The sequence below is a fragment of the Acuticoccus sediminis genome (assembly GCF_003258595.1).
In the GTDB taxonomy this organism is placed as follows: Bacteria; Pseudomonadota; Alphaproteobacteria; order Rhizobiales; family Amorphaceae; genus Acuticoccus; species Acuticoccus sediminis.
Map to the genome: position 1 here is coordinate 1483416 of NZ_QHHQ01000001.1, position 113801 is coordinate 1597216.

Annotated in this window: 97 protein-coding genes and 2 pseudogenes (2 of these 99 cut by a window edge); 39 read left to right on the forward strand and 60 right to left on the reverse strand. The window is 69.7% G+C overall.

Features of this window, described 5'->3' with window-relative positions:
• On the reverse strand, positions 1-535 hold the 5' portion of the coding sequence (hemF, locus tag DLJ53_RS06445) for an oxygen-dependent coproporphyrinogen oxidase (protein WP_111343267.1). It extends 368 nt beyond the left edge of the window; 535 of the gene's 903 nt are visible here — the first part of the coding sequence; it begins with the start codon at positions 533-535; its stop codon lies off the left edge, out of view.
• Complete coding sequence (locus tag DLJ53_RS06450) at positions 532-993, reverse strand: tRNA (cytidine(34)-2'-O)-methyltransferase (protein WP_111343269.1); 462 nt, start codon at positions 991-993, stop codon at positions 532-534. Before DLJ53_RS06450 ends, hemF begins: the two co-directional genes overlap by 4 nt.
• Positions 994-1178: 185 nt before the next feature.
• On the opposite strand from DLJ53_RS06450, the gene petA reads away from it, so the two are divergent.
• From petA to phnN, 4 genes are all read left to right on the forward strand, one after another.
• Positions 1179-1757 carry a ubiquinol-cytochrome c reductase iron-sulfur subunit gene (gene petA, locus DLJ53_RS06455; RefSeq protein ID WP_226574853.1) on the forward strand — a complete coding sequence of 193 codons (579 nt, stop codon included), beginning with the start codon at positions 1179-1181 and terminating at the stop codon, positions 1755-1757.
• Between the two features lie 16 nt (positions 1758-1773).
• Complete coding sequence (locus tag DLJ53_RS06460) at positions 1774-3099, forward strand: cytochrome b (protein ID WP_111343272.1); 1326 nt, start codon at positions 1774-1776, stop codon at positions 3097-3099.
• A 3-nt stretch (positions 3100-3102) separates the two neighbouring features.
• Positions 3103-3996, forward strand: a complete 894-nt coding sequence (locus DLJ53_RS06465) for a cytochrome c1 (RefSeq protein WP_111343274.1) — start codon at positions 3103-3105, stop codon at positions 3994-3996.
• Between the two features lie 258 nt (positions 3997-4254).
• Positions 4255-6342, forward strand: a complete 2088-nt coding sequence (gene phnN / locus DLJ53_RS06470; RefSeq protein ID WP_162408948.1) for a phosphonate metabolism protein/1,5-bisphosphokinase (PRPP-forming) PhnN — start codon at positions 4255-4257, stop codon at positions 6340-6342.
• A gap of 26 nt (positions 6343-6368) precedes the next feature.
• On the opposite strand, the gene DLJ53_RS06475 is transcribed toward phnN, so the two are convergent.
• The 4 genes from DLJ53_RS06475 to dapD form a co-directional block, all read right to left on the reverse strand.
• Complete coding sequence (locus tag DLJ53_RS06475) at positions 6369-6923, reverse strand: hypothetical protein (protein WP_146619907.1); 555 nt, start codon at positions 6921-6923, stop codon at positions 6369-6371.
• A gap of 67 nt (positions 6924-6990) precedes the next feature.
• Positions 6991-8160 (reverse strand): succinyl-diaminopimelate desuccinylase, encoded by a 1170-nt coding sequence (gene dapE / locus DLJ53_RS06480; RefSeq protein ID WP_111343280.1) that lies wholly within the window; start codon positions 8158-8160, stop codon positions 6991-6993.
• A complete protein-coding gene (locus tag DLJ53_RS06485) occupies positions 8161-8559 on the reverse strand; it encodes a DUF805 domain-containing protein (protein ID WP_111343281.1) in 399 nt (132 codons plus the stop codon).
• Positions 8560-8562: 3 nt separating this feature from the next.
• Complete coding sequence (dapD, locus tag DLJ53_RS06490; RefSeq protein ID WP_111343283.1) at positions 8563-9414, reverse strand: 2,3,4,5-tetrahydropyridine-2,6-dicarboxylate N-succinyltransferase; 852 nt, start codon at positions 9412-9414, stop codon at positions 8563-8565.
• Positions 9415-9675: 261 nt separating this feature from the next.
• Here dapD and DLJ53_RS06495 point away from each other — a divergent pair, with 261 nt between their 5' ends.
• The gene (locus tag DLJ53_RS06495; RefSeq protein WP_111343284.1) at positions 9676-10242 is read left to right on the forward strand and encodes a carboxymuconolactone decarboxylase family protein; all 567 of its coding nucleotides are present in this window, start codon (positions 9676-9678) and stop codon (positions 10240-10242) included.
• 18 nt (positions 10243-10260) lie between these two features.
• On the opposite strand, the gene DLJ53_RS06500 is transcribed toward DLJ53_RS06495, so the two are convergent.
• The 6 genes from DLJ53_RS06500 to DLJ53_RS06525 form a co-directional block, all read right to left on the reverse strand.
• Positions 10261-11019, reverse strand: coding sequence for a pyrimidine 5'-nucleotidase (locus DLJ53_RS06500; RefSeq protein ID WP_111344165.1), 759 nt, complete (start codon positions 11017-11019; stop codon positions 10261-10263).
• 149 nt (positions 11020-11168) lie between these two features.
• Positions 11169-12794, reverse strand: a complete 1626-nt coding sequence (locus tag DLJ53_RS06505) for an adenylate/guanylate cyclase domain-containing protein (RefSeq protein ID WP_111343286.1) — start codon at positions 12792-12794, stop codon at positions 11169-11171.
• A 218-nt stretch (positions 12795-13012) separates the two neighbouring features.
• Positions 13013-13933 (reverse strand): acetylglutamate kinase, encoded by a 921-nt coding sequence (gene argB, locus DLJ53_RS06510; protein ID WP_111343287.1) that lies wholly within the window; start codon positions 13931-13933, stop codon positions 13013-13015.
• Positions 13934-14141: 208 nt separating this feature from the next.
• On the reverse strand, positions 14142-14528 hold the full coding sequence (locus DLJ53_RS35130) for a hypothetical protein (RefSeq protein WP_162408950.1): 387 nt from the start codon (positions 14526-14528) through the stop codon (positions 14142-14144).
• A gap of 218 nt (positions 14529-14746) precedes the next feature.
• A complete protein-coding gene (locus DLJ53_RS06520; protein WP_111343289.1) occupies positions 14747-17086 on the reverse strand; it encodes a hypothetical protein in 2340 nt (779 codons plus the stop codon).
• 124 nt (positions 17087-17210) lie between these two features.
• Entirely contained in the window at positions 17211-18542 is a 1332-nt protein-coding gene (locus tag DLJ53_RS06525; RefSeq protein WP_111343290.1) for a class I adenylate-forming enzyme family protein, read from the reverse strand.
• Between the two features lie 151 nt (positions 18543-18693).
• On the opposite strand from DLJ53_RS06525, the gene DLJ53_RS06530 reads away from it, so the two are divergent.
• On the forward strand, positions 18694-19458 hold the full coding sequence (locus tag DLJ53_RS06530) for a hypothetical protein (protein WP_111343292.1): 765 nt from the start codon (positions 18694-18696) through the stop codon (positions 19456-19458).
• Positions 19459-19594: 136 nt separating this feature from the next.
• Here DLJ53_RS06530 and DLJ53_RS06535 read toward each other — a convergent pair whose 3' ends face one another.
• The 4 genes from DLJ53_RS06535 to DLJ53_RS35135 all read right to left on the reverse strand — a co-directional run bounded on the left by DLJ53_RS06535 (position 19595) and on the right by DLJ53_RS35135 (position 23418).
• The gene (locus tag DLJ53_RS06535; RefSeq protein WP_111343294.1) at positions 19595-21148 is read right to left on the reverse strand and encodes a UxaA family hydrolase; all 1554 of its coding nucleotides are present in this window, start codon (positions 21146-21148) and stop codon (positions 19595-19597) included.
• Between the two features lie 95 nt (positions 21149-21243).
• Positions 21244-21645, reverse strand: a complete 402-nt coding sequence (locus tag DLJ53_RS06540; protein ID WP_111343296.1) for an ester cyclase — start codon at positions 21643-21645, stop codon at positions 21244-21246.
• Positions 21646-21649: 4 nt separating this feature from the next.
• Positions 21650-22360: a ribonuclease activity regulator RraA gene (locus DLJ53_RS06545; RefSeq protein ID WP_111344167.1), complete on the reverse strand. Its 711-nt coding sequence runs from the start codon at positions 22358-22360 to the stop codon at positions 21650-21652.
• Between the two features lie 176 nt (positions 22361-22536).
• Complete coding sequence (locus DLJ53_RS35135; RefSeq protein ID WP_162408952.1) at positions 22537-23418, reverse strand: LysR substrate-binding domain-containing protein; 882 nt, start codon at positions 23416-23418, stop codon at positions 22537-22539.
• Positions 23419-23540: 122 nt separating this feature from the next.
• Between DLJ53_RS35135 and DLJ53_RS35140 the strand changes: the two genes are divergently transcribed.
• Positions 23541-23996, forward strand: a complete 456-nt coding sequence (locus tag DLJ53_RS35140) for a hypothetical protein (protein ID WP_162408954.1) — start codon at positions 23541-23543, stop codon at positions 23994-23996.
• Here the strand turns inward: DLJ53_RS35140 and araD are convergent.
• Entirely contained in the window at positions 23993-25732 is a 1740-nt protein-coding gene (gene araD, locus DLJ53_RS06555; protein ID WP_111343300.1) for an L-arabinonate dehydratase, read from the reverse strand. The two genes, DLJ53_RS35140 and araD, sit on opposite strands and share 4 nt — an antisense overlap.
• Before the next feature lie 451 nt (positions 25733-26183).
• Here araD and DLJ53_RS06560 point away from each other — a divergent pair, with 451 nt between their 5' ends.
• The 3 genes from DLJ53_RS06560 to DLJ53_RS06570 all read left to right on the forward strand — a co-directional run bounded on the left by DLJ53_RS06560 (position 26184) and on the right by DLJ53_RS06570 (position 28576).
• Complete coding sequence (locus DLJ53_RS06560) at positions 26184-26876, forward strand: GntR family transcriptional regulator (protein ID WP_280525500.1); 693 nt, start codon at positions 26184-26186, stop codon at positions 26874-26876.
• Between the two features lie 152 nt (positions 26877-27028).
• Positions 27029-28120 carry an alkene reductase gene (locus DLJ53_RS06565; protein ID WP_111343304.1) on the forward strand — a complete coding sequence of 364 codons (1092 nt, stop codon included), beginning with the start codon at positions 27029-27031 and terminating at the stop codon, positions 28118-28120.
• A gap of 27 nt (positions 28121-28147) precedes the next feature.
• Positions 28148-28576 carry an OsmC family protein gene (locus DLJ53_RS06570; RefSeq protein WP_111343306.1) on the forward strand — a complete coding sequence of 143 codons (429 nt, stop codon included), beginning with the start codon at positions 28148-28150 and terminating at the stop codon, positions 28574-28576.
• Positions 28577-28698: 122 nt separating this feature from the next.
• On the opposite strand, the gene DLJ53_RS06575 is transcribed toward DLJ53_RS06570, so the two are convergent.
• From DLJ53_RS06575 to DLJ53_RS06595, 5 genes are all read right to left on the reverse strand, one after another.
• The gene (locus DLJ53_RS06575; protein WP_111343308.1) at positions 28699-29259 is read right to left on the reverse strand and encodes a type 1 glutamine amidotransferase domain-containing protein; all 561 of its coding nucleotides are present in this window, start codon (positions 29257-29259) and stop codon (positions 28699-28701) included.
• Positions 29260-29459: 200 nt separating this feature from the next.
• The gene (locus DLJ53_RS06580; RefSeq protein ID WP_111343310.1) at positions 29460-30341 is read right to left on the reverse strand and encodes a transglutaminase family protein; all 882 of its coding nucleotides are present in this window, start codon (positions 30339-30341) and stop codon (positions 29460-29462) included.
• Positions 30342-30343: 2 nt separating this feature from the next.
• On the reverse strand, positions 30344-32749 hold the full coding sequence (locus DLJ53_RS06585) for a circularly permuted type 2 ATP-grasp protein (RefSeq protein ID WP_111343311.1): 2406 nt from the start codon (positions 32747-32749) through the stop codon (positions 30344-30346).
• A gap of 3 nt (positions 32750-32752) precedes the next feature.
• On the reverse strand, positions 32753-36091 hold the full coding sequence (locus DLJ53_RS06590) for a transglutaminase family protein (protein ID WP_111343313.1): 3339 nt from the start codon (positions 36089-36091) through the stop codon (positions 32753-32755).
• 139 nt (positions 36092-36230) lie between these two features.
• Positions 36231-36797, reverse strand: a complete 567-nt coding sequence (locus DLJ53_RS06595) for an NADPH-dependent FMN reductase (protein WP_111343314.1) — start codon at positions 36795-36797, stop codon at positions 36231-36233.
• A gap of 82 nt (positions 36798-36879) precedes the next feature.
• On the opposite strand from DLJ53_RS06595, the gene DLJ53_RS06600 reads away from it, so the two are divergent.
• On the forward strand, positions 36880-37302 hold the full coding sequence (locus tag DLJ53_RS06600) for a winged helix-turn-helix transcriptional regulator (protein ID WP_111343316.1): 423 nt from the start codon (positions 36880-36882) through the stop codon (positions 37300-37302).
• A gap of 148 nt (positions 37303-37450) precedes the next feature.
• On the opposite strand, the gene mdoH is transcribed toward DLJ53_RS06600, so the two are convergent.
• From mdoH to DLJ53_RS06625, 5 genes are all read right to left on the reverse strand, one after another.
• The gene (mdoH, locus tag DLJ53_RS06605; RefSeq protein WP_111343318.1) at positions 37451-39583 is read right to left on the reverse strand and encodes a glucans biosynthesis glucosyltransferase MdoH; all 2133 of its coding nucleotides are present in this window, start codon (positions 39581-39583) and stop codon (positions 37451-37453) included.
• Complete coding sequence (locus DLJ53_RS06610) at positions 39559-41127, reverse strand: OpgD/OpgG family glucan biosynthesis protein (protein ID WP_111343319.1); 1569 nt, start codon at positions 41125-41127, stop codon at positions 39559-39561. Before DLJ53_RS06610 ends, mdoH begins: the two co-directional genes overlap by 25 nt.
• 103 nt (positions 41128-41230) lie before the next feature.
• The gene (locus tag DLJ53_RS06615; RefSeq protein ID WP_111343321.1) at positions 41231-41647 is read right to left on the reverse strand and encodes a (deoxy)nucleoside triphosphate pyrophosphohydrolase; all 417 of its coding nucleotides are present in this window, start codon (positions 41645-41647) and stop codon (positions 41231-41233) included.
• Positions 41647-42867, reverse strand: coding sequence for a bifunctional glutamate N-acetyltransferase/amino-acid acetyltransferase ArgJ (gene argJ / locus DLJ53_RS06620; RefSeq protein WP_111343323.1), 1221 nt, complete (start codon positions 42865-42867; stop codon positions 41647-41649). Before argJ ends, DLJ53_RS06615 begins: the two co-directional genes overlap by 1 nt.
• Positions 42868-43078: 211 nt before the next feature.
• Positions 43079-43957 carry a peptidylprolyl isomerase gene (locus DLJ53_RS06625; RefSeq protein ID WP_162408958.1) on the reverse strand — a complete coding sequence of 293 codons (879 nt, stop codon included), beginning with the start codon at positions 43955-43957 and terminating at the stop codon, positions 43079-43081.
• Between the two features lie 154 nt (positions 43958-44111).
• Between DLJ53_RS06625 and secA the strand changes: the two genes are divergently transcribed.
• Genes secA through DLJ53_RS06640 form a run of 3 tightly spaced genes read left to right on the forward strand, consistent with a single transcriptional unit; the run spans position 44112 to position 49432 of the window.
• Positions 44112-46952: a preprotein translocase subunit SecA gene (gene secA, locus DLJ53_RS06630; RefSeq protein ID WP_111343326.1), complete on the forward strand. Its 2841-nt coding sequence runs from the start codon at positions 44112-44114 to the stop codon at positions 46950-46952.
• Positions 46953-46997: 45 nt separating this feature from the next.
• Entirely contained in the window at positions 46998-48227 is a 1230-nt protein-coding gene (locus tag DLJ53_RS06635; RefSeq protein WP_111343328.1) for an adenylate/guanylate cyclase domain-containing protein, read from the forward strand.
• Positions 48218-49432, forward strand: coding sequence for an adenylate/guanylate cyclase domain-containing protein (locus DLJ53_RS06640; protein WP_146619908.1), 1215 nt, complete (start codon positions 48218-48220; stop codon positions 49430-49432). The genes DLJ53_RS06635 and DLJ53_RS06640 overlap by 10 nt, the downstream gene beginning before the upstream one ends.
• Positions 49433-49512: 80 nt before the next feature.
• Here DLJ53_RS06640 and DLJ53_RS06645 read toward each other — a convergent pair whose 3' ends face one another.
• Complete coding sequence (locus DLJ53_RS06645) at positions 49513-50187, reverse strand: nitroreductase (protein ID WP_111343331.1); 675 nt, start codon at positions 50185-50187, stop codon at positions 49513-49515.
• A 212-nt stretch (positions 50188-50399) separates the two neighbouring features.
• Between DLJ53_RS06645 and DLJ53_RS06650 the strand changes: the two genes are divergently transcribed.
• Genes DLJ53_RS06650 through DLJ53_RS06665 form a run of 4 tightly spaced genes read left to right on the forward strand, consistent with a single transcriptional unit; the run spans position 50400 to position 53709 of the window.
• Positions 50400-51320 (forward strand): SDR family NAD(P)-dependent oxidoreductase, encoded by a 921-nt coding sequence (locus DLJ53_RS06650; RefSeq protein WP_111343333.1) that lies wholly within the window; start codon positions 50400-50402, stop codon positions 51318-51320.
• Positions 51321-51331: 11 nt separating this feature from the next.
• On the forward strand, positions 51332-51745 hold the full coding sequence (locus DLJ53_RS06655; protein WP_111343334.1) for a Zn-ribbon domain-containing OB-fold protein: 414 nt from the start codon (positions 51332-51334) through the stop codon (positions 51743-51745).
• The gene (locus DLJ53_RS06660; RefSeq protein ID WP_111344169.1) at positions 51742-52887 is read left to right on the forward strand and encodes a thiolase C-terminal domain-containing protein; all 1146 of its coding nucleotides are present in this window, start codon (positions 51742-51744) and stop codon (positions 52885-52887) included. The genes DLJ53_RS06655 and DLJ53_RS06660 overlap by 4 nt, the downstream gene beginning before the upstream one ends.
• A gap of 39 nt (positions 52888-52926) precedes the next feature.
• Positions 52927-53709, forward strand: coding sequence for an oxepin-CoA hydrolase, alternative type (locus tag DLJ53_RS06665; RefSeq protein WP_111343336.1), 783 nt, complete (start codon positions 52927-52929; stop codon positions 53707-53709).
• Here the strand turns inward: DLJ53_RS06665 and DLJ53_RS06670 are convergent.
• Both DLJ53_RS06670 and DLJ53_RS06675 read right to left on the reverse strand, forming a co-directional pair.
• The gene (locus tag DLJ53_RS06670; protein WP_111343337.1) at positions 53696-55162 is read right to left on the reverse strand and encodes a hypothetical protein; all 1467 of its coding nucleotides are present in this window, start codon (positions 55160-55162) and stop codon (positions 53696-53698) included. The two genes, DLJ53_RS06665 and DLJ53_RS06670, sit on opposite strands and share 14 nt — an antisense overlap.
• Before the next feature lie 16 nt (positions 55163-55178).
• Entirely contained in the window at positions 55179-55673 is a 495-nt protein-coding gene (locus tag DLJ53_RS06675; RefSeq protein WP_162408960.1) for a MarR family winged helix-turn-helix transcriptional regulator, read from the reverse strand.
• A 187-nt stretch (positions 55674-55860) separates the two neighbouring features.
• Between DLJ53_RS06675 and DLJ53_RS06680 the strand changes: the two genes are divergently transcribed.
• Positions 55861-56904, forward strand: a complete 1044-nt coding sequence (locus DLJ53_RS06680) for an acyl-CoA dehydrogenase family protein (protein WP_162408962.1) — start codon at positions 55861-55863, stop codon at positions 56902-56904.
• 4 nt (positions 56905-56908) lie between these two features.
• The gene (locus tag DLJ53_RS06685; protein ID WP_111343342.1) at positions 56909-58054 is read left to right on the forward strand and encodes an acyl-CoA dehydrogenase family protein; all 1146 of its coding nucleotides are present in this window, start codon (positions 56909-56911) and stop codon (positions 58052-58054) included.
• 15 nt (positions 58055-58069) lie between these two features.
• Here the strand turns inward: DLJ53_RS06685 and DLJ53_RS06690 are convergent, their stop codons facing one another.
• The 4 genes from DLJ53_RS06690 to DLJ53_RS06705 form a co-directional block, all read right to left on the reverse strand.
• Positions 58070-58510 carry an acyl-CoA thioesterase gene (locus tag DLJ53_RS06690; RefSeq protein WP_111343344.1) on the reverse strand — a complete coding sequence of 147 codons (441 nt, stop codon included), beginning with the start codon at positions 58508-58510 and terminating at the stop codon, positions 58070-58072.
• A gap of 112 nt (positions 58511-58622) precedes the next feature.
• On the reverse strand, positions 58623-59561 hold the full coding sequence (locus tag DLJ53_RS06695; protein ID WP_162408964.1) for a dienelactone hydrolase family protein: 939 nt from the start codon (positions 59559-59561) through the stop codon (positions 58623-58625).
• Positions 59562-59599: 38 nt separating this feature from the next.
• Positions 59600-61117, reverse strand: coding sequence for a GH3 family acyl-acid amido synthetase (locus DLJ53_RS06700; protein WP_111343347.1), 1518 nt, complete (start codon positions 61115-61117; stop codon positions 59600-59602).
• On the reverse strand, positions 61110-63353 hold the full coding sequence (locus tag DLJ53_RS06705; RefSeq protein ID WP_111343349.1) for a penicillin acylase family protein: 2244 nt from the start codon (positions 63351-63353) through the stop codon (positions 61110-61112). The genes DLJ53_RS06700 and DLJ53_RS06705 overlap by 8 nt, the downstream gene beginning before the upstream one ends.
• 221 nt (positions 63354-63574) lie before the next feature.
• On the opposite strand from DLJ53_RS06705, the gene DLJ53_RS06710 reads away from it, so the two are divergent.
• Positions 63575-64675, forward strand: coding sequence for a DUF6473 family protein (locus DLJ53_RS06710; RefSeq protein WP_111343351.1), 1101 nt, complete (start codon positions 63575-63577; stop codon positions 64673-64675).
• A gap of 194 nt (positions 64676-64869) precedes the next feature.
• Here the strand turns inward: DLJ53_RS06710 and DLJ53_RS06715 are convergent, their stop codons facing one another.
• From DLJ53_RS06715 to DLJ53_RS06750, 8 genes are all read right to left on the reverse strand, one after another.
• Positions 64870-65739 (reverse strand): class I SAM-dependent methyltransferase, encoded by an 870-nt coding sequence (locus DLJ53_RS06715; protein WP_111343352.1) that lies wholly within the window; start codon positions 65737-65739, stop codon positions 64870-64872.
• 181 nt (positions 65740-65920) lie between these two features.
• The gene (locus DLJ53_RS06720) at positions 65921-66571 is read right to left on the reverse strand and encodes a DUF5872 domain-containing protein (protein ID WP_111343354.1); all 651 of its coding nucleotides are present in this window, start codon (positions 66569-66571) and stop codon (positions 65921-65923) included.
• Between the two features lie 63 nt (positions 66572-66634).
• A complete protein-coding gene (locus DLJ53_RS06725; protein WP_111343356.1) occupies positions 66635-68983 on the reverse strand; it encodes a transketolase in 2349 nt (782 codons plus the stop codon).
• A gap of 79 nt (positions 68984-69062) precedes the next feature.
• The gene (locus tag DLJ53_RS06730) at positions 69063-70055 is read right to left on the reverse strand and encodes a nickel/cobalt transporter (protein WP_111343358.1); all 993 of its coding nucleotides are present in this window, start codon (positions 70053-70055) and stop codon (positions 69063-69065) included.
• A 113-nt stretch (positions 70056-70168) separates the two neighbouring features.
• Complete coding sequence (locus DLJ53_RS06735) at positions 70169-71095, reverse strand: metal ABC transporter substrate-binding protein (RefSeq protein WP_111343360.1); 927 nt, start codon at positions 71093-71095, stop codon at positions 70169-70171.
• A gap of 2 nt (positions 71096-71097) precedes the next feature.
• On the reverse strand, positions 71098-71961 hold the full coding sequence (locus DLJ53_RS06740) for a metal ABC transporter permease (RefSeq protein WP_111343361.1): 864 nt from the start codon (positions 71959-71961) through the stop codon (positions 71098-71100).
• Positions 71961-72692, reverse strand: a complete 732-nt coding sequence (gene aztA, locus DLJ53_RS06745; protein WP_202913015.1) for a zinc ABC transporter ATP-binding protein AztA — start codon at positions 72690-72692, stop codon at positions 71961-71963. The genes DLJ53_RS06740 and aztA overlap by 1 nt, the downstream gene beginning before the upstream one ends.
• A gap of 94 nt (positions 72693-72786) precedes the next feature.
• Positions 72787-73176 carry a Fur family transcriptional regulator gene (locus tag DLJ53_RS06750; RefSeq protein ID WP_111343364.1) on the reverse strand — a complete coding sequence of 130 codons (390 nt, stop codon included), beginning with the start codon at positions 73174-73176 and terminating at the stop codon, positions 72787-72789.
• Positions 73177-73568: 392 nt separating this feature from the next.
• On the opposite strand from DLJ53_RS06750, the gene DLJ53_RS06755 reads away from it, so the two are divergent.
• From DLJ53_RS06755 to cysG, 10 genes are all read left to right on the forward strand, one after another.
• Positions 73569-74165: an ANTAR domain-containing response regulator gene (locus DLJ53_RS06755; protein WP_111343366.1), complete on the forward strand. Its 597-nt coding sequence runs from the start codon at positions 73569-73571 to the stop codon at positions 74163-74165.
• On the forward strand, positions 74162-75421 hold the full coding sequence (locus DLJ53_RS06760) for a CmpA/NrtA family ABC transporter substrate-binding protein (RefSeq protein WP_111343368.1): 1260 nt from the start codon (positions 74162-74164) through the stop codon (positions 75419-75421). The genes DLJ53_RS06755 and DLJ53_RS06760 overlap by 4 nt, the downstream gene beginning before the upstream one ends.
• 253 nt (positions 75422-75674) lie before the next feature.
• Positions 75675-77072 carry a CmpA/NrtA family ABC transporter substrate-binding protein gene (locus DLJ53_RS06765; protein ID WP_111343369.1) on the forward strand — a complete coding sequence of 466 codons (1398 nt, stop codon included), beginning with the start codon at positions 75675-75677 and terminating at the stop codon, positions 77070-77072.
• Positions 77073-77176: 104 nt separating this feature from the next.
• Positions 77177-78265 carry an ABC transporter permease gene (locus DLJ53_RS06770; RefSeq protein ID WP_111343371.1) on the forward strand — a complete coding sequence of 363 codons (1089 nt, stop codon included), beginning with the start codon at positions 77177-77179 and terminating at the stop codon, positions 78263-78265.
• Positions 78266-78275: 10 nt separating this feature from the next.
• Positions 78276-80045 carry an ABC transporter ATP-binding protein gene (locus tag DLJ53_RS06775; RefSeq protein ID WP_111343373.1) on the forward strand — a complete coding sequence of 590 codons (1770 nt, stop codon included), beginning with the start codon at positions 78276-78278 and terminating at the stop codon, positions 80043-80045.
• 23 nt (positions 80046-80068) lie between these two features.
• A complete protein-coding gene (locus DLJ53_RS06780) occupies positions 80069-81040 on the forward strand; it encodes a GAF domain-containing protein (RefSeq protein WP_111343374.1) in 972 nt (323 codons plus the stop codon).
• 62 nt (positions 81041-81102) lie between these two features.
• Entirely contained in the window at positions 81103-83577 is a 2475-nt protein-coding gene (nirB, locus tag DLJ53_RS06785; RefSeq protein ID WP_111343376.1) for a nitrite reductase large subunit NirB, read from the forward strand.
• Positions 83574-83900 (forward strand): nitrite reductase small subunit NirD, encoded by a 327-nt coding sequence (nirD, locus tag DLJ53_RS06790; protein WP_111343378.1) that lies wholly within the window; start codon positions 83574-83576, stop codon positions 83898-83900. Before nirB ends, nirD begins: the two co-directional genes overlap by 4 nt.
• Positions 83900-86578 carry a nitrate reductase gene (locus DLJ53_RS06795; RefSeq protein WP_111343380.1) on the forward strand — a complete coding sequence of 893 codons (2679 nt, stop codon included), beginning with the start codon at positions 83900-83902 and terminating at the stop codon, positions 86576-86578. Before nirD ends, DLJ53_RS06795 begins: the two co-directional genes overlap by 1 nt.
• Positions 86544-88010 carry a siroheme synthase CysG gene (gene cysG / locus DLJ53_RS06800; protein ID WP_111343382.1) on the forward strand — a complete coding sequence of 489 codons (1467 nt, stop codon included), beginning with the start codon at positions 86544-86546 and terminating at the stop codon, positions 88008-88010. Before DLJ53_RS06795 ends, cysG begins: the two co-directional genes overlap by 35 nt.
• Before the next feature lie 418 nt (positions 88011-88428).
• Here the strand turns inward: cysG and DLJ53_RS06805 are convergent, their stop codons facing one another.
• The 6 genes from DLJ53_RS06805 to rhmD form a co-directional block, all read right to left on the reverse strand.
• Positions 88429-89268: a fumarylacetoacetate hydrolase family protein gene (locus DLJ53_RS06805; protein ID WP_111343384.1), complete on the reverse strand. Its 840-nt coding sequence runs from the start codon at positions 89266-89268 to the stop codon at positions 88429-88431.
• Between the two features lie 13 nt (positions 89269-89281).
• Positions 89282-90022: an SDR family oxidoreductase gene (locus DLJ53_RS06810; protein WP_111343386.1), complete on the reverse strand. Its 741-nt coding sequence runs from the start codon at positions 90020-90022 to the stop codon at positions 89282-89284.
• A 17-nt stretch (positions 90023-90039) separates the two neighbouring features.
• Positions 90040-91326 (reverse strand): TRAP transporter large permease, encoded by a 1287-nt coding sequence (locus tag DLJ53_RS06815; protein WP_111343388.1) that lies wholly within the window; start codon positions 91324-91326, stop codon positions 90040-90042.
• A complete protein-coding gene (locus tag DLJ53_RS06820; RefSeq protein WP_162408966.1) occupies positions 91323-91787 on the reverse strand; it encodes a TRAP transporter small permease in 465 nt (154 codons plus the stop codon). The genes DLJ53_RS06815 and DLJ53_RS06820 overlap by 4 nt, the downstream gene beginning before the upstream one ends.
• A gap of 68 nt (positions 91788-91855) precedes the next feature.
• Positions 91856-92848 (reverse strand): TRAP transporter substrate-binding protein, encoded by a 993-nt coding sequence (locus tag DLJ53_RS06825; RefSeq protein WP_111343392.1) that lies wholly within the window; start codon positions 92846-92848, stop codon positions 91856-91858.
• 95 nt (positions 92849-92943) lie between these two features.
• Positions 92944-94128: an L-rhamnonate dehydratase gene (rhmD, locus tag DLJ53_RS06830; protein ID WP_111343394.1), complete on the reverse strand. Its 1185-nt coding sequence runs from the start codon at positions 94126-94128 to the stop codon at positions 92944-92946.
• Positions 94129-94217: 89 nt separating this feature from the next.
• Here rhmD and DLJ53_RS06835 point away from each other — a divergent pair, with 89 nt between their 5' ends.
• The gene (locus DLJ53_RS06835; RefSeq protein WP_211100544.1) at positions 94218-95198 is read left to right on the forward strand and encodes a LysR family transcriptional regulator; all 981 of its coding nucleotides are present in this window, start codon (positions 94218-94220) and stop codon (positions 95196-95198) included.
• A 15-nt stretch (positions 95199-95213) separates the two neighbouring features.
• Here DLJ53_RS06835 and DLJ53_RS06840 read toward each other — a convergent pair whose 3' ends face one another.
• On the reverse strand, positions 95214-95987 hold the full coding sequence (locus DLJ53_RS06840; RefSeq protein ID WP_425320955.1) for an NAD kinase: 774 nt from the start codon (positions 95985-95987) through the stop codon (positions 95214-95216).
• A gap of 212 nt (positions 95988-96199) precedes the next feature.
• On the opposite strand from DLJ53_RS06840, the pseudogene DLJ53_RS36625 reads away from it, so the two are divergent.
• Together DLJ53_RS36625 and DLJ53_RS36630 are read left to right on the forward strand one after the other, a co-directional pair.
• A pseudogene (locus tag DLJ53_RS36625) lies at positions 96200-96397 on the forward strand (iron-sulfur cluster assembly protein); the annotation flags it as partial.
• A 279-nt stretch (positions 96398-96676) separates the two neighbouring features.
• Positions 96677-97441: pseudogene (locus tag DLJ53_RS36630) on the forward strand (Mrp/NBP35 family ATP-binding protein); the annotation flags it as partial.
• A gap of 49 nt (positions 97442-97490) precedes the next feature.
• On the opposite strand, the gene DLJ53_RS06850 reads toward DLJ53_RS36630, so the two are convergent.
• Complete coding sequence (locus tag DLJ53_RS06850) at positions 97491-98855, reverse strand: multidrug effflux MFS transporter (protein ID WP_111343400.1); 1365 nt, start codon at positions 98853-98855, stop codon at positions 97491-97493.
• 56 nt (positions 98856-98911) lie between these two features.
• Positions 98912-99913 (reverse strand): GTP 3',8-cyclase MoaA, encoded by a 1002-nt coding sequence (gene moaA / locus DLJ53_RS06855; RefSeq protein ID WP_162408968.1) that lies wholly within the window; start codon positions 99911-99913, stop codon positions 98912-98914.
• Positions 99914-99992: 79 nt separating this feature from the next.
• Here moaA and DLJ53_RS06860 point away from each other — a divergent pair, with 79 nt between their 5' ends.
• From DLJ53_RS06860 to DLJ53_RS06875, 4 genes are all read left to right on the forward strand, one after another.
• Positions 99993-100373, forward strand: coding sequence for a gamma-butyrobetaine hydroxylase family protein (locus tag DLJ53_RS06860; RefSeq protein WP_111343404.1), 381 nt, complete (start codon positions 99993-99995; stop codon positions 100371-100373).
• Positions 100374-100713: 340 nt separating this feature from the next.
• Positions 100714-101646 carry an alpha/beta fold hydrolase gene (locus tag DLJ53_RS06865; protein WP_162408970.1) on the forward strand — a complete coding sequence of 311 codons (933 nt, stop codon included), beginning with the start codon at positions 100714-100716 and terminating at the stop codon, positions 101644-101646.
• A gap of 93 nt (positions 101647-101739) precedes the next feature.
• Positions 101740-102159: a PaaI family thioesterase gene (locus tag DLJ53_RS06870; RefSeq protein ID WP_111343408.1), complete on the forward strand. Its 420-nt coding sequence runs from the start codon at positions 101740-101742 to the stop codon at positions 102157-102159.
• Positions 102160-102534: 375 nt separating this feature from the next.
• Positions 102535-103296, forward strand: coding sequence for a glucose 1-dehydrogenase (locus tag DLJ53_RS06875; protein WP_111343410.1), 762 nt, complete (start codon positions 102535-102537; stop codon positions 103294-103296).
• Between the two features lie 639 nt (positions 103297-103935).
• On the opposite strand, the gene lexA is transcribed toward DLJ53_RS06875, so the two are convergent.
• From lexA to DLJ53_RS06900, 5 genes are all read right to left on the reverse strand, one after another.
• On the reverse strand, positions 103936-104667 hold the full coding sequence (gene lexA, locus DLJ53_RS06880) for a transcriptional repressor LexA (protein ID WP_111343412.1): 732 nt from the start codon (positions 104665-104667) through the stop codon (positions 103936-103938).
• 122 nt (positions 104668-104789) lie between these two features.
• Entirely contained in the window at positions 104790-105956 is a 1167-nt protein-coding gene (locus DLJ53_RS06885; protein ID WP_111344173.1) for a molybdopterin molybdotransferase MoeA, read from the reverse strand.
• Entirely contained in the window at positions 105953-107221 is a 1269-nt protein-coding gene (trpC, locus tag DLJ53_RS36635) for an indole-3-glycerol phosphate synthase TrpC (protein WP_111343414.1), read from the reverse strand. The genes DLJ53_RS06885 and trpC overlap by 4 nt, the downstream gene beginning before the upstream one ends.
• A 16-nt stretch (positions 107222-107237) precedes the next feature.
• Entirely contained in the window at positions 107238-108266 is a 1029-nt protein-coding gene (gene trpD / locus DLJ53_RS06895) for an anthranilate phosphoribosyltransferase (protein ID WP_111343416.1), read from the reverse strand.
• 36 nt (positions 108267-108302) lie between these two features.
• Positions 108303-110174 (reverse strand): peptidylprolyl isomerase, encoded by a 1872-nt coding sequence (locus DLJ53_RS06900; RefSeq protein ID WP_162408972.1) that lies wholly within the window; start codon positions 110172-110174, stop codon positions 108303-108305.
• Between the two features lie 138 nt (positions 110175-110312).
• Here DLJ53_RS06900 and tpiA point away from each other — a divergent pair, with 138 nt between their 5' ends.
• Positions 110313-111053 carry a triose-phosphate isomerase gene (tpiA, locus tag DLJ53_RS06905; RefSeq protein WP_111343420.1) on the forward strand — a complete coding sequence of 247 codons (741 nt, stop codon included), beginning with the start codon at positions 110313-110315 and terminating at the stop codon, positions 111051-111053.
• Positions 111054-111072: 19 nt separating this feature from the next.
• Here the strand turns inward: tpiA and DLJ53_RS06910 are convergent, their stop codons facing one another.
• The 4 genes from DLJ53_RS06910 to DLJ53_RS06925 all read right to left on the reverse strand — a co-directional run.
• Positions 111073-111753, reverse strand: a complete 681-nt coding sequence (locus DLJ53_RS06910; protein ID WP_111343422.1) for a ceramidase domain-containing protein — start codon at positions 111751-111753, stop codon at positions 111073-111075.
• Positions 111754-111910: 157 nt separating this feature from the next.
• Positions 111911-112510: a GNAT family N-acetyltransferase gene (locus tag DLJ53_RS06915; RefSeq protein ID WP_111343424.1), complete on the reverse strand. Its 600-nt coding sequence runs from the start codon at positions 112508-112510 to the stop codon at positions 111911-111913.
• Positions 112507-113133 carry a glutathione S-transferase family protein gene (locus DLJ53_RS06920; protein ID WP_111343426.1) on the reverse strand — a complete coding sequence of 209 codons (627 nt, stop codon included), beginning with the start codon at positions 113131-113133 and terminating at the stop codon, positions 112507-112509. The genes DLJ53_RS06915 and DLJ53_RS06920 overlap by 4 nt, the downstream gene beginning before the upstream one ends.
• Before the next feature lie 461 nt (positions 113134-113594).
• A protein-coding gene (locus tag DLJ53_RS06925) for a MaoC family dehydratase (protein WP_111343428.1) crosses the window boundary here: on the reverse strand, positions 113595-113801 show its 3' portion. It continues 285 nt past the right edge of the window; the window shows 207 of its 492 coding nt (coding positions 286-492); its start codon lies beyond the right edge, outside the window — the gene reads right to left on this strand; the stop codon is at positions 113595-113597.

Below are 113801 nucleotides of genomic sequence, written 5' to 3' on the forward strand. Positions count from 1 at the left end.
GCGCGTAGCAGGCGCGGAACGCCTCGTGGAAGGCGAGCGAATCGGGGTGGTCCTGGCCGCGCCGGCGCTCCAGCATCGGCGTCAGGTCCGCGCCGCCGCCGAACCACTGCCGCGTGGTGACGACGTAGCGCGTGTTGATGTGGACCGTCGGCACGTGCGGGTTCTTCGGATGGGCGATGAGGGAGATGCCGCTCGCCCAGAAGGTCGGATCCTCGGCCGCGCCGGGGATCTGGGCGCCGAAGTCGCCGGAGAAGCGGCCGTAGACCGTGGACGTGTGGACGCCGGCCTTCTCGAACAGGCGGCCGTAGAGCATCCCCATGACGCCGCCGCCGCCCTCCGTGCCGTCCGCGTCGGTGCGCCGCCAGGGCTCGCGCGTGAAGCGGCCCGCGGGCTCGTCGCCGCCGACCTCGTCCTCCAGCGTCTCGAACAGGGTGTGAATGTCGTCCCGGAGCGTTTCGAACCAGGTGCGGGCGGTGGACTGCCAGCGCGAGAGCGTCGCGCTGTCGGGCTTGGGTCCGCCCTTCGTTTCCGTCATCGTAGGCCTTTCGTGGTGATGGCGCCGGAGGAGAGATAGGCGGCCATGAGCGCGATGCCGACGGCGACCGCGAGGTTCAGGGACCGCGCCTGCGGCATCAGCGGGATCCGCACGCGGGCGCTGGCCGCGGCGTGCACCGTCTCCGGGACGCCAGCGCTCTCCCGACCGAAGAGAAGCGTATCGCTTTGATCGAACGCAAAGTCATGCAGCAAAGTTTCGGCGCCTGTCGTCAGCAGGACGATGCGGCCGGGCATTGCCGATTGGAATGCCTCGAAGGTCGTATGGTGCGTGAGGGGGACGGTTTGCGCATAATCGAGCCCGGCGCGACGCTGCGCGCGCTCGGACAGGTTGAACGCCGCGGGGCCCACGATATGGGCTTCGGCACCGAAGCAGGCGAGCGTCCGAAGGATGGCCGCAGTGTTCTGTGGGATCTCCGGCTGAAAAAGTGCGACATTCATGTCCCGAATCCGGTTTGGTTGAAGGATCGCACCATCGCGTTCTAATTTCAGGTGTTTCTGGAAAGACGAACCGTTTAGAACGGTTTGCGACGCCGTGTTGAAGTTGGACGGATCTAGACAGCGCTCGCGCAGGCATGCATGGCATTGCCCAATATGCGCGATCAAGAAGATGGGGGAAGAGGGTCGTGGCGACCACGGAAACGAATGACGGGCACGGAGAGGCGCACGGTGAAACGCGGCGCGATTTCCTCTACATCGCGACGGGTGCCGTGGCCGCGGTCGGCGTCGGCGCGGTTGCATGGCCATTTATCGATCAGATGAATCCTGATGCGGCGTCCCTGGCGCTGGCTTCGGTCGAAGTGGATATCGGTGGCCTCGGCGAAGGCGAATCCATGACCGTCATGTGGCGCGGCAAGCCGGTGTTCATCCGCCGCCGCACCCCGGTCGAGGTCGAGGAGGCCAAGGAGGTCCCGGTCTCCGATCTGCGCGACCAGGATGCGCGCAATCCCAACATCTCCGCCACCGAGGCGACGGACGCCAACCGTGCCGTGCAGGGCCGCGAGGACCTTCTCGTCATGATCGGCGTGTGCACCCACCTCGGCTGCATTCCGCTCGGCCAGTCGGGCGACTACGGCGGCTGGTTCTGCCCGTGCCACGGGTCGCACTACGACACGGCCGGCCGGATCCGTCAGGGCCCGGCGCCGGAGAACCTGGCCATTCCGCCGTATAATTTCCCGGACGAAGCGACGCTCGTCGTCGGCTAAGAAGAAGAGGACCGACATGGCCGGACACGGACACGGGGATACGCCCGCCTTCGAACCAAAGAACAAAGTTGTGAAGTGGTTCGATTCCCGCCTGCCCATCTTCTCGCTGATGAATGAGCAGGCGATCGTCTTTCCGACGCCGAAGAACCTCAACTACATGTGGACCTTCGGCGCCATCCTGACCTTCATGCTCGTGACGATGATCGTCTCGGGCATCACGCTGGCGATGCACTACGCGGCGAACACCGAGCTGGCGTTCGACCGCGTCGAAGACATCATGCGCAACGTGAACTTCGGCTGGCTGCTGCGGTATATTCACGCGGTCGGCGCGTCGATGTTCTTCTTCGCCGTCTACATGCACATCGCCCGCGGTCTCTACTACGGCTCCTACAAGGCCCCGCGCGAGGTCCTGTGGATGCTCGGCGTCATCATCCTCATCCTGATGATGGCCACCGCCTTCATGGGCTACGTCCTCCCCTGGGGGCAGATGTCCGGCTGGGGCGCCACCGTGATCACCAACCTGTTCTCGGCGATCCCGCTGGTCGGTCCGTCGATCACACAGTGGCTCTGGGGCGGGTTCGCGGTCGACAACGCGACGCTCAACCGCTTCTTCGCGCTGCACTACCTGCTGCCGTTCGTGATCGCCGGCGTGGTGGTCCTGCACATCTGGGCGCTGCACGTCACGGGCAACAACAACCCGACCGGCGTTTCGGTGAAGTCCTCGAAGGACACGGTGCCGTTCAGCCCGTACCTCACCATCAAGGACGGCTTCGCCATCGTCGTCTTCATGCTGCTGTACGCCTGGTTCGTGTTCTACGTGCCGAACTACCTCGGCCACCCGGACAACTACATCCAGTTCAACCCGCTGGTGACGCCGGCGCACATCGTGCCCGAATGGTACCTGCTGCCGTTCTACGCCATGCTCCGCGCCATTCCGGACAAGCTCGGCGGCGTGATGGTGATGTTCGGCTCGCTGCTCATCCTGCTGGTGATCCCCTGGCTGGACACCTCGCGGGTGCGCTCGGCGCGCTACCGGCCGATGTTCAAGATCGCCTTCTGGCTCTTCGTCGTCACCTGCATCGCGCTGGGCTGGCTCGGCTCGCAGCCGGCCGAGGGGATCTACGTCATCCTCGCCCGGTTCTTCACGTTCTACTACTTCGCCTTCTTCCTCATCCTGATGCCGGTCCTCGGCATCATCGAGACGCCGAAGCCGTTGCCGACCTCCATCGCCGACGACGTCCTGGCCAAGTCCAAGAAGAAGGGCCACACGCAGCCCGAACCTACCGCGGGGTCTGGGGGCGTGAGCCCCGAGGGTGCCACCGCTGCGCCGAAGAAGGATTGACCGATGCTTGAGACGAGACCCACGCCGCTTGCCACGCTCGGCAAGCTCGTCGGCACCGCCGGGTTTTCGGTTGCCCTCCTGTGCGGGGCCGGCGCCCTGACGGCGAGCCTCACCACCTCCGCGACCGCCGCGGAGGAGGGGGGCCACCACGTCGAGAAGCAGGACTGGTCCTTCGCCGGCGTGTTCGGCCAGTTCGACCAGGCCCAGCTCCAGCGCGGCCTCAAGGTCTACCGCGAGGCCTGCGCCGGCTGCCACTCGATGCACCTCGTCCCGTTCCGGACCCTCGCCGACCCGCACGGGCCGAACCTCTCCGAGGGGGCCGCCGAGCAGATCGCGTCGGAGTACACGGTCGAGGACATCTCCAACGAGGACGGCCAGCCGTTCGAGCGTCCCGCGACGCTGACGGACCACTTCCCGTCGCCGTTCCCGAACGCGGCCGCCGCCGCGGCCGCCAACGGTGGCGCCGCCCCGCCGGACTTCTCGCTCATCGCGAAGGCCCGCGCCGTTCACCGCGGCTTCCCCGGCTTCATCACGGACGCCTTCGCCGGCTACTCCGAGAGCGGGCCGGACTATATCTTCGCGCTGCTGCAGGGGTACACGGACCCGCCGGAGGGCGTGGAAGAGGTGCCGGGCAAGTACTACAACCCGATCTTCGTCAACGGCCAGTGGATCGCCATGCCGCCGCCGCTGGAGGATGGCCGGGTCGAGTACACCGACGGTTCGCCCGAGACCGTCGAGCAGTACTCCGCCGACATCGCCGCGTTCCTGATGTGGGCCGCCGAGCCGCACCTCGAGGAGCGCAAGCAGATCGGCTTCCGCGTGATGGTCTTCCTGCTGGTCTTCGCCGTGCTTCTCTACGCGACGAAGAAGAAGCTCTGGCGCAACGTCGAGCACTGATCCCGAGGGCCGGGCGGCGACGCCCGGCCCTTTTCATGTCGGCCGACCTTCGAGGCGGCGCGCGACCCGGGTCGCTGCGCCGCCTTTCTCATTCGTGACGCCGATGTCATCTTGGCGTCCGACCAATGGACTATGATCGCGGAGCGATTCGCCTCTCGTCGCGCCGGGACCGCGCGGGATCGCGGATCGGCCGCGCCGCCGCGGCCCACCCGTGACGCACCGGTCCGGGTCGTGACACGCCCCATCCACGGAGCGCCCATGCAGACCACCCCCGGCCCCGAGACGGCCGCGCCCACTGCCGCAGAGGAAGCCCGCGCCGCGACCCGGCACGGCGTGCTCTTCCTGGTGGTCGGGCCGAGCGGGGTGGGCAAGGATTCGCTGATCGACGGCGCCCGCGCGCGCCTCCCGGGACGTCACTTCACATTCGCCAGACGCGTCGTGACGCGTCCCCGCGAGGCGGGCGGGGAGGACCACGAGCCGATGGCGTCCGCCGACTTCGAGGCCGCCGAGGCCGCGGGAGCGTTCGCCGTCACCTGGGGCGCCCACGGCCTGCGGTACGGGATCCGGCGGGAGGCGCTCGCCCCGCTCGCCGCCGGCCACAACGTCATCGTCAACGCGTCGCGCAAGGCGATCGCCGAGTTCGCGGCCCACGCCGCCCGCGTCGTCGTGGTCTCGATCACCGCCCCGCCGGAGGTGGTTCGCGCGCGCCTCGAGGCGCGCGGGCGTGAGGACGCTGCGGACGTCGCCGCCCGCCTCGGGCGCCGCGTGCCGATCGTCGGGGCGCCCAACATCGCCGTCATCGACAACGGCGGCGATCTGGAGGCCGGGGTCGCCCAGTTCGTTGCCGCCCTCATGGGCGCCGCCCGCCTGCCGCTCGTGCTGCGCCGCGCGGCGGTCACGCTGCCCGGCGGCCCGGCGGCCTTCGTGCACCGCGCCGCGCTGCCGCTCGCCTCGGCGCAGCTCATCGCGGGAGGCGCGGCCGAGATCATCGCGGACCGGCCGTTGCGCGTGCGCCTCGCCGTCGCCGACGACGCAGGGCTCGTCGCACCGGACAGCATCGCGCTGCCGGCGGTGCTGTTCGACCGGCTCGGCCTTGCCGAGGGGAGCGAGGTGGTGCTGCGCCGCGCGGTGCCACCCGCCAGCCGCGACGCCCTGCGCCGCAAGGTCGCCGGCGAGATCCTCGGCGTCGCCGATATCGGCGACGTCGTGCGCGACATCGTCGGCGGCCGCTACAGCGACGCGGAGATCGCGGGCTTTCTGGTCGCGGCCGCGCGCCAGCTCACGGTGGACGAGATCGCGGCGCTGACCGTCGCCCGGGCGGAACTGGTCGAGCGCATCGCCTGGGACCGCGAGCTGATCGTCGACAAGCACTCGATGGGCGGCGTGCCCGGCAATCCCATCTCGCTGATCGTGGTGCCGATCGTCGCGGCGCACGGGCTCCCCATCCCGAAGACGTCGTCGCGGGCGATCACGTCGGCGGCCGGGACGGCGGACATCATGGAATGCGCCGCGCGGGTGGACCTGACGGCGGCGGACCTCCACCGCGTCGTCACCACGACGGGCGGCGCCATCGCCTGGGCCGGCCGGATCTGCCACAGCCCGCTCGACGATGTGATGAACGCGATCAACCGCCCGCTCGGCATCGCGTCCGCGGGCCTCGATGTCTCGTCGATCCTCTCCAAGAAGCTCGCCGTCGGCGCCACCCACGTCGCGATCGACATCCCCGTCGGCCCCGCCGCCAAGGTGAAGACGGAGGCGAGCGGCCGGATGCTGGCCAACCTCTTCGAGGAGGTCGGGCGCGCGGTCGGACTGACGGTGCGGGCGGCGGTGAGTGACGGTCTCAGCCCCGTCGGCCGAGGCGTCGGTCCGGCGCTGGAGCACGAGGATGCGCTGGCGGTCCTTACCGGCCGGCCGGACGCGCCGGAGGCGCTGCGCGACAAGGCGCTGTCGGTCGCGGCGATGATCCTCGCCTGGGATCCGGCCGTCGGGCCCGGACAGGCGGCGGCGACGGCCGAGCAGCTCCTCCGCTCCGGTGCCGCGCTGGAGGCGTTCCAGGCGATCGCCGCCGCGCAGGGCCGCTTCGGCCCCTGCCGGCCGGGTCCTTTCACGCGCCCGCTCCTCGCGGTGCGCTCCGGCCGCGTCGCGGGGATCGACGTCTTCGCCGTCGCGGGGCTGGCGCGGGCCGTCGGCGCGCCGTCCGACAAGGGGGCGGGCGTACGGCTCCACGTCGCGCCGGGAGACGACGTGAGCGAGGGGGACGTCCTCGCGGACGTCGTCGCATCGAGCCAGAACGGCATCGACGTCATCCGCCCCACCGCCAGCACCGAGGTCTTCTCGCTCGCCTGAGGCGGGGCGCGGCCGCGCGTGCGGCGTCAGCCGCCCGTCATCGCCACGATCATGAACGAGACGACGAGGTCGACCACGACCAGCGCCACAGCGACCTCCACCGTCACGCCGAGCGCGATGCGCAGGATCAGGTAGTGGTAGCGCACCGCCACCATCAGCGAGACGATCGTCGCGATGATCGCGAGCTGGCCGCCGAGGAACCCGGCGCCCTGCAGCAGGATCGGGATCGTCACGATGATCCAGGAGAGCGGGGCCGCCCAGTTCCGCGCGACGACATAGGAGACGTAGGTCTTCGTCACACCCAGCGGCTTGGCCATGAGGGCGAGGATGATGGGGAAGGCGATCCAGTCGATCGCGAGCGTCGGCAGCCGCTCCAGGATGGCCTGTCCGAACGGCGGCTGCACCGCGATCCGCGACAGCGCCAGCAGCGAGATCGCGTCGATGGGGATCACGAAGAGAAGGGCCGTGAACGAGCGCCAGAAGCCGTCGACGCTGCGGTCCAGGAGTGTCAGCCCGTCCGGCCGGTTGCGGAAGAGGCGCCAGGCCCCTTCCAGCGACCGCGCCACTTCGGCGCCAGTCACCGACCTCGCTCCCCATGGGGGAGACGGCACGGGCCGGCATCGGCCCCGGGCGACGGGCGGCGGAGGGTCATGCGGTCAGAACGGCGTCGATAATCGCGCGGTAGGCCTTGGTGAGTGTCGCGAGCTCGCTGACGGAGGTGCGCTCGTCGACCTGGTGCATCGTATCGCCGATGGCGCCGAACTCCACCACCGGGCAGTAGTCCTTGATGAATCGCGCGTCGGAGGTGCCGCCGCCCGTCGTCGCCTCGGGGGTGACGCCGGTCGTGGCCTCGATGGCGCCGGTCACGGCGGCGATCAGCGCGTCGTCCTTGGTGCGGAAGGCGCCGCCGTGGCTCGGCTGCCAGGCGACGTCGACCGCGAGGCCCTCACCGCCGCCGCCGATCCGCTTCAGCAGCTCCGCGCGCAGCGTCTCTGGCGGCCACAGGTCGTTGAAGCGCACGTTGAAGCGCAGCGTCCCCGCTTCCGGGATGACGTTCCACGCCGGGTTGGCGATGTCGATGGAGACGATCTCGAGGTTCGACGGGGCGAACTGCGCGGTGCCCTCGTCGAGCGGCTCCAGCAGGCGCTGGGCGATGGCGACGAGCTCGGGCACCGGGCTCGTCGCGAGGTGCTGGTAGGCGACGTGGCCCTGCCGGCCGGTGACCGTGACGGCGGCCGACATCGACCCGCGCCGGCCGATCTTGATGGTGTCGCCGAGCCGCACGCGCGAGGTCGGCTCGCCGACGATGCAGGCGTCGATCCTGCCGCGCTCGGCGGCCCAGGCGATCAGCGGCGCCGTGCCGTCGACGGCCGCGCCCTCCTCGTCGCCGGTGATCACGAACGAGACCTGCCCCGGCGCGCCGGAGGCGGACCAGTCGGTCGCGGCGACGATCATCGCCGCGACGGCGCCCTTCATGTCCTGCGAGCCGCGGCCGTAGAGCGTGTCGCCCTCGATCGCAGCGGAGAATGGCGCATGCGTCCACGCCTCGGCCGATCCCGGGGGGACCACGTCGACGTGGCCGGCGAAGGCGAGGTGCTTGCCGCTGCCCCTGGTGGCGAAGAGGTTCTCCACCGGCGTTCCGGCGCTGTCGAACGTCATGCGCGTGACGGCGAAGCCGGCCGCCTGCAGCGCCTCCTCGACGATGTCGAAGACGGCGGGGCCGGCGGGGGTCACGCTTTCCGTGCGGATCAGGCGCTGGGCGAGATCCAGCGGGTCGAGCCCGTGCGCGTTGGACGGGAATTCGGGACGGTCAGCCACCTAGCGGCCTCGTTCGTTGGCTCCGGGGCCGTACATGTTCGGCCCCCTGTCGCCGGGGATGATGCCGATGACGAAGAACGCCAGGATGCTGACGACCGGCACCGCCAGCAGGATCGAGGCCCATCCGGTGACGCCCCGGTCATGCAGCCGCTTTACCGCCAGCGCGATCTGCACCCACATCAGCGCCCCGAACTCCAGGATCATCACCAGGAGCCCGAACGTGCCGTAGCGCACGTGGATCGTCTCGCCGTCGAACTCGAAGATAGGCAGCGCCAGCGCGAGCGGCACGGTCAGCGCCAGGCAGAACAGGTTGCTCAGCCAGAAGACCTCGCGGTCGATGCGCCCATCGAACCCGAAGAGCGCCCAAGCGACGGTCGGCGGTCGGGTTGCGGTCGGCAAGTGTCAGTCCCTGAGGAGTTCGTTGATCGAGGTCTTGGAGCGGGTGCGCTCGTCGACGCGCTTCACGATGATGGCGGCGGCCAGGGACATTTTCATGTTGCTCGGGCTCGTCGTCTCGACCGAGCCGGGCACGACGACCGAGTAGGGCGGCACCTCGCCCATGAACGTCTGCCCGGTCGCGCGGTCGATGATCCGCGTCGAGGCGCCGAGGAAGACGCCCATTGACAGTACCGAGCCCTTGCCGACGCGCACGCCCTCGGCGACCTCCGAGCGGGCGCCGATGAAGCAGTCGTCCTCGATGACGACCGGAGCGGCCTGCAGCGGCTCCAGCACGCCGCCGATGCCTGCGCCGCCGGAGATGTGGCAGTTCTTGCCGATCTGCGCGCAGGAGCCGATGGTCGCCCAGGTGTCGACCATGGTGCCCTCGTCGACGTAGGCGCCGAGGTTCACGAAGGACGGCATCAGGACGACGCCCGGCGCGATGAAGGCCGACCGGCGCACGATGGAGCCGGGGACGGCGCGGAAGCCCGCCGCCTCGAACTCGGCGTCGCGCCAGCCGTCGAACTTGGACGGGACCTTGTCCCACCAGCGGGCGTTGCCCGGGCCGCCTTCGATGGCTTCCATCGGGTAGAGGCGGAAGGAGAGGAGCACCGCCTTCTTCAGCCACTCGTTGACCTGCCAGCCCGTGGCGGTCGGCTCGGCGACGCGCACGACGCCGCGGTCCAGCAGACCGAGCGCCTTGTCGACGGCGTCGCGGACCATGCCGGTGGTGCGCACGGTGATGGTGGCGCGCTCCTCGAACGCGGCGTCGATGGTGGCGGCGAGGCGATCGCGCTCAGACTGGGAGAGGTGCATCGAAAAACTGATCCGGCTTTCGTCAAGTCAGACTGACATAGGCGATCGTCGCGCCGAAGGATACCCGCTGTTCGTGGCGCATTTGGGCGCGTGCCAGCGGGCCGCGGCGGCGATCGGGTGACACCCGTCATACCAATATATGGGCTTATCGGGCAGGGGGAATGTCCCACCTTCGCGAGCGTGCCGGGCGTGAGCGGCGGCCGGGCCGGGCGGGTCCGGGGATCGCGACCGCCGGCGGTCCCGGAACCGGAGGGTCATCCCATGCGCCTGCCACTCATCCCCGTCGAGAAGCTCAGCCCCGAGCAGCACGCCATCTACCAGGACATGCGAGCCGGAATCGGACAGAAATTCAACGCGTTCGTCGCGATCCGCGACGACGGCGCGCTGATGGGGCCATGGAACCCCTGGCTGCACGAGCCGGCCATCGGCAAGGCGATCTGGGACCTCACCAAGGCGATGTCGATGGAGGCGAGCCTCCCGGACAACGCCCGGCAGATCGCGATCCTCGTGACCGGCGCGCATTTCCGCGCGGCCTACGAGATCTACGCGCACGTCGCGGTGGCCGAGCGTGACGGCATGAGCGAGGAGCGGCTTGCGACACTGTGCGCGGGCGAAAAGCCGGTCGACCTCTCGCGGGAGGAGAGCGCCGCCTACGACGTGGCCGCGGCGCTGGTCTCCGGCGGCGTGCTGCCGAGGCCGACCTACGACGTCGCCGTCGCCGCCTTCGGCCAGCACGGGGCGAACGAGCTGGTCTACCTCGTCGGCCTCTACTGCCTCGTGTCGATGACGCTGAACGGCTTCAACGTGCCGGTGCCCGAGCGGGAATAGGAAACGCCCGTCCCGGCGTCAGTTGGAGACCTTCTGCGCCACGGGGGAGACGCGCTCGAGGAAGCCGGTGAGGTCGTCGGTCACGTACTCGACGTGGGGGGCGTTCTGGCCCTCCATCTCCCACGACTCGCGGAACACCTCGCGCGTGCCCTCCGGGACGACGAGCACGGTGCGCATGCCCCGCGCGTGCGGCACCGCGAGGTTGCGCGACAGGTCCTCGAACATCGCCGCGCGCGTCGGATCGATGCCGTGCTTGTCCCAGAACCGGTTGTAGGTGTCGGCGTGGGGCTTGGGGATGAGGTCGGCGGCGACGATGTCGAAGATGTCCTCGAAATGGCCGTGCACGCCGAGCCGCTGGGCGATCGCCAGGGCATGCGCGGTCGTGCCGTTGGTCATGATGAAGCGGCGGCCCGGCAGCGCCTCGATGGCGGCCGACAGGCGCGGGTTCGCCTCGATCTTCGAGTGGTCGATGTCGTGCACGAACTCCAGGAAGCCGTCGGGGTTGATGCCGTGCTCGACCATCAGCCCGCGCAAGGTGGTGCCGTAGCGCTTGTAGTAGTCCTTCTGCAGCGCCCTCGCGGCCTCCCGCTCCATGTCGAGGAGCTGGGCGACGAACTCGCTCATCTTCTGGTCGACCTGCGCGAAGAGGTCGGTGTGCGGCGGATAGAGCGTGTTGTCGAGGTCGAAGATCCACGTGTCGACCGACGCGAACGGCGCGAGGTCGCGCGGATTGGCGAGCGGGCTCTCCGACGGAAGGGGCGCTGCATCTTGGGGCATGGGGTGGGTCATGGCGTCTCGCTACTCACCCGGCGCGACAACGGCCGCCCGGACAAAGAGCCTACACATTTGGTGGCAGGACGCAAAAGTTCGAGGGGCGGGGGACCCCGTGAAGCTGGTGCCGGGCTGTCGGGGGGCTGGTTCCGGGGTCAGATCGCGTGCGGGGCGACGGGCGCCGGCTTCGGGTCGCCGCGCACCCAGTCGTGGCCGGTCGGCTTCTTCGCCTCGCCGCGCAGGGCCGCCATCGCCTCGGCGAGCACACCCTCGAGGCGGCGGCGCTCCTCGTCGGTGAGGCGCTCGAGGTCGAGGAAGATGCGCGCGGCGGGACCGTGCGCGTCGATGATCGGCGAGGGTCCGTCGACCACGTCGAGGATCGCGTAGGGGACGACCTCGCGGCTGATGCCCTTCAGCGTGATCGGCGGCAGCGGCACGGCGCGCACCATGTCCTCCACGAGGGCGTAGGTCTCGGTCGAGAGGACGATGCCGCCGGGCTCGGCGATCTGCTCCAGGCGCGCGGCGAGGTTCGCCTCGGCGCCGATGATCGTATAGTCCATCCGGTCGACGCTGCCGAAGTTGCCGACGTTGCAGTACCCGGTGTTGATGCCGATGCGGGCCTGGAACGGCTGCACGATCCCGCGCCGGCGCCACTCGATGTTGAGCTCGCGCAGGCGGCGCTGCATCGCCATCGCCATCTCGACGCACGCCCGCGCATCCTCCGCCGCGCCCTGGGACTCGGGGTCGCCGAAGAAGGCGAGGATGGCGTCGCCGATGAACTTGTCGAGGGTCGCGCCGTGGTCCATCGCGATCTTCGACATCTCGGTGAAGTACTCGTTGAGGAGCTCGGTCAGCTCCTCCGGCTGCAGCCGCTCGCTGGCGGTGGTGAAGTCCTTGATGTCCGAGAAGAAGATCGTCAGCTTCTTGCGTTCGGTGGAGATCGTCGTGTCCCGCTCGCCGGAGAAGATGCTCCGGTAGACCTGCGGCGACAGGTACTTGGAGATCTTCATCGAGACGGAGGCGAGGAAGGCGTTGGTCTCCTCCAGCTCGCCGTTGATCTGCCCGAGCTTGCGGGCCTGCCGCCACTGGACCCCGGCGAACCCGACTCCGAAGACGCCCGCGCCGACGAAGTAGGCGAGGAGGTACTTGAACGAGAGGATGTTGTTCGCGATCGGCTGCTCGACCTCGATGGACTGGATGCCGCGCACGTCGCCGACCTTCCAGTCCCGCTTGGGGCTCTCGGGGTGCGTGTTGTGGCAGGCGACGCACCCTTCGCCCATGATCACCGGCGCGGCGAGGCGGATGTGGCGCTCCAGGAGCGAGCCGCGCATCTCGGTGATGGGCTGCAGGTCGGCGCCGGGCTCGCGGAACGTCTTCAGCGCGTCGGCCTCGAACGTGTCCAGCACGTGGGGCTGGCGGCTGGCGAAGGCGTAGTCGGAGATGAAGCGGTAGCTCATCTCGCTCCCGTGCGCGCCGATCACCTTGCCGAGCTCGATGGAGAGCGTCGCCGGGATCGGGATCGCACCGTTGATCTCGGCATAATTGTGGCTCGGGACGACCTTGCCGTCGGCCGCGAGCACACGGCTGACGACGTTCCTGGAGTAGTAGGAGCGGATGTCCGTCAGCATGGTGTCCAGGGTCGTCGCCTGGGCCTTGAGGGCGGTGTCGGAGATGTGCCGGAGGTCGAGCCAGACGGCGATCGGCAGCAGGGCCAGCGCGAGCAGCACGGCACAGACCACGACAAGCGGCCGGTCGCCGACATATCGCAATAGCCGATCCATGACGCGGTCGCCCCTCTTCAATCGGCCCGCGCGGCGGAAAAATATTATGTGGCCGCGGGGATCGGTCGGTGCAGCCGTGCTGGCATGCCACGCCATCCTGTTGCCGCTAACAAGCGGCAATTTTACGGCAGGTCAACGCAATGATTGCGAACACACGCCAACGTGACGGTCGCAACCGGAGGGCGCCGGCGGTCGGGAATGAACCGCCGGCCAGTCCGTTAGCGGGTGATGAGGGTGCCCGCGCCGCCGTCGGTGAAGAGCTCCAGCAGGACCGCGTGCGGGGTCTTGCCGTTGAGGATGACGACCCCGTCGACGCCGCGCTCCAGCGCCGCGATGCAGGTCTCCACCTTCGGCACCATCCCGCCGGAGATCACGCCGGAGGCCATCAGGCGGCGCGCCTCCGCCACCGTCAGCTCGCGGATGAGCTCGCGGTTGGAATCGAGCACACCGTCCACGTCCGTCAGGAAGAGGAGGCGCGTCGCCCCGAGGGCGCCGGCGATGGCACCGGCGAAAGTGTCGGCGTTGATGTTGTAGGTCTCGCCGTCGGCACCCTGCGCCACCGGGGCGATGACGGGGATGATCTCCTGCTTGGCGAGGACGTCGAGGACGTCGCGCCGGACTTCGACGGGCTCGCCGACGAAGCCGAGATCGAGGACACGCTCTATATTGGAATCGGGGTCTCGCACGGTGCGCTTCAGCGGCTCGGCGAGGACCATGCGGCCGTCCTTGCCGCACAGGCCCACGGCCCGGCCGCCGGCGGCGTTGATGGTCGAGACGATGTCTTTGTTGATGGCGCCGGCGAGCACCATCTCGACGATCTCGACCGTCTCGCGCGTGGTGACGCGCAGGCCGTCCTGGAACTCGGACTTGATGTTCAGCCGCTCGAGCATCTGGCCGATCTGGGGACCGCCGCCGTGGACGACCACGGCGTTGATGCCGGCCAGCGTGAGGAGGGTGATGTCCTCGGCGAAGTCGGCGGCGAGCTCCCGATCGCCCATCGCATGGCCACCGTACTTCACGACGATGGTGCGCGCGTCGTAGCGCAGCATGTACGGCAGCGCCGTGGCGATGATTTCGGCGCGGAGGGGAGCGTCGGCGGCGAGGGCGTCGGCGGGCGGGGTGTCGGCGGGCGTCGACATGGGCAATCACATCTTCCGGTTACGCGAGCGTGCCTAGCTTGACCTCCCCGCCCTTGCAAGGCCGTGGCGCGTCCGAGAGAGGGCGCGGGGACGGCGAGGCGGCCGTGCGATGCGGGAATGCCGCCGGCTCGCGGCGGACGGGCGGTGGACGGCTGGCGATGCGATGCCGGATCGGCGGGGTTGCGGCTCCTCTTCGGGGGCCGCGCCCTCAGTTGGTGGTCTGTTCGGAGCAGACCAGGCCGTACTTGAAGAACCAGCGCTGACGGGACTGGCTCCATTCGCGCCACTTCTTGCGCACGCACACGCGGTCGTCGTCGAGGTTGACGACGTCGTCCTCACCGGCGTCTCCGGCGCCGGACGTGCCGTCCCGGTCGCCATAGGCCGCGTCGTCGCCGTCCTTCACGTCGTCCGCCTGGGTGACGGGGTAGCCTGCGTCGGCGCGGCCGGTGCCGGTCTCCGCCGCGACGGCCGTCACGCCGAGCGGCAGCGCGTCGGCCTCGGCCATCGTCAGCGTGACGAGCACGACGATGGCTGCGAGGAGGAGTGCAGTCGCGTGGCCGATCATGGCCGCGAGCAACACGGACTTGTAACTCATGATACTCTCCGGTGCCTTCTGCCGCCGGATCATCCCGGCGCGAGCACGGAGATGGTCAGGGGTTGGGCACCGCTATGTGTCGGCGGGCACAGTTTTTTGCGACCGGTCCGACTTCGGTGGCCCCGTCACATCACCGTGATCCGAAGCCCGTGACGGACCTCGTTTTCGGCGTTGCCGGGGAAGCGTCCCGGCGCGACGGATCGCGCCGGGCGGCTGCTTTACTGCGCCTCGCGACCGGTTTGCAAGGCGGACATTTCCTCCAGCCGCTGATTACGCAGCTCGCTGACGGTTTGCTGCCATGCGTTCATCTCATTGGTCCGCTCGATGATGCGCGCGCGCACCTGCGCACCCTCCGGAGTCGAGGCGTTGATGGCCTCCAGGTTGTCGCGGTCGAACTCCACCGCGCGGCGGGTGCTCTCGATGTCGGCCTCGAGCGTCGCGATGCGCCGGTCGATGGTGGCGATGCGTTCGGTGACCGCGCGGACCTCCTCGAGGCGCTTGCGCGTCGCGTCGTCGATCTCGCCGCCGAGCGAAAGGACCTCCTCGAGGATCTGGTCCGGCAGGTTGGCGAGGATGTAGCGCTCCTGCTGCGGGTTGCGCGTCACGATCTCGATCGTGTGGCGCCCCTCGGGCAGAGCGGCGCGCACGCGGGCGCGGTCCTCGTCGATGTTGGCGACGTCGGGCTCCAGCCCTTCGGCCGATGCCGTCACCCGGCCGCTGCCGAAGCGGGAGACGTCGGTGACGAGGGTGACGTCCTTGCTGGCGGCGACGCTGAGGATGGTCTCGGTGACCTGCTCGCGGCGCAGGATGAGGCTCCCGCCGGAGAGGCTCGCCGAGGACAGGTGGCGCACGGTGCGGCTCTGGGTCGAAGCCTTCACGTCGGCCGACACGGCGAAGGGCAGGATGCTGACCTCGCCCCCGTCGGCCCCGGCAAAGCGGGCGTCGCCGACGAAGCCGTCCCTGTCGTAGACGGCGATGAGGCCGCCCGGCACGGTCGCGTCCGCGTCGAACTCCATCTCCAGCGCGTCGAAGGGCTGCGTGCCGGCGAGGAGGTCGTAGTATGTGATGCTGTCGACGTCCTGCGAGGCGTCGAGGAACGGAACGGAGAGGGTGCGACCGGCCGCGAGGTCGATCGACCCGGCGACGGGGAAGACCGTCGAGGCGCTGCCCGCGACGGCCGGCCCGCCGGTGACGAGACCGGAGATCTGGCCGAACCCCTTGGCGTCGCGGGCCGCGGCCTCCGGCGCGGGCGAGGCCATCGCGGCGAGGCCGCGCGAGCGCCAGCTCGGCTCCGCGTCGGCCACCTCGGCGGCTTCGGCGGAGGGGACGAGGTCGGTCTGCGCGGTGCGGCCGACCTCGAACGGCGCGGTCGGGCGCGTCGTGCGCAGCGGGGCGTAGACGTCCTGGCTGTACGCGACCGGGGTGCCGACGGCGAGGCGGAGCTCGATGCCGTTCCAGTCGAGCCCGGTGGTGTTCTCCAGCGTGGCCCAGCCCTGCAGGGTCACGTCGCCGGCGTCGCCGATGATGGCCCGGTAGGACGGGCGCCACACGGTGGTCGGAACCACGAAGGAGAACCCGGCCTCGACCGGCTCGGCGAGGCGCACCGAAAGGTCGCGCCGGCCGTCGTCGACGCTCTCCGACAGCGCCGGGACGAGACCCGCCATCCGCTGCGCGACGGCATCGCCCGTGATGGCGATCTGCTCGAGCGAGGGGAAGACGGCGAAGTCGATCTGACCGGCGGGGGTCGCGACGGCGATGCGCAGGCCCGGCCGCTCCGGCTCGGTGTCGCTGCCGGGGACCGTCACCGGCGTGAAGGCGAGGAGGCGGCCCTTCAGCTGGCGCGGCCCGCCGGAGACGGTGACCTCCTCGCCGATGACCGATTCCAGGATGGTCATCGGGTCGGAGAGGTCGCCCGCGAGCAGCCGGCCGGTCGCCGAGCGCTCGCCGACCGGCTCGGCCGCCTCGAGGTCGATGGAGACCACGGGGGCGGCGCCGGTGACCACCAGGGTGCGCAGCACGTCCGCCACCTGCGGGCGCTCGATGGCGAGGCGCATCGTCGTGGACGCGCGGTCCATCCGCCCTTCCACCTGGGCAAGGCCGCCGGTGGCGAGCGTCACGCGCGTCACCGCGACGTCGGCGACCGCCGCGACTTCGGCGGCGTCGGCCTCCGGCTCGTCCGAGACGACGCCTTCGACCTCGGCCGGGCGCCCGTCGCTCGCTTGGCTCATCAGGATCTCGCTCCCTGCGGCGGCACGGCCGAGGCGGCGGGCGGCGTCCTCGACCCGGGTGAGGATCGGTGCGGGCGCGGCCTCGCCATCGGCCGAGGAGGGGTCGAAGCCCGGCTCACCGAACCCGCGGTGCACCGGGTCGTCGGCGGTGTCATGGCCGTCTGCGGGCCGGGCCGGCGCATCGCTGATCGACGCGGGCTCGGGGGCGCACTGGGCGCCTCCGGCCTCGCAGGTGACCGAAGTGGTGCTCGTCGCCGCCGTCTGGGCCAGAACACTCGTCGAGGCGAGCAGGACCGCAGCCAGCGCTCCGCCGAAACTCGAAACTCTCATCGGCGCGCAACTCCCTATTCGTCGCATGTTGGGCGCGGGGCGTAGCACGCGGCTACTGGTGAGCCTAGGCGTTCAGGCGCCGCTGCCTGACAATGTGATCGCCCGTCGCTGAACGCACCGTGACTCAGGCCGGCGCCTTCGCGAACCGCTCCCGCAGCGCGGTCTTGAGCACCTTGCCGTAGTTGTTCTTCGGCAGGGCCTCGACGACGATGTACTCCTTCGGCCGCTTGAACCGGGCGATCTCGCTCTGGCAGAGCGCGTCGAGCGCCGCCGGGTCGACGGGGCCGGCGCGGCCGACCACGAAGGCGACCACCTCCTCGCCCCAGTCCTCGTGCGGCCGTCCGACCACAGCAACCTCCGCGACATCCGGATGGCGCAGCAGCACCTCCTCGACCTCGCGCGGGTAGATGTTGGTGCCGCCGGAGACGATCATGTCCTTCGACCGGTCCTTCAGCGTGAGGAAGCCCTCGGCGTCGAGCGCGCCCATGTCGCCGGTCCAGAGCCAGCCGTCCCGCAGCGTGGAGGCGGTGGCGTCCGGATTCTGCCAGTAGGCCGACATCACCGACGGCCCGCGACAGATCACCTCGCCGACCTCGTCCTCGGGGACGTCGCGTCCCGCCTCGTCGACCGTGCGCACCTCCATGGAGGACATCGCGATGCCGACCGAGCCGAGCCGCTCGCGCCAGCGCGGGTGGGTGCGGTCGGCGACGAGGTGGCGGGGGAGGCCGGTGATCGTCATCGGTGTCTCGCCCTGGCCGTAGATCTGCACGAAGCGCGGCCCGAACTGGTCCACCGCCTTCTCGATGTCCGCGACGTACATCGGCCCGCCGCCATAGACGATGGTGCGGATCCCCTCGCCGCGATGGCCGACGGCCTCGGCGTGCGTGATCAGCCGGCGGACCATCGTCGGCGCCGCGAACATGTGGATGCTGCCGACCGACCCGGCGAGCTCCAGGATCTCCGCCGGCTCGAAGCCGCCGGACCTCGGCACCACGTGCCGCGCTCCCTTCATGACGTGCATGAGGTTGTAGCACCCGGCGCCGTGGGACATTGGCGCGGCGTAGAGGGCGGCGTCGGTCGGGTACACCTCGTCGACGTCCGCGAGGTAGGTGAGGCTCATCGCGACGAGGTTCGCGACGGAGACGGCGGCGAAGCGGGCGCCCGAGTGCTGGGCGATATAGGCCGCTTCCTTCTCGTGGAGCTTGGAGTTGATCGGCACCACGGCGAGGCCCGCCCACCACGCGCCCCACCAGATGGCGAGGTAGTCGGGCGTGTTGGACATGAAGAGGGCGAGACGGTCGCCGGCGACGGCACCCCTGCCATGCAGACCGGTCGCGATCCGCGCCGCCCGGTCCGCGAACCCGGCGTAGGTCGCGACGACCTCCGCGCCGTGGAGGAGGGCGGGGGCGTCCGGTGTCAGTGTCGCACTGCGGGCGAGCCAATTGGCAAGGTTCATCGTGCCTCCCGAACACGCTTCGTTTTTCATCATCATAGAAGCTTTTTCAGGGTCTGGCCGGCTACCGGGAGTGGTGAGAGAATGAAATTATAGGTTGCAATTCGGGCCGGCCTGCGGTTGGGTTCCCTCCGGAGCGGAATGGGAGGCGGGGATGGACAGGGTCAGAGTCGTCTCGGGCGATTTCGCACCGGGTTCGCCGCACCGGATGGCGCTGGGCAGCGCGTCGGTCGAACTGCGGCTGGCCCTGTCGGGCGGCCGGCGGCGCGGCAGACCCCGCATCGTCTACGGCCCGTCCGACATCGAGACGATCAGGCGCGGCGGGGTGATGCTTCAGCGCCGCGTCGGCTGGGCGCTGGCGGTGACGCTCTGCCTCCTGCCGCTCGGCCCGTTGGCGCTCGTCGGCCTGCTCGCCCTCATGTCGAAGCAGGAGTGGACGATCTTCCGCTGCACCTTCAAGGACGGCCGCAGCTTCATCGGCGAGGTGCCGACCGCGGACTACCAGTGCCTGATCGGCGCCCTCAACGCCTGGCACATGACGCAGGACGTCGGCGCGGACTGGCTCCCGGACGCGCGCCGCGGCAGCGCCGTCCGGCCAGTCCACTATCTCGGCCCGCCGGAGCGCATCGCCGTTCCCCCCGGAGTCCCGATGGTCGGTGCCCTGCCGATGGCGCTTCCCCGCGCCGGCGGAATGGCGACGCCGCCCTGGGTCGCCGCGAACGACACGTCGTCCGCCGCCGCCGGGGTCGACGGCGAGGCCCTGGAGTACGGCGCCGAGAAGCCGGCGCCAACGCCCGGCGATGCTCCGGGCCAGCCGTCCCGGCCCGCCTCCGCCGAACTCCCCCCGGCGTACGAGCTTTCGCCGGCGCATCCGGCGTCCGCCGAGGATCCCGCCCGCTCCTCGCCGCACCACGGCTAGCGCGCCACGCGGCGATCGAGCGCGGGGGGCTTCGGGTGCCGAAACGTTCGGCCTGCTCAGCTGATCCCGGCCGAGCAGGCGGTGCTGGAGCGCGGCCGGACGCGAGGTCCGGCCGCGGGTGCGGGGCGCCGCGCCGTCAGCCGGTGACGCCGATCGGCCAGGGGGCGAACTCCTCCTCGCCGACGCCCAGCGCCTCGCTCTTGGACTTCTCGCCCGAGGCGATGCGCAGGATGGTCTGGAAAATCTCCTCGCCCATGTCGTCCAGCGACTTCTGCCCGTCGATCACCGTGCCGCAGTTGATGTCCATGTCGCCGACCATGCGGGTGAACATCGGCGTGTTGGTGGCGAGCTTGATCGTCGGTGCCGGGAAGGAGCCGAAGCACGAACCCCGCCCCGTCGTGAAGCAGATGAGGTTGGCGCCGCCCGCGATCTGCCCCGTGGCCGACACCGGGTCGAAGCCGGGCGTGTCCATGATGACGAGACCCTTCGTCTTCACCGGCTCGGCGTAGCGGTAGACGTCCTCGATACCGGCCGAGCCGCCCTTCTTCGAACCGCCCAGCGCCTTCTCGATGATGTTGGCGAGGCCGCCGTCCTGGTTGCCGGGCGAGACGACGCCGTTCATCTGCGTGTCGCGCCCCTTGGTGTAGTCGAGCCACCAGTTGATGCGGTCGATGAACTTCTCGCCCACCTCGCGCGAGCGCATCCGCGCCGTCAGCGTGTGCTCGACACCGTAGAGCTCCGGCGTCTCCGACAGCATGGCCGTGCCGCCGTGGCGCACCAGGAGGTCCACCGCCTTGCCGAGCGCCGGATTGGCCGAGAGGCCCGAGAAGCCGTCCGAACCGCCGCACTGCAGACCGATCGAGATGTGCTCCGCCGAGCACGGCTCGCGCTTCACCTCGTTGGCGAGCGGCAGCATGTCGCGCACGGCCTTCTTGCCGGCCTCGATCGCCGCCGCGGTGCCGCCGACCTTCTGCATCGTCACCGCATGCAGCATCTTGCCGGACTCGAGGCTCTGTTCCTCGAAGAACTTCGGCAGGTTGTTGCGCTCGCAGCCGAGCGAGAACACCACGGCGCCCGCGATGTTGGGATGCCTGATGTAGCCGGCGAGGGTGCGACGCAGCAGGTCCATCGGCTCGCCGGTGAGCTCCATGCCGCAGCCCTGCTCGTGGACGAACGCCACGACGCCGTCGACGTTCGGGTAGTCCGCGAGCCGCTCCTCGTCGAAGTAGGCGGCGACCTTGCGCGCGACGGTGGCCGAGCAGTTCACCGTGATGAAGAGGCCGATGTAGTTGCGTGTCCCGACCGAGCCGTCGGCCCGCCTGATCCCCATGAAGGTGGCGCGCCTGTCCTCCGGCAGGAGGTCCGCCGGGTGGTAGTCCTCGGCGAAGCGGTAGTCCTTCGCGACGTCCCCGTTCAGTACGTTGTGGACGTGGAGGTAGGATCCCGGCTCCAGGTCGTCGCCGGCGAAACCGATCGTCGTGTTGTACTTCAGGATCGCCTCGCCCTTGCGGATAGGGCGGGTCGCGATCTTGTGGCCGAGGGGGATGTCGGCGAGCGTCACCACCCCTTCCGAGCCGATCTCGGTGCCGGCCGGGATGTCCTGGCGTGCCACGACCACGTTGTCGGCCGGATCGAGGCGGATCACCGGGTCGTTCGGGCGGACAGGGGTGTCAACGAGCGTCTCGGACATGGGGGATCCTCCCGGTTGTTACGGCCGCGACCGGGGTCCCACCGGCGGCCGGGCGTGCGTGCGTTTTCGACATCTGGTTGAGCATGATTCGTATTCTATTCCGGCGGGAGCGTCGATGCGCCCAGCTGCTCGGCGTAGCCGGCGCGGTCGATCAGCGAGCTCACGGCGACGATCCGCCCCGCCTGGAAGCGGTAGAAGACGTGTTCGGCGAAGACCGCCCGCCGCCCGGTCGGCGCGACGCCGAAGAACGGGGCGACGGGAACGACGTCGAACACGAGGCGCGCGGCGACGTCGTCGCCCGACGTGACCACCTGGTCGATGACATAGGCGAGACCCTCGAGCGCCGCGTAGGAGCGGCGGATCTGGTCCGTGTACTGCTCGCGGGTCAGCGTCTCGCCGTTGTAGACGACGTGCTCGGCCACATACCGGTCGAGCGCGCCGTAGTCCTGCGCGTTGAGGGCCGCGATGTAGGCGCGGTAGGTCGCTTCGAGGGGCACCGGCCTAGCGTCCGGCCTTCGCCCGCCATTCCTTGAACGCCTCGAGGTTCTCCTCCTTCGTGGCCGGGTAGAGGCCGACGATGGTGGCCCCGCCCCGGACGCGCTCGATGGCGAAGTCCTCGTAGGCGGTCATCTCGGTCGCTTCCGCGGCGATCTCGTTGGCGAGGTGCGCCGGCAGCACGATCACCGAGTCGTCGTCGCCCACGAGGATGTCGCCCGGGAACACCGGCGCGTCGCCGCAGCCGATCGGCACGTTGATCTCGATCGCCTCGTTGAGCGTCAGGTTCGTCGGCGAGGACGGGCGGTGGTGGTAGGAGTGGATGTCGAGCTCGCCGATGTTCATCGCGTCGCGGAAGCCGCCGTCGGTCACGACGCCCTCGACGCCGCGCATCATCAGCCGCGTCACCAGGATGTCGCCCGCCGAGGCCGCCCGGGCGTCCTTGCGCGAGTCCATCACCATCACGCAGCCCGGCGGGCACGTCTCGATCGCCTTGCGCTGCGGGTGCTCGGGATTGCGGAACTCGACGAGCTGGTTACGGTCCTCGCGCGCCGGCATGTAGCGCAGAGTGAAGGCGGGACCGACCATGTTGCGCCCCTTGGGCTTCAGCGGCCTCACGTCCTGGATCACCTGCGAGCGCAGGCCGCGCTTGTAGAGGGCCGTCGCGAGCGTCGCGACGGAGACGTGGCGCAGCGCCTCGATGGTCTCGGGGCTCACGGTCGGTGTGTCGGTCATGTCAGCCTCTGTGCTGGCGGCGCGGCGGCCGGTGGTGCGTCCTGGGGTGTGGAGCGCGATGGGCGGGACGAAGCGGTTCACGAGCGTCGAGGAGGTCATCGACGCCGGCGCGCAGCGCGTCCTCGACCGGATGGCCGCGAGGCGGATACCGGCGGCGCTCATCGCGAGGGGACCTCGTGGTTGGCGAAGGTCTCGCGGGCGATGTCGGCGAACGCGCGGGCGGTGTCGTTGGCGGTCGGGTGCACACAGATGTGCGTCGCGACGAGGCCGATCTCCGGCAGTCCCGCCTCCTCGCCGATCCGCTCCAGCTCCGCCGTGCGGTAGCTGGCGGGGAGGGGGGAGATCGCGAGGTCGGCCATCAGCGCGGCGAGCTGGCCGTGCGAGTGCTCACTGGTGAAGGCCGTCCGGTAGGCGACGTCCGCCCGCTCCAGCGCCTGCAGGCCCATGTGCCGCCAGGCGCAGTGGTGGCCCGGTACGGCCACCGGCAGCGGGCGCTTCAGCTTCGCCGTTCCGCCGACGCGGCCGAGCCAGACCATCGGCTCGGCATGCAGGAGCTCGCCCGGCACCTCCGCGGTCGACATCGCCTCCGACGTGCCGATCGCGACGTCGAGCTCGTCCTTTGCGACTCGCTCGACAAGCTCCGGGCTGGTGGCGAGGACGAGCTCGATCTGCGCGTCAGGGCAGACCTTGGCGAAGCGGGCGAAGACGCTGGGCAGGAGCCGCGTCTCGTAGTCGTCAGGCACGCCGAGGCGGACGAGACCCGAGAGGTTGGGCTTGCGGAAGCGCGACACCGCCTCCTCGTTGAGGGAGAGGATGCGCTTGGCGTAGGCGAACAGCTCCTCGCCCTTCATGCTGACCGCGATGGACCGCCCCTCGCGCTGGAAGAGGGGCGCGCCGAGATGCTCCTCGAGCTTGGCCATCTGCATCGAGACGGCCGACGGCGTGCGGTTGATGCGCTCGGCGGCGCGCCGAAAGCTCCCGGTCTCGCACACGGAGACGAACGTGCGGATGAGATCCGTGTCCAACAGCTGCAGGCCCATCGATCGAACTCCCTTCGACGTACACTGGTCAAAATAGCTGACCGATCTCGTCAAAACAATTCGTTCGACTGATGAGTGGGGCGAACTCACATTGAGGTCAACGGAACCTGGAGGGTGCGAACATGGCCTCGATGACGGGTGAGACGGATCGCGGGCGGAGCCTGTGGGCGGACGTCCTGGCACGGCTGCAGGCGCGGCGGGCCGAACGGCGGCGCCGGCGTGCGTTCGAAGCGCTGCGGAACGCGCCGGGTTGGCAGCTAGACGACCTCGGCGTGACGCTGGCGGACATCGAGCTGAGCGCGGCGTGGCCGCTGTCGGAAGACGGGCTGGCGGCGACGGCAGAGCGGATCCGGCGTCGGCGGCAGGCCGACCGGACGCTGGCGCTCCGGTCCTGGACGTCGCCCCGGCGGGAGCCGGCGGCGGCGAAGCGGAGCGAGCCGGGGACGGTTTCGGAGAGTGCCGCGCCGGCCGGGCCCGACCGCGTGGCGGCGCCATCCCGCCCGACGGCCCGGGACGCCCTTGCGGGCGCGGGTCCGGACGACCGGGATGAGCTCCGCACGGCACTGCGGGCGGCCTAGTTGATCGCCGGCTCGGGCACTTTCGGCCCGGCCTCGGTGAGGAGGAAGTCGAAGTCGCAGCCCTCGTTGGCCTGCATGATGTGCTTGGAGAACATCACCCCGTAGCCCCGGCCGTAGCGCGGCTCGGGCGGCTGCCAGGCAGCGCGGCGGGCGGCGATCTCCTGGTCGGAGACGCGCATGTTGAGCGTCCGGTTCGGCACGTCCAGCTCGACGATGTCGCCGTTTCTCAGGAGCGCCAGCGGCCCGCCGACGTAGGCCTCCGGCGCGACGTGCAGGATGCACGCGCCGTAGGACGTGCCGGACATCCTGGCGTCCGACATGCGGACCATGTCGCGGTAGCCCTTCTTCAGGAGGGCCTTGGGCATCGGGATCATTCCCCATTCGGGCATGCCCGGGCCGCCCTGCGGGCCGGCGTTGCGCAGGACGAGGACAGTGTCCGGCGTCATCGGATGGTCCTCGTCGTTGATGATCGCCTTCAGCTCGTCGTAGCTGTCGGCGACCAGCGCGGGACCCGCGTGGACGCGGTACTCCGGCGCGCAGGCGGCCGGCTTGATGACCGCGCCGTCCGGCGCGAGGTTTCCGCGCAGCACCGCCAGCGACCCCTCGTGGTAGACGGGGTTGTCGAGCGGGCGGATCACGTCGTCGTTGAAGACCTTCGCGGTCTCGATGCCCTCGCCGAGCGTCCGGCCGGAGACGGTGAGCGCCGAGGTGTCGAGCTTTTCGGCGAGGTTCTTCATCAGCGCGCGCAGGCCGCCGGCGTAGAAGAAGTCCTCCATCAGGTAGCCCTTGCCGGTCGGGCGCACGTTGGCGATCACCGGCGTGGCGCGGCCGATCCGGTCGAGATCGTCCAGTTCCAGCGGGATCCCGGCGCGCCGGGCCATCGCGATGAGGTGGATGATCGCGTTGGTGGAGCAGCCCGTCGCCATCGCGACGGTGACGGCGTTGGTCACGGCTGCCTCGGTGAGGATCCTGTCCGGCGTCAGGTCCTCCCACACCATCTCCACCGCGCGCCGTCCGCAGGCCGCGGCCATGCGCTGATGGTTGGAATCGGCCGCCGGGATCGACGACGCACCGGGCAGGGTCAGCCCCAGCGCCTCGGCGATCGCGGTCATGGTGGAGGCGGTCCCCATCGTCATGCAGTGGCCGTATGAGCGCGCGATGCCGCCCTCGACGCCCTGCCACTCTTCCTTGGTGATGGTGCCGGCGCGCCGCTCGTCCCAGTACTTGAAGGAGTCCGTCCCCGAGCCCAGCACCTGGCCGGCGTAGTTGCCGCGCAGCATGGGGCCGGCGGGAAGGAAGATGAAGGGCAGCCCCATCGACACCGCGCCCATGACGAGGCCGGGAGTGGTCTTGTCGCACCCGCCCATCAGCACCGCGCCGTCGACCGGGTGGGAGCGCAGCAGCTCCTCGGTCTCCATCGCCAGCATGTTGCGGTAGAGCATGGTCGTCGGCTTGACGAAATTCTCCGACAGGGAGAGCGTCGGCAGCTCGATCGGCAGGCCGCCCTCCTGCAGGATGCCGCGCTTCACCCACTCGACACGATCCTTGAAGTGGGCGTGGCAGGGCTGGATGTCCGACCAGGTATTGAGGATCGCGATGACCGGGCGCCCCTCCCAGTCCTCCGGCGCGTAGCCCATCTGCATGATGCGCGAGCGGTGGCCGAACGACCGGAAATCGTCCGGCGCCATCCATCGGGCGGAGCGCAGCTCCTCGTATGTCTTCTTGCGGTCGGTCATAGGCTTTGGGAATGGCCCCTGGGCTGGCGCAACCACTGCCGCCCCGGCAGGGTACCGAGGTCGGCGGCGGCCCGGTCGGCTGCCATGTCGGTGTCGTGGTGAGGTCCGTCACAGATCCGTCTGCCGCCAAATGGCGAACAGTCGACGTCAGCCCGAGAAACGGGCGGCGAATTCAGCGGCCTGAACCGATGGTATCCGCCGGGACGATAGATGTGCGCGGGTGTTCGCTCGCGATCGAAGCGACGTGATCCCCTCCCGGTTGTTTTCTTTGTTGGATCGGGAGAGTCCCCACGATCTGTGGGAGTTGATATATTAATCTGTTGCGATGTGCAAGGTTCTGAGTTGGAATGTCTTCTGAGCCGCGCCGGCACCGCGGTCGCGCGAAGGGCTGCCGGTGGCGCCTGAAGAAGGGTGGTCGAAAGTGACGGTACTCGAGCAACGTTTCGGCGCTGTGCGCGCGATCGCGGCCGGCCCTCACGGCACCGCCGCGGGCCGCATTTACGAGAATTTGAGACTGAGGATCATCACGGTCGAGATCGCGCCCGACACCGTGCTCTCCCGGGCGACGCTCGCCAAGGAATACGGCGTCAGCCAGACCCCGGTGCGCGAGGCGCTGCAGCGGCTGGAGCAGGACGGCCTCGTCGAGACCTTCCCGCAGTCGCGCACCGTCGTCACCCGCATCGACCCCGACGCGCTCACCGAGTCGCACTTCCTGCGCCGCGCGGTGGAGACCGAGGTGGTCCGCCACCTCGCCCAGTCCCACACGCCCGAGACGCTGAGCGAGCTCGACGCCCTCATCGCCATGCAGGAGACCCTGATTGAGAACACCGAGCAGGTTGCGATGTTCTATGACCTCGACGAGAGCTTCCACCGCGCGCTGTTCGGCGGCATCGGCTACATCGGCCTCCACAACATGATCCGCTCGCGCTCCGGCCACCTCGACCGCGCCCGCCGGCTGGACATGCCGCGCAAGGAGAAGATGCGAGAGATCGTCGACGGCCACATCGCCATCGCCGAGGCCGTGCGCGCCAGCGATCCGGAGGCGGCGGCCGTCGCCATGCGCGAGCACCTCAGCGGCACGCTGAAGCGGATCGAGATGCTGCGGCAGGCCAACCCGGACGCGTTCGACACCAGCTCCCGCTGACGGTCCGCCCTGACCCGGACAGCCTCACCGTGCGATCGCGAAATCCGCACGTTGCCTGAGGCAGGCGGCGGGGCCATAACGAAACGGGCCTCTCGTCAATTCCGTGCTGTAGCATATATTGCACGCAGTCCGGAACTTGAAAGCTACGATCAATGACCGAGAAGCTCTTCACACCCGTCAAGCTCGGGGCGCTGTCGCTGCCGAACCGTGTGCTCATGGCTCCGCTCACGCGCAACAGGGCCAAGCGGCCGGGCGACGTGCCGACGCAGATGAACGCCCGCTACTATGCCCAGCGCGCGTCAGCCGGCCTCATCATCTCGGAAGGGACGCAGATCTCGCCGGAGGGCAAGGGCTACATCGACACGCCCGGCATCTACTCCGACGAGCAGGTCGCCGGCTGGCGCCTCGTGACGGACGCCGTCCACGAGGCCGGCGGGCGCATCGTCGCCCAGCTCTGGCACGTCGGCCGCGTGAGCCACATCTCGCTGCAGCCGGACAGCCAGGCGCCGGTCGCCCCTTCCGCCATCCGCGCCGAAGCGAAGACCTACATCGAGGGTGGCTTCTCCGACGTCTCCGATCCGCGTGAGCTGAAGACCGACGAGATCGGCCACGTCGTCGAGGACTATGGCCGCGCCGCGAAGAACGCGCTGGCCGCAGGGTTCGACGGCGTCGAGCTGCATGCCGCCAACGGCTACCTCGTCGACCAGTTCATCCGCGACGGTTCCAACACCCGCGAGGACGCCTACGGCGGCCCGCTCCAGAACCGCCTGCGCTTCCTGCGGGAGGTGCTGGAGTCGATCGTCGCCAACATCGATGCCGACCGCGTCGGCGTGCGGTTCGCCCCGTTCTCGAACGGCAACGGCATCTCCGATTCCGACCCGATGACGACCTTCTCCGGCGCGATCGAGGCGCTCAACCCGTTCGGACTCGCCTACCTCCACATGGTGGAGGGCCAGATCCGCACCACGGAGGCCGCCGGGCGCGCCGAAGTCGCCGAATTGCGTAAGCTTTTCAAGGGCTCGTACGTCGCAAACAACGGTTACGACCGCGACATGGCCATCAAGGCCGTCGCCTCCGGGGCGGTCGACGCCGTCGCATTCGGTCGTGATTTTATTGCAAATCCGGACCTTCCGAAGCGTCTTGAAATAAACGCCCCCTTGAACGAGCAGGACAGAGATACGTTCTACGGGGGACAGGAGCACGGTTACACGGATTATCCGTTCCTCGATGCCGTGTCGGCCTGACCGACGAACACGAAGGAAGACCATATCATGCTACGCAAGGCATCCGCCGTTTGGCAGGGCACGCTGACCGAGGGCGCAGGCACGGTTACGACCGAGTCCAAGGCCCTCTCCGAGGTGCCCTATTCCTACAAGACGCGGTTCGAGGGCGACCAGACCGGCACTAACCCCGAGGAGCTCCTCGGCGCCGCGCACGCCGGCTGCTTCACGATGGCGGTCAGCTACGCGCTCCAGGAAGCGGGCTTCCCCGTGACGAAGGCCGAGACGAGCGCCGTCGTCGAGCTCGTCCATGTGCCCGAGGGCTTCGAGATCCCGTCGGTCAAGCTGACCCTCGTTGCCGAAGTGCCGGGGATCACCGAGGAGCGCTTCCTCGAGGTGGCGAACGTCGCCAAGGAAGTCTGCCCGCTCAGCAAGGTGCTGAAGGCCGACATCACCCTCGACGCCAAGCTGGTGAGCTGAGCCTCTCGCTCGTGTCCCGCCGCCCGCCCCGCGGGTGGCGCAGCGAATACAAGAACGCCCGCCGGATCCCCGGCGGGCGTTTTCGTTTCACGTCGGGCGGGGAGGGCCCGCCGTCCGTTGCGTCAGGCGGCGACGCGCTCGTGGCGGCCCTCCTGCACCTCCTCGACGATCTTGGCGCAGAACGCGTCGAGGTCGCCCGGATTGCGCGAGGTGATCAGCGCCTCGTCGCACACCACGGGCTTGTCGTGCCAGTTGCCGCCGGCGTTGATCACGTCGGTCCGGATCGAGTGGTAGGACGTCACGTCCCGCCCCTTGATGACACCCGCCTCGATCAGCATCCACGGGCCGTGGCAGATCGCGGCCAGCGTCTTGCCGGTGTTGTAGAAGGCGCGGACGAAGTCGACCGCGTTGGCGTCGGTGCGCAGGACGTCCGGGTTGATCTGCCCGCCGGGCAGCACCAGCGCGTCGAAGTCGGACGGGTTCACCTGGTCGATCCTGGCGTCGACCTTGACGCTCTCGCCCCAGTCCTTCTCGTCCCAGCTCCTGATCTCGCCGTCCTTGATCGAGACGACCGTGACCCTGGCGCCGGCCTCGCTGAGCTGACGGCGGGGCTCGAAGAGCTCGGACTTCTCGAACCCGTCGGTGGCGAGGATCGCGATGCGCGCGTTCTGAATGCTCGGCATTGGAATGCTCCTTTCACTGACGCCGGCCGAAGCCGGCCTCTGCGCGATCGCCCGTCACGGGCCGTGCCCGCCCACATGCCGGGGGCCGCATCGTGCGGGCAGGTGCGCCTCGCCGGTGCGGGTCTCGGGTCGCGATCGCGTTCGGGGAGTCAATTCAATCACCCCCCGGTTAAGTTCCACGGGGGGCAAGTGGTCGCGCGTCAGCCGGCGACCGGGACCACGTCGACCGAGTGGCGGCTCCAGTGGTGGCCGGACGTGCGCATCACGCCGCGGACGGGGGCGACGTCGGAATAGTCCCGCCCGCGGCCGACGACGATGTGGTCGGTGCCGGCGAGCACCGCGTTGGTCGGGTCGTAGTCGACCCAGCCGAGCTCCGGGCCGCACCAGGCGCTGACCCAGGCGTGCATCGCGTCGGCGCCGGCAAGGCGCGGCTGGCCCGGCGGCGGATCGGTCCTGAGGCAGCCCGACACGTAGCCTGCGGGGATGCCGAGCCCGCGCAGGGCGGCGATCATGATGTGCGAGAAGTCCTGGCAGACGCCGCGGCGGGCGGCGAACGCCTCGAGGGTCGGCGTCTCGACGGTCGTCGCTCCCGGCTTGTACTGCCAGTCGCGGTGGATCGCCTGGCCGATCGCCTCGACCGCCTCGAGGACGCTTCCCGCGTCGCCGGCGATGTCCTGGCCGTATTCCGTCGTCTCGGCGGCGATCGGCACCCGGCGCGACGGGCCCACGAAGTGGTGCGGCGACGCCGCGTCCAGGCGGCGATAGGCGTTGATGTCGTGCACGAGCTTGCCGACGGGCGGGGACATGTCGAGCCGGCGGCTGCGTTCGTAGCGGTTGACGCGCGAGGTGACGGAGAAGGTGATGTCCCGGTGTGCCTCGTGGAAGGCGACCTCCACCGTGGAGTTGCGGAAGTAGTCGGTGCGGTTCACCCACTCGGTCGGCGTCGGCGTGACGCTCAGCGTGCCGGCGACGAGACGCTGCTCGCCGACGAGGTCGGCCGGCATGAGGCGCACGATGTTGCGGCTCGCGCTGGCGGCGTTGTCGAAGCGGTAGGCCACGCTGAGGGAGACGTCGTACTGCATCGCTACCTGAAGTAGGTCTCCCCGACGAGATCGGACATCGTGGCAATGTCCCCCTCCAGCTCGCTGAGGGCCGTCTGGTCGAGGCCTTCGGGAGTCTGGACCGCCACGTTGGTGCGTGTTTGTAGCGCGGCGCGCTGCAGCGGGGAAAGCTGCCGCGTCGTCTCGCCGCCGGGCAGATAGCCGAGGTGCGACCAGATCTCGTTCAGCTGGTAGATGATCGACCGGGGGTTGAGAGGGTCGAGCGCGAGGAGGTCGACCACCGTCGCGCGGTTGGTGGAGACGGCGTAGCGGCGGCGGTGGCTCATCTCGCTGTCCGCCACCTCGACCGCGAGGTCCAGCGCCCCGTCCGGCGCGTCCTCGTCGGCAAATTGCGACAGGAGGCCGGTGAGCGACAGCGCGCGCTCCAGCGAGCGCCCGATCGACATGAAGCGCCAGCCGCTGAACCGGTACATGTTGTCGTAGACGAGGCCGGTGAAGCCGGAGAGGTTGCGCAGTATGAGGCTGAGCGCCCGCGCGGTGTCGTCGCCGAAGCCGGGCCGGTCGGCGAGCTTCTGAACCGTCTTCGACAGCTCGTCGAGCGCGGTCCAGCCGTCGACCGAGAAGCGGTCCCGCACGTTGGACGCCGCGCGTGCGGCCGACTCCAGCGTCGAGCGGACCCCGTCGGGGATCGGCTGGCTCGGGTCGCTGCCGAGCCAGGTGAGGTACTCGGCCGACCGGCGAAGCAGCGGCATGTCCTCCGAGATCGACTCTGATACGCGCACATGGTGCGCGCGCAGGAGCCGCACCCGGTACTCCGCCCGCTCGACGTAGCGGCCGAGCCAGTAGAGGCTGTCCGCCGCGCGGCTCGGCAGCATCGACTGCTGTTGGCGCAGGTAGGGACCCGTCGGTGACGCCAGCATCGATTCCGTGGCGACGTCGCTCTTGCTGACGACCCACACGTCCGCCGCCGAGCCGCCGTTCTGCATCGTCAGCGTGACCGCGTCGGATGCCGGGCCGATCCGGGCGAAACCGCCGGGCATGATCGACCACCCGTCGCGGGTGCGCGCCAGGAATACGCGCAGGCTCATCGGCCGGGGCACGAGGCGGCCGTCGTCGAGGGCCGGCGTGGTGGAGAGCGTCACGGTCTCCTGCGCCACGAGCTGCTCGGCGTGGCGCTCGATCCACTGGCCGAGAGCGAGACGCGCCGCCGGGTCCGTCGCCGGCGGGACCGAGACGTCGTCGAGGTCGAAGAGGAGCCGCGTCGCGAAGGCGTTGCCGATGGTCATCCGGTGGGCGTTCGCCTTGACGTAGTCCCGCTCCTCGTCCTGCCCGCACCACCAGGTGGCGATGTTGGGAAGGCGCAGCGGCTCCCCCAGCAGCGTCTCGGCGAGGCGCGGCATGAAGGCGAGCAGAGCGCGCGTCTCCAGGACGCCGGAGCCGAGCGCGTTGACGAGCGTCACGCCGCCGGTGCGCACCGCGCCCAGCATGCCGGGCGTGCCGATGGCCGACGTCTCCTCCAGTTCCAGCGGATCGGCCCAGACCGAATCGAGCCGCCGCCACAGCACGCTCACCGGCTGAAGCCCGGCGACGGTGCGCACCATCAGGCGCCCGTGCACCACGGTCAGGTCGTCGCCCTCCAGCAGCATGAAGCCGAGGTAGCGGGCGATATAGGCGTGCTCGAAATAGGTGTCGTTGAGCGGGCCCGGCGTCAGGATGCCGACGCGCGACAGCTCCGAGTCGCGCAGGTTGATCAGCGCGTCGCGGAAGGCGCGGAAGAATCCGGCGAGGCGGTGCACGTTCGCCCGCGCGAAGTGGTCGGCGTAGATCCGCGTCGTCGCGATGCGGTTCTCCAGCGCGAAGCCCGCGCCGGATGGGGCCTGCGCGCGGTCGCCCAGCACCCACCACTGGCCCTGCGGCCCGCGCCCGATGTCGAACGCGAGGAAGTGCAGGAAGTGCCCGCCGCGCGGGGTGACACCGACCAGCGGGCGGAGCCACTCCGGGTTCTGGGCGAGCAGCGCCGGCGGAAGCTGGCCGCGCTCCACGAGCCGGTTCGGACCGTAGACGTCGGCTATGATCCGCTCCAGCAGCTCGGCGCGCTGGACGAGGCCCTCGCCGATCTCGGCCCACTCGTCCTCGTCGATCAGGACCGGGACGTGGGAGAGCGGCCAGTCCCGCTCGGCCGCCTCCGTGGCACCGTACTGGCGGTAGTAGACGCCGGCGTCGCGCAGGTACTGGTCGCCGCGCGCCTGCCGGGCGCGCAGCTCGTCCGCGTCCATCCGCGCGACGGCCTCGATGAAGCTCTTCCACACCGGACGGATCGACCCGTCGGCCTCCAGCAGCTCGTCCGGCACGTCCTTGTGCGTCCGGTAACCGGACAGGAGGCGTCCGACGGCGTCGTCATCATCCGGTGCGTCGTCGGGCACAGCCATCGGCTAGTAGCCGTATGTGCGTCGCAGATCGAGCGTCAGGGGAAACTCCGGATGCGGGACCTCGGGGGGCGGTGCGTAGATGCCGGGAGTATGTCCGCGCGCCTCGAACCGTGCAAGGCGACGCGATTCCGCCTCGTAGCCGTTGACGGGGAACGTCTCGTGCGCGCGCCCGCCCGGATGCGCCACGTGGTAGACGCAGCCGCCGACGGCCCGGCCGGTCCAGTTGTCGAAGATGTCGAACGTCAGCGGCGCGTTGACCGGGAGCACCGGGTGCAGCGCCATCGGCGGCTGCCATGCCTTGTAGCGCACGCCGGCGACCGAGACGCCGTTGCTGCCGGTCGGCGTCATCGGCACCCGCCGCTGGTTGCAGGCGACGGTGTAGCGGTCCGGATCGGTGGTGGAGAGCTTCACCTGCACGCGCTCGGACGAGGAGTCGGTGTAGCGCACCGTCCCGCCGATCGCGCCGACCTCGCCGAGGACATGCCAGGGCTCCAGCGCCTGACGCACCTCGAGGTGGGCGTTGTCGATCTCGACCTCGCCGCAGAAGGGGAAGCGGAACTCGGCCTGCGCCTCGTACCACTCCGGACGTAGCTCGAAACCATGCTCGCGCAGGTCCGCGAGGACCTCGAGGAAGTCCTCCCAGATATAGTGGGGCAGCATGAAGCGGTCGTGCAGCGTCGTGCCCCAGCGGGTGAGGCGGCCGGAGACCGGGTTCTGCCACATCCGCGCGATCAGGGCGCGCAGCAGCACCTGCTGGGCGAGGCTCATGCGCGCGTCGGGCGGCATCTCGAAGCCGCGGAACTCGATGAGGCCGAGGCGCCCGGTGGGGCCGTCCGGCGAGTAGAGCTTGTCGATGCAGATCTCGGAGCGGTGGGTGTTGCCGGTGACGTCCACCAGGATGTTGCGCAGCAGCCGGTCCGTCAGCCAGGGCAGCGGCGGGGGGTTGCCTTCGTGCGGGGACGGCATCTGCGCCAGCGCGATCTCCAGCTCGTAGAGATGGTCGGCGCGGTTTTCGTCGACGCGCGGCGCCTGGCTCGTCGGGCCGATGAAGAGGCCCGAGAACAGGTAGCTGAGCGACGGATGGCGCTGCCAGTGCAGGACGAGGCTGCGGATGAGGTCCGGCCGGCGCAGGAACGGCGAGTCCATCGTCGTCGACCCGCCGACGACGACGTGGTTGCCGCCCCCGGTGCCGGTGTGGCGCCCGTCGACCATGAACTTGTCGGCGCCGAGGCGCGCGTGGCGGGCCGCGTCGTAGACGCCCTCGGTGATCGCAACGCAGTCGTCCCAGGAGTGGGCAGGCTGGATGTTGACCTCGATGACGCCGGGGTCCGGTGCGACGCGGATCACGTTGAGGCGCGAGTCGGTCGGCGGCGCGTATCCCTCGATGTGCACCGGGGTGCCGAGGCGCTTCGCGGCGGCCTCGACCGCGGCGAGGAGCTCGAGGTAGTCCTCCACGCGCTCCGTCGGCGGGATGAAGACGCAAAGTCGCCCGTCGCGCGGCTCGACCGCCAGCGCGGTGCGGACGTAGCCGTCGATCTCCGGGCCGAGGTGCTGGCCGATGAGGGTCTGCGCCGGGGAGGCCGCGGTGAAGCGGGCTACCTGCTGGCCCTCCGCGCCGGCGGCGACGGCGTCGGGGTCGCGGTAGTCCGGCAGCGTGTCCAGCGGGATCGTCGGGTCGGCGACGTTGATATAGGGGTACTGCGCCGGCGTCAGGTGGGGCAGGGCGTTCAGCGGCAGGCGGTAGCCGATCGAGGAATCGCCCGGCACGAGGAAGAGGCGCCCGCGCCGAGTGCGCCAGCGCTCCGACATCCACCGCCCCGCCAGGGATCGGCTCTGCCAGCGCTGCACCGGAAGGATGTAGCCGGCCGGCGACGTGAGGCCGCGGTCGAACACCTTGGCGATGCGGGCCCGCGCCTCGGCGTCCTCCAGTTCGGAGTTCTCCGGGGTGACGTTGTCGGGAAGGTTCGCCTCCCGCAGGATCCACTCGGCCGGGTCCTCGAAGGCGGGGACGACGAAGTCCCCGTCGATGCCGAGAGTGTCGGCGATGTTGCCCAGCAGTGCCTCGGCGTCCTTCGACTGGACACCGGTCTGGGCGCCCTCGCGGGCGATGAGGTTCGGGTCATCCCACAGCGGCACGCCGTCACGGCGCCAGTAGAGCGAGAAGGTCCAGCGCGGCAGCGTCTCGCCGGGGTACCACTTGCCCTGGCCGTAGTGGAGGAATCCGTTCGGCGCGAACTTTTCGCGCAGGCGGCGGATGAGGTCGTCCGCCCGTTCGCGCTTCTGCGGCCCGACGGCGGCGGAGTTCCACTCGTCCGACTCGTAGTCGTCGATGGACACGAACGTCGGCTCTCCGCCCATCGTGAGGCGGACGTCGCCGGCGTTCAGCGCCTCGTCGACCTTCTTGCCGAGGGTGTTGAGGGCGGCCCACGACTCGTCGTTGAACGGCTTGGTGATCCGCGGGTGCTCGGCGACGCGGTAGACCTTCATGTCGAACGAGAATTCGACCTCGGCGAAGGTCGCCATGCCGGTGATCGGCGCGGCGTTCTTGTAGTGCGGCGTCGCTGCCAGCGGGATGTGGCTCTCGCCCGTCAGCAGCCCGGACGTCGGATCGAGGCCGACCCAGCCCGCGCCGGGGATATAGGCCTCGCACCAGGCGTGGAGGTCGGTGAAGTCGACGTCCGTGCCGGCCGGCCCGTCGAGAGCCTTGATGTCGGGCTTGAGCTGGATGAGGTAGCCGGAGCAGAAGCGCGCGGCGATGCCGAGGTGCCGCAGTGCCTGGACCAGCAGCCACGAGGAGTCGCGGCAGGAGCCCTTGCCGGTGGTGAACGTCTCCTCCGGCGTCTGCACGCCGGGCTCCATCCGGATGATGTAGCCGACGGCGTTCGCGACCTTCTGGTTCATCTCCACCAGGAAGTCGACAATGCGGCGGGGCCGCCGGTCGACGCTGTCGAGGAATGCCCTGAGCCTCGGCCCGGCCGGATCGGTCTGCAGGTAGATGGACAGGTCGTCCGCGATGTCCGGACTGTAGGCGAAGGGATAGTTCTCCGCGCTCTCTTCGACGAAGAAGTCGAACGGGTTGTAGACCGACATGTCGGCGACGACGTCGACCTCGATCTTGAATTCGCGCACCGGCTCCGGGAAGACGAGCCGGGCCATCCAGTTCCCGTACGGGTCCTGCTGGTGATTGATGAAGTGGTTCGCCGGCGAGATCTTCAAGGAATGCGAGATCACGCGCGTGCGCGAATGCGGTGCCGGACGCAGACGCACGATCTGGGGCCCAAGCGTCACCGGGCGATCGTACTTGTAGTGCGTCAGGTGGTAAATTGCGGCCTTGATCGACATGGGTCTCTTCGGTCGTGAACGCAGTCTGTGTCTTTCACACTTCACTGCAACGCACAAACCATGCCTTATCGAGGCTGGTCTCGGCGACGGGTTTCGTCACGAATTTCGTGCGCCGCCGCCGGACCGGTTTCGCAGGGTGTCAGGCGGTCTCGGCGACCGGGAGGGCGACGCGGTCGAGGAACGCGTCGAACTTGTCGACGAACGCCTGCAGGAAAGCCTTGGTCGTCTCGTCGGTGACGTCGGCGTTCTCGTCGATAAGGCCAGGCTTCATCTGGAAGTAGACCTCGGGCTGGCCGAGGACGATCATGTCGAGCACCGTGGCGACGTAGCGGAGGTGCGACTGCGCGACGGCTGTGCCGAGTGCGCCCGGGGTGGTACCGGTGATCGCGACGGGCTTACCGACCCAGACATTCTTGCCGTACGGCTTGGACGCCCACGAGATGGCGTTGGCCAGCAGCGGCGGAATGGTGCGGTTGTACTCCGGCGTGACGAAGAGGATCGCTTCGGACTGGGCGATCACTTCCTTGAAGGCGACGACCGAGGCGGGCGGGGTGGCCCACAGGTCGTCGTTGTACATCGGCAGGTCGCCGAGGGGGATGAACTTGAATTTCATCCGGCCGGCGGCCAGCTTCTCGATCGCGCGGGCGAGTGCGAGGTTGATCGACCCCTTGCGCTCGCTGCCTACGAGGACGGTAACGGTTTTCATCGGTAACCCCGGTATCGTAAAGTGACCGCCTCACGACTTATATGTTAGGACGATCCCGACAAGACGGCACTTTGAGGTAACCATGGGCGCACCGAAGGAACCGGAGTTCGAGTTCAGAGGCACCTGCTGCCGGCCAGTGAAGGAGCTGCTGTCCAGAATCGGCGGGAAATGGACGGTCCTGATCGTCACCCGCCTTGCCGACGGGCCACGCCGCTTCTCCGACCTGAAGCGGGAGATCGAGGATATCAGCCAGAAGATGCTGACCTCGACGCTGCGTGACCTCGAGCGGGACGGGTTCGTGCAGCGCACGGTCACGCCGTCGATTCCGCCGCGCGTCGACTACGAGCTCACCGATCTCGGCATGGACCTGCTGTCGCCGCTGGAGGCGCTGGGCGCGTGGGCGGTGCGCAACCAGCACCGGGTCGACGCGGCGCGGGCGCGCTTCTCCGGCTACCGCCCTGCGGCCCCCCATCCCAACGACAACGAGACGCACGCCTCGATCTGACCCGGCCGGTCCGGCACGGGGGAAGGCATCGGTGCCCAATCATCGGGCACCGGGCAGACGAACAGTGCAGCAGGCAAATGAAAAGGGCGGCACCCCGGGGTGCCGCCCTTTTGTCTTGGACCGATGGACCGTCGCGACTGCGCTGCCGTCAGGCGGCCTTGGCGTTGATGGCCCGGGCCTTGGCAAGCTGAAGCGCGCGGTCGAGGAGGTTCGTGTCAGAGAGCACCAGCATGCGCTCCGACGGGGCGAGCCAGCTCGCCAGCTCCTCGAGGCTCTGCGCTTCGCCGAGCTTCGCGGCGGCGAGGGCGCGCGTGGGGTCGAAGCTGCCGCGGCCGCGCAGTTCCGGCTCCAGCGAACCGAGGTGGGCGTCGCACAGCATCGGATCCTCGGCGAGCGTGATGAGCGCGTCGCGCGGCAGGCTCGCCGGGAAGGCGTGGGCCTCGCGGCGGGCCATGCGCAGCACCTCGGGCGGACGGCTCTCCTGCGGCGTCAGCATCATGTGCGCCCGCCGCAGCTTGCGGCCGAGCCAGAACGAGCCGCAGCCCTTCGAGATCGGCACCGCGAGGATCAGCGCGAACAGCGTCGGCGACATCCACGCCGCGAGGGTGGGGGAGTGGATCAGCGCGATCGCACCCAGCACCAGCCCGCACGCCATGTGGACGAGGTGGAAGTGGGTGGCCGCGAGCCAGCTCACGCTTGCTCCCTTGCGCGCCTGCGGCAGCCAGCCGACGGCGCGGCCCAGCAGGATCGACATGACGATGCCGGTCTGCGCGATCATCATGATCGGCGCGATCAGCGTCGAGATCAGCAGCTCCAGGAAGGTGGAGCCGACGACGCCGACGGGCCCGCCGCAGCCGCGGCGAAGGTCACGGTCGAACAGCGCGTTCACCATCGCGATCATCTTCGGCAGCAGCAGCACCACCAGCGAGATGATGAAGAGGGTGACCATCCGGTCGGCGTCGAACGCCGGCCAGGTGGGGAACAGCGCGAAGTTCGACGGGAAGTACTCCGGCCTGATCAGCGTGGCCTGGACCGAGAGGGCCACACCGGTCAGCAGCAGGAAGAGCCACACCGGGCTCATCACGTAGGCGAGGATGCCGATCGCGAAGTGCAGGCGCGAGCAGAAGGCGAGACCGGCGGCGCCGATCAGCCGGGCGTGCTGCAGGTTGCCCTGCGCCCAGCGGCGGTCGCGCTTGATGACGCCGAAGAGGTCGGTCGGCGCGCCCTCGTAGGAGCCGGTGATGTCGGCCCGCATGGTGACGGTCCAGCCGGCGCGGCGGATCAACGCGGCCTCGACGAAGTCGTGGCTGAGGATCGAGCCGCCGAACGGCGGCTTGCCGGGGAGGCTCGGCAGACCGGCCGCGCTCGCGAAGGCGGTCATGCGGATGATCGCGTTGTGGCCCCAGTAGTTGCCGTCCTCGCCCTGCCATGCGGCGATGCCGTGCGAGACGACCGGGCCGGTGACGGTGTTGGCGAACTGCTGGGCGCGTGCGAACGGCGTCGCGCCGCCGATCAGCGACGGGCAGGTCTGGATGATGCCGGCCCTGGGATCGGCGATCATCGCCGCGCGCAGCTTGGCGAGGCACATGCCGGTCATGAGGCTGTCCGCGTCGAGCATGACCATGTGCTCGTAGCGGCCGCCCCAGCGGCGCACGAAGTCGGCCACGTTGCCGGCCTTGCGGTGCGCGTTGTCGCGACGGCGACGGTACCAGACGCGCGTGGGACCGCACTTGGCGCGCAGGATGGCGAGTGCGCGCTCCTCGGCGATCCACGTCTCCGGGTTCGTCGTGTCGGAAATGACGAAGACCTCGAACGAGGTGCGCAGCTGCTTGGGCAGGTCGTTCACCATCGCGGCGATGGCCGAGAAGGTGTCGCGCGGGTCCTCGTTGTAGACGGGCATGACGATGGCTGTCAGGCCGCCGGGAGCGTCGATGTCCTCATTCCGGCCGCGCGGCGAGAAGACGCCGGCGAGCGCGTTGGCGGCACTGAAGGCGATCCAGCCGAAGGCGGCCGTGAAGGCGATGAGGAGCACCCACTCGAGGGCGGCCATGCCGCCGACCTTGGCGACGGCGTACATCTCGCTGACACCGAAGACGGCGAGCGACAGGGTCACGATCACCAGCGTCGCGCGGGCTGCGATGGTGCGCAGACTGGGACGCGTGGCGTGATGCGCGGGGAAGCCGCGCCTCTGGAAGGATTGTTCCGGCATCGCCAGCGGAGCTTCCGCCGGCGTCGAGTTCAGTCGCTGTATCGGTCCTAGCGTGTCCATCGGTAAAGCCATCGCTCGCCTGGAGGTCCATCTTCCGGTTCGAGTGCTAGCCGGATCTCGACGAGATCGGCGTCCTTGGGATCCAACTCGAAAGTGATTCTAAGGACGTCCCTCACAGGCACTGGATACTTCACGAGATTGGATACAGTTCCGATCGAGGCACTCGTTCGGATCTCGAGGTTCTGCATCGACGTCCCGCGCATGAGGTAGTCCACGACAAAAAGGTATCGATCGTCCGAAAGGTTCCGCCCTATCCTTGTGTTTATGACCTGCGGGCCGGGAGATGCGACCTGGGGGACGTCCTCCCAATGAATTCTGTACGCAATTTCAAAGGGTTGCCCGGCTTCCAGCGGATTGGCCGGCTGCCAGTAGGCAACGATGTTGTCGTTCCACTCTTTGGTTGTGGGGATCTCGAACAGCACAACCGATCCCTTGCCCCAATCACCTCGGGGCTCGACCCACGCGGACGTCCGGAGCTCGTACCGAGCTTCCGCGTCCTCGTAGTCTGCAAACTCACGTTTACGTTGTACAAGGCCGAACCCGCGAGGATTTTCATCCACGAAAGCGGAGATTTGGAGGCGACCCGGATTATTGATGGGTCGCCACAGCCACTCTCCGCCGCCGGTGAAGATCGACAGGCCGTCCGAATCATGCACTGCGTCGCGGTAGTCGTTGAATTCCGAGCGATTCACTCCCGAAAACAGGAACATCGAGGAGAACGGCGCGAAGCCGATCGTCTTGATGGTCCTGCGCGGGAAGAGCGTCAGCTCTACGTCCACGAAGGTGGCGTTACCGGGCGACAGTATGAACCGATATATGCCTGTGGTTGATGGAGAATCCAAGAGGGCATGTACGACGACTCCGCTATCGCCGTCTTTTGTTTTTTCGATCCAGAACGTGCGGAAGACCGGGAACTCCTCGCCGGTCGGCACGCCGGTGTCGATGGCGAGGCCGCGGGCCGAGAGCCCGTACGTTTCGCCGCGCCCCACCGCGCGGTAATAGCTCGCACCCTGGAAGACGGCGAACTCGGAGATGGAGTCGTTGCCGGACAGGTCGGTGTGGAGGCGGAAGCCCGAGAAGGGGACATTTTCCTTCGGCAGCTTCCCCTCGGCGAGCTCTCCGACCCAGAAGCTGTCGAAGTCGTAGACCACCTTCTGCGCGGTGTCGCCGTCGACGATCCAGATGTCGACCGGCTGGTTGAAGACCGAGCCGGTGATCAGCGCGTCGAACGAGAAGAGCTTGTCCGGCCCGAGCGGCTGCGGCCACTTCTGCCAGGGGCGGATCTGCTGGAAGGTCGGATAGTCCATGTCGCGCAGGGACGCGGGGACCTCGCTGCTGCGGTCCTTGTAGTCCTGCTTGGACAGTGCCTGCGCGAGCTCACGGAGCCGATCCGCGGAGAACGGGACCGTTTCGCCGTATAGCTCGGGATTAATGGTGATGTGCTCGCGGCCTTTGGCGAAGGCCTGGGTGACAAGTCGCGGCCATCCCGCAGCGGTGCCAGCCAAGGCCCAAGCCGCCGCAGCGCCGGTGACGAGGTGCCGCCGGGCAATCTTCATCCACGCTCTCCTTACCCGGCCCGTCGTGGACAGGGAATACGTCGCCAGTGTGGCGCGTTGAATTGTTATTCACGCAACGTTTCAACGCGACAAGGCGTTCGCCTTAAGTAGCGGATATCTCGGTGAATATGCTCTGAACTGCCGAAACGAGGGGGCCGTCGGCCTCCGGCATCGCGAGTTCGCCGAGCCTTTCAGGCATGACGAACTGAAGATCCGCGACCTCCAGGGCGGCCGGCGTTCCGACCCAGCGCCGCACCACGTAGAGCGGCATCATCAGATGAAAATCAGCGTAGGTGTGGCTCGCGAAGGTCAGCGGCTCGAGCGCGGACGGCTCCACCGTGACGCCGATCTCCTCGGCGAGCTCGCGGCAGAGCGCCGCCTCGGGCGTCTCGCCCGCCTCGATCTTGCCGCCGGGGAACTCCCAGAGGCCCGCCATGGACTTGCCCTCGGGGCGCTGCGTCACGAGGATGCGGCCGGACCCGTCCACCAGCGCGGCCGCGACCACGAGAACGAGGCGCATCAGCTCCGGTAGTCCCCGTTGATCGCCACGTATTCCTTGGTGAGGTCGCAGGTCCAGACCGTGTCCCGGCCGGAGCCGAGGCCGAGGTCGACCCGGATCGCGATCTCGGGCTTCTTCATCACCTCGGAGGCGGCGGCCTCGGAATAGTCCGGGTCGCGTTCGCCCTCGACGGCGACGCGGACATGGTCGAACCAGATGGCGAGGCGGTCGCGGTCGGCCGGCTCGCCGGCCTTGCCGACAGCCATGACGATGCGGCCCCAGTTGGCGTCCTCGCCGGCGATGGCGGTCTTGACCAGCGGCGAGTCGGCGATCGACTTGGCGATCTTGCCCGCCGAGGCGTCGCTCTCTGCGCCCTCCACGGTGATCGCGACGAACTTTGTGCAGCCCTCGCCGTCCTTGGTCACCCAGTGGGCGAGCGACAGGAGCAGGCTGTCCAGCGCCTCGGCGAAGAGGGCGGCGTCGGCCGAGCCGGCCGCGACGGCGGCGCCCGAGGCCCCGGTCGCGAAGGCGAGCACGGTGTCGGAGGTCGACGTGTCGCTGTCGATGGTGATCTTGTTGAAGCTCTTCGACACGCCCGCCGACAGCATCGCCTGAAGCGTCGGCGCGTCGACGGCGGCGTCCGTCGCGATGAACGACAGCATGGTCGCCATGTCCGGCGCGATCATCCCGGCGCCCTTGGCGATGCCGGTGATCGTCACGCTCCCGCCGGACAGCGTGACGGTGCGGCTTTCGGCCTTGGGGAAGGTGTCGGTGGTCATGATGGCGCGGGCCGCGGCGGCCCAGCCGGACGGGGCGAGCCTGGCGGCGGCGGCGTCCATCACGGTGCCGAAGCGCTCTGCCGGCAGCGGCTCGCCGATGACGCCGGTGGAGGCGAGGAAGACGTCCTCCGGGGCGATGCCGAGCGCCTTGGCGGCGAGCTCGGCCGAGAGCTGCGTCGCCGCGCGGCCCTTCTTGCCGGTGAAGGCGTTGGCGTTGCCGGAGTTGACGAGGAGGGCGCGCGCCGTACCGCGCGGAAGCTGCATGCGGCACCACTCGACCGGCGCCGACGGGCAGCGCGACGTGGTGAACGTCCCGGCGACGGTGGTGCCTTCGTCGAAGGCCATCAGGAGGACGTCGGTGCGTCCGCGGTACTTGATCCCCGCCTCGGCCGTAGCGAGGCGGACGCCCGCCACCATGGGCGGCTCGGGCAGTTCGGCAGGCGCGAAAGGCGATGGGGTCATGGCTCTCGTCTCGGGCAGCAACGGTGTCGCGAATACGCCATTCACGCCCCGGCGAAAAGCGAGAAAGGTATACGATTTCGCAATGCCGTCGGTACTCTCGTACCGGTCTGCGGCGCTCGGGCGGCCATGTGCGGGCCCGCCGCGGCGCGCGCCCGCGTGCGAGCGGCGGAGGCGTGTCGCGCCCCGCCGCCCGCCGGCTTGGAGGGGGGCCTTACTGCGTCGAACCCGGGACCGGCACGGCGCTTTCGTCGCCCGGCAGGGGCTTGCCGTCCGGCGTCTCGATGGTCGCGTTCTCCTTCAGCTTGGCGACGGCGTCGATGTAGGCATCACGCACCAGAAGCTGCTGGATCTGGCCGGCGACCTGGGTCAGCGGCGGGGGAGTGACCTCGCTGCGGTCCTCCAGCTTGATGATGTGCCAGCCGAATTGCGACTGCACCGGCTCCTCGGTGATCTGGCCGGGCTCGAGCGCGAAGGCCGCGTCCTCGAACGGCTTCACCATCTGCCCGCGGGTGAATTTGCCGAGCGAGCCGCCCTTCTGGGCCGAGCCGGGGTCCTTGGAGTTCTCCTCGGCCAGTTCGGCGAAGTCGGCGCCGTCGTCGAGCTGCTTGATGATGTCCTTCGCCTCGTCCTCGGTCTCGACGAGGATGTGGCTCGCCGTCACCTGCTCCTTCGGCAGCTTGGCGACCTCTTCGTCGTAGCGCTGCTGGAGGGCGTCCTGGGTGACGACACCCTGGACCATCTTCGTCATGTAGGCCTCCTGGAGGGCCTGCATGCGCTGGAACTCGAGGCGACGCTGGAAGTCGTCGGTCTGGTCCATGCCCTCGGCCTTCGCGGCGTCGGACATCAGGGCCATGTCCACCAGGAGCGAGAGGACCATCTCGTCGCGCTGCGCCTCAGGCACCTGCTGGACGGCATCGCCCAGCGCCTCGCGGGCATAGGCGACGTCACCGACGGTGATGTCGTCGCCGTTCACGGTGGCGAGCACCTGGTCCGGCGACGGGGCCGGAGTGTCGCTCGTGGTGTCCTGCGCAAAGGCGGATGAAGCGATGAGGGCCGACACGGCCATCGCACTCAGCGTGCGCTTGATCATTATGGGTGTCCTTCGGGTGCGGGGCGGGGCCTTGTTTGACATGGCTCGGCCCCAAACATATGTCGATCGCGCGTGGCAGACGTTCAATTGCCGCCCACAGCGCCGGTTCGTATCATGGCCGTGCGCCGCTCCGCATAAGGTAAGGACAACACGGATGCTCGGCACCCTGACCAAACGCATCTTCGGCTCGGCGAACGACCGCCGCGTCAAGGGCTACCGCAGCCGGGTGGATGCGATCAATGCTGCTGAGCCCGAGTTCGAGCGGCTCTCCGACGCAGAACTCAAAGCGAAGACGGATGAGCTGAAGGCCGCTCTCGCCGGCGGCAAATCCCTGGACGACATTCTCGTCCCGGCCTTTGCTACGGTCCGCGAGGCCGCCAAACGCGTCCTCGGGCAGCGTCACTATGACGTACAGCTTATCGGCGGCATGGTCCTCCACGAACGCTCGATCGCCGAAATGAAGACCGGTGAAGGCAAGACCCTGGTCGCCACACTCGCCGTCTACCTCAACGCGCTCGCCGGCAAGGGCGTCCACGTCGTCACCGTCAACGACTACCTCGCCGAACGCGACGCCGAGTGGATGGGCCGGGTCTACCGCTTCCTGGGCATGAGCACCGGCATCATCGTGCACGGAAAGTCGGACCGTGAGCGCAAGGCCGCCTACGACGCCGACATCACCTACGGCACGAACAACGAGTTCGGCTTCGACTATCTGCGCGACAATCTGAAATACGATATCCGCCAGATGGTGCAGCGTCCGCACTTCTACGCCATCGTCGACGAGGTGGACTCGATCCTGATCGACGAGGCCCGCACGCCGCTCATCATCTCCGGCCCGCTCGAGGACCGGTCCGAGTTCTACAACACTATCGACACCTTCATCCCCCGCCTCACGCCGGAGGACTACGAGGTCGACGAGAAGCAGCGCACCGCGCACTTCACCGAAGCCGGCAACGAGAAGCTCGAGAGCATCCTCGGCGAGGCAGGCCTCCTCAAGGGCGACTCGCTCTACGACGCGCTGAACGTCTCGGTGGTGCACCACCTCCAGCAGGCCCTGCGCGCCCACCGCCTCTTCCAGCGCGACCGCGACTACATCGTGAAGAACGGCGAAGTGATCATCATCGACGAGTTCACTGGCCGCATGATGCCGGGCCGCCGCTACGGCGAGGGCCTGCACCAGGCGCTGGAGGCGAAGGAAAAGCAGCCGATCCAGCCGGAGAACCAGACGGTCGCGTCGATCACGTTCCAGAACTATTTCCGCATGTACGAGAAGCTCGCCGGCATGACGGGCACCGCCGACACCGAGGCGGAAGAGTTCATGGACATCTACAAGCTGGACGTGGTCTCGATCCCGACCAACCTGCCGATCCAGCGCGTCGACGAAGACGATCAGGTCTACCGGACCCAGGAAGAGAAATATAAGGCCGTCGTCGACGAGATCCGCACCGCGCACGCCAAGGGTCAGCCGATCCTCGTCGGCACGACGTCGATCGAAAAGTCCGAATATCTCGCCGACCGCCTCCGCAAGGAGGGCTTCCGCCAGCGCGACCTCAGCGACCCGCAGGCGGCCATCAAGATCGGCGAGACCGAGAAGGGCGGCAAGCCCGCCTTCCAGGTGCTGAACGCCCGCTTCCACGAGCAGGAAGCGAAGATCATCTCCCAGGCCGGTGTGCCGGGCGCGATCACCATCGCCACCAACATGGCCGGCCGCGGTACCGACATTCAGCTCGGCGGCAACGCCGACATGCTGATCACTGAGGAACTCGGCGTGCTGGCCGAAGGCGAGGAGATGGACGCGGAGCGCAAGGCGAAGGAAGCCGCCATCCGCGAACGCGTCGCCGAGGCCAAGAAGAAGGCGCTCGACGCTGGCGGCCTCTTCGTGCTCGCCACCGAGCGGCACGAGTCGCGGCGCATCGACAACCAGCTCCGCGGCCGTTCCGGCCGTCAGGGCGACCCCGGCCGCTCGCGCTTCTACCTGTCCCTGCAGGACGACCTGATGCGCATCTTCGGCTCCGAGCGCATGGACGGCATGCTGAAGCGCCTCGGGCTGGAAGAGGGTGAGGCCATCGTTCACCCCTGGATCAACCGCGCGCTCGAGAAGGCGCAGCAGAAGGTCGAGGCGCGAAACTTCGACGCGCGCAAGAACGTCCTCAAGTACGACGACGTGATGAATGACCAGCGCAAGGTCATCTTCGAGCAGCGCCGCGAGCTGATGCAGGACGAGGAAGTCCGCGAAACCATCAACGGGATGCGCCACGAGGTGGTGGACGCCATCGTCGCCAAGCACATCCCCGAGAAGGCCTATCCCGAGCAGTGGGACACCAAGGGCCTCCACGACGAGGTGCAGGGTGTCTTCGGGATCGACGCCCCGGTCATCGACTGGGCGAACGAGGAAGGCATCGCCGACGAGGAGATCCGCGAGCGCCTGAAGAACGCCGCGGACGAAGGCGCCGCCAAGAAGGTCGCCAAGTACGGCACCGACATGTGGCGCCAGGTCGAGAAGTCCGTGCTGCTGCAGACGCTGGACCACCTCTGGCGCGAGCACATCGCCCAGCTCGACCACCTGCGCTCGGTGATCGGCTTCCGCGGCTACGCCCAGCGCGACCCGCTGAACGAGTACAAGACCGAGGCCTTCGCCCTCTTCGAGGCGATGCTCGTCGAACTGCGCACCGCCGTCACCGGCCAGCTCATGCACATCGAGATCCAGATGCGCGAGGGCCCGCCGCCGATGCCCTCCGAGGAGGAGATCGACAGGCTCGAGACGCACCACATCGACCCACTCACGGGCGACGACGACGGGGAAGGGGAGCTCGAATTGGCCGGCGCCCCGGACACCGGCGACGCCGCGGAGGCCCGCGAGGCGCGTGCGGCCAAGCGCGCCGGTGCCGAGCGGTCGGCGACCGACCCCGCCACGTGGGGCAAGGTCAGCCGCAACGAGCCGTGCCCCTGCGGTTCGGGCAAGAAGTACAAGCATTGCCACGGCCGCGTGGCCTGACAGCCGCGGGCGTCTGCCGCCCCGCGCTTCCGGTCCGCTCCGGCGATGAACGCGCCTGAGCGGGGCCGCGACGCGGCGGCCTACACCTACGCCGCGGCGATCGAGGAACTGGAGAAGTTCCTCGCCTTCGCCGCGATCGAGGACATCCCCGCCAGGGACCTCCTGGCCGGGTTTGCCGTTCGGGCCCGCGCCGCCGGCCTTTCGGTCGCACGGGTCCAGATCGCGTGGCGCCGGCTCGATCCGGTCTTCAACAGCCGCACGCTCCTGTGGACGCTGAGTTCCGGCGTCACGGAGGAGAACCGGACCCATGCCGACGGGCCGAACTCCGAGGAGTTCCGCACCTCGCCGATCGCCTACCTCCTCGGCGTGCCGGACGACACCTACCGGTGCCGCCTCGTCGGCGCCAACGCGCCGTTCCGCTTCCCCATCCTGGACCGCCTCGCGGCGGAGGGGCTGACGGACTATTTCCTCGCCCGGATCGGCTTCGGCCCGCAGGTCCATGTCATGCGGCCGGGCGGCGGGGTGATGATCTCCTTCGCGTCCGACGCTCCGGACGGCTTCAGCGATGCCGAAATGGCGGCGCTCGGGCGGATCCGGTACATGCTCGCCCTTTCCGTCCGCTCCACCATGCAGAAGGAGATCGGCAGCAGCCTGGCGCGGACCTACCTCCCGCGCACCGCCGGCGACCGCGTCCTCGACGGCGAGATCCTGCTCGGCCATGGCGACACGATCGACGCGGTGGTGTGGTACTGCGACCTGCGCGGCTCGACGGCGCTCTGCGAGCGCCTCGGCACCGACCGCTACCTGCCGTTCCTCAACGACTTCTTCGCCGTCACCGCGCGGCCCGTCGTCGAAAATGGCGGCGACGTGCTCGACTATATCGGCGACGCGGTGCTGGCGATCTTTCCACAGGGCGATGGCGTCACCCGCGCCCTCGCCGCGACGTCCGAGATCCGCACCCGCCTCGACGATTTCCGCATGCGCCACGCCGACGTCATCGGCGACCGGAAAGACCTTGCCGAATTGATCGGCGTTGCCATGGACATCGGCAGTGTCGTCTATGGCAATATCGGAATTACCGAACGCATGGCATTCTCCGCGATCGGCACGACGGTGAACCGCGTGTCCCGGATCGAGCGGCTGACGAAGACGTTCGGCGTGCCGATTCTGGTGACCGACGCGGTGGCGCGTCTGGCTGGCAAGGGGTGGATGAGCGTGGGACGGCCTGAGATCGACGGCATTTCCGACCCGCCGGAGCTCTTCTCGTGTCTCTAGTCGACTGCGAGCTGGAGGTCCGCGACCTGCAGCACTGGTTGACCGACAAGGCGCTGGAGGCTCGCGACGGCGGGGAACTCCTCACCGCGCTCGGCGACAAGCTGGGCGAGGCGGGCCTCGACGTCTCGCGCCTGTCCGTCGCCTGGCGCGCGCTCGATCCTCTCACCTACGCGCAGTACATCACCTGGACGAAGGGGGAGCCGCTCGACAGCGGCGCCATGTCCCATGCCGACAACGAGCGGCGCGACGGCACCAACAGCGTCCTGCGCTACATCGTCGAGAACGAGATCGAGTTCTACCGCGCGGACCTGACGCAGCCGGAGCAGCCCTACGCCCACCTCGCCAGCCTGCGCGACGAGGGCTTCACCGACTATGTCGGCACGATCACGAAGTTCGGCCGCGGCCACATCGACCACGGCGTGATGCGGGGCGTCTTCTTCAGCTTCTGCACCCGCGCGCCCGGCGGGTTCGACAAGGCGACGCTCGACGCGGTGATGGACCTTCGCCCGACCCTCGCGCTCGCCTTCCGCGCCCTCAACGAGACGTCGTCGGCGGAGGCGCTGGCGCGGACCTACCTCGGCCCGCTCGCGGCCGGGCGGGTGCTCGACGGCGCGATCCGCCGCGGCGACGCGGAGGTCATCCCGGCGGCGATCTGGTACAGCGACATGCGCGCCTTCACCCCGCTGGCCGAGGAGCTGACCCTCGACGAGACGATCGCCTTCCTCAACGAGGTGTTCGAGGCGACGGCGGGCGCCGTCGGCGACGCGGGCGGCCAGGTGCTGGACTTCATCGGCGACGCGGTGCTGGCGATCTTCCCGATCGAGGACGACGGCATCCGCCGCGCGCTGCGGGCGCTCGACGAGAGCCTGGAGCGTCTCGCCAAGATCCGCCGGCGCATCCTCACCAGCGACTCGCCGCCCGTCATGGTGGCGTCGGCGCGGGAGGGGCTGGTCGGGATCGCCCTCGCCGTCGGCGACGTGCGCTTCGGCAACATCGGGACGCCCCGCCGCCTGTCGTTCTCGGTGATCGGCCCGACGGTCAACATGGTCGCCCGGATCGAGGCGCTCACCAAGATGCTGCGGGAGCCCGTTCTGGTCTCCGCGCCGGTCGCCGACCTCGCGCCGGACCGTTTCGTCCTGCGCGGCGCCTTCAACCTGGAAGGCGTCCGGGACCGCCGCGCGCTCTACGGCCTCGCGAGGCGCTGACGGCGGCACGACCGCTGCGGGGTGCACCGGCGAACACCAACGCTACGGCAGACATCTCGGGGTGCCGTGCCGCCGGCGGCCTACACGCCGTGGAAGGTGGCGAAGTCGGCGAGCGCGGCGCGGTGGGCGCGGTGGGTGTTGGCCGGGTGGTCGGGGTCGGCGTAGCCGATCGCGATGCCGGTGAAGAGCATCCGCTCCGGCGGCGTCCCGAGGAACTTGCCGACCGCCCTCGGATAGGCCGACCAGTATTCCTGCGCGCAGGTGGAGACGCCCTCGGCCTGAAGCAGCAGCATCACCGTCTGCAGGTACATGCCGAGATCGGACCACTGCGGCGGGCCCATCTGCCGGTCGACCGTGCAGAAGAGGGCCATCGGCGCGCCGAAGAAGTCCGCGTTGCGCCGGAACCAGGCGCCACGCGCCTTCTTGTCCTCCCGCACGATGCCCATCGTGGCGTACATCGTCTCGCCGACGTCGAATCGCCGGTCCGAATAAGGCGGCGTGAGGTCCGGCGGGTAGACGCTGTACTCCCGCTCCGGCTCGCCGCGGGGGTGCTCGGCGAGGACGTCCTTCATCATCGCCCGGAAGCGGGCCATCGCCTCGCCCGCCACGATGTCGATGTGCCAGGGCTGGAGGTTCCCGCCCGAAGGCGCTCGCGCCGCCTCGGCGATGACGCGGTGGATGATCTCGCCCGGAACCGGGCGCTCCAGGAAGGCGCGCACGGAGATGCGGCGCGCCACCGCCTCGCTGACGTCCATCCCTAGAGCCCCCGGAAGGCGGCGCCGCTCGGCAGGCGAAGTCGCGCTCTGCGACGGTGGAGCGTCGGTGCGGCCATCCCCAAACATCCTTTCAACGGCCCGACTTGCGCGGGCCGCCGCAGAATATTACGCATGCATGCTATTAAACAAGCTGGCGGCATAGGACCGCCGCGAGCGACGGCGCGGTAGCGCCTGGGACGGGGAGGACGAGGATGGGCGCCAGCCAGCTCCTGGCCGGCAAGGTCGCGCTCGTGACGGGCGCGGGCCGCGGCATCGGCCGTGAAATCGCGATCATGATGGCCGCCCACGGCGCGGCCGTGATCGTCAACGACCTCGGCGCTTCGATGGAAGGCGACGTCACCGGCGAGACCCCCGCGGAGGAGGTCGCGAACCTCATCCGCGAGGCCGGAGGCGAGGCCGCCGTCAACACCGGTTCGGTCGCCGACTACGCCAGCGCCGAGGCGATGGTGCAGCAGGCCGTCGACACCTTCGGGCGCATCGACGCGGTGGTGAACAACGCCGGGATCCTGCGCGACGTGATCTTCCACAAGATGACGCCGGAGGACTTCTACGCGGTCGTCGACGTCCACCTGAAAGGTTCCTTCAACACCTCCCGCGCGGCGGCGCCGTTCTTCCGGCAGCAGCAGTCGGGGCGGTACATCCACTTCACCTCGACCTCGGGGCTGATCGGGAACTTCGGGCAGGCGAACTACTCGGCCGCCAAGCTCGGCATCGCCGGGCTGTCGAAGTCCATCGCGCTCGACATGCAGCGCTTCGGCGTCACCTCCAACTGCATCGCGCCCTTCGCATGGAGCCGGATGACGAGCTCCATCCCGGTCAAGAGCGACGAGGACGCCCAGCGCGTCGAGCGGCTCAAGACGATGAAGCCGGAGAAGATCGCCGCCGTCGTGACGGCGCTCGCCTCCGACCGGGCGAAGGACATCACGGCGCAGATCTTCGGCGTGCGCGCCAACGAGATCTACCTCTTCAGCCAGCCGCGGCCGATCCGCTCGGTCCATACGGCCGAGGGGTGGACGCCCGAGACGGTGCTGTCGACCGCGTTCGCGGCGATGGCGCCCCAGTTCGTGCCAAACGAGAGGTCCGGCGACGTCTTCTGCTGGGACCCGATCTGAGGGAGCCGAGGATGTCCGACCGGGTACTGCCGACGATCACGCCGGAGACGGCGCACTTCTGGGAGGGGGCGAAGGCGGGCGAGCTTCGCCTCCAGCGTTGCACGCCGCACGGCCACACCTACTTCCCGCCGCGCTTCTTCTGCCCGCACTGCGGCTCGCGCGACGTTGCGGTGGTGAAGGCGTCCGGACGCGCCAAGCTGCACAGCTACGTCATCAACCACATGAAGGCGCCCGGCTTCACGCCGCCCTTCATCGTCGCCGTGGTCGAGCTGGAGGAGGGGGTCAGGATGATGGGCAACATCCTCGAAGTGGAGCCGACACACGAGGCTGTCGCGCTCGACATGCCGCTCGAGGTGACGTTCGAGGAGCTGTCCGACGAGATCGCCCTGCCGCAGTGGCGTCCGGCGAGGGGGGCGGCCGAATGACCCCCGGATCCGTCGCCATCGTCGGGGCCGCCGAGTCCACCAGGATGGGCAAGGTGCCCGAGCTCTCCCAGCTCTCCCTGCACGCCGACGCCGCCCTCAACGCGCTCGACGACTGCGGTCTGACGCTGCAGGACATCGACGGCCTCGCAACCGCCGGTCAGGACCCGTCGGACGTGGTCCAGCACCTCGGCCTCAACCCGACCTGGGTGGACGGCACGTCCGTCGGCGGCTGCTCCTTCATGGTCCATGTGCGCCACGCCGTGGCGGCGCTGGAGTCGGGGCTCTGCACCACCGCGCTCATCACCCATGGCGAGAGCGGGCGCAGCCAGGTCGGGCGGCTGATGCGGGCGATCTTCCCGTCCGCGAACCAGCTCAACTTCGAGGCACCCTACGGCGTCACCCTCCCGCCGACGCGCTTCACAATCCCGGTCATGCGGATGATGAAGGAGACCGGGCTGACATTGGAGCAGCTCGCGACGGTTGCCGTGGTGCAGCGCGAGTGGGCCGCCTTCCACCCGCGCGCGATGTACCGCGATCCGATCACCGTCGACGACGTCCTGAACTCCAAGATGATCGCCGACCCCTTCCGCATCCTCATGTGCTGCCTTGTGACGGACGCGGGCGGGGCGCTGATCCTCACGAAGTCCGACCGCGCCAGGGACTTCCCCACGAAGCCCGTCTACGTGCGCGGCGCGGGAGAGAGCGCGGAGACCGCGATGATCTCGCAGATGGAGGACTTCACCTCCTCCCGAGCCTTCCGCGTCTCCGGGAAGGCGGCGTTCGAGTCGGCCGGGATCACCCATGCCGACGTCGACCACCTGATGATCTACGACGCGTTCGCCCACCTGCCGGTCTACGGGCTCGAGGACCTCGGCTTCGTCGGGCGCGGCGAGGGCGGGCCCTTCATCGCCGAGGGGAACACGCGGCCGGGCGGCAAGCTGCCGCTCAACACCAACGGCGGCGGGCTCTCCTACCAGCACTCGGGCATGTACGGCATGTTCGCGCTGCAGGAGAGCGTCAGGCAGATGCGCGGCATCTCGCCGGCGCAGGTGCCGGGCGCGAAGATCTCCGTCGCGCACGGTGTCGGCGGCATGTTCCATGCGGCGGGCACCGTGGTCCTGACCAACGAGGCGCAGTTCTAACCGGGGCCCCATGCCCCCAACAACGACGGGAAGACCCCGATGGCACGTGTCGAAACCCACCAGGACGGCGCCGTCCTGACGCTCGTCAACAACGACCCGGCGAGCCGCAACTCCCTCGTGGAGGAGGTCTACGTCGGCCTCACCGATGCGCTGAAGGCGGCGGAGGCGGACCCGGCGGTGCGCGCCGTGGTGCTGACGGGGGCCGGCGGGTTCTTCTGCTCCGGCGGCAACATCCAGAGCCTGAAGGAGCGCGTCGGCAGCGACTACGCCACCCGCCGGCGCAACGTGGAGAGGCTGCACGGCCTCATCCGCACGATGCGCAATCTTCGCCTGCCGATCATCGCGGCGGTCGAAGGGGGCGCGGCCGGGGCCGGGGCGTCGCTGGCGGCGGCGTCGGACCTCATCGTCGCGTCGAGCTCGTCCTACATGTCGATCGCCTACGTGAAGATCGGGCTGACGCCGGACGGCGGGGCGACCGTCTTCTTCGGCAGGGCGCTGCCGCGCCAGCTGGTGCAGGAGATGGTATGGACCGGCGACCGGGTGCCGGCCGAGCGGCTTCACGCGCTGGGGTTCGTCAACCGCCTCGCCGAGCCGGGGTCCGCGCTCGCCGACGCGCAGGCCTGGGCGGCCGAACTCGCCAGGGGTCCGGCGCAGGCGATCGCGCGGGGCAAGGCGCTCGTGAACAACGCGGCGACCGCCTCGATGGACGAGCAGCTCGACCTCGAGGCATCCGGCATCGCCGATGCCCTCGGCGGCGACGAGGCGCAGGAAGGCCTCAACGCCTTCCTGGAGAAGCGCCCCGCCGACTTTACCCGAGTGTGAGCGGCACGAAGACCGTCTCGATGGTGCCGATGAAGATCACCGAGGCGGCGTAGACCGAGAGATTGTAGACCCAGTTCCACCCCCACGAGAGACGCAGCGTCGGGATTCCCGTGAGACGGGAGAGAATCAGCGGCGCTGCGGTGAACTGGGAGGCGGTGAGCGACAGCGCCCAGCCGACGCTGAGCGACATGACCATCGCGAGCGGCGAGATCGGCAACGCGCCGAGCGCCTGGTAGGACGCGGCGAGGCAGACACCCACGACGATGGGCGTCAGCGCGATCTGCGCCGCGAGGATGATCAGCGCGGGCACCGCGGCGATGATCAGCACCTTGCCGGCCGGTCCGAGGCCGAGCGTCCATGCGAGCGCGTCGGTCGGCAGCAGCGCGCCCAGCATGGTGCCGATGAAGCCCGCCGAGGCGAGCGTCATCGCTTCCGGCGCCGAGCGCGGCAGCGACCGCATCACGATGCGGCCCATGCGGTGGGCCACCATCGCCGCCCGTTCCCGCGCGGGGAGCCTCGCGTTCTGAGTCGCGATCCAGGCGACGGTGAGGAAGGGCGCGGTCAGCATCAGCGCCGGCACGACCTCGATGTGCATCGCCGGGGCCAGGATGCCGGCGGCCGCGATCAGCACGGCGACGACGATCGCGAGGTCGCGGACGGCGCGCTTCGGCAGGGGCAGCGGCGGGCGGCGCTGGGGGAGGGCGCCGGCCATCGAGAGGCCGCGGCTGATCGCGCGCCCCTCGATCTGGTCCTGCGCCCAGCCGATCGCGAGCCAGATCATCGCCAGCGTGAAGCCGAAGACGAGGATCGCCGAGTGGGAGGCGCCGGGGAAGAGGTTGCCGAGGAGCGCCTGCGTCACCGTCGTCGGCGAGAACATCACGACGATGGCGAAGCCCCGCAGGGTCGCGGCGTACTGGCGGCGCTCCTTGATGGCGGTGACGTCCGGCGTGTCGCCCGCGGCCTTCGCGGCGTTGACGCCGGCCTGGATCAGCGGCGCCAGGAGCGAAAGGGCGCCGACGTTGGCGAGGGCCGCGAGGACCGCCGAGCCGATGGCGATGGCCCCGTAGCGGCGACTCGGCGGCTGGCGCGTCAGGTACTGGCCGAGGTGGTCGATGGCGAGGGAGGTCGACGCCGGCTCGCGCATGATCCCGATCAGCACCATGAACGCGGCGAGGAAGCACGACTGCTGGATCCCCTTCCACATCACCGCCCCCGGGTCGGGCAGCACGAAGATGCCGATGATCGCGAGGATGACGGCGGCGGTGGCGAGCACCCGTTCACGCGTGGTGATCAGCGCCTGGCCGACGAGGAGGAACGTGACGAGCAGGACCGCCGCTATCGCGGACGTCTCGAAATGGCCGGTGATGCGTGCCGCCAGTCCGAAAACCGCCGTGAGGAAGAGAGTGATGGCGGTCAGGCGTTTGAAGGGGCCGAGCGGCGCGTCGTTGTCCATAGACTCCGGGGTCAGGCTAGTCGGCGGCGCCGGGATCCTCGGCACCACCCTTGGGATCGCGGCAAGCTTCGCTGCGCAGGGCATTCTGGAGATTGAGGCGGATCGCCCGCAGTTTCTCCTCGATGGCTTCGATCTCGTCCACCGTCATGCCCGCATAGGCGGTATCGTCGATCGCGGCGATCGCCTCGGCCATCGCGTCGAGCATCGGGTGGGCGCGCTCGGTGAGGTGGACGCGGTTGGCGCGCCGGTCGTTGGGATCGGTCTGCCGGGTGATGAGGCCGCGCGCCTCCAGCCGCTCGATGAGCCCGCCGGCCGCCGCCGCGCCGATCTCCAGTCTCGCGGCAATCTCCGACTGGGTGAGGCCATCCTCGCGGTAGAGGTGCGCGATCACCGACGACTGGCTCGACGTGAGGCCGTAGGGCTCCAGCATCCGGTCGAACAGTTTGGCCCTGAGCCGCGCGATCTCGCGGAACAGGAGGCGGTTGGTGGGCACGCCACGCGGCGGAGGCACTCGCATCTCCCGGTCGGGCGGCCGGGCCGCACGGAACCTGTTGAGATGCGACAATAATACGCTGCCGTATCGTTCGGCAAACCGGAGGCTTCGCGGCCTTCCCCTTCCGGACGCCGTGTGGAATTCTGCAACGCAATATGTCGCCGGACGAACCGGCGCCCGAGGTGAGGATATGTCCGACAGTCTGTTGACCGATTCCGCGACCCAGGTGTTCGCGGATGCCGAGGAGGCGGCGCGCTGCCCCCGTGACGAAGCCGCCTGGTCCGCCGCCCTCTGGGCGCGCGTCGAGGAGGCCGGCTTCCCCGAAGCGCTGACCTACGACGAGTCGGACGGCATCACCACCGCCGACGCGCTCGGGATCGTGCGTGTCGCCGCCGCCCACGCCGCGCCGGTGCCGATCGGCGAGACGATGGTGGCGCACTGGCTCCTCGCCCGTGCCGGTGTCGCGGCGCCGTCTGGCCCGTTGACGGTCGGCCCCGTCGTCGCCGGCGAGGCGCTGACCGCCCGTGAGGGCGACGGCGCGCTCTACGTCGAGGGCCGCCTCTCCGGCGTTCCCTATGCCCGGTTTGCCGCCGGCGTCGTGGTGCTGGTGGAGGTCGAGGGGCGGACGCTCGCGGTCTGCCTGCGCGCCGAGGACATCGGCACCGAGCCGGGCCTCAACCTGGCATGCGAGGCGCGCGACGACGTCGTCGTGAAGACCGCCGTGCCGCCGGACCGGTTCGGCCCGTCGCCGACCGACGCGGCGGGGCTCTTCGCGATCGGGGCGACGTTGCGCAGCGTCGCGCTGGCGGGCGCGCTGGAGACGGTGCTGTCGCGCACCGTCGCCTACGCCGGCGAACGGGTGCAGTTCGGCCGGCCCATCGCCAAGTTCCAGGCCATCCAGCACAGCCTCGCCGAGATCGCCAGCGAGGCGGCCGCCGCCCGCGCCGCCGCCGACATGGCGAGCGAGGTGCTGACCGGGCCCGAGGCGCGCACACTCGCCGCCGTCGCGAAGGCGCGCACCGGCGAGGCGGCCACGAAGTCGGCCGGCCTCGCCCACCAGGTGCACGGGGCCATCGGCTTTACGCTGGAGCACTCGCTCCATCTCTATACCCAGCGCCTCTGGGCCTGGCGCGACGAGTTCGGCACCGAGGCGGACTGGTCTCTCGTCCTCGGCGAGGCGGCGCTTGAGGCGGGGCCTGCCGGCTACTGGCCGATGATCACCGACCTCGACCACCGGGTGGGACTGTAACGCCATGGACCAGATCGCCTTCGCCCCGCCCGTCGACGACGCCGCCCTGCACGAACTGCGCCGGGAGGTCCGCGCCTTCCTCGCCGAAACCATCGGCGACCACGCGCCGGGCCAGCGCATCCGCTCCTGGATGGGCAACGACGCCGCCTTCTCCCGCGCCTGCGGCGAGGCGGGCTACCTCGGCATGACCTTCCCGACCCGCTACGGCGGGCAGGGGCGCACCTCGATGGAGCGCTACGTCGTGACCGAGGAGATGCTCGCCGCCGGCGCGCCGGTCGGCCTGCACTGGATCGCCGACCGCCAGTCCGGCCCGCTTCTGCTCCAGTACGGCACCGAGGAGCAGCGCCGGGAGATCCTGCCCCGGGTCGCCGCCGGGGAGTGCTACTTCTGCATCGGTATGTCGGAGCCGGACTCGGGGTCGGACCTCGCCGCCGCGCGCACCCGGGCCGAGCCGGTCGACGGCGGCTTCGTCATCAACGGCACCAAGGTCTGGACGACGAACGCCCACCTCGCCCACTACATGATCCTCTTCTGCAAGACGGAGGCGGCGGAGGACCGGCACGGCGGCGCGAGCCAGCTTCTCATCGACCTGTCGACCCCCGGCATCACCATCAGCCCGATCCTCAACATGGCCGGCAAGCACGAGTTCAACGAGGTCAGCTTTCGGGACGTCTTCGTGCCGGAGACCGCGCTGATCGGTACCCGCGGCGGGGGCTGGGCCCAGGTGATGGGCGAACTCGCCTTCGAGCGCAGCGGTCCGGAGCGCTTCCTGTCGACCTTCGCGGTGCTGGTCGAGCTCATCCGCCACGCCTCCGCCGAACCGACGCGCGAGGCGAAGATCGCGGTCGGCCGGCTGACGGCGCACCTCGTCACGATGCGGCGCATGTCGCGCTCGGTGGCGGGGCTCCTGCAGGCGGGGGAGAACCCGTCGCTGCAGGCGACCATCGTCAAGGATCTCGGCGCCGTGTTCGAGCAGGACCTGCCGGAGATTGCCCGGCTCCTCGTCCCCCGGCCGGTCGGGCGCGCGGGACAGAGCGACTACGAGGCGGTGCTCGACTACGCCATCCTCCACGCCCCGTCGTTCTCCCTGCGCGGCGGCACGCGGGAGATCCTGCGCGGCATCATCGCCCGGGGGCTGGGCCTGCGCTGATGCCGCGGCGCGGCGTCAGGCCATCGCGCTGGCGAGGGCGTCGCGCATGCGGTCCGGCCAGGCGGCCGGGCGGCGCGTGTCGCGGTCGACGAGAACGTGGGTGAAGTGCGCCTCGGCGGCCGCGGTGGCGCCCTCCTCGGTCGGCGCCTCGAAGAGGCCGGCGTGCCAGGTGACGCTGGAATTGCCGATCCGCGCCACCTTCAGCGCCACGACGACGTCCTGCGGGAAGGAGAGCGGCGCGTGGTACCGGCACCCCGTCTCCACCACCAGCGCGATCACCGGGCCGGAGTGGATGTCGATCCCCGCCCGGGCGATCATGAACCGGTTCACCGCGGTGTCGATGAAGCCGTAGTACGCCGCGTTGTTGATGTGGCCGTAGATGTCGTTGTCGGCCCACCGCGTGGTGAACGTCTCGCTCAGCGGGTAGTCCGACAGGCGGGAGGGCGGTGGTCGCATCGAAGGTCCTTCCAGCATGCCCCTCAATCATAACCGAAAATCATGACGCCGGGACAACCGTTCGGCGAGTTTCACCAGCCGTGTGCGCCGCGAGGCGGCCGGGCGTGTCGCGTCACTGCGCGGCGACCGTGGTCTCCGGGGCTCCGGCGCGGGCGGTGAGGGTGCGCAGCAGGATCTCGTCGGTCCTGCGCATCACGTCCTCGTCGCGCAGCAGGTGGAAGCCCTTGAGGCTCACGGAGCGGGCGATCATCATTAGCCGGGTGGTGAAGTTGGTGATCTTGCGGCCGCTCCGCTCGTCGAAGATCGCGTGTCCGGGGTCGATCCAGGTGCCGAGGTCGCGGATGTTGAAGCGGTCGAAGCGGCGCACGAGGTCGTCGCTGTCCCACTGGTGGTAGGTGTCCGGGAAGACGTGGTTCTCCACCGCCGAGCCGCCGTGCGACAGGTCCCCGGCGATGAGGTCGAGCCGCTTCGGATGGAAGTTCCGGTCGAGCTCGCCGTTCAGGATCGCCAGCGGGGCGCCCGTCGTGCGGTAGTCCTCGAGGCGGGGGACCGTCGGGCCGTAGTAGGAGACGTGCGCGGCGAAGGCATCGTCCGTCGGCGCGAACAGGCGGCGGATCTGCTCGTAGGCGGTGAGGATCGAGATCATCCCGCCGTAGGAGAAGCCGATGTTGTAGATGCGCCTGCGGTCGACGTCCGGCCGGGCGGCGAGCCACGTGAGGGCCGCGAACGCGTCCGCCAGCATCATCGACTCGGTGACGTTGATGGCCCGGATGGGGTGGGCCGCGTTCTCGAACCCGCGCGTCTTGAACGAGTCGATCACCAGCGTGAGGAAGCCGTGCTGGGCGAGGAACCGGCCGTAGCGCCGCTCGCGCGAGGATTTCACGCCGCCGAGCCCCTCCGACACGACGACGGCGGGGAACGGTGGCTGGAAGGCGGTCGGGGTGTAGAGCTCGGCGGCCATCGACGTGCCGGCCTTTGAGCGACCATAGTCCGTCAGCACGAAGGGGCTGGTGGTGGGGATGGTCACGCGCTCGGCGCTGACGTCGTCCATGTTTCCGGGCTCTCCTGTGTCGCGAGGCGGCTCGTTCATCAAACGGTCTCGCCCGCGGCAAGTTTCATCACATCGCGCCGCACCTCCTCGGACGCGGCGACGCGCGGGACCTTGTTCTGCCCGCCGAGCTTGCCACGCGCGCGCATCCAGCCGGTAAACGCGCCGGGCTCGACCAGCACCGCCCTGGGGGCCTTGAGCTGGTAGTCGCCGCGCCTGTGCACCTCGTAGTCCTCGTTGCCCTGCTGGAGCGCGCGGTCGAGGACGTCGGCGAAGCGCGCCGCGTCCGCCGGTCCGTCGAGCTCCACCACGAAGACGTGCTGGCCCGCGCTCTCCCCCCGCGCCGGATAGACCGGGGCGACGGTGTATTCGGCGACGGACCGGCCGGCGTCGTGCGCCGCAGCGAGGACGGCCGCCTCGATCTCGCGGCCGGAGAGGTGCTCGCCGAAGGCGGAGAGGTAGTAGGACGTGCGGCCCGTCACCTTCACGCGCGGCGGGTCGCCGGGGATCAGCTCGACCACGTCGCCGATCCGGTAGGCCCAGAGGCCCGCGCAGGTGGAGAGGACGAGGCCGTATTCGCCGGCCGGAGCGTCGGCGAGGGTGAGGCGCGTCGGGCTCTCGCTCTCCCACTCGTCGATGGGCACGAACTCGAAGAAGAGGCCGATGTCGGTGTTGAGGCGCAGCCCCTCGTCGACGCCGCGGTCGGCGGACGCGACGAAACCCTCGGACGCCGAATAGGCCTCGCGCCAGTCGACATCGGGGTTCGGGCACCAGTGCTCGAACGTCTCGCGGTAGGGCGCGAAGCTCATGCCGCCGTAAACGAGAAGGTTGAGGTTGGGATAGAACGCCCGCACGTCGTGCGGCCGGCCGGAGACGGCCGCGAGCCGCTCGAAGAAGAGCAGGAGCCACGACGGCGTCCCGGCGATGCAGTGGATCGGCTCGTCGAGCGACAGGCGGGCGAGGCGGTCGATCTTGGTCTCCCAGTCCGCCTCCAGCGCCTCCTTGATGGAGGGAAAGACGAACGGGTTCGACCAGCGGGGGTTCTCCAGCCGTGCGATGCCGGAGAGGTCGCCTGCCTTGATGCCGTCGCCGAGGTCCTCCATCGCCACCGACCCGGACAGCATGAACGACTTGCCGCCGAGGACATCGCTCCGCGGATGGCGGCGGACATGGTGGGCGAGGAGGTCGGTCCCGGCCCGAGCGTTGGAGCGGATCATCTCCCGCGTCACCGGGATGTGCTTGGTTCGCCCGCTGGAGGTGCCGGACGACACGGCGAAATAGGGCACCGTCCCCGGCCAGGTGACGTCCTCGAGCACGGGGAAGGTCGCGTCGAAGTAGTCGCGCTTGAAGTCCTCGAAGGAGCGCAGCGGCACGCGGGCCTGGAAGTCGGCCACCGAGCGGATCGAGGCGAAGTCGTGGTCGCGGCCGAAGCGGGTCCTGGCGGCGCGGCGCACGAGGCGCAGGAGCTGGGTCTCCTGCGTGGCCGCGGCGCTGCGCCGCGCGAGGCGCTTGTCGCGCAGTCGGGCGTAGCCGCGCAGGAGGGGCGTCGCGTCAAGCATCGGGCGTCACGGGGGTGACGTGGCGGAACTCCTCGGCGAGGCGATCGACCGTGAAGGGCAGGCGGATCTGCTCGCCGCGCCGCCACGCACCCAGCATGTCGAACATCGTGCGCGAGCCCGGCCAGCCGTCCTGTCCGCCGAGAAGCACCGCCCAGGTGCCGTCCTCGTCCGAAAGGTCGGCGACGAAGCGGGCGTTCGCGCCGAAGTTCGACGTGTGCACCTTCTGCGTGAACGGGTGCATCGACTTCATCGCCGTGTCGTTGGACCCGCCGGACGGGAACTCGATGGTCGGAAGCCGTGTGGCGAGCCAGGGGAGCTTCGAGAGCGGGTGCGACAGGCGGACCTTGTGCAGGTTCCCCCAGGTGCGATGCGCCTCGAACGGCGCGGCGGCCGACTCCAGCGCGCCGCGCAGCGCGACGACGAGGTCGGTCTTGGGCGAGGCGTCGACGAGCCGTTCGAGACGGGAGAACGGCCGCCAGTAGGGGCTCACGAAGCGCTTCGGCGAGCGTTCCTCGAGCGCCTTCACCAGCGGCTCGGCGACCAGCTCGAACGCGAGCGCACCGGAGGAGTCGACGCCGTAGCGCCCGTCCCACGCCGCGATCGCCTCGATCACCGGTCCCGCGAGGCCGACGTCGGACGCCGCGATCTTCAGCATCTCGGCGATCCTGAGCGCCGGGGCGTGCATGACGTCGAGCTGCAGGGCCTTGAGGTCGTCGGCGGTGAAGTCGTCGCGCGCCGCCAGGACCTCGCCGATGCGGCGGAAGCGGTGGTCGGCAGCGAAGAAGAGGCTGATCGTCACCGGCGGGTCCACCGGCGCCTCGTTGGCGGAGACGACGTAGCCGTCCGCCGGGTCGACGATCATCGGCAGCTCCCGCCCGGTGAGGAGCCGGGACCACTGCCGGTGCGCCTCCTGAGGCGGGACGACGAGGTCGTCGGGCGTCGCGAGCGGGCGCTGGGGGATGTGCGCGGCGATCATCTTGCCGACGCTGCCCGACGGGTCGGCCCACAGCATGTTGAGGCCGGGGAGGGCGTAGCCGTCGATCGCGTCGGCGAACGTCTCCCAGGAGGAGGCGCGCATCAGGTTGCGGAACGGGGTGTACTCGTCGCTCGGACGATGGCCCATCCAGTGCAGCGCGACCGTGCCGGAGGCGATGTTGAAGGCGTGGGCGTCGCTGACGATCGGCCCGAAGGCACTCTCGCGCGCCTCCACCTCGTGTTCCTTCCTGCCGGCCCTGATGGCGATGCTGCGCGTCCGGAGCGGCTCGCCGGCGACGTCCACCAGCTCGGACGACGTGGCGTGGAGGTTCGTGCCGCCCCACGCGCCGTGCTGGTTGCGCCCGACGCCGAAGATCGGCAGAGCCGGGATCATGAAGCCCCAGAGGGTGATCTCGGGCGTCCTGAACCCGGCGATGAGCCACAGGTTCGGCGAGGTGATGATGTGATGCGGGTCGCACGCGAGCATCGGCACGCCCGAGGCGGTTCGCGACCCGGCGAGCGCGTAGGCGTTGGATCCGGCCCGGTCGAACGCGGTGGGGAGCGCGTCCTCCAGGTTGTCGGCGCCTATGAGGATGTCCTCGTCGGCGACGGCGGCGACCCCGATCAGCTCGGTCCACATGCGCGACCACTCCGGGTCCTCGCGCAGCGGGCTCAGCGTGCGCCACACCCGCCATGCGTAGTCGGCGGAGCACAGGCGCGAGACGGCGAAGAGGTGTTCGGCAGTCCACGGCTCGTACGGGACGCCGAGCGTGTCGAATTCGGGCGGGAGGCTGGCGTCGGCGGCGGCGTTGATGCCGTCGGCGAACCCGTCGATCCAGGCGCGCGTGTCCTCCGGCATCAGGGCGAGAGAGGACTCGGTCGCGCGCGGAAAGTCGATGAGTCGCACCAGGCGGTCGAGCTCGAGGGCCGACTGTCCGGCGATCTCGGCGACGCGGCCGAGCGCGATGCGGCGCATCAGCTCCATCTGCGCGAGGCGCAGGTGGCCGTGGACGATCCCGAGGCCGACCGCGGCGTCGCGGTCCGAACCCGCCTCGACGAACGGGATGTGATTGTCGTTCCAGCGGATCGTCAGCGGCGTCGCGACCGGGGCCCTGGGCGGCAGCATCGCGAGGCGCTGGTCGACCGAGAGCGGGGGAAAGCGTCGCACCGCCGAGCGACGCAGCACGGAGGCGGCGAGGCCGGCGAGGCCGAATGCCTGCCGCGTGCGGCGACCGAGGTGCTGGAATGTCGAAGCTGCCATCTGGCGGAAAACCGTCGCCTGGGGGGAAGGGTTCCGCACAAGCGCCCGTGGCGGACGGGCAGGGCCGGTGCGGCGCGTGACGCGTCACCACGCATGGGAGCATGCCTGTGCGACGTGGCCACGCGTCTGAGGAATAACAACCATCTGCCAGGCGCGCAGCCCTTCGCACGCATGGCATGCCGCACTATGATATCGATCAAGTGCAACCAGGACAGGCGTTGATGGGAAACGAAGCGTACCAGGAGCGTGATGCGGCGTTCTTCGACTACCAGCTCTTCGACCGCTTCGACTTCCAGCTTCGCGGACCCGAGTGGCCGATCGACGCGCCGGCCGATTTCAACATCATAGGCTCGGCCCGCGTCTTCGGGTGTTTCGTCGAGAAGTCGATGACGGCCTTCCTCGCCGAGCGCCACGGGATCACCGCCCGCAACTTCGGCACGGCCGGCGGCAATCCGTACATGTTCCTGAGGCGGCCGGAGCTCCTGGAGTACCTCTCCACCTCGAAGGCGATGCCGATCATCCAGGTCTGCGGCGCCGACGGCCACACGAACGACTGGTTCACGCGGATCACCGGCCGGACGATGAAGGTCAAGGCGGACGGGCTCGGTGTGAAGGTCGGCTCCCGCGTGCGCGCCGGGATGGGCTACCGCACCGCCTTCAAGGAGCGTCCTTTCGAGGAGGTGGTCGAGCAGATCCGGAAGGGGCAGGACTTCCTGCTGGAGGACTACAAGGAGCTGAAGAAGGCGCTCGGCCGCCCGGCGGTCGTCATGTACTTCTCCGACCGCCCGGCCCGACCGCTCAACAAGCGCACCTACCGGGACCTCTTCACCTTCCCGCACTGCGTCGATCTGCGCATGTGGGAGGAGCTGCAATCGATCTTCGACTACAGCCTCGAGATCGTGTCCAGCGAGGGGATGCCGTTCGAGGTCACCAACGGCACCACGTCGGTGCGTGTGGACCGCTACCCGTCCGAGTCGATGCACCGCTACGCGGCCGAGGTGATCGCCGAGCACCGCGCCGCGATGCTGGCCCTCGCCGACGGACCGGCCAAGCCCGTCAAGACGCGCCGCCGCAAGACCGAGGTCGTGGCACCGGCTCCCCGGGCCGACGCCCCGGCTAGCAAGGGCGAGGCGACCGCGCGGAAGAAGGAGGCGCCGGCACGCAAGAGCGAGGCGAAGCCGCGCAAGGCGGAGGCTCCGGCACGGCAGGCGGCAGGCAGCGCGCGTCAGCCGCCGGCGGATCCTTCCCGGGTCGAGGAGCGGCGCCGCAAGGCCGCCGAGGCCCGCCGCCAGCGCCGCGAGGCCGCCAACCGGACGGCCTGACCCGCTCGGCCGGACGTCCGAAGGTGCCCGTTATATTCCCGTCGTGCCGCGGTCACGTCGGTCGGCGACCGGTCGGAAGCGCTACTCCATAGCCCGAAGCGGCTCCTGCTCCACCGGGTCGACAGGGCGGATTGAGCCCGTTCCCTCAGGTGGCCGAACAGCCGAAACGGGCTGCCATCATGTGCCGAGGCATCTCAGACCGCGATTGCCGTGAACAGGCGAGCGGTTTGTGGTGAGATCAGATCGGAGCCGTGCACGAGATCACGGCAGGACGACAGGACGTCGGACACGATGTCCGCCATGACGCCTTCGCCACGTGCCGTAACCGCTGGCCCCACCGGATTGCCCTTGATCTCGAGGGGGATGCTCGTCTCGGGATCGCGGATGACCCGATCGATCGTCAAGTCGCTCGATCGGACCTCGGCGAAACCCGATGACCGCAGCAGCGCGGGAATGGCGTCCAATCCAGGATAGGTGAAGGGGGCGAGGGAGCGCGTCGCGTCCTGCGACGACACGTGCCGCCCTATCGCCTCCGCCAAGGCGATGAAGAAGCGCGGCGGTTCCGCCCAGACAGTGAGGATGAACCGCCCCCCAGGGCGCAGTACGCGCCGGATCTCATTCATGGCCGAGGCCTCGTCGGGGAAGAACTGGAGGCCCTGCTGACATATCGCGACCGTGAAGGCGCCGTCCGCGAAAGGCATGCTGGTCACGTCGCCGACTTCCCACCGGTAGGCGTCCGGCTGTTGGCTCGTGACGGCGCGTGCCGTCGCAATCATGCCCTCGTTGAGATCGAGGCCGGTGATCGCTGCCTTCGGCGAGTGCTGGTGCAGTACACGACTCACGATGCCCGTGCCGCAAGCGACATCGAGGACGACATCCTCGTCGGAGATGCCGACGACGGCTAGCGTCGCCTCGGCCAGCGGTCGGAAGATCGCTACGACCTTCTGCTGCTCGTACGCTGTCGCTGCGCCTCGAGCGAGCTGAAAAGCATCCCTTGCCATGCCGAACTCCTCCTTCGCGAACGACCCGGACGCGAGAGCGCGGTCGTCGGAACTGTCTTCCACATTCTCACGCAATGGAAGGCGAGCCGTCGGCCAGTTCGCCGGCAAGTTTGAAAAGCTGAGTCACGCCCGCCGGCAGCTCGCGGAGGGGATCCGTCGTCAGGTCGAACTGAGACGCAAGCCGGCTCCGAAAGCCGGTGTACGCTGCGCCCGGCGGGACGCCAACGGGCGCATGTCAGTTCGGTCAGGCCGGGGCGGCGGAATGGGTGGCCTCGGCGATGGCCTGGCGGAGGTCGGACTTCGACATCTCCGACCGGCCGGAGACGTCGAGCATGCGGGCGAGGGTCATCAGCGCGCCCTTGCTGGCGGTGTCGTCGTCGGTCGCCGCCTGCAGCACGGCATCCTTGAGATCGTCCTTGTCCATCCGGGAGCGGCCGGAAATATCGAGCATCCGGGCGAGCTGCATCAGATCCGACTTGCTCGGCGCGCCGCCGAGGGCGCTCCCGTGGCGGTGCTTCGCGGTCTTGGCCGCTATTTCGTCCGGCTGGTGCGAGAACTGCTGGCCCTCGCGGCTGTCACGACGCTTCTTCGCGCTGGTCCGGCGGTACTCCTCGTCGGACAGGGCTTCGCGGGCCTTCCTCGGCAGGTAGCGCTCGCCGGTGTCCATGCTGCGCTTGCCGGACTTCGTGCCCCAGTCTTCCGCGGTCCAGCGGTCGAGGTCGTTGTCGGGTGACCGGGGGCCGACGTAGCCGCCGCCGCGGCGCTTGTACTCAGAGACGGCGAGCTGGGCCTTGCGGGCGGACCATTCGCCCGCCCGGCCGCCCTTGTCGGACCGCGTGATCTCCCGCTTGACGTCCTCCCAGAGCTTCGGGTCCGTGCGCTTTGCGCTCGACATCGTTTCCCCTCCTGTTTTGGAGCGGCAACGCGGGCGGTGCCGTGCGGTTCCGTCCCCGCGGTCTCAGACCGCGAGGTGGAAGCGGCGGCGCGGGGCGAGCTCGTCGGCAGCCGCGGCGATGCCCTCTGCGTCGATACCGTAGTGGCGGTAGAGGTCGGCGATGGTGCCGGTCTGGCCGAACGTCTCGACGCCCAGCGCCACGACGCGGTGTCCGGAAACGCCGCCGAGCCAGGACAGCGTCGTCGGATGGCCGTCCAGCACGGTGACGAGGCCGCAGTGGTGCGGCAGCTCCTCCATGATCGTCTCGACATGGGAGATGCTGGGCTCGCCCTTGCGGCGCGCGGCGCGGGCGGCCTGCCAGCCGGTGTGCAGCCGGTCCGCGGACGTGACCGCGAGGATGCCGACGTCGCGCCGGCCGTCGGCGATCATCGCGGCGGAGCGGATCGCCTCGTTGGTGACGACGCCCTGTACGCAGACGACGATCTCCGCGCTCGGTCCCGGTTCGCGCAGCCAGTAGGCGCCGGCGAGGATGTCGTCGCGCAGCTTGTCCGTCATCGTGCGGATCGGCTGCTCCAGCGGGCGGGTGGTGAGGCGCAGGTAGGTGGCGCGCTCACGCCCGGGGCCGCCGGGACCGGACATGCGGTCGAAGGCGTCCGCCATCATCACCGCCAGCTCGTCGGCGAAGGCCGGCTCGTAGGAGGCGAGGCCGGGCTGCGACATGCCGATGAGGGGCGTGCCGATGGACTGGTGCGCGCCGCCTTCAGGCGCCAGCGAGATGCCGGACGGGGTCGCGACCAGAAGGAAGGCCGCGTCCTGGTAGCAGGCGTAGTTCAGAGCATCGAGCCCGCGCGCGATGAACGGGTCGTAGAGCGTGCCGACGGGATAGAGCTTCTCGCCGAAGTGCTCGTAGGCGAGGCCGGCGGCGCCGAGTGCCAGGAAGTGGTTCATCTCGGCGATGCCGAGCTCGATGTGCTGCCCGTCCGGCGAGAACTGCCACTTCTGCGCCGAGGGGACGCGCTCCTGGCGGAACGAGTCGGCGATCGCCTCGCGCGCGAAGAGGCCGCGCCGGTTCACCCAGGGGCCGAGGTTGGTGGAGACGGTGACGTCCGGGCTCATCGTGACGATGCGGTCGGCGAAGGCGCCGCCGCCGCGGGCGAGCTCGTCGAGCACCTTGCCGAAGGCGGCCTGGGTGGAGATCACCTTGTCGGCCGGGGTGGTGAGCTGCGGCCGCTCGTTCGCGGTCCGGGCCGGCGCCTTGCCGCGGGCGCCGAAGTACGGCGTGCCGGCGATGAAGTCGCGCACCTCCGCCGCGGTGAGGTCGAGGCCGGCGTCGACCTCCCACTCCTCGCCTTCGGGGACACCCATCGTCGCCTGGAAGGCGGCCATCTGCGCCGGGGTCATCAGGCCGGCGTGGTTGTCCTTGTGGCCTGCGAGGGGCGTGCCCCAGCCCTTCACCGTGTAGGCGATGAAGACGACCGGTCGGTCGTGGTCGATGGACTGGAACGCGTCGATGACGGTTTCCATGCAGTGGCCGCCGAGGTTGGCCATCAGCCGGCCGAGCTCGTCGTCGTTGCGGCGGGAGAGGAGGTCGGCGATGCCCGGCTTGTCGCCGATCTCGGCCGTCAGCCGCTTGCGCCATGCGGCGCCGCCCTGGAAGGAGAGCGCGGAGTAGATCGGGTTGGGGCAGGCGTCGATCCACTGCCGCAGCGTCTCGCCGCCGGGCTCGGCGAAGGCGGCCCGCTGCAGCGCGCCATACTTGATGGTGACGATGTCCCACCCGAACGCCCTGAAGACCTCGGCGATGCGCGCGTAAAGCCCTTCGCGCACCACGCCGTCGAGGCTCTGGCGGTTGTAGTCGATCACCCACCAGGTGTTGCGCAGACCGTGCTTCCAGCCTTCCTGGAGGCATTCGTAGACGTTGCCCTCGTCGATCTCCGCGTCGCCCACGAGGGCGATCATGCGGCCGAGCGGGCGGTCCGCCGACCAGCCCTTGGCGGCAATGTAGTCCTGGACGAGCGAGGAGAAGGCCGTCGCCGCGACGCCGAGCCCGACGGACCCGGTCGAGAAGTCGACGATCGGCGCGCCTTCGGTGCCGCGGTCCTTGGTGCGGGACGGGTAGGACTGCGCGCCGCCGTAGCCGCGGAAGGCCTTCAGACGGTCGAGCGGCTCACGCCCGGCGAGGTACTGGATGGCGTGGAAGACCGGCGATGCATGCGGCTTCACCGCCACCTTGTCCTCGGGTCTGAGGACGTGGAAGTAGAGCGCCGACATGATCTGCACCATCGAGGCCGAGGAGGCCTGATGGCCGCCCACCTTGATGGCATCCGATTCGCGCACGTGGTTCGCGGCGTGGATCATCCACTGCGACAGCCACAGTACCTTGCGCTCGATTTCCGCCAACCGTGCGTCCATGAGCGGGGCCCTCCAATTTTTCGGGCCAGTGTACCGCTGTTCGTGCGTCTCGCGCCAGCGGGCGCGTCAGACGAAGTGACTATAGATTGCTGACGAGCGGGGCGAGCAGGAACGCCGAGGAAATCAGTGCGATGGCGACGCCGGCGGCGAGCTGGAGGAGCGGCACCGCGATCCCCGCGTGCTTGACGCCGGCGGCGAACAGTGTCGCGCCCCGCGCCGTCGCGGCCGAGATGGCGACGAGGCTGATGAAGGCGCCGGTGCCGATCGCCATCGCCACCGCCGAGGCGACGCCGACGGCGAGGATGTTCATGCGCCACGCCACGGCGAGGACGAACACCGCGCCGGTGCACGGACGCAGGCCGATGCCCGCGATCAGCATCGCGACGTCGCGCCAGGAGGAGAGCGCGTCGGTCTCCTCGATGGTCGGGGCGTGGCGGTGGCCGCAGCCGCACATGCCGTCATCGTCGTGGTGGTGCACGTGGCGGCCCGTGCGCATGGCGTCGAGGCGGTCCGCCTGTCGCTCCCACACGTCGTTGAGGCCCCGCAGCGCGCGGCGGATGAGGATGACGGCGATGAAGAGGATCGCGACATAACTGAGCGGGGCGAGCACCTTGTCGGTGGCGTCGACCGCCCAGCCCGCGGTGATCGAGAGCGCGGCGAAGCTGCCGTAGACGAGCACGACGGCCGTCACGGCCTGCGCGAGGCTCGCGGCGAGGGAGATCGCGACGAGGCGCGCCGCGCTGGACCGGCTCGCGACGCCCGCGCCGGCGATGAGGAACTTGCCGTGCCCCGGGATCGCGGCGTGGCCGAACCCGTAGGCGAGGCTCGCTCCGATCAGCCCGACGGAGGCGAAGGTGCTGCCGCGCGCCTCCATCATGTGGCGCATCATCTCGTAGTAGGCGCGCTGCTGCGCGGTCGCCCACCTGGCCGCCTCCACGAGGCCGAGCCCGGAGGAGAGCATCAGCGCCGTCGCCGCGAAGAAGGCGATGGCGAGGACGGCCGCGACCGCCGTTCGCCAGGGCCGGCGCGGACCCGCCGAGATGCGAGTGCCGATGATGGGAACCGAACGCATGAACTCACCCTCTCGCGGACCGATCGAGTTGTTGGCCGATGGCCGTCCCGGGTGGACGGGACGGCGGATGTCGCGAAGTGCCGGACGAGCCGACCCGGCCCGTCCTGCCGAGTCTAGACGCCTTTGCCCAGCGCCTTGACCAGAACCCCGAGGTTGTGGCGCATCATCGACAGGTATGTCGAGCCGTCGCCGTCCGGGCCGGACAGCGCGTCGGAGTAGAGCTCGCCGCCGATGGTGACGCCGGTTTCCGCCGCGATCTGCTCGACGAGGCGGTTGTCGGCGACGCTTTCCAGGAAGAGGGCGTCGACCCCGTCCTCGCGGATCTGCCGCACGAGGGCTGCGACATCCTGCGCCGAGGGTTCGGCCTCGGTGGAGATGCCCTGCGGCGCGATGAAGGTCACGCCGTAGGCCTTGCCGAAGTAGGCGAAGGCGTCGTGATTCGTCAGCACCGTGCGGCCGTCCTCGGGGATGGTCGCCATGTCTGCCTTGGCCTCGGCGTCGAGTGCCGTGAGCTTCGCGATGTAGGCGTCGGCGTTGGCGCGATAGGTTTCGGCGCCTTCCGGGTCGGCTGCGGACAGCCCCTCCGCGATGGCGTCGACGTAGAGGACGGCGTTGGAAAGGTCCTGCCAGGCGTGCGGATCGTAGACGCCGTGGTGATGGTGGTGGGCCGCCTCCTGGTGGCCGCCGTCGGCGTCTTCGTCGTCGTCGCCCGCGGGGAGCGGGGTCACGTCGTGCGCGGCGGCGATGACGGGGCCGTCGTAGCCGGTCGCCTCGACGAGGCGTTCCAGCCAGCCCTCGAGGGCGAGGCCGTTCATGACGACGGCGTCGGCCTCGGCGAGCACCCCGGCCTGACGGGGCGTCGGGTTGAAGACGTGGAGGTCGCCGCCCGGCCCGACGAGGGTGGTGACGTGGACGCGGTCTCCGCCGACGTTCTGGGTCATGTCGCCGAGGATGGAGAACGTGGCGACGACGTTGAGCGGTTCGGCGGCATGTGCGGACTGGGCCGCGACGAGGCCGATGGCCAGTGCAAGGGTGCGCATGGCTAAGCTTCCCGGTGAGAGCGTGGAGTATGGCGCGCGAGGAGGCTGCCCTCGGCGCCGAAGACGAGTGAGAGGCCGTAGAAGCCGCCGAGCGCGAGGACGATCGCGGGGCCCGACGGCAGGCCGTACTGGTAGGAGAGCCAGAGACCGGCGATGCTGCCGGTCACGGCGACGGCGAAGGCGATGCCGATCATGGCCCCGACGCCGCGCGTCCAGAACCTGGCGGTAGCGGCGGGGAGGATCATGATGCCCACCGCCATCAGCGTGCCGAGGGCGTGGAACCCGCCGACGAGGTTGAGGACGGCGAGCGCGAGGAAGGCGAAGTGCGCGACCGCCGACAGGCCGCTGACGCCGCGCAGATAGGCGGGGTCCAGGCACTCCAGCACCAGCGGGCGATAAAGGAGTGCGAGGGCGATCATCGTGATGGTGGCGATGGCGCACAGGAGGATCAGCGCGTCGTTGCCGAGCGCCAGCACCGAGCCGAAGAGGACGTGCATCAGGTCGACGTTGCTGCCGTGCATGGAGACGACGGCGACGCCGGCCGCGAGCGAGACGAGATAGAAGGCGGCGAGGCTGGCGTCCTCCCGCAGTACGGTGGAGCGGGAGACGGCGCCGGCCGCGACCGCGACGGTCATCCCCGCGACGAGGCCGCCGATGGTCATCGCCGTCAGCGAGAGGCCGGCGAACAGGAAGCCTATGGCCGCGCCCGGGAGGATGGCGTGCGCCATCGCGTCGCCCGTGAGGCTCATGCGGCGCAGGAGGAGGAACACGCCGACGGGCGTCGCGCCCATCGACACGGCGATGCAGCCGACGAGCGCGCGACGCATGAACGCGAACTCGCCGAAGGGGCCGAGAAGCTGATCCATCAGGCGGCGCGCTGGCAGAGCGGGGCGGTTTCGTCGAGCGCCTCGCCGACAGCGCGGGCCTTCGTCAGCTGCGCGGCGGTGAGCACGGTCTCCGTCGGGCCGTGGGCGATGAGGTCGCGGGCGAGCAGCATCGCCTCGGGGAAGCGGCGGCGCACCTCGTCGAGGTCGTGCAGCACGGCGAGCACGGTGCGGCCGTCCCTGTGCCATCCGTCGATGACGTCGAGGAGATCCTCGACCGTGCGGCTGTCGACCCCGGTGAACGGCTCGTCGAGCAGGATGAGCGAGGCGTCCTGCAGGGCGAGCCGGGCGAAGAGCACGCGCTGCATCTGCCCGCCGGACAGCGTCGAGATCGGCCGCGCCTCGAGCCCGGTGAGGCCGACGCCGGCGATGGCGTCCGCCACCGCCTGCCGTTCGGCCTCGCCGAGGCGTCGAAAAGGGCCGATCCGCCGCCACAGGCCCATCGCGACGACCTCGCGCACGCTGATCGGGAAGGAGCGGTCGATCTCGGCGATCTGCGGCATGTAGGCGGTGCCGGAGCGGCCGGCGGAATTGGTGATGCGGCCGGTGATCGGACGCAGCTCGCCGGCGATGGCCTTCAGCAGCGTCGACTTGCCGGCACCGTTCGGCCCGACGATCGCCATGAGCGACCCGTCGGGGATCGTCGCGGTGATGTGGTGCACGGCCGGATGGCGGTTGTAGCCGAGCGTGACGTCTTCAAGCACGAGACTCATAGGATGGCCCAGGCGAACAGCGACCAGAGGACGGCGGCGGCAACGGCCGCGACGGCAAGGCGCGCGGACGCGCCGGCGAGGAGTGGCGAACCCATCATGCGGACCGGCAGGATGCGCAGCGGCCGTGCAGCTCGATGACCTGCTTCTCCGCCTCGAACCCCTCGCGCTGGACGGCGGCGGCGAGGTGGGAGGCGACCGCCGGGTCGGCGAGTTCGCCGACCACGCCGCAGTCGTCGCAGATGGAGAAGAGGGGCGCGGTGCCGCCGTGTTCGGCGCAGCACGCGACGTAGGCGTTGAGCGACTCGAGCCGGTGGGCGAGGCCCTTGTCGATGAGTTTGGCGAGGGTCCGGTAGGCGGTCGGCGCGGCGGCGGTCGGGCGCACGGTCTTCAGCGCCTCGAGCACGTCGTAGGCCCCGACGGGGCCGGGCGCGCCTCGCAGGACCTTGAGCGCGATCCGCTCAAGCTCGGTTGTCGTTTCTGTCACGGTGTCCCCCGTTCGTTGGGGCGTACATTATACGCTTCGAGCGCCGCCGCAAGGCCCTTCCTTGGTCGGATAGGCGACGAGCCGGCGTGCCGGGGTCACGTTTTCGCGCGGATTGCGAGCGCTCCCGGCGGCGCGAATCGACGGCGGTCGACGCTGCATGGCTGCCGTGCAGGCGGGGGCTGCGAAGGGCGAGCGCTATACCAGAACGTGTGACGGCGGCGCGCTGTCGGTGCCGCTCTCATGCGGCCCGCGCGAATCCCGGCGTTTTGCCCCGGGGCTGCGGACGACAAGCGGAGGTTGCTGCAATGGGGGGCGATGTGACCGAACTTTGGTCACGCCGTTGCACACCATTTGTCATCCCGATTTGGACGAATTCGTGCCAACCAAGGGCCATGCGCGACGCCAGTCTCAAGATTCTGGTCATCGACGAAAATGCCATTCGGGCGGCCATCCTGGAGGAGGGACTCCGCGAGGGCGGCTTTACCAATGTCACGATCGTGCGCAACATGGCCAATCTCCTGCGCTCCATCGTCAATGCCGACCCCGACGTCATCATCATCGATCTCGAAAACCCCAATCGTGACGTGCTGGAACAGATGTTCCAGGTCTCGCAGACGGTCCGTCGGCCGGTGGCGATGTTCGTCGGCGAGTCGGGGGCGGAGATGATCGAGCGCGCCGTGGAGGCGGGCGTCTCCACCTATATCGTGGACGGCCTCAAGAAGGAGCGGGTGAAGCCGATCCTCGACATGACGCTGTCACGCTTCAACGCGTTCAACCGCCTGCAGCGCGAACTCGAGGACACGCGCCGGGCGCTGGAGGACCGGAAGGTCGTGGACCGCGCGAAGGCGCTGCTGATGGAGCGGCGAGGCCTTTCGGAGAGCGACGCCTACCATCTCCTCCGGCGCACGGCGATGAACGAGCATCGCACCATCGGCGAGGTCGCCCGGTCGATCGTGACGGCCGCCAACCTGCTGGAGGGCAGCCTGTGAGGACCCTGCGCGTGGGCTTCCTTCCGCTCGTCGACAGCGCCGTCCTCGTCGCCGCCGCGAGGGCCGGCTTCGCGGACGAGGTCGGGATCACGCTGGAGCTCGAACGGGAGAACTCCTGGGCGACCGTGCGCGACAAGCTGACGATCGGCCATATCGACTGCGCGCACATGCTGGCGCCGGTCCCGGTCGCCTCGCAGCTTCAGATCGGCAACCCCAAGGCGCGCATGGTGGCCCCGTTCACGCTGTCGACGAACGGGAACGCGATCTCCGTCTCCAACGCGCTCTTCGACGCCATGGCGGACACCGGCCTCATGGGCGAGCGGCGCGACGCGGCCGCGAAGGCGGCGGCGCTGAAGGCGGTGATCGACGCGCGGGAGCGGCGCGGCGAGGAGCGCCTGACGCTCGGCACCGTGCACCCCTTCTCGCCCCACAACTACGAGCTTCGCTACTGGCTCGCCTCCGCCGGGATCCACCCGGACCGGGACGTGACGCTGGTGGTCATCCCGCCGCCCTTCGTCGTCGACTACCTGCGCGACGGGCACATCGACGGCTTCTGCGTCGGTGCGCCGTGGAACAGTGTCGGGCTGAAGGAGGGAGTCGCGAAGCCGGTGGTGGCGATCACCGACCTGTGGCGCCGCGCCCCGGAGAAGGTGCTCGGCGTGCGCGAGGTCTGGGCGGACGCCGAGCCGGACACGCTCGACGCGCTGCTGCGGGCGCTGAAGAAGGCGGCCGAATGGGCCGACGATCCGGCCAACGTCGACGCGCTGGTCGAAATGCTCGCCGCACCGGACGTCATCGACATGGACGAGGCGCCGATCCGCGCCGCGCTGACCGGGCGCGTGGCGATCTGCGGCGAGCCGGACGAGCCGATCCCCGACTATCTCCTCTTCGACCGCAACGGCGCGACCTTCCCGTGGCGCTCGCATGCGCTCTGGTTCTACTCGCAGATGGTGCGGTGGGATCAGGTGCCCCTCAGCGCGGAGGGGACCGAGCTCGCCGGCGGCGCCTTCCGGCCGGACATCTACCGCCGCGCCTTCAGGGGGACGTCGGTGACGCTGCCGTCGGCGAACGCGAAGGTGGAGGGGAGCCTCACGGCCGAGCAGCCGGTCGGCTCCACCACCGGGCGCCTCGTTCTGGCGAAGGACGGATTCTTCGACGGGCGAGTGTTCGATCCGGCGGACCTCGGCGGATACATCGATTCGTTCGCGATCCACTCTCGCGGTCTGCACGAGGTCTGGGCGCGCGCGGCGCGCTAACCCGTGACGATTTAATGGGCAATTGCACACTCGAATTGTTCGAAATTTGGACTTCACATCGTCCAGGCTTCATCGGTATATGACTGGCATCGGCATGCGCCGATACTGACATTTGCCCCGCCTCTACGGTGAGGGGCCTACGGCAACGCTGCCGGCTCTCGCGCAAAGCTTTTGGCTTATCTGCGCGTCCAGCCGGCGGCGTTTTTTGTTTTCCGGACGCGCCAACGAGGGCCGCCGGCTACGGGGACATCCTATGACCATTGCCGCGTTCACGCGCAGAACCGTCACGGCTCTGCTCCTTGCATCCACCAGCCTGGTCTCCTCGGTCGCACTGGCGCAGGAGACGAAATGGCTCGACGTCGAGAAGGATGAGCTGAAGTTCGGCTTCATCAAACTGACCGACATGGCCCCGCTCGCGGTCGCCTACGAGAAGGGATTCTTCGAGGACGAGGGCCTGTTCGTGACCCTGGAAGCCCAGGCGAACTGGAAGGTCCTGCTCGACGGCGTCATCACCGGCCAGCTCGACGGCGCGCACATGCTGGCCGGCCAGCCGCTCGCCGCCACCATCGGCTACGGCACCGAGGCGCACATCGTCACCCCGTTCTCCATGGACCTCAACGGCAACGGCATCACCGTATCCAACGAGGTCTGGGAGGCGATGAAGCCGAATATCCCGACCGACGCCGACGGCAAGCCGCAGCATCCGATCTCCGCGGCCGCGATGAAGCCGGTCGTCGAGCAGTACAAGGCGGCGGGAAAGCCCTTCAACATGGGTATGGTCTTCCCGGTCTCGACCCATAACTACGAGCTGCGCTACTGGCTCGCCGCCGGCGGCATTCATCCGGGCTTCTACGCGCCGGACGACATCTCCGGTCAGATCCTGGCCGAGGCCTACCTCTCCGTGACGCCGCCGCCGCAGATGCCGGCGACGCTCGAGGCCGGCACCATCTACGGCTACTGCGTCGGCGAGCCCTGGAACCAGCAGGCCGTCTTCCGCGGCATCGGCGTCCCGGTGATCACCGACTACGAGATCTGGAAGAACAACCCGGAGAAGGTCTTCGGGATGACCAAGGAGTTCGTGGACGAGAACCCGAACACCACGCTCGCCATCGTCAAGGCCCTCATCAAGGCCGCCAAGTGGCTCGATGAGAACGACAACGCCAACCGCATGGAGGCGGTCGAGATCCTGTCCCAGCCGCAATACGTCGGCGCGGACGCCGAAGTCATCGCCAATTCGATGACCGGCACGTTCGAATACGAGAAGGGCGACAAGCGGGACGTGCCGGACTTCAATGTCTTCTTCCGCTACTACGCCACGTACCCGTATTACTCGGACGCCACCTGGTACCTCAGCCAGATGCGCCGCTGGGGCCAGATCGCGGAGCCGAAGTCGAACTCCTGGTTCGAGGATGTCGCGAAATCGGTCTACCGGCCGGACATCTACGAGGAGGCCGCCCGCCTGCTCGTCGAGGAAGGTTTCCTCACCGAGGACGAGGTGCCCTTCGGCACCGACGGCTACAAGGCGCCGCAGACCGAGTTCATCGACGGCGTCACCTTCGACGGCCGCGATCCCAACGGCTACCTCGAGAAGTTCCCGATCGGCCTGAAGGGCGACCAGAAGGTCGAAGGCAGCGCCGTCGTCGGCGGCTGATCCCGCCCCTCCTTCCCGAACCGCGGCCGCTCCGGGGCGGCCGCGCCGTCAGCGGCGAGGCTCGCGCCCGCCTTCCGATCATCCGCGTTTTGGAGCTAGACCCCATGGCAATGTCGACGACGGGAGTGGATCCGGAGACGATCCGCGCGAAGGAAGCCCGGCGCGAGCGGCGCTTCACCCTGATCAACAAATCCGCCGGCTGGCTGTCCGTGTTCGGCCTCGGCTTCGTCGTCCCGCTGCTGCGGATGGCGGCCGGCGACAGCGCGAAGTCGCAGATGGGCGAGCTCGTCCAGAGCCTCGTCGTCCCGCTCACCGGCATCTTCATCTTCATCGCCGCTTGGGCGGTCCTGGCGCCGCAGGTGAACACCTCGCTGGGCGCGATCCCCGGCCCCGTCGCCGTCGCCCGGGAGGCCGCGAGCCTCTGGGACGCGCACGTCGCCGAGCGGGAGAAGGCGGCCGACTTCTACGCCCGCCAGGAGGACCGCAACGCCAAGCTCGAGGCGCAGGGCAAGGCCGACCGGGTCAAGTGGCGCGACTACACCGGCTCGCCGACCTACATCGACCAGATCGTCACGTCGCTGAAGACGGTCGCGCTCGGCTTCATCTTCGCCACCATCGTCGCCGTGCCGCTCGGCATCGCGTCGGGCCTGTCGCGAGCCGTGAACGGGGCGCTCAACCCGCTCATCCAGATCTTCAAGCCGGTCTCGCCGCTCGCCTGGCTTCCGATCGTCACGATGGTGGTCTCCGCCACCTACGTCGACGCGTCCGAGGCGCTCCCCAAGTCGATGCTGATCTCGGCCATCGTGGTGACGCTCTGTTCGCTTTGGCCGACGCTCATCAACACCGCGCTCGGCGTCGCCTCGGTCGACAAGGACCTCACCAACGTCAGCCGCGTGCTGCAGCTGCCCACCTGGAAGTTCGTCTCCAAGGTGATCCTGCCCTCGTCGCTGCCGCTCATCTTCACCGGGCTGCGCCTCTCGCTGGGCGTGGGCTGGATGGTGCTGATCGCCGCCGAGATGCTGTCGCAGAATCCCGGGCTCGGAAAGTTCGTGTGGGACGAGTTCCAGAACGGATCGTCGTCCTCGCTCGCCAAGATCATCGTCGCGGTGCTGACCATCGGTGTCATCGGCTTCCTGCTCGACAGGCTGATGTACGCCCTCCAGGCCGCATTCACCTTCTCCAACCAGCGCTGAGGAGGGACCCATGGCGATCCTCGAGCTGACCAACGTCTCCAAGAGCTTCGGCGAAGGCCCCGAGCGTACCGACGTCCTCCACGACGTGAACCTCTCGGTGGAGGAGGGCGAGTTCATCGCGATCGTCGGCTTCTCCGGGTCCGGCAAGTCGACGCTCATCTCCACCATCGCCGGCCTCGTCATGCCGGACGAGGGTACCGCCGCCCTGCGCGGCGCACCGATCGCCGGCCCCGGTCCCGACCGCGGCGTGGTGTTCCAGAACTACTCGCTGATGCCGTGGCTGTCGGTGACCCAGAACATCGCCCTCGCGGTGGACCAGGTGTTCCCGAAGGAAAGCCGCAAGGCGCGCGCCAGGCGCGTGGCCGACGCGGTCGCGATGGTGGGCCTGTCGCACGCCAGGGACCGCAAGCCCGCCGAGCTCTCCGGCGGCATGCGCCAGCGCGTGTCGGTCGCCCGGGCGCTCGCGATGAGCCCCTCCATGCTGCTCCTCGACGAGCCGCTGTCCGCGCTCGACGCGCTGACCCGCGCCAAGCTGCAGGACGAGATCGAGGAGATCTGGTCCCGCGACAAGAAGACGGTGATCCTCATCACCAATGACGTCGACGAGGCGATCCTCCTCGCCGACCGGATCATTCCGCTCACCCCGGCGCCAAGGGCGACGCTCGGCCAGGAGTTCAAGGTCGACATCCCCCGCCCGCGGGACCGCACGGCGATGAACTCGGACCCCGAGTTCATCCGCCTGCGCGGCGAGGTGACGAACTACCTCATGAAGGTCGGCATGGAGCGCGGCGCGGCGATGGACGAGAGCCTGGCGCTCCCGAACATCACGCCGATCGACAAGTCCCCGCCGCCGAAGGCGTACCTCGACGCGGCGGCCTCGCCGCTCGACCGGCGCTACCTCGAGTTCTCCGGCGTGAAGAAGATCTACCCGACGCCGAAGGGGCCGCTCACCGTCGTCGACGGGTTCGACCTGATGATGGACAGGGGCGAGTTCATCACCCTGATCGGCCACTCCGGCTGCGGCAAGTCCACCGTCCTGTCGATGACGGCGGGGCTGAACTCGATCTCCGCCGGCGGCATCGTGCTCGACAACCGCGAGGTGTCGGGCGCGGGACCGGACCGTGCCGTGGTCTTCCAGGCGCCCTCGCTGATGCCCTGGATGACGGCGCGCGAGAACGTCGCCATCGGCGTCGACGAGGTCTACCCGAAGGCCTCCCGCAAGGAACGCCGCGAGATCGTCGACTACTACCTCGCCCGCGTCGGCCTCTGGGATGCGGCGGACAAGACGGCGGCGGAGCTCTCCAACGGGATGAAGCAGCGCGTCGGCATCGCCCGCGCCTTCGCCCTGTCGCCGAAGCTCCTGCTGCTCGACGAGCCGTTCGGCATGCTCGACAGCCTGACCCGCTGGGAGCTCCAGGAGGTCCTGATGGACGTCTGGAAGCGCACCCAGGTGACGGCGATCTGCGTGACCCACGACGTCGACGAGGCGATCCTGCTCGCCGACAAGGTGGTCATGATGACGAACGGTCCGAACGCCCGGATCGGCCACGTCATGCACGTCGACCTGCCGCGCCCGCGCTCGCGCAAGGAGCTGCTCGAGCACCCGGACTACTACCGCTACCGCCAGACCCTCCTCGACTTCCTCGAGGCCTACGAGGGCGGCGCGACGCCCGACCCCGAGCGCCTGCAGCAGATGGTTGCGACGGCGGCCGGGGAGGTCACGCCCATTGTGCTGGGCTCCGACGAGGCCGCCGAGGCGCGGCCCGGCATGGCCGCCTAGGCAGACGCGGGGAGGAGGGCAACATGGAACTTCTCGTCGAACATTCGCAGGACACGGCGGTGGAAAAGCAGCCCTTCGTGCGCGCCATCGAGGTCTGGGTCCCCAACGAGGACGGCTCGCACCTGGAGCTCGAGGACGGCATCTACGGCGGGCTCGGCGACTTCGAGAAGGTCGCCAGGGAGACGCGCTTCGCCTTTGGCGAGGGGCTGCCCGGCAGGGCCTGGGCGGAGGCCGCGCCCATCATCCTGAAGGACCTCCAGGGGTCGTACTTCATGCGGGGCGAGGCGGCCATGGCGGCCGGTCTCACCTGCGGCGTGGCGCTGCCGGTCCTCGCCGGCCGCGTGCTCAAGGGCGTCGTCGTCTTCTTCTGCGGCGGCGACGAGGAGCACGTCGGCGCGCTCGAGATCTGGCGCGCCGCGGGCCGCTCGCCGGAGATGGGCCTCGTCGAGGGCTACTTCGGCACGGCGGAAGTGTTCGAGTGGGTCGCCCGGCGCATCCACTTCATGAAGGGCATCGGCCTGCCGGGGCTCACCTGGGAGAGCGCCAACCCGGTGGTGTTCGAGACGCTGTCGGCCCCGCGCTTCCTGCGCTGGGAGAAGGCGGCGGAGGTCGGCATCACCCGCGGCGTCGGCATCCCGGTGCGGATCGACGCGGACGGCGCCTGGGTCATGACCTTCCTGTCGGCGCTCCACACCCCGATCGCGGTCCGATTCGAGGTCTGGGTTCCGAACGCGAAGGGGACGCTCTCGTTCGCCTCCGGCTACTGCGAGCGCCACCCGGACCACGCCGCCGCCATGGCGAACGTCACGGCCGGCATCGGCGACGGCGCCATCGCCCGGGCCTTCCGGTCCGGCGTCCCGACGATCGCGACGAACACCGCTCTCGAGGCGCCGGGGATCGCGGCGAGCATGCTCGCCGCGGGCCTGGGCAGCCTCGTCGCCATCCCGGTCTTCCGGGGCACCGGCCTCAGCGCCGTCGTCGCCTGGTACCTCTAGGGGCACCTCGCACCGCAGCATTCGCGTCCCTCCGGGCGCCGACCGTTCGAGGAGTTACGACAATGAAAAAGCGTCTCGTTGTCATCGGCAACGGCATGGCGCCGGGACGGGCCCTGGAGCGCCTGTTCGAGGCCGCGCCCGACGCCTATGACGTCACGATCTTCAACGCCGAGCCGCGCGTCAATTACGACCGCATCATGCTCTCCCCGGTGCTGTCGGGCGAAAAGGCGTACGAGGACATCATCATCCATGACGAGGCCTGGTACGCCGAGCGCGGCGTGACGCTCCTGCAGGGGCGGCGCGTCACCGCGATCGACCGCGAGGCCAGGACCGTCACCGCCGCGGACGGGACGACCGCGGCGTACGACAAGCTGATCATCGCGACGGGGTCCAGCCCGTTCATCATCCCGGTGCCGGGCCACGACCTGCCGGGCGTCCTCGCCTACCGCGACCTCGACGACGTCGAGAAGATGCTGGAGGGGGCGAAGACCGGCGGGCGCGCCGTCGTCATCGGCGGTGGCCTTCTCGGTCTGGAAGCGGCGGCCGGCCTCAGGATGCAGGGCATGGACGTCACCGTCCTGCACCTGATGCCGACCCTGATGGAACGCCAGCTCGACCCGTCCGCCGGCTACCTCCTCGAGAAGGCGGTGGCGGAGCGGGGCATCGAGGTGGTCTGCAAGGCCAACACCAAGGAGATCCTCGGCATCGACAAGGTCGAGGGCGTGAAGCTGGAGGACGGGCGCATCATCGACTGCTCGATGGTGGTGATGGCCGTCGGCATCCGCCCCTCCACCCAGCTCGCCAAGGACGCGGGCCTCGAGGTGAACCGCGGCATCGTCGTCGACGACCGGATGCGGACCTCGGACCCCGACGTCTACGCCGTCGGCGAGTGCGTCGAGCATCGCGGCATGATCTACGGCCTCGTCGCGCCGCTCTACGAGATGGCGGCGGTGCTGGCCGACCAGCTCGTGGCGGGTGCGAAGGAGTACAGGGGCTCGCACACCTCCACCAAGCTGAAGGTCACCGGCATCGACCTCTTCTCCGCCGGCGACTTCGCCGACGGGGAGGACCGCGAGGAGATCGTCCTGCGCGACGCGGCGTCCGGCATCTACAAGCGTCTCGTCATCAGGGAGGACCGGCTCCTCGGCGTCGTCCTCTACGGCGATACCGCCGACGGCGCCTGGTACTTCCAGATGCTGAAGGACGGCGCCGACGTCTCCGAGCTGCGCGAGACCCTCATTTTCGGCCAGGCGTTCGCGGGGGCCACCCCCCTGGACCCTACGGTGGCCGTTGCAGCCTTGCCGGCTGACGCAGAGATCTGCGGTTGCAACGGCGTTTGTAAGGGACGGATCGAGTCGGCGATCCACGAAAAGAACCTCAGGTCCATCGACGACGTGCGGGCGCACACGAAGGCGTCCGCGTCGTGCGGCTCGTGCTCGGGCCTCGTCGAGCACCTCCTCAGGATCGCGCTGGGGGAGGCCTACAACCCCGCCGCCGTCCAGCCGATGTGCGGCTGCACGGAGCTCGGCCATGCGGACGTGCGCCGCCTGATCAAGGCGAAGGGCCTGAAGACCATTCCGGCCGTCATGCAGGAGCTGGAGTGGACGTCGGCGAACGGGTGCGCGAAGTGCCGCCCGGCGCTCAACTACTACCTCGTGGCCGACTGGCCGGGCGAGTATGAGGACGACGAGCAGTCGCGCTTCATCAACGAGCGCGTCCACGCCAACATCCAGAAGGACGGCACCTATTCGGTGGTGCCGCGGATGTGGGGCGGCGTCACCACCTCGGACGAGCTGCGCGCCATCGCCGACGTGGTGGACAAGTTCGCGATCCCGACGGTGAAGGTCACCGGCGGCCAGCGGATCGACATGCTGGGCGTCAGGAAGGAGGACCTTCCCGCCGTGTGGGCCGACCTCGGCAAGGCCGGGTTCGTCTCCGGCCACGCCTACGCCAAGGGCCTGCGCACGGTGAAGACCTGCGTCGGCTCCACCTGGTGCCGCTTCGGCACGCAGGATTCGGCCGGCCTCGGCATCCGGCTGGAGCGCTTCCTGTGGGGCGCGTGGACGCCGGCGAAGGTGAAGCTCGCCGTGTCGGGCTGCCCGCGCAACTGCGCCGAGGCGACGTGCAAGGACGTCGGCGTGGTGTGTGTCGACAGCGGCTACGAGATCCACTTCGCCGGAGCCGCCGGCCTCGACATCAAGGGCACCGAGGTCCTCTGCTCGGTTCCGACCGAGGACGAGGCGATCGAGACCATCGCCGCCCTCGTCCAGATGTACCGCGAGAGCGGGCACTACCTGGAGCGCATCTACAAGTGGGCCAAGCGGATCGGCTACGACACCGTGCGAGCCCATATCGCCGAGGACGCCGGGCGCCGCGCCGAGTACCTCGCCCGCTTCGTCCACGCCCAGAGCTTCGCCCAGGACGACCCCTGGGCGGCGCGGGCGGCCTCCGCCGCCGGCCATGCCACCGAGTTCCGACCCCTCGCCGAGATCGGCACGGCGTTTCCGCCGCCCAACGTCATGGAGCCCGCAGAGTGAGCACGTTCGTCAAGATCGGACGCGTGAGCGACATTCCTCCGCTCGGCGCGCGCTGCGTGAAGACGCTGGGGACCAGCATCGGCGTGTTCCGCACCGCCGACGACCGCATCTACGCGATCGAGAACCGCTGCCCGCACCGGGGCGGCCCTCTGTCGGAGGGCATCGTCCACGGCACGTCCGTGACCTGCCCGCTGCACAACACGGTCGTCTCCCTCGTCACCGGCGAGGTCGAGGGGCCGGACGGCGGGTCCGTCATGACCGTCGCGGTCGACGTCGTCGACGGTGTGATCTTCGTCGACCTCCCGAACGCCAGGGCCGCGTGATGGCGACCGTGCCCGCCGCCGCGAACGCCGTTGCCACGACGTGTGCCTATTGCGGCGTCGGGTGCGGCGTGCTCGCGACCGCCCATCGGGACGGCACCGTCTCGATCGCCGGCGATCCGACCCATCCCTCCAACTTCGGGCGCCTCTGCTCCAAGGGCTCGGCGCTCGGCGAGACGGTGGGCCTGGAAGACCGTCTCCTCCACCCCGAGATCGGCGGCAGGCGGGTCTCCTGGGACGCCGCGCTGGACGCGGTCGCCGACGCGTTCGGCCGGACGGTCGCCGAGCACGGGCCGGACTCGGTCGCCCTCTACGTCTCCGGCCAGCTGCTGACGGAGGACTACTACGTCGCCAACAAGCTGATGAAGGGCTTCATCGGCACGGCGAACATCGACACGAACTCGCGCCTGTGCATGGCCTCGTCCGTCGCCGGCCACCGCCGCGCGTTCGGCACCGACACGGTCCCGGGCACCTACGAGGACCTCGAGGCGGCCGACCTCCTGGTGCTGGTCGGCTCCAACATGGCCTGGTGCCACCCGGTGATCTTCCAGCGGATCGCGGCGGCGAAGGCCGCCCGGCCGGAGGTCAGGATCGTCGTCGTCGACCCGCGCGCGACCGCGACCACCGTCGCCGCCGACCTGCACCTGAAGCTCAAGCCCGACACCGACGTCGCGCTCTTCACCGGCCTTCTGAAGCACCTCGCGGACGCGGCCCTCACCGACACCGGCTACGTCGAGGCACACACCGAGGGCTGGCACGCCGCGCTCGCCAACGTCGCCGGCTGGACCGTCGACCGGGTCGCCGAGGAGACCGGCCTCGCGCCGTCCGACGTCGCCGCCTTCTTCGCGATGGTGGCGGCGACGGAGCGGACTGTCACCGTCTACAGCCAGGGCGTGAACCAGTCCGCGTGCGGCACCGACAAGGTGAACGCGATCATCAACACGCACCTGCTGACGGGCCGGATCGGCCGCGTCGGAACGGGGCCGTTCTCCATCACCGGCCAGCCGAACGCGATGGGCGGACGCGAGGTCGGCGGCCTCGCCAACATGCTCGCCTGCCACATGGACATCGAGGACGCCGCCCACCGCCGGATCGTGAAGTCCTTCTGGAACGCCCCGGTGATCGCCGACAAGGCGGGCCTCAAGGCGGTCGAGCTGTTCGACGCGGTCCACGACGGGCGCATCAAGGCGCTGTGGGTGATGGCGACCAACCCGGCCGACTCGCTCCCTGACGCCGGCCGCGTGGAGGAGGCGCTGAAGCGCGTTCCCTTCCTCGCCGTCTCCGACGTCGTCGCCGCCACCGACACGCTCCGGCACGCCCACGTGAAGCTCCCGGCCGCCGGGTGGGGCGAGAAGGACGGCACGGTGACCAACTCGGAGCGGCGCATCTCCCGGCAGCGGGCCTTCCTGCCGCTCCCGGGCGAGGCCCGGCCGGACTGGCAGATCGTCGCCGACGTCGCGCAGCGGATGGGCTTCGGCGAGGCGTTCGCCTGGAGCGGCCCGCACGAGGTGTTCGACGAGTACGCCCGCCTCTCCGGGGCACAGAACGACGACAGCCGCGACTTCGACATCTCCGGCCTCGCCGGCAAGGGCGAGGCCGCGTACGCGGACATGGCTCCGGTCCAGTGGCCTGTGCGCGCCGGCGGGGCTCCGGCCACGCGCTTCTTCGCCAAGGGTGGCTTCTACACCCCGTCCCGCCGTGGCCGGTTCGTCGTCACCGTACCGCAGACGCCGGCCGCCAAGCCGCGCCGCTTCCCGTTCACCCTCAACACCGGGCGCGTGCGCGACCACTGGCACACGATGACCCGCACCGGCCGCTCGCAGCGCCTGTCGGCGCACATGGGCGAGCCGTTCGTCGAGATCCACCCGTCCGACGCGGCGGCGCACGGCATCGGCGCGGCCGACCTCGTTGCCGTGTCGAGCCCGCGCGGGGCGGTCGTGGTGCGGGCGCTGGTGACGGACCGCGTCGACGAGGGGGCGCTCTTCGTCCCGATGCACTGGACCGACCAGACGAGCGCCAACGCGCGCGTCGACCGCCTCGTCGAGGCGAAGGTGGACCCGGTGTCCGGCCAGCCTGCGCTGAAGTTCTCGGTCGCCCGCGTCGAGCGGTTCGAGGCCGGCGTGTTCGGCTACGCCGTCTCCACCCGGCCCATCCGGACGGGCGAGCTCGCCTACTGGGCGAAGGCTCGTGTCGCCGGCGGCACCGCGATGGAGTTCGCCGACGCCGACACGGCCGACGCCCGCGCCCTCGCCGAGGAGCTTCTGGGCACGAAGGACCTCGTCGGCGTCATCGACGCCGCCGCCGGCGCCGCCCGCTTCGCCGCGATCGCGGACGGGCGGCTCACGGGCGCGGTGTTTCTCGCAAGGCAGCCCGTCGCGGTGTCGCGCTCCTTCGTCTCGGGGCTCCTGGGCGAACCGGTTCCCGGTGTTTCGGTCGTCCTCGCGGGACGTCCGGGCGCGGATCAGCCCGACCCGGGGCCGACGATCTGCTCTTGTTTCAGGGTCGGCGCCAACCAGATTGTGGCGGCGGCCGGGTGCGGCGCGCGCACCGTCGCCGACATCGGCGAAAGGTTGCAGGCCGGCACGAATTGTGGATCGTGCCGGAACGAGATCGCAAGGATCCTGTTGAGCGTAGGTGAGAAGACCGATGAAGCAGCACGACAGCTCGCGCCAACCGGCTGAGGCTCAGCCGCAGCGACTGGGAGAGCTTGCCGTTCTTCCGGTCTTTCTGGGGCTGAAGGGCCGCCGCGCGGTGCTCGCAGGCGGCACGGAGGCCGCGGCCTGGAAGGCGGAAGTCCTCGCCGCCGCCGGGGCGGACGTCCACATCTTCGCGGCCGACCCGTCCGAGGACATGCTGTCGCTGATTGCGCGCGGCGCGGCCGACGGCAGCCTCACGCTGGAGCCCCGCACCTGGACGCGCGCCGACTTCGACGACGCGGCGATCGCCGTCTGCGACGCGCAGGACGACGCGGAGGCCGAGGCCTTCTACAACGCCGCCCGCGAGGCGGGTGTCCCCGTCAACATCGTGGACAAGCCGGCCTTCTGCCAGTTCCAGTTCGGTTCGATCGTCAACCGCTCGCCGGTGGTGGTCGGGATCTCGACGGACGGTGCCGCGCCGATCGTCGGACAGGCTGTGCGGCGGCGGGTCGAGACGCTGCTTCCGCCGGGCCTCGCCGCCTGGGGCAAGCTCGCCGCGAAGGTGCGCGCGCGGGTGATGGAGCGGCTGGAGATGGGCCGCCCGCGCCGGGTCTTCTGGGAGCGCTTCGCCGACCACGCGTTCGGCGACGCCGCGCCGCCGGAGGACGTCGACGACCTGATCGACGCGGCGAGCACCGAGTCGATGGCGGGCCGCGTCACGCTGGTCGGCGCGGGTCCCGGCGATGCCGAGCTGATGACCCTCAAGGCGCTGCGCGCCCTGCAGGCCTGCGACGTGATCCTGTTCGACGACCTCGTCTCCGACGACGTGCTTGAGCTTGCCCGGCGGGAGGCGAAGCGCATCTGCGTCGGCAAGCGGGGCGGCCGCGTCTCCTGCAAGCAGGAGGACATCACGGCGCTGATGATCCGCCTCGCCAGGCAGGGCCGCTCGGTGGTGCGCCTGAAGTCGGGCGACCCTATGATCTTCGGGCGCGCCGGGGAGGAGATCGCGGCGGTGCGGGCGGCGGGCATCGAGGTGTCGGTGGTGCCGGGGGTGACCGCGGCGTCGGCGATGGCGTCGATCCTGCAGACCTCGCTGACCCACCGCGACCATGCCCAGACGGTGAGCTTCACCACGGGCCACTCGCGCCACGGCAAGCTGCCGGACGGGCTCGACGTCGCGACCATCGTCGGCGAGGGGCGGACAGCGGTCGTCTACATGGGCGGACGGACGAGCGAGGCCTTCGTCGACCGGGCGCGTGCGGCGGGCGTTCCGGACGATACCCCGGCGGTCGCGATGTGGAATGTGGCGCGGCCGAACCAGCGCGTCTGGCGTGGCCGCCTGGCGAACCTCCCGGCGGCGGTGCAGGAGGCGAACGACGACGGTCCGCTGCTGATCGCCATCGGCGGCGTCTTCGGTGCGGAGGCGGATGTGGCCGACATGCCGGCGATCGTCCAGGAGGCGATCGCCGCCCGGTAACCCCGTCGTCCGCCCGGCTCGCGTACGGCGCCCGGACAAGCCGCCGGACTGTCCTCCGGATGGCATCCCCCGCGGCTCAGCCCCCTTCGGCTCCGCTCCCCGCGGCTCAGCCCTGTCCGGCGGGACGCCCGCGCAACGCCCCCGGCACCGGACGTATCCTCCTCGCCAGAGGCACGGCGCCGAGGGATGCGGCCGGGTCAAGGGCGCGCGCAGCGCGGGCGAAGCCTTCACCCTTGACGCGGCCGCAGCCCGACCGAGGCTGGATCAGGTGTTCAGAGCGGATGGCCGCTTCTTCAGCGGGCGTCCGACCTGAACGCCTGCCCGTCGGCGAGACGGAGGGAGCGCGAGGGGGGAACCCCCCTCGCATTTCGCGGCACGGCCCGCGGGACGGCAGGGCGGTGCTTCGCGCCGCGGCCTGTCAGGCGTTGCCGACCTTCTGGGTCTGGGTGCCGAGGCCCTCGATCCCGAGCGACATGCTCTCGCCGCCCTTGAGGTAGACCGGCGGCTTCTGGCCCATGCCGACGCCGGGGGGCGTGCCGGTGGAGATGATGTCACCCGGCTGCAGGGACATGAACTGCGACAGGTAGCTGACGAGGTGGGCGACGCCGAACACCATCGTCCTGGTCGAGCCGTCCTGGTAGCGGTGGCCGTCGACCTCGAGCCACATGGCGAGGTTCTGCGGGTCGGGGACCTCGTCGGCGGTGACGAGCCACGGCCCGATCGGACCGAAGGTGTCGGCGGACTTGCCCTTCACCCACTGGCCGCCGCGCTCGATCTGGAAGGCGCGCTCGGAGACGTCGTTGACGACGCAGTAGCCGGCGACGTGGGTCATTGCGTCATCGGGTGCGATGTAGGCGCCGGGCTTGCCGATGACGACGCCGAGCTCGACTTCCCAGTCGCACTTGGTGGAGTTGCGCGGGACGAGCACGGTGTCGTTCGGGCCGCAGATTGCCGAGTTGGCCTTCATGAACATGATCGGCTCTTTCGGCACCTCCATGCCGCTTTCGGCGGCATGGTCGGCGTAGTTGAGGCCGATGCAGATGAACTTGCCGACGCCTGCGACGCACGGGCCGATACGGCCCTCGGGGAGGGCGGGCAGCGAGTCCGTGTCGACCGCGCGGAGGCGGTCGAGGCCGGCCGGGGTGAGGGCGTCGCCCGCGATGTCGTCGACGATGCCGGTGAGGTCGCGTGCGGTTCCGTCGGGGGCGAGGACGGCGGGGCGCTCTTTGCCCGGTTCGCCGATGCGCAGGAGTTTCATGAAGTGGTCCGTCTTAGTAGGTGGCGCGGCCGCCCGAGAGGTCGAACACCGCGCCGGTGGTGAAGGAGTTATCCGCCGAGGCGAGCCAGGCGATCATAGCAGCCGCTTCGTCGACTTCCAGAAAGCGGTTCCGCGGGATCTTCGAGAGCATGTAGTCGATGTGCTCCTGGCTCATCTGGTCGAAGATGCGGGTGCGGGCGGCGGCGGGCGTGACGCAGTTCACGCCGATGTCGTAGCCGGCGCACTCCTTGCCGAGTGACTTCGTCAGCGCGATCACGCCCGCCTTGGAGGCGGAGTAGGCGCAGGCGTTCGGGTTGCCCTCCTTGCCCGCGATCGAGGCGACGTTGACGATGCGTCCGTAGCCGCGCGCGATCATCCCCGGCACGACGGCGCGGTTGAGGTAGAAGACGCCGTTGAGGTTGATGTCGATGATGCGGCGCCACTCGGCCGGGTCGTAGTCCTTCACCGGCGCGTTGGCGCCGGCGATGCCGGCGCAGGCGACGAGGACGTCGACCGCGCCGAAGTCGGACTCGACGCTCTTCACCACGGAGGAGACGGCGAGCTCGTCGGTCTGCTCCAGGACGCGGAAGTCGGCGCCGAGCTCGGCGGCCGCGGTGCGGCCCAGCTTCTCGTCACGGTCCCAGATGGTGACCTTCGCGCCGCCGGCCTTGAGGCGCTTGGCGACGGCGAGGCCGATCCCCTGCGCGCCGCCGGTGACGGCGGCGACGCGGCCTGCGAGATCGATGTGGTTCATGCGGGGTCTCCTTGGGGTCAGCCGCCGTAGCCTGCGAACAGGCGCGGGACTGCGAGCGTGACGGCCGGCACGTAGGTGATGACGACGAGGCCGGCGAGGATGATGAGGAAATACGGGATGAAGGGGCGGATCACCTTGGCATAGTCCACCCCGCCGATACGGCAGGCAAGGATCAGGATGATCGCCACCGGCGGCGTGATCGAGCCGAGCAGCACCGAGATGATCGTCACGATCGCGAAGTGGATCGGGTCGATCCCGTAGGCGGCGCCGATGGGTGCGAGCATCGGCGTCACCAGGATGAGGGCCGAGATCGTCTCGACGAACATGCCGAGGATCAGGAGCGCCACGACGATGAGCCCGAGCGCGAGGTACGGGTTCGAGGTGAGCGTCGTCAGCGCCTCGGCGATCTGTGCCGGGAAGCCCTCGCGGGCGATGATCCAGGAGAACAGCGCCGCGCCGCCGAGGATGATGAGGATCGACGAGGTGGCGATGGCCGCGTCGCGCAGGTGGTGCCAGGCGAGGCCCGGGCCGAGCTTGCCGGTCACGAACCCGTAGAGGAGGGCGTAAACGACCGCGAGGACGCCGGCCTCCGTGGCGGTGAAGACGCCGGACTGGATGCCGCCGATGATGAGGACCGGCAGCACCAGCGCCGGCAGCGCGGCGAGGAAGGCGCGGCCGATCTCGGCCTTCGTGGCGCGCGAATGTTTCTGGCCGCCGATGGTGTCGGCCTTCCACCAGGTGAGGGCCATCAGGAAGAGGGCGATGACAAGGCCCGGCAGGATTCCCGCGAGGAAGAGGGTACCGATCGACTGCCCGGTCATCGCGCCGTAGAGCACCATGAGGAGCGACGGCGGCAGGATGGGGCCGAGGATCGCCGACGCCGCGGTGATCACCGCGGACCACTCCGGCTTGTAGCCCTCCTTCTTCATGGCCGGCAGCAGCATGGAGCCGACCGCCGCGACGTCCGCCGCCGCCGAGCCCGAGATCCCGGAGAACATCAGCGATGTGGCGATGTTCACCTGTGCGAGGCCGCCGCGGATGTGGCCGATGAGGGCGGAGGCGAAGCGCACGATCGCCGCGGTGATCCCGGAGACGTTCATGAGGTTGCCCGCCAGGATGAAGAGCGGGATCGCCATCAGCGGGAAGGAGTCGAGGGAGGAAAAGAAGCGCTGCGGCAGGAGGACGAGCGGCACGTTCATGAACATCAGCACGACCGTGACCGCCGAGAGGCCCATGGCGAAGGCGATGGGCACGCCGACGATCAGGAGCACCGTGAAGAGCGCGAAGAGGACGGCGACGGTCATGTGGGAAGCACCGGGTTGTCGTCGCCCATCTGGGTCGGATAGGCGTCCGCCCCGCTTTCGCGGCGGAACAGGAGGGCGATGATCCCGAGCGCCGCGCCGAGCGGGATGGGCGCGTAGACCCAGGCGCGGGAGATGCCGAGCGTCGGGAGCATGAAGTTCACGGAGCGCGCCGCGTAGGCGTAGCCGTACCAGGCGAGGAAGCCGAGGAAGATCGCGCCGAGGAGCGTCGCGAGGCGCAGGCGCCAGATGGTCGCCTTCGGGGGCAGCGGCAGGATGTCCACGATGATCTCACCGTGGATGTAGAGCACGACCGGCAGGCCCATCATGACGGACCAGACGAGGAGGATGCGCACCACCTCTTCGGTCCAGAAGTAGGAGAACCAGGGGACGAAGCGGTCGACCACCTGGAGGAAAACCAGGGCGATCATGACCGCGAAGACGACCGTAAGGACCGCCGCCATACCGGCAGCGGTCCAGTCCGCCATGCGACGGAGCGTGCTCCGTCGCTGGGCGTCGCCCGGGTTCAGGGTCACTCTCCGCCGAGTTCGCGGATCTGGGCGAGCGCGTCGGTGGCGCCGGCCTTCTCGGCGAAGGTGTCCTGCAGCGGGGTCAGCGCCTCACGGAACGGCTCCGGATCGACCTCGTGGATCTCGATGCCGGTCTCGGCGAGCTTGGTGAACCAGTCCTTCTCGCGGCCGAGGTGGGCCTCACGCTGCTCGTCGGCGACCTGGGCGGCCGATTCCAGCAGGATCTTCTGGCTCTCCTCGGAGAGGCCGTCGAGGAACATCCGCGAGGTGACGAACGAGCCGTCGAACAGGATGTGGCGCGTCTTGTTGAGGTGCTTGGTCACCTCGTAGATGCGCTGCGTGAAGCCGGCCTCGGGGGTGCCTTCCATCGCCTGGACGACGTTCGACTGGAGCGCGGTGTAGATCTCCGGGGCCGGGATCGGCGTCGGCTGGGCGCTGAGGGCCTTGAAGGTCTCGATGAAGACCGGGCTCTCCGGCACGCGGATCTTGAGGTCGGCGAAGTCGGCCGGCGTCTCGATCACGCGGTCGGTGGTGTAGGTGTCGCGGTAGCCCGACAGCATCCAGTTGGCGATGACGAGGCCGGTGGCGTCCTCGAGCTGGCTCGCCATCGTCTGACCGATGTCACCGTCGACGACCGCCGCCCAGTGCTCCGGGCCGGTGTAGAGGTAGGGAAGGGTCAGGATGCCGAAGGCGGGCACGTAGTTGGAGTACAGGCCGCTCTCGCCGAAGCCCATCTCGATGGTTCCGAGCTGGACGCCCTCGATGATCTCGCGCTGGCCGCCGAGCTGGCCGCCGGGGAGGATCTCCATCTGGAGCTCGCCGCCCGAGCGCTCCTCGACCAGTTCCTTCAGGCGCAGCGCGGCGACGTGCTGCTCGGAGCTTTCCGGCAGGTGGTGGGCGAGACGGATCGTCGTCTGCGCGAACGCCGGACCGGCGAGCATCGCCGTGCCCAGGAGCGCCGCCACGGTCATCCGTGCGGATTTCAGGATCGTCATCGGGTCTTCCTCCTAGAAGATTTTTGTGGGCAGGGGCGCGGGGCGGCCTCGCGGGTCGCCGCAGCGCCCCGCGGGTGAGCCGCCGCCGCGGCCGGTCAGTGCGTGTAGGGACGTTCGAGCGTCAGCCCCTCGGCGAGGGTCACGCCGAAGCCGGGCTTGTCGAGCTCCGACATCTTGATCTTGCCGTTCACGGGCACCGGCTCGCCCTCGAGCATGGGCGAGAACATCGGGACGACCTTGTCGGCCTTCGGTGCCATCATGAGGAACTCCGCGAACGGGCTGTTCTGCCGGGTGCAGACGAAGTGGTACGAGTAGACGCTCGATCCGTGCGGGACGACGAGCTTGCCGTGTGCGTCGGCCAGCGCCGAAATCTTAATTAATTCAGTGAGTCCGCCGCACCAGTTCACGTCCGGCTGCACGATGTCGCAGCAGTCCATTTCCATCAGCATGCGGAAGCCCCAGCGGGTGGCCTCGTGCTCGCCGGTGGTGACCAGCATGCCGCGCGGGACGTTCTTGCGGAGTTCGGCGTAGCCCCAGTAGTCGTCGGGCGAGAGGCACTCCTCGATCCACTTGAAGCCGATCGGGTCGAGCCGATTGGCAAGGCGCGTCGCGTACTCGACCGTGAGGCTCATCCAGCAGTCGTACATGAGCCAGAAGTCGGGGCCGACCTTCTCGCGCATCCGGGCGACGTGCTCGACCGCCTCGTTGAGGCCTTCCTCGCCCTGTGCCGGGCCGAAGCGCAGCGGCATCTTGCCACCGATGAAGCCCATCTCCTTGGCGAGGTCCGGGCGCGCGCCGGTGGCGTAGAAGGTGATCTCGTCGCGGACGGGTCCGCCGATCATCGCGTGGACCGGCTCCTGGCGCACCTGGCCGAGCAGGTCCCACAGGGCGAGGTCGACGCCGGAAATCACGTTGAGGACGAGGCCGCGGCGACCGTAGTAGATGGTCGCGTTGTACATCTGGTCCCACATCAGCTCGATGTCGGTGACCTTGCGGCCCTCGAGGAAGCGGGCGAGGTGCTTCTCGACGATGTAGGCGCCGGGCTCGCCCGCGGTGGTCACGGCGAAGCCGCGATGCCCGGTGTCGGTCTCGATTTCGACGAGGAGGGTGCCGAGCACGTTGATGCCGAAGGACTGACGGCTCGCGCGGTACTGCGGATATTTCGACATCGGGGTCGAAATGTTGTCGTCGATCCAGTGGTCGGCGCCCTGGTCGTGGTAGTCCGCTCCGCCGCCGCGAACGACGCTGGCCCGGACGTGCCGGATCACTGGTACGGCCATGAATTGTGGCTCCCTGAATTGCCTGATCTCTGTCGGATCGATGGCGCAATTGACCGAAAGGACTGGTGCCAATCCAATGAGATTGTGCCATGCTGCAATCGCAAATCACGATCGGTGCGCCTGCTCTGATGAGCAACTTCATCCAAACGTTGCGCTTTCGGCATCTTGCGCTGGTGGAGGCTCTGGCGGCACACGGGACCATGCATCGCGCCACCGAGGCGCTGAACATGACCCAGTCCACCGGCTCCAAGATGCTGATGGACGTGGAGGCGATGGTCGGATGCCCGCTCTTCGTGCGCGAGCCGCGCGGCATGCGCGTGACCGAGATGGGCGAGCTCTTCGTCGCCCACGCCCGTGAGCAGCTCGGCCGGCTGAAGCGGTTCGAGGAGGGGTTCCTGGCGATGCGTCAGGGCGGCTACGGCACGCTCGTCGTCGGCGCCATCATGGGTTCCGCGCCCGATCTTGTGGCGACGACGGTGGCGGACGTGAAGCGCGCGCGCCCGCACCTGACGGTCCGCCTCGTCGGCGAGACCAGCGACCAGATCCTGCGGCTCCTGGAGCGCGGCGACCTCGACCTCGCGGTCGGCCGCGTCAGCGACCCGCGCCACCGGACGATGTTCGCGTTCGAGCCGCTGTCGAACGAGCCGCTCGCCATCGTGGTGCGGGCGGGGCATGCGCTGCTCTCGTCCGGCGGACCGTTCTCGCCGGCGGACCTCATCGACCAGCCTTGGGTGCTGCAACCGACCGCGACGCCCGCCCGCCGCACGCTGGATGCGACGTTCGATCGCGTCGGGCGGCGGCCGACGAACGTGGTGGAGGCGGAGTCGATCTTCGGCATCCTCCACCTCGTGCAGCAGTCGGACGCCATCGCGCTGCTGCCGATCGCCGTGGCGCGGGACCACATCAGGGCCGGCCTCCTCGCGGAGCTCGCCTGCACGGAGGTGCTGACGATCGCGGGGTTCGGCCTCATCACCCGCCGGGACGCGCCGCTCAGTGACGCCGCGGTGATGTTCGCCGCGGGACTGAGGCGGTGCGTGGCCGCCGGACTGCCGGCGGCGAGCGCCGCCTGAACCGCCCGGCGGGCATCAGTACATGAACTGCTCGGCGAGGATGCGCTCGTCCCACGAGTGATCCGGGTCGAACATGATGACGCAGCTCGCGTCGCGGTCCTCGCGCACTTCGACGCGGGCGACCTGGCGGATCTCCACGTGGTCCGCGGCGGCGGCGATGGGCCGCTTGTTCTGCTCCAGCGCCTCGATCGTCACCGTGACGTGGGCGGGGAGGAGCGCGCCGCGCCAGCGCCGGGGCCGGAATGCCGAAATGGGCGTCAACGCGAGGAGCTGCGCGTTGATCGGCAGGATCGGGCCGTGGGCGGAGAGGTTGTAGGCGGTCGATCCCGCCGGCGTCGCGACGAGGATGCCGTCGCAGATGAGCTCGCGCAGGCGCGGGCGCTCGTCGATGTGGATCGCGAGCTTGGCGGCCTGGTAGGTCTGGCGCAGGATCGAGACCTCGTTGATCGCCCGTGCCTCGAACACCTCGTCGCGCACGTTGGTGGCGCGCATGTGGAGGGGGCGGATCGTCGTCATCTCGGCGGCGGCGATGCGCTCGTGCAGGCGGTCGAGCGCGAAGTCGTTCATCAGGAAGCCGACCGAGCCACGGTTCATCCCGAAGGTGGGCTTGCCGGTGGACATGAAACGGTGCAGGCACGACAGCATCAGCCCGTCGCCGCCGAGGGCGACGATGACGTCCGCATCATCAGGCTCGTAAGAGCCGTAGCGGTCGGTGAGCGTCTGGGCTGCGGTCCGGGCCTCGGCGGTTTCCGCGGCCACGAAGGCCATGCGCTCAAGGCTGCGGGTCACGGGCGGGACAACGGTTTGGACATCACGGCAATCGTTCCGGGGGCTGCATCTTCACGGCTTGAGACGGCGCGTCAACCGCGTTGACGTACCGGACGGCACGAAAGAAGAGGGGATGCGACCGGCAAACCCCGCTATGCCGGCGTTGAATGCGAACGAAACGCCCGGCTGCGCCGCCCGAAGCGGCGAGCCCGCGGCGAGGAGGAGAACGGCCCATGGTCTCACGCGAATCGGTGCTGGCGGTGCTCGCCACCGTGCCGGACCCCGACGGGGGCGACCTCGTCTCGCGGGAGCGGATCCGCTCGCTGGTGGTGAAGGACGGACGCGTCGGCTTCGCGCTCGCCTCCCACGACCCCGTCGCCATGGAGGGTGCGCGCAGCGCCGCCGAGGCGGCCATCCGGGCGCTGGAGGGCGTGACGGACGTCCTCGCCGCGGTGGTGGACGAGCGCGACGGCACGTCCGAGCCCGCGCCCGCCTCGCGCCCCGGCCTGCTCGACAAGGCCCGGCGCCTCGTCGGCGGCGCGCGGTCGGCACCCACGGGAGCTACCGCACCCACGGCGCCGCCGCCGGCAGCCCCGGCCGCGCGCCCCGCCACCGCGCACCGCGCCGCACCTCCGTCCGGCCGTCCGGCGGCGAGCGGCACGGCGGGGGCCGGGGAAGGGCCGGACAACCTCGCCGGCGTGAAGCGCATCATCGCCGTCGGGTCCGGCAAGGGCGGGGTGGGCAAGTCGACCGTCTCGGCCAACCTCGCGGTCTCGCTGGCGGCCCTCGGCTGGCGCGTCGGGCTCGTCGACGCCGACATCTTCGGCCCGTCCATCCCTCTCCTCTTCGGCGCGGAGGGGTACCGGCCCAAGGGCGCCTTCATCCCGCTGGAGGCGCATGGGGTCAAGGTCATGTCCATCGGCTTTCTGGTGGATCCGGCCAAGGCCGTGGTGTGGCGCGGGCCGATGGTGACCGGCGCGCTCATGCAGCTCGTGCGCGACACGCAGTGGGGGCCGCTCGACGCGCTGCTGATCGACCTGCCACCCGGGACCGGCGACATCCAGCTCTCCCTCTCCCAGCGCGTCGCGCTGACGGGCGCGGTGGTGGTGACGACGCCGCAGGACCTCGCCCTCATCGACGTGCGCAAGGCGACCAACATGTTCGAGGCGGTGAAGGTGCCGGTCCTCGGCATGGTGGAGAACATGGCGACCTTCGTGTGCCCGAACTGCGGTACCGAGACCGACATCTTCGGCCACGGCGGCGGCGAGCGGGAGGCCGAGGCGGAAGGGGTCCCGTTCCTCGGCCGCATCCCGCTGACCCGCGCGATCCGCGATGCGTCCGACAACGGTCGCCCGATCGCCACCGATCCGGCGAGCCCGGAGGGCAAGGCCTACGCGGCGATCGCGGCCGAGCTGGTCGCGACCCTCGCCGGCGCGCAGGAGAAGCCGTTCCCGGAGATCGTGTTCGAGAGCTGAGAGCTGCCCCGGAGCGCCGGACCGCGACGGCGGGCCGGCGCCGAGCGGCTCAGCTCACCATGCCGCGCCGCAGGGTGAAGCTGAAGAACAGCGCGATCGTGCCGCCGATCAGCATCGGCCCCATGACGGGCCACATCGTGTCCGGCCACGGGTTGAAGTCGCACAGGAGGCCCACGACGAGGCTCGCCACGGCGCCGGCGCCGAGCTGGAAGGAGCCGGCAAGGCCGGAGGCGGTGCCGGCAAGGTGCGGACGCACGCTGACTGCGCCGGCGATCGCGTTGGGAAGCGCGAAGCCGTTGCCGAGGCCGACCAGCGTCATCGGCCCGAAGAAGGCGAGGGGGTGGATGATCCCCGCGACCGGCGCGAGCGCCGCCAGCACGATCCCCGCCAGCGTGACGACCGTGCCGGTGCGGATCATCATCACGAGCCCGAGCCGCTCGACGAAGCGCCCCGTGCAGAAGTTGCCGACGATGTACCCGGCCGCGACGCACATGAAGTAGAGGCCGTAGACCGCCGGGGGCAGGCCGAGGATCGTTTCGGCGACGAAGGCGCTGCCGGCGATGAACGCAAAGAAGCTCGTGCAGATGAACGCGAGCGCGGCCACGAAATGCCAGAAGGCGCGGATGCCGAAGAGCTCGCGCGCCTCGTCCTTCATGCGCTGGAAGCCGCCGCGCCCGGGTGCCGGCGGGTGCGTCTCGCCGAGGCGGGCGACCGTCGCCACCGTGGTGGCGACGCCGACGATGGCCATGAACAGGAAGATGCTGCGCCAGCCGAGAGCCTGGGACATGACGCCGCCGAGGCTGGGCGCCAGCATCGGCGCCACGGCCATGCCCATGGTGACGTAGGCGATGGCGGAGGCGGAGGAGCGCGCGCCGTAGATGTCGCGCACCACCGCCCGCGACAGCGCCAGCCCCACGCTGCTGCCGATCGCCTGGACGATGCGCCCGACGATCAGCACCGTGATGGTGGGCGCCGCAGCGCACATCGCCGAGCCCACGGCGAACAGCGCCAGCCCGCCGATCAGCACCGGCCGCCGTCCGCGCAGGTCCGACAGGGCGCCGACCACCAGCGTCGCGAGCGCGGTGGCGACGAGGAAGGCGGAGAGCGTGGCCGAGATGAGCGCGCGCGTCGTGCTCAGGTCGCTCTGCATGGTGCCCATGGCGGGCACGTACATGTTGAGCGCGATGGGCTGGACCGTGGAGACGGAAATCAGGAGCCACAGCGGTGCCGGGCTGCGGGTCGGGGTCGGGTCGGTCGTCTGCGCGGCGGCGGCAGGGGCGGTCGGCGCGGTGATGGTGTTCGGCTTCGCGGGGGCCGCCGGGGTCCGAGGGGCGTCGGGTGCGTCTGGCTCTGTCGACGGCGCATAGCGTTGCGCCGGCTCGAACTCGGCCGACGGGCACTCTGGTGGAGTCACAAACTTTCCTTTTCGGAGGCCCGCCCGCGCGCTTCAGGGAGAGCCTCTTGCGGGTGTCAGCCCCCGGTCGTGGACATGTGCCGCGCGACCGCCGGCCGTTCGTTTCGGCGTTCGATGACGAAGTCGTGGCCCTTGGGCTTGATGCCCATGCCATGGTCGATGGCCCGGTGCAGCGCCTCGTTGCCCTCCGACTGGCGCATCGGCGCGCGCAGGTCGACGGCGTGGTCCTGGCCGAGGCACAGGAAGAGTGTGCCGGTGCAGGTCAGGCGCACCCGGTTGCAGCTTTCGCAGAAATTGTGCGTCAGCGGCGTGATGAAGCCGACGCGCCCGCCGGTCTCCTCCACCCGCACGTAGCGGGCCGGACCGCCGGTGCGATCGGTGAGGTCCGTGAGGGTGAACTCCTCGGCGAGGCGCTGGCGCACGGTGGAGAGCGGCAGGTACTGGTCGGTCCGGTCCGCCTCGATCTCGCCCAGCGGCATCGTCTCGATCAGGGTGAGGTCATGGCCGCGCTCGTGACAGTAGCGCAGCATCGGCACGATCTCGTCCTCGTTGGCGTCCTTGAGGGCGACCATGTTGATCTTGACCTTGAGGCCGGCGGCCTGCGCGGCGTCGATCCCCTCGAGCACCTTGTCGAGGTTGCCCCAGCGGGTGATCGCGCGGAAATTGTCCGGGTCCAGCGTGTCGAGCGAGACGTTGACGCGGCGCACCCCGCAGTCGGCGAGCTCGGTCGCGTACTTGCCGAGCTGCGAGCCGTTGGTGGTGAGGGTCAGCTCCTCGAGCGCGCCGCTCTTGAGGTGGCGGGAGAGGTCGCGGAAGAGGCTCATCACGTTGCGTCGCACCAGCGGCTCGCCGCCTGTGATCCTCAGCTTGGTGACACCGCGCTCGACGAACGCCGTCGACACGCGGTCGAGCTCCTCCAGCGTGAGGAGGTCGCGCTTGGGAAGGAACGACATGTTCTCGGACATGCAGTAGACGCACCGGAAGTCGCACCGGTCGGTGACCGAGATGCGCAGGTACGTGACCCGCCGACCGAATGTGTCCTCCAGGACTGACGTCATGCGTTGCCTCATCTGTGTCGGACTTGTTTATATCGGCTTATCGCCCCTTCATCCAAGCCCATCCGAAAGGATGCGTGTCATGCAACCTATCCCATGGCCCACTCGCCTCACCGTCAACCGCGACCATTCGGTGTTGACGGTGGACTACGACGACGGAACCCGGCACGCCGTGAGCGCGGAGCTGCTCCGTGTGATGACGCCGTCGGCGGAGCGAACCGGGCATGGAGCGCGGCAGGTGATCGGCGGCAAGCGGGGCGTGACGATCCGCTCCATCGACCCGGTGGGCCGCTACGCGGTGCGGATCGGCTTCGACGACGGGCACGACACGGGCCTCTACACCTTCGAAACCCTGCACAATCTGGGGACGTCGCCGGACGAGCTCTTCGCCGCCTACGAGGCGGAACTCGCCAAGGTCGCCCTGTCGCGGGACAGGCCCGGCATCGCCCCGGCCCCGTCGTAGCCCTCCGCCACGTGCTCGCCATCCGCACGGAGGCGACGGTCGAGCCATATCCTGAACCGATAGCGTTGCGAGCCTGAGAGCGCCGCAATTCGGCCCACTGTCCGGTGATCGACTGCGCATGACGTCCGTGGGTTTCGCTCGCGACCAGATGTCGTGGCGCCGGTTCCGGTCCCGGATTGAGGTATAGGAAGACCCAATGGAGTCCGGAATGAACTCCGGTCTGTGCGGGTCTCGATTTCGGGGCATGTAAAATGCCGGGATCAATGGTGCGGGGCTCGCGCCGGCCGGGACGGTCGCCGAGGCCGCGCGTCTTCGGACGGATCGACCACAGGGAGACATGATGTCGGACGATGCAAAGTCCTCCGCCGCGGCGCTGTCGCGCGCGGCGGCGCTCTTGGATGACGGAGTTAGCGAACCGGCGGAGGTCGTCGCGGCCTTCGAGGCTGCGGCCACCGTGCTGAAGACGCCGTGCGGCGGCGGTGAGATGGTGTGGCACGCCTTCGGCGACGGCCCGCCGCTCGCGCTCCTCCACGGCGGCCACGGCTCCTGGCTGCACTGGCTGCGGATGATCGCGCCGCTCGCCGAGGCGAACCGCATCCTCGTCGCCGACATGCCGGGATACGGCGCGTCCGGCGACCTCCCCGACATTCCGAACGAGGGGACCGCGTTCGCCGACGCCATGGCCGAACCCATCGTCGCCGGCCTGAAGATCCTGTGCGGGTCCGAGCCGGTCGCGCTGGCGGGGTTCTCGTTCGGCGGCGTGGTCGCGACGCGCGCGGCGCGGATGCTGGGAACGCAGTGCCGCGAACTCGTCATCGTCGGCTCGATGGGCTTCGGCTTCGCCCTTTCCGATCCGCCGCCGCTGCGCAAGGTGCGCACTGTGAGCTCCGACGCGCTGGCCGAGGTCCACCGGGCGAACCTCGCCTCGATGATGTTCGCGAACGCGGACCGGATCGACGACCTCGCGGTCCACATCCAGACGCTGAACGTGCCGCGCGCGCGGGCACCGAGCCGCCTCGCCTCGCGCAGCGCCGCCTTGCTGGAGGCGCTGCCGGACGTGACCGCGCCGATCACCGCGATCTACGGTGAGCGCGACGCCGTCGCCTTCCAGCACGACGAGCGCTGGGAGATCCTGAAGGCCCACCCCGCCGGCGCGCGGCAGCACGTCATCGACGGGATGGGCCACTGGGTCCAGTACGAGGCCGCCGGTGCCGTGGCGCCACTGATGCGCGACGCGCTCGCCGCCCGTCTCGTCCCCGATGCCGCGTCCTGAGCGCGGCCTTTCGCCGGCCCCGGCGGGCCGCGAGGTTGGTCTGCGGACCGCCGCCGTGCTAGGCGGCCGCAACCGGAACGGAGGGGTCGACGCGTGGACGCGGGCAAGGTGATGGACGACGGTTGGACGGCGCTGTCCGGCCAGGGCTACATGGACTGGGTCGGTCCGCTCCTGATGCGCACGCTTCCCGACGGCGACGTCCGCTACGCGATGCGCGTCGAGGAACGTCACCTCAACGGGTTCGGGATCGTGCACGGCGGCGCGATCATGACCTTCCTGGACCACGCCATCGGCGTCTACGGCTCCCGCACGCACGACGCGCCCGGGCAGGCGACGATCAACCTCAACGTCTCCTTCGTCGAGGGGGTGATGGCCGGCTCGCTGCTCGAGGCGGAGATCGAGGTGGTGCGCACGACACGCTCGGTGATCTTCCTGCGCGGGACCGCGAGGGTCGGCGACACGGTCGTCGCGACGGCCGACGGCGTGTGGAAGATCCGCCGCCCGCGCAGCTAGGTCGGCTTCGCGCTACGGCGACTGGTCCGTCCGGCGCGAGTGTCCGGTCAGGCCCAGGCAGTTAGGCTCGCCCGGTGCCGCACGGTTATGGCGGCGCCGTTCGGGGCGCGACTGGCCCGGACGGGCACCCTGGCGGCATCCCGGGAATGGTCGGCCCGCACGGCAGGGCCTGTCCCGGTGGGAACCCTGCCGTACCTGTTCCATACTTCCCCGACATGCCCTGCGAGGCGTGTAGCGTCAGACGGGATCGTCTGACAAAATGATGGCGATGGGTCGTGCGACGGGGTAGAGCGGAGCGGGTCGGGTGTCCGGTCCGGGGCACGCTCCGGTGACGCGGCATCGCAGCCGGGCGGCGTAGAAACGAGGAGACACGGGATGGAACTGTCGCTGGAGGGGAAGGTCGCGCTGGTCACCGGCGCTTCGAGCGGCCTCGGCGCGAACTTCGCGAAGGCGCTCGCGCGGTCGGGGGCCTCGCTGGTGCTGGCCGCCCGCCGGCTCGACCGGCTCGAGGCGCTCCGGGACGAGCTCGCCACCCTCGGCACCACCGTCGGCGTGGTCGCGATGGACGTCACCGACACGGCCTCGATCGCGGCCGGGCTCGACGCCGCCGCTAGTGAGCTGGGGACGATCGACGTCGTGGTGAACAACGCCGGCGTGTCGACCGCGCAGCCGGCGCTGGACGTCTCCGACGAGGACTGGAGCTTCGTCATCGACACCAACCTCACCGGCTGCTTCACCGTCGCGCGCGAGGCGGCGCAGCGGCTGAAGACGGCCCAGCACGGCGGGTCGATCATTAACATCGCCTCGATCACCGGGCTGCGGCCGGCAGGCGCTCTGGTGCACTACGCCTCGGCGAAGGCCGGCCTCATCCACATGACGAAGGTGCTGGCGCTCGAGTGGGCGCGCTACGGCATCCGCGTCAACGCGATCTGCCCCGGCTACATCGAGACCGACATCAACCGCGAATTCTTTGCCACCGACGCGGGCGCGGCGCTGGTCCGGCGCATTCCGCAGCGCCGGCTCGGACAGCCGGACGACCTCTCCGGCGCGCTCTGCCTCCTGGCGAGCGATGCGTCGGCGTACATGACCGGCAGCGTCATCTCCATCGACGGCGGCCACCTCTGCAGCTCGCTCTAACGCCCCGCACCGGCCGCCCCCGCCGGCATGGCGGGCCGCGATGGACGTCGGGGAGAGGCAGCTCGCCCCGGGAAATGCTGATCGACTGGCCTCGCCCACGGGCGTAGCGGTCCAGGCAGGCCGGCGGGGACAGGCGGTCCCTCGGGAAATGCCGATCGATTGTCCGTGCCCATGGACGTGGAGGTCCGGGCAGACCGTCGGGGAGAGGCACGTCGCCCGGGAGATGCCGATCGATTGGCCACTCCCATGGGCGTGCTGGTCAGGGCCGGCCGTCGGGGAAGGCAGGGCCCTCGGGAAATGCCGATCGATTGGCCGCGCCGATGGGCGTGGAGGTCCGGGCTCGCCGGCGGGGAGAGGCAGGTCGCCGGGAAATGCCGATCGATGGGCCGCGCCCGCGGGCGTGGAGGTCCGGGCAGGAGGTCGGGGAGAGGCAGGTCGTTCAGGGAAAGCCGACGGATCCGCCGCGCCGAACGAGGCGGGCCGAATGGTGGCCGTCGCGGGGACCGCGTGATTGGCGCGGACTGAACGAGTCCGGGCGGCAGGTCGCGTCGGTTCCGGGTCCGGAGGCTGCGGTCTCGCGGGTCGGCTGCTGCGGCCCGGCACCGTGTGGTGCCGGAGCGGCAGTTGCGGTCCTGCGCGTCAGTAGTGACGGAGGAGGGCGGCGAGCCTGCCCTGGATCTGGACGCGGTCGGCGCCGAAGATGCGCGTCTCGTACGCCGGGTTCGCAGCCTCGAGCGCGATGGTGTTGCCACGCTTGCGCAGACGCTTGAGGGTCGCTTCCTCGCCGTCGATCAGGGCGACCACGATGTCGCCGTTCTCGGCGTGGTCCGTCCGCCGCACGACGACGGTGTCACCGTCGTGGATGCCGGCATCGATCATCGAATCGCCCGTGATCTCCAGCGCGAAGTGCTCGCCGGGGCCGAGCATGTCGGACGGGAGGTGGACGGCGGAGCTCTGCTGCTGGATCGCCTCGATCGGCACGCCGGCGGCGATGCGGCCCATCATCGGCACGTCGACGATGTCGTAGGCGGTCGTGACAGGGCGCAGCGAAGGGCCCCGCTTCGGCGGGATGGCCGGATCGCGCGGGGCCGACCCCTCGATGACGGACGGGGAGAAGCCGCGCGGGCGTTGCGGCGGGCTCGACTTCGCGAGCGCGACGTCCGGCAGGCGCAGGACTTCCAGCGCGCGGGCGCGGTTGGGGAGGCGGCGGATGAAGCCACGCTCCTCCAGCGCGGTTATCAGGCGATGGATGCCGGATTTGGATTTAAGATCGAGCGCATCCTTCATTTCCTCGAAGGACGGCGGCACACCGGTCGAGCTCATACGCTCATGAATGAACATGAGGAGATCGTACTGCTTCTTCGTCAGCATAGTTCGTCGTCGTCCTGACGCTGTATGACCAGCATTGGTACCCGAATCATTCCGCCATCATCTATACACGTTCGTCGTGTGTTCCGCAATGCGGAGCCCGCAGAACGTCACGAGTCAAGCAATCAGAGCGCGATATACCGACATGGACTCCCCGCCGGCACGGGACCTTCATGCGGTTGACGCACGAGCAGAACATCCGAAGCCGCGAGCACGGCTAGCATCGATGAATCCTGCCGCGATGCTGGCGTAATCGTCGATCCCGATCGCACCGCGCGCATGTGATCGCGGCGAGGGCCGTTCGCCGGGAGGTCGCGGCCGAGAATCCCCTCGCGCACCTCCGGCAGCGGTGCCGTCACCCCCTGCATCGCCTTCACCAGCGGAACGAGGAACAGGACCGCGCAGACCGCGCCCGATACCGGGTTGCCCGGCAGGCCGAGAACGAGCGGCCTGGAGGAGAACATCAGCGGCTTGCCCGGCCGCACCGCGACCTTCCAGAAGTCCGGCTCGATGCCGAGGTCCGAGAGGGCGGGCTTGACCAGGTCGTGGTCGCCGACCGAGGCGCCGCCGAGCGTGACGAGGATGTCCGCCTCGGCGATCCCGGCGGCACAGCGCCGGGCGATCTCGGCCCGGTCGTCCGGCGCGATGCCGAGGTCGATCGGGTCCGCGCCGGCCGCGCGCACCGTCGCGGCGAGCGCGGGTGTGATCGAGGCGACGATCTGGTCGGGACCGGTGGGCGAGCCGGGCGGCACGAGTTCGTCGCCGGTGGCGAGGAAGGCGACGCGGGGCCTGCGGGCGACCGTCAGTTCCGCATGGCCGCCGGCGCCGGCGAGTGCGATGTGGCGCGGCGCGAGGACGGTGCCGGCCGCCACCAGTGTGTCGCCGGCGGCGAAGTCGAGGCCGAGCGCGCGGATGTGGTCGTTCGGCTTGACCGTGTCGGTGGCCGTGAGCGCATCGCCGTCGCGCGCTGCGTCCTCCTGGATGAGGATCGCGTCTGCCCCCTCCGGCACCGGGGCGCCGGTGAAGATGCGGACCGCCTCGCCGTGACCCAGCGGACGCGGGTAGCGCCGCCCGGCCGCGGATTCGCCCACCACCCGGACCGGGCCGGGCATGTCGGCGGTGCGGACCGCGTAGCCGTCCATCGCGGACGAGGCGAAGGGGGGCTGCGTGCGCATCGAGACGACGTCGACCGTCACGACGCGGCCGGCGGCCTCGGCGAGCGGTACGGTCTCGGACGGGAGGTGGGGAGCGGCGGCGATCAGGCGGGCCTGCGCCTCGTCGACGTCAATCAAGAGGTGCGCCACTCGCCCGAGCGGCCGCCGGACTTTTCCAGGAGCCGCACGCCGCCGATCACCATGCCCCGGTCCATGGCCTTGGCCATGTCGTAGAGCGTCAGGCAGGCGGCGGAGACGGCGGTGAGGGCCTCCATCTCGACGCCGGTGCGCCCCGTGGTCTTCGCCCGCGCGGTGACGCGGTAGCCGGGCAGCGACGGGTCCGGCTCGAGGTCCACGGACACCGACGAGAGCGGCAGCGGGTGGCAGAGGGGGATCAGCTCCGAGGTCTTCTTGGCGGCCATGATGCCGGCGATCCGCGCCACGCCGACGACGTCGCCCTTCTTCACGTTGCCGGCCTGGATGGCGGCGAGCGTGTCGGGCGCCATCGTGACGGTCCCCTCGGCGACGGCCGTGCGGGTCGTCTCGGCCTTGGCGGAGACGTCCACCATCCGGGCCGCGCCGGTGGCGTCGATGTGGGTCAGCGGGTTGCCGAGCAGCGCGCGCGTCGCGGCGGTCACGTCCGCGTGGCGCATGAGGCTCTCGCCGATGAGGAAGGCGCTTGCGCCGACGGCCTGCAGGCGCGTGACGTCGGCGTGGGTGGCGATGCCGGATTCGGCGATGAGCAGGCGGTCGGGCGGGACCATCGCCGCCAGCCGCTCGGTGACGGCGAGGTCGGTCTTGAAGGTCCTGAGGTCGCGGTTGTTGACGCCCATCAGCGGGGAGGGGAGCGCGAGCGCGCGCTCCATGTCCCGCTCGTCGTGCACCTCGAGGAGCGCGCCCATGCCGAGGGCATGCGCCGCGTCGACGAGGTCGCGCGCTACCGCGTCGTCGACGCCGGTCATGATGACGAGGATGCAGTCCGCGCCCCACACGCGCGCCTCGAACACCTGCTCGGGCACGTACATGAAGTCCTTGCGCAGGACCGGCAGGCAGCAGGCCTCCCGCGCGGCGCTGAGGAACTCAGGCGCGCCCTGGAAGGACGGAGCATCGGTGAGGACCGAGAGGCAGGTCGCGCCGCCGTCGGCGTAGGCGCGGGCGAGGGCGGGCGGGTCGAAGTCGGGCCGGATCAGGCCCTTGGACGGGCTCGCCTTCTTGATCTCGGCGATGAGGCCCGGACGGCCCGCGGCGGCTGCGGCCCTGAGGGCGCCGACGAAGTCGCGCGGCGGAGCGGCCGCCTCGGCACGGGCGCGCCAGGAGGCCGAGTCCTCGACGAGGCGCGCGGCGGCGATCTCCTCGCGCTTGTAGGCCTCGATGCGCGCCAGAATGTCGGGTGCGGCGTCCATGACGTCGGGGAAACTCCTATTTCGCGGTCGCGGCGGCGTTCGAGACCGACACCAGCGCGTCGAGCCGCGCCGCGGCCGAGCCGTCGTCCAGGAGGTTCTGGGCCAGCTTCACGCCCTCCGCAAGCGTTTCCACCTTCTGCGCGACGACGAGCGCGCCGGCCGCGTTGAGGCAGGCGATGTCACGGTAGGCGCTCGGCTTGCCGGCGAGCACGTCGCGCAGCGCGGCCGCATTGTACGCACCGTCGCCGCCGATGAGGTCGGCCGGGGCCGCGCGGGGCAGGCCGGCGTCCTCGGGCGTGACGGTGAAGGTGGTGACCTTGCCGTTCTCGACGGCGGCCACCTCGGTCTCGGCCGTGGTCGTCATCTCGTCGAGGCCGTCGGTCCCGTGGACCACCCACACGCGCTCGGCGCCCAGGGTGGCGAGCGCCTCGGCGAGCGGGCGCACCCACTCGGACGAGTAGACGCCGAGGAGCTGGCGCTTGACGCCCGCCGGGTTCGACATCGGGCCGAGGAGGTTGAAGATCGTGCGCGTGCCGAGCTCCACGCGGGCCGGGCCGACGTGCTTCATGGCCGCATGGTGCGCCGGGGCGAACATGAAGCCGATGCCGGCGGTGCGGATGCAGGCGGCGATCCCCTCCGGCGAGAGGTCGAGCGTGATGCCGAGCGCGGAGAGGCAGTCGGCCGCACCCGACCTGGAGGAGAGCGCCCGGTTGCCGTGCTTGGCGACCGGCACCCCCGCCGCCGCGACGATGAACGCGGCGCAGGTGGAGACGTTGTAGGTTCCCGATGCGTCGCCGCCGGTGCCGACGATGTCGATCGCGTCGGCCGGGGCTTGCACCGGCAGCATGCGGGCGCGCATCACGTCGACGGCGCCGGCGATCTCGTCCACCGTCTCGCCCCGGACGCGCAGCGCCATGAGGAGGCCGCCGATCTGGGCCGGCGTCGCCTCGCCCGACATCAGGACGTCGAACGCGGCGGACGCTTCGGCGCGCGTCAGGGGCTCCCCCGACGCGGCCTTCGCGATGAACGTCTTGAGGTTAGCCACCGAAGCGGATCCCCCCGGTCTCGAGCAGGTCGGTCATCAGCCCTGTCCCTGGCCCACGCCGGTGAGCTGGTTGAGGATCTGCTGGTTCACCGTCGCGCCGACGTCGGACTGCCAAGCGTTGAGGAAGTCGAACAGCACCGCGTTGGCCATGCCCTCGTCGAGCTGCTGGCGCACGCGCGACAGCCCCTGATCCTCCACGAAGAAGGCCGGCTCGGTGACGTCGGTCACCTGGAAGACGATCCGCGTGTTGCCGTCCGGCACCGATGCGCCGTGGCCGCGCGGCCCCTCGAACGCCGCCGCGGCGACCGCGCGGGGCATGCCTTCGGGAGCGGCGCTGAAGGTGAACGGCGCGGACTGGGCGACCTCCGCCCCGTACTGCGCGGCGACGTCGGCGATCGGCGTGCCGGAGTTGACGGCCTCGACCGCGGCGGTCGCCATCTCGTCGAGCTGCTTGGAGCGCTGGGCTTCGGTCCAGGCGAGGAGCACGTCGCCCTGCGCTTCCTCGAAGGGCAGGATGTCGGCCTCGATGATCGTATCGGTCTGGACCCAGATGGTGGCGTCGCCATCCTCGACGGGCGCGGGGTCGGCACCGGCCTCGGCGGCGAAGGCCGCGTTCAGCACGGCTTCGCGGCCGGGGATGTCGACGGTCTCGCCGTTCTCGTCGCGACCGTTGCGGTCGACGGCCTCGACGGTCTGCGTCGGCAGGTCGAACCGGTCGGCGATCTCGGCGACGGGCGCGCCGCCGGCGACCGCGTCGGTCACGTCGGTCTGCAGCGCGCGGGCCTGGTCGATGGCCTCGTCGAGGGCGAGAGAGGCGCGGATCTCGTCCTTCACCTCGTCGTACGGCTGCTTGGCGGCGGCCTCGATGTCGTCGACACGGACGAGGGTCGGGCCGAAGCGGCCGTCGACCACGGTCGCCTTGCGCGCGTCGAGCGAGAAAGCCGCCTCGGCGATGGCCGGGTCGAAGATCGCCGACTTGGCGACGAGGCCGAGGTCGACGTCGGAGCGCTTCTTGCCGAGCTCGCGCAGGATCGCCGAGAAGGCGGTGCCGCCGTTGATCGCGTCGGCGGCCTTCTGCGCCACGTCCGGATCGTCGAGCACCACCTGCTGCACCTCGCGCCGTTCGGGCGTGCCGTAGGCGCCGTCCGCGTCGTAGGCGCGGCGCACCGCGTCCTCGCTGACGACCTCGGGTTCGGCCAGCGCGTCGGGCGACAGGGTCACGATGGAGAAGGACCGGCGCTCGGGAGCGCGGAACTCGTCCTTGTGCTCGTCGTAGAAGGCGCGCAGCTCCTCCTCCGTCGGATCGGGGATCGTCGACAGGCTGTCGTTGTCGAGGCGGAAGCTCGCGATCTCGCGGGTCTGGTTCGTGAACCGGTTGACGGCCTCGAGGTAGGGGGTCGGCACCGTGAGGCCGCCCACGAGGCTGTTGGTCCACATCTCCTGCACCGCCGCCTCGCGCTCGACCTTGAAGAACTCGTTCTCGCTGTAGTTGAAGTTCGCGAGGTAACGGTTGAAGGCGTTGCGGTCGAAGTTGCCGCCCTCGGGCACGAAGCGCGGGTCGCTGCGGAGCCGCTCGGCGAGCGTGTCGTCGCTGACGTCGATGCCGAGATCGTGCGCCGCGTCGACCTGCAGCGCGCCCGTCACGAGCGACTGGAGGACGCTGTTGGCGATCCCGAAGGACTGGATCTCCTGCGGGGTGAGGCTTCGGCCGAGCTGCTGCGTGATCCGCATGGACTGCACGCGCCAGGCCCGCTCGAACTCGCGAGCGGAGACGGGAGTATCGCCGGCACGCGCAACCTCGGTCGGGTTGACCGTGTTTACGAAGCCGGAGACACCCCAGACGGCGAAGGAGAGGACAAGGAGCGCGATGAGGAGTTTTGCGAGGGTCCCCTTCGCCCCGCGTCGCATTTCATTCAACATGAGAGAGCCGTTTGTTTACGCCGACCGGGTTGTTTACGCGCATTGGGGCATACGCACCATGGACCGCAGCGGCAAGAGGCCCATTCGGCGCGCCCCGGCGCAGGTCTTAGGAAAAAAGGACACGCAATGCTGATCGCAGGCAACTGGAAAATGAACGGCACACCGGACTCGATGGACGAGTTCGGCCGGATGATCGCCCGCGCGCCGGAAGCGACGGCACGCGGAATCGATCTCCTGGTGTGCCCTCCGGCCATTCTGATTTCCAAGTTTGCCGACCGCGCAACCGTGTCCAAGATCGCCATCGGCGGGCAGGACTGCCACCCGGAGGAGAAGGGCGCCCACACCGGTGACATCTCCGCCGAAATGCTGGCGTCGTGCGGTGCTTCGGCCGTGATCGTCGGCCATTCCGAGCGCCGCGCCGACCATGGGGAGACGGACGAACTCGTGGCCGCGAAGGCCGCCGCGGCCCAGCGCGCGGGGCTGACCGCGATCGTGTGCGTCGGCGAGACGGAGGCGCAGCGCGACGCCGGGGAGACCGAGGCGGTCGTCGGCGGCCAGCTCGACGGCTCGGTCCCGGCCTCGCTCGATCCGTCCAGGCTGGTGGTCGCCTATGAGCCCGTCTGGGCCATCGGCACCGGGCGGACGCCGTCGGTCGAGGACGTCGCGGCTGTGCATAAGGCGATCCGTGACAGGCTCGAGGCGCGCTTTTCGACGCACGTGCCGATTCTCTACGGCGGTTCGGTGAAGCCCTCGAACGCGGCCGAGCTCCTCGCGGTGGAGAACGTCGACGGCGCGCTGGTCGGCGGCGCGAGCCTCAAGGCGGACGATTTCATCGGCATCGCCCTCGCCGCGCCGAAGGCCGCGTAGCCCCTGCCGGCCGGACGGCTCAGGCCGTCCGGTCCGCCGCGGCCGTCCGGACGCCGCCGTATCGGATCAGCGCCACGATGAGGTGGCCGAGCAGGACGGCGTTGAGGACGTGCCACATGAAGTGCGTCCCGAGCGGCGCGGCGCCGCAGACGTCCCGGTCCAGCGTGCGGAAGGTGAGCGAGACGGCGAAGATCGCCGCGCCGGTCACCAGCGCGCGCCCCGCGTCGCGCCGTCCCGCCACCCACAACGCCAGCCCCACGACGAGAAGGCCGAGGAGGGGCGGGACGTACCCTTCCGAGCCGTTGAGGTCGACGACGCCGGGCAGCGCGCTCGACCCCGCCGCCGACAGGACGGCGAAGAGGGCCGTGGCGAGGATCGCGCCCCACCACGCCATCCCGGCGAAGCGGCGCATCGCCAGCGCGAAATAGACGAGGATGAAGATCTGGATCGGGATGACGTCCGCCATCACCGACCAGCGGTTGGCGAACGTGTGGAACAGGAACGAGCCGACGCCGATCGCGCAGAGCACGGCGATGAGGAGGGCGATGCCGGCGTCCGGCCCGCCCCTCCGCCGCGCCGCGACGAAGGCGACGAGCGCCGCGATCAGGAAAGCTGCATTGGTGACGGCGTTCCACGGCTCGGCCCAGAACTCCGGCCCGAGGCGTTCGCAGTAGGCGTCGATCGGCTGGGTCCAGTCCATGGGGGTGTCCGGGAGGCGGGGGCGGGAGGCGCGAACCTAGCCGATGGGCGCCGGCACCGTCCCCGGCGGCCGGCGCGTCATTGTGTCGGCCCCGATCCGGCCGGCCCCGATCGTCGGGCCCGCGTCGCGATCGAGTGGGACCGGGGGGCGGCCCGGCTCAGTCCGGACGGTACTCCAGCAAGGACGTCAGGTGCCGCTTCACCGTCGGCCACTCGTGCGGCAGGACAGAGTAGACGACCGTGTCGCGCAGCGTGCCGTCGGCGAGGACCTGATGGTTGCGCAGGACGCCGTCGAGCTTGGCCCCGAGCCGCTCGATCGCGCGGCGGCTCTGGCGGTTGAAGAAGTGCGTGCGGAACTCGACAGCGATGCAGTCCAGCACCTCGAACGCATGCCCCAGAAGGAGGCGCTTGGCCTGGGTGTTGAGCGGCGTGCGGTGCACCCGCGAGGCGTACCAGGTCGACCCGATCTCGACGCGCTGGTTGGCGCGGTCGACGTTCATGTAGGTCGTCATCCCCTCGATCCGGCCGTCCGCGCCGAACACCGTGAAGGGGACCATGGACCCCGCCTCCTGCAGCTTCAGGCGGCGGTCGATCTCGGCCGTCATCCCCTCCGGCGAAGGGACCGTCGTGTACCAGAGGCGCCAGAGCTCGCCGGTCTGGGCGGCCTCGACGAGGCCGTCGTGGTGGGCGTGCTCGAGCGGGGCGAGGGTGACGTGCGTGTCGCTGAGCGTCACCGGGCCGATGGTGGGCTTGGTCATTCTGCGGAGGAGGCTTTCATGGCGGCATCGTCGAGGGCGGAGGCGCGCTTGTACGCGTCGCGCGCGGTGAGGCGCCCGGCATAGTCCTTGAAGACGGGCCGGGGCTCAATGATGTTGAAACCCATGCCCCAGTTGAGCTGCGCGCCGACGTAGAGGTCCGCCGCCGTGAACTTGTCCCCGGCGAGGTAGGGGCCGGCCGAGAGCGCGGCCTCCAGAGTGTCGAAGGTGCGCTGAAAGGAGCCGAAGCCGGCGGCGGCCTCACGCTCCGGCGGCACCTGGAAGTCCAGCGCCTTGGCGATCACCGCCGGGTCGATGCAGCCGGCGCCGAAGAAGAGCCAGCGGTAGAAGGCGCCGCGGTGCCCCGGCTCCGGGGCGAGGCCCGCCTCCGGGAAGGCGTCGGCGAGGTAGGCGCAGATGGCCGCCGTCTCGGTGACGGTCTCGCCGTTGTGGCGGATCGCCGGGACCTTGCCCATCGGGTTGATGGCGCGGTACTCGGCGCCGCCCATCCCGGCCTCACCGTACGTGAGGTAGACGACGTCGTAGGGAACGCCGACCTCCTCGAGCATCCAGCGCGCCACGCGGCCGCGCGACATGGGGTTGGTGTAAAGGACGATGTCTGCCAAGGCCGCCTCCCGAGCGTCGCCCGATCCGTGGGGAACGCGCAGGCCTCGCCTGCCGGATCGTCCCCTTCGGGCCGACCGGTCCTATCCCTCCGCATCCCGCTCCGCAACGCACCAATGGTTCGGACGAATGCCACTCGCATCGCCGCCGCCGCAAAGCGCGCCGCATCGTCGGTGAGGACCCAAGGCCCGGATTCGGCGCGTGCGGGCGTCGCGACGGCGACCGGGAGGTCGCGCCGGATCCGCTTCCGGCCCGAATGAAAGGCGCGCGAAGCCGTCGACCGCGATGGCGGACGGGAAGAGTTCGATGCGGGCGGGCGCGCCCCGGCTGCTCGGCGGTCGCAAGGCCTCGTTGCGCTCCCGTGCGATGCGGGGAGCGTTCGTCGGACGGCCGGCGTTGGGCGCGGGCGGCGTGTCGCCGCGCCAATATCCCTGCGACTATCGCATCCGCGCGAGGCGGCCGCTCAGGCCTCGCGTTCGAGATATTGGCGGGTGATCCAGGTGGCGGCGAGGACGGGCTTCAGTCCGCCTTCGATCTCGACGGTCACCGACCAGGTCAGCGTCAGCTCCGACGGTGTCTGGTCGTCGAGGTGGACCAGCGAGAAACGGCCGCGGACGCGCGAATTGCAGCGCACCGGGGCCAGGAAGCGCACCCGGTCGAAACCATAGTC

What these genes read in the sequence shown, in the direction of transcription:
- DLJ53_RS06610 (WP_111343319.1), bottom strand. Translation starts at nt 41,127, where the DNA reads ATGAAGATTGCCCGGCGGCACCTCGTCACCGGCGCTGCGGCGGCTTGG.
- argB (WP_111343287.1), bottom strand. Translation starts at nt 13,933, where the DNA reads ATGTCGACGCCCGCCGACACCCCGCCCGCCGACGCCCTCGCCGCCGAC.
- DLJ53_RS06495 (WP_111343284.1), top strand. Translation starts at nt 9,676, where the DNA reads ATGCGCCTGCCACTCATCCCCGTCGAGAAGCTCAGCCCCGAGCAGCAC.
- nirB (WP_111343376.1), top strand. Translation starts at nt 81,103, where the DNA reads ATGAAAAAGCGTCTCGTTGTCATCGGCAACGGCATGGCGCCGGGACGG.
- DLJ53_RS06645 (WP_111343331.1), bottom strand. Translation starts at nt 50,187, where the DNA reads ATGGACGTCAGCGAGGCGGTGGCGCGCCGCATCTCCGTGCGCGCCTTC.
- secA (WP_111343326.1), top strand. Translation starts at nt 44,112, where the DNA reads ATGCTCGGCACCCTGACCAAACGCATCTTCGGCTCGGCGAACGACCGC.
- DLJ53_RS06815 (WP_111343388.1), bottom strand. Translation starts at nt 91,326, where the DNA reads ATGACCGTCGCCGTCCTCTTCGCGCTCTTCACGGTGCTCCTGATCGTC.
- DLJ53_RS06765 (WP_111343369.1), top strand. Translation starts at nt 75,675, where the DNA reads ATGACCATTGCCGCGTTCACGCGCAGAACCGTCACGGCTCTGCTCCTT.
- DLJ53_RS06695 (WP_162408964.1), bottom strand. Translation starts at nt 59,561, where the DNA reads ATGGACGACGTCAGCGCCGAGCGCGTGACCATCCCCACCACCAGCCCC.
- DLJ53_RS06775 (WP_111343373.1), top strand. Translation starts at nt 78,276, where the DNA reads ATGGCGATCCTCGAGCTGACCAACGTCTCCAAGAGCTTCGGCGAAGGC.
- DLJ53_RS06755 (WP_111343366.1), top strand. Translation starts at nt 73,569, where the DNA reads ATGCGCGACGCCAGTCTCAAGATTCTGGTCATCGACGAAAATGCCATT.
- argJ (WP_111343323.1), bottom strand. Translation starts at nt 42,867, where the DNA reads ATGACCCCATCGCCTTTCGCGCCTGCCGAACTGCCCGAGCCGCCCATG.
- DLJ53_RS06520 (WP_111343289.1), bottom strand. Translation starts at nt 17,086, where the DNA reads ATGAGAGTTTCGAGTTTCGGCGGAGCGCTGGCTGCGGTCCTGCTCGCC.
- DLJ53_RS06590 (WP_111343313.1), bottom strand. Translation starts at nt 36,091, where the DNA reads ATGTCGATCAAGGCCGCAATTTACCACCTGACGCACTACAAGTACGAT.
- DLJ53_RS06565 (WP_111343304.1), top strand. Translation starts at nt 27,029, where the DNA reads ATGACCGAGAAGCTCTTCACACCCGTCAAGCTCGGGGCGCTGTCGCTG.
- phnN (WP_162408948.1), top strand. Translation starts at nt 4,255, where the DNA reads ATGCAGACCACCCCCGGCCCCGAGACGGCCGCGCCCACTGCCGCAGAG.
- DLJ53_RS06650 (WP_111343333.1), top strand. Translation starts at nt 50,400, where the DNA reads ATGGGCGCCAGCCAGCTCCTGGCCGGCAAGGTCGCGCTCGTGACGGGC.
- DLJ53_RS06725 (WP_111343356.1), bottom strand. Translation starts at nt 68,983, where the DNA reads ATGGACGCACGGTTGGCGGAAATCGAGCGCAAGGTACTGTGGCTGTCG.
- DLJ53_RS06585 (WP_111343311.1), bottom strand. Translation starts at nt 32,749, where the DNA reads ATGGCTGTGCCCGACGACGCACCGGATGATGACGACGCCGTCGGACGC.
- DLJ53_RS06580 (WP_111343310.1), bottom strand. Translation starts at nt 30,341, where the DNA reads ATGCAGTACGACGTCTCCCTCAGCGTGGCCTACCGCTTCGACAACGCC.
- DLJ53_RS06915 (WP_111343424.1), bottom strand. Translation starts at nt 112,510, where the DNA reads ATGACCAAGCCCACCATCGGCCCGGTGACGCTCAGCGACACGCACGTC.
- mdoH (WP_111343318.1), bottom strand. Translation starts at nt 39,583, where the DNA reads ATGGCTTTACCGATGGACACGCTAGGACCGATACAGCGACTGAACTCG.
- DLJ53_RS06575 (WP_111343308.1), bottom strand. Translation starts at nt 29,259, where the DNA reads ATGCCGAGCATTCAGAACGCGCGCATCGCGATCCTCGCCACCGACGGG.
- DLJ53_RS06570 (WP_111343306.1), top strand. Translation starts at nt 28,148, where the DNA reads ATGCTACGCAAGGCATCCGCCGTTTGGCAGGGCACGCTGACCGAGGGC.
- DLJ53_RS06665 (WP_111343336.1), top strand. Translation starts at nt 52,927, where the DNA reads ATGGCACGTGTCGAAACCCACCAGGACGGCGCCGTCCTGACGCTCGTC.
- DLJ53_RS06710 (WP_111343351.1), top strand. Translation starts at nt 63,575, where the DNA reads ATGGGAAACGAAGCGTACCAGGAGCGTGATGCGGCGTTCTTCGACTAC.
- DLJ53_RS06810 (WP_111343386.1), bottom strand. Translation starts at nt 90,022, where the DNA reads ATGAACCACATCGATCTCGCAGGCCGCGTCGCCGCCGTCACCGGCGGC.
- DLJ53_RS06535 (WP_111343294.1), bottom strand. Translation starts at nt 21,148, where the DNA reads ATGTCCGAGACGCTCGTTGACACCCCTGTCCGCCCGAACGACCCGGTG.
- DLJ53_RS06730 (WP_111343358.1), bottom strand. Translation starts at nt 70,055, where the DNA reads ATGCGTTCGGTTCCCATCATCGGCACTCGCATCTCGGCGGGTCCGCGC.
- DLJ53_RS06910 (WP_111343422.1), bottom strand. Translation starts at nt 111,753, where the DNA reads ATGGACTGGACCCAGCCGATCGACGCCTACTGCGAACGCCTCGGGCCG.
- trpC (WP_111343414.1), bottom strand. Translation starts at nt 107,221, where the DNA reads ATGGACGCCGCACCCGACATTCTGGCGCGCATCGAGGCCTACAAGCGC.
- DLJ53_RS06770 (WP_111343371.1), top strand. Translation starts at nt 77,177, where the DNA reads ATGGCAATGTCGACGACGGGAGTGGATCCGGAGACGATCCGCGCGAAG.
- DLJ53_RS06900 (WP_162408972.1), bottom strand. Translation starts at nt 110,174, where the DNA reads ATGCGACGCGGGGCGAAGGGGACCCTCGCAAAACTCCTCATCGCGCTC.
- DLJ53_RS06690 (WP_111343344.1), bottom strand. Translation starts at nt 58,510, where the DNA reads ATGCGACCACCGCCCTCCCGCCTGTCGGACTACCCGCTGAGCGAGACG.
- DLJ53_RS35135 (WP_162408952.1), bottom strand. Translation starts at nt 23,418, where the DNA reads ATGGGCCTGCAGCTGTTGGACACGGATCTCATCCGCACGTTCGTCTCC.
- DLJ53_RS06505 (WP_111343286.1), bottom strand. Translation starts at nt 12,794, where the DNA reads ATGGATCGGCTATTGCGATATGTCGGCGACCGGCCGCTTGTCGTGGTC.
- tpiA (WP_111343420.1), top strand. Translation starts at nt 110,313, where the DNA reads ATGCTGATCGCAGGCAACTGGAAAATGAACGGCACACCGGACTCGATG.
- DLJ53_RS06450 (WP_111343269.1), bottom strand. Translation starts at nt 993, where the DNA reads ATGAATGTCGCACTTTTTCAGCCGGAGATCCCACAGAACACTGCGGCC.
- DLJ53_RS06465 (WP_111343274.1), top strand. Translation starts at nt 3,103, where the DNA reads ATGCTTGAGACGAGACCCACGCCGCTTGCCACGCTCGGCAAGCTCGTC.
- DLJ53_RS06860 (WP_111343404.1), top strand. Translation starts at nt 99,993, where the DNA reads ATGCAACCTATCCCATGGCCCACTCGCCTCACCGTCAACCGCGACCAT.
- DLJ53_RS06720 (WP_111343354.1), bottom strand. Translation starts at nt 66,571, where the DNA reads ATGTCGAGCGCAAAGCGCACGGACCCGAAGCTCTGGGAGGACGTCAAG.
- aztA (WP_202913015.1), bottom strand. Translation starts at nt 72,692, where the DNA reads ATGAGTCTCGTGCTTGAAGACGTCACGCTCGGCTACAACCGCCATCCG.
- DLJ53_RS06670 (WP_111343337.1), bottom strand. Translation starts at nt 55,162, where the DNA reads ATGGACAACGACGCGCCGCTCGGCCCCTTCAAACGCCTGACCGCCATC.
- DLJ53_RS06660 (WP_111344169.1), top strand. Translation starts at nt 51,742, where the DNA reads ATGACCCCCGGATCCGTCGCCATCGTCGGGGCCGCCGAGTCCACCAGG.
- DLJ53_RS06735 (WP_111343360.1), bottom strand. Translation starts at nt 71,095, where the DNA reads ATGCGCACCCTTGCACTGGCCATCGGCCTCGTCGCGGCCCAGTCCGCA.
- DLJ53_RS06740 (WP_111343361.1), bottom strand. Translation starts at nt 71,961, where the DNA reads ATGGATCAGCTTCTCGGCCCCTTCGGCGAGTTCGCGTTCATGCGTCGC.
- DLJ53_RS06875 (WP_111343410.1), top strand. Translation starts at nt 102,535, where the DNA reads ATGGAACTGTCGCTGGAGGGGAAGGTCGCGCTGGTCACCGGCGCTTCG.
- DLJ53_RS06600 (WP_111343316.1), top strand. Translation starts at nt 36,880, where the DNA reads ATGGGCGCACCGAAGGAACCGGAGTTCGAGTTCAGAGGCACCTGCTGC.
- DLJ53_RS35130 (WP_162408950.1), bottom strand. Translation starts at nt 14,528, where the DNA reads ATGAGTTACAAGTCCGTGTTGCTCGCGGCCATGATCGGCCACGCGACT.
- moaA (WP_162408968.1), bottom strand. Translation starts at nt 99,913, where the DNA reads ATGACGTCAGTCCTGGAGGACACATTCGGTCGGCGGGTCACGTACCTG.
- cysG (WP_111343382.1), top strand. Translation starts at nt 86,544, where the DNA reads ATGAAGCAGCACGACAGCTCGCGCCAACCGGCTGAGGCTCAGCCGCAG.
- DLJ53_RS06705 (WP_111343349.1), bottom strand. Translation starts at nt 63,353, where the DNA reads ATGGCAGCTTCGACATTCCAGCACCTCGGTCGCCGCACGCGGCAGGCA.
- DLJ53_RS35140 (WP_162408954.1), top strand. Translation starts at nt 23,541, where the DNA reads ATGGCCTCGATGACGGGTGAGACGGATCGCGGGCGGAGCCTGTGGGCG.
- DLJ53_RS06525 (WP_111343290.1), bottom strand. Translation starts at nt 18,542, where the DNA reads ATGAACCTTGCCAATTGGCTCGCCCGCAGTGCGACACTGACACCGGAC.
- lexA (WP_111343412.1), bottom strand. Translation starts at nt 104,667, where the DNA reads ATGCTGACGAAGAAGCAGTACGATCTCCTCATGTTCATTCATGAGCGT.
- dapD (WP_111343283.1), bottom strand. Translation starts at nt 9,414, where the DNA reads ATGCACCTCTCCCAGTCTGAGCGCGATCGCCTCGCCGCCACCATCGAC.
- DLJ53_RS06825 (WP_111343392.1), bottom strand. Translation starts at nt 92,848, where the DNA reads ATGACGATCCTGAAATCCGCACGGATGACCGTGGCGGCGCTCCTGGGC.
- DLJ53_RS06700 (WP_111343347.1), bottom strand. Translation starts at nt 61,117, where the DNA reads ATGCTTGACGCGACGCCCCTCCTGCGCGGCTACGCCCGACTGCGCGAC.
- DLJ53_RS06625 (WP_162408958.1), bottom strand. Translation starts at nt 43,957, where the DNA reads ATGATCAAGCGCACGCTGAGTGCGATGGCCGTGTCGGCCCTCATCGCT.
- rhmD (WP_111343394.1), bottom strand. Translation starts at nt 94,128, where the DNA reads ATGGCCGTACCAGTGATCCGGCACGTCCGGGCCAGCGTCGTTCGCGGC.
- DLJ53_RS06655 (WP_111343334.1), top strand. Translation starts at nt 51,332, where the DNA reads ATGTCCGACCGGGTACTGCCGACGATCACGCCGGAGACGGCGCACTTC.
- DLJ53_RS06795 (WP_111343380.1), top strand. Translation starts at nt 83,900, where the DNA reads ATGGCGACCGTGCCCGCCGCCGCGAACGCCGTTGCCACGACGTGTGCC.
- DLJ53_RS06835 (WP_211100544.1), top strand. Translation starts at nt 94,218, where the DNA reads ATGCTGCAATCGCAAATCACGATCGGTGCGCCTGCTCTGATGAGCAAC.
- DLJ53_RS06685 (WP_111343342.1), top strand. Translation starts at nt 56,909, where the DNA reads ATGGACCAGATCGCCTTCGCCCCGCCCGTCGACGACGCCGCCCTGCAC.
- DLJ53_RS06615 (WP_111343321.1), bottom strand. Translation starts at nt 41,647, where the DNA reads ATGCGCCTCGTTCTCGTGGTCGCGGCCGCGCTGGTGGACGGGTCCGGC.
- DLJ53_RS06460 (WP_111343272.1), top strand. Translation starts at nt 1,774, where the DNA reads ATGGCCGGACACGGACACGGGGATACGCCCGCCTTCGAACCAAAGAAC.
- DLJ53_RS06865 (WP_162408970.1), top strand. Translation starts at nt 100,714, where the DNA reads ATGTCGGACGATGCAAAGTCCTCCGCCGCGGCGCTGTCGCGCGCGGCG.
- DLJ53_RS06820 (WP_162408966.1), bottom strand. Translation starts at nt 91,787, where the DNA reads ATGGCGGCGGTCCTTACGGTCGTCTTCGCGGTCATGATCGCCCTGGTT.
- DLJ53_RS06780 (WP_111343374.1), top strand. Translation starts at nt 80,069, where the DNA reads ATGGAACTTCTCGTCGAACATTCGCAGGACACGGCGGTGGAAAAGCAG.
- DLJ53_RS06805 (WP_111343384.1), bottom strand. Translation starts at nt 89,268, where the DNA reads ATGAAACTCCTGCGCATCGGCGAACCGGGCAAAGAGCGCCCCGCCGTC.
- DLJ53_RS06530 (WP_111343292.1), top strand. Translation starts at nt 18,694, where the DNA reads ATGGACAGGGTCAGAGTCGTCTCGGGCGATTTCGCACCGGGTTCGCCG.
- DLJ53_RS06500 (WP_111344165.1), bottom strand. Translation starts at nt 11,019, where the DNA reads ATGCCCCAAGATGCAGCGCCCCTTCCGTCGGAGAGCCCGCTCGCCAAT.
- DLJ53_RS06635 (WP_111343328.1), top strand. Translation starts at nt 46,998, where the DNA reads ATGAACGCGCCTGAGCGGGGCCGCGACGCGGCGGCCTACACCTACGCC.
- DLJ53_RS06595 (WP_111343314.1), bottom strand. Translation starts at nt 36,797, where the DNA reads ATGAAAACCGTTACCGTCCTCGTAGGCAGCGAGCGCAAGGGGTCGATC.
- araD (WP_111343300.1), bottom strand. Translation starts at nt 25,732, where the DNA reads ATGACCGACCGCAAGAAGACATACGAGGAGCTGCGCTCCGCCCGATGG.